100 protein-coding genes and 7 pseudogenes (2 of these 107 only partly in view) are annotated in these 113918 nt (G+C 71.2%); 48 read left to right on the top strand and 59 right to left on the bottom strand.

Features of this window, described 5'->3' with window-relative positions; translation table 11 throughout:
- Positions 1 to 300, top strand: partial view of an alpha/beta fold hydrolase gene (locus ACIQM3_RS08725; protein ID WP_401515793.1) — the final stretch only. The gene continues 501 nt to the left of window position 1, outside the view; 300 of the gene's 801 nt are visible here — the last part of the coding sequence; the start codon falls outside the window, past its left edge; the stop codon is at positions 298 to 300.
- Entirely contained in the window at positions 297 to 1550 is a 1254-nt protein-coding gene (locus ACIQM3_RS08720; RefSeq protein WP_401620762.1) for a PP2C family protein-serine/threonine phosphatase, read from the top strand. Before ACIQM3_RS08725 ends, ACIQM3_RS08720 begins: the two co-directional genes overlap by 4 nt.
- A gap of 93 nt (positions 1551 to 1643) precedes the next feature.
- Here ACIQM3_RS08720 and ACIQM3_RS08715 read toward each other — a convergent pair whose 3' ends face one another.
- Positions 1644 to 3038, bottom strand: a complete 1395-nt coding sequence (locus tag ACIQM3_RS08715; protein ID WP_401622359.1) for a glycoside hydrolase family 76 protein — start codon at positions 3036 to 3038, stop codon at positions 1644 to 1646.
- A 282-nt stretch (positions 3039 to 3320) separates the two neighbouring features.
- On the opposite strand from ACIQM3_RS08715, the gene ACIQM3_RS08710 reads away from it, so the two are divergent.
- A complete protein-coding gene (locus tag ACIQM3_RS08710; protein ID WP_401620759.1) occupies positions 3321 to 4283 on the top strand; it encodes a quinone oxidoreductase family protein in 963 nt (320 codons plus the stop codon).
- A 48-nt stretch (positions 4284 to 4331) separates the two neighbouring features.
- Complete coding sequence (locus ACIQM3_RS08705; protein ID WP_401620756.1) at positions 4332 to 4934, top strand: TetR/AcrR family transcriptional regulator; 603 nt, start codon at positions 4332 to 4334, stop codon at positions 4932 to 4934.
- 23 nt (positions 4935 to 4957) lie between these two features.
- On the opposite strand, the gene ACIQM3_RS08700 is transcribed toward ACIQM3_RS08705, so the two are convergent.
- Entirely contained in the window at positions 4958 to 5467 is a 510-nt protein-coding gene (locus ACIQM3_RS08700; protein ID WP_401620753.1) for an NUDIX domain-containing protein, read from the bottom strand.
- A 208-nt stretch (positions 5468 to 5675) separates the two neighbouring features.
- On the opposite strand from ACIQM3_RS08700, the gene ACIQM3_RS08695 reads away from it, so the two are divergent.
- Both ACIQM3_RS08695 and ACIQM3_RS08690 read left to right on the top strand, forming a co-directional pair.
- Positions 5676 to 9167 carry a phosphodiester glycosidase family protein gene (locus ACIQM3_RS08695; protein WP_401620750.1) on the top strand — a complete coding sequence of 1164 codons (3492 nt, stop codon included), beginning with the start codon at positions 5676 to 5678 and terminating at the stop codon, positions 9165 to 9167.
- A 227-nt stretch (positions 9168 to 9394) separates the two neighbouring features.
- A pseudogene (locus tag ACIQM3_RS08690) lies at positions 9395 to 10183 on the top strand (glycosyl hydrolase family 5); the annotation flags it as partial.
- 94 nt (positions 10184 to 10277) lie between these two features.
- Here the strand turns inward: ACIQM3_RS08690 and ACIQM3_RS08685 are convergent.
- Genes ACIQM3_RS08685 through dhaK form a run of 3 tightly spaced genes read right to left on the bottom strand, consistent with a single transcriptional unit; the run spans position 10278 to position 12332 of the window.
- Positions 10278 to 10688 carry a PTS-dependent dihydroxyacetone kinase phosphotransferase subunit DhaM gene (locus tag ACIQM3_RS08685; RefSeq protein ID WP_401620747.1) on the bottom strand — a complete coding sequence of 137 codons (411 nt, stop codon included), beginning with the start codon at positions 10686 to 10688 and terminating at the stop codon, positions 10278 to 10280.
- Entirely contained in the window at positions 10685 to 11302 is a 618-nt protein-coding gene (gene dhaL, locus ACIQM3_RS08680; protein WP_401620744.1) for a dihydroxyacetone kinase subunit DhaL, read from the bottom strand. Before dhaL ends, ACIQM3_RS08685 begins: the two co-directional genes overlap by 4 nt.
- Before the next feature lie 37 nt (positions 11303 to 11339).
- Positions 11340 to 12332 (bottom strand): dihydroxyacetone kinase subunit DhaK, encoded by a 993-nt coding sequence (dhaK, locus tag ACIQM3_RS08675; protein ID WP_401620741.1) that lies wholly within the window; start codon positions 12330 to 12332, stop codon positions 11340 to 11342.
- Between the two features lie 255 nt (positions 12333 to 12587).
- Here dhaK and ACIQM3_RS08670 point away from each other — a divergent pair, with 255 nt between their 5' ends.
- Entirely contained in the window at positions 12588 to 13673 is a 1086-nt protein-coding gene (locus tag ACIQM3_RS08670) for an NAD-dependent epimerase/dehydratase family protein (RefSeq protein WP_401620739.1), read from the top strand.
- Positions 13674 to 13691: 18 nt separating this feature from the next.
- On the opposite strand, the gene ACIQM3_RS08665 is transcribed toward ACIQM3_RS08670, so the two are convergent.
- Both ACIQM3_RS08665 and ACIQM3_RS08660 read right to left on the bottom strand, forming a co-directional pair.
- Complete coding sequence (locus ACIQM3_RS08665; protein ID WP_401620736.1) at positions 13692 to 14804, bottom strand: sensor histidine kinase; 1113 nt, start codon at positions 14802 to 14804, stop codon at positions 13692 to 13694.
- A gap of 4 nt (positions 14805 to 14808) precedes the next feature.
- Complete coding sequence (locus ACIQM3_RS08660; RefSeq protein ID WP_401620733.1) at positions 14809 to 15579, bottom strand: response regulator; 771 nt, start codon at positions 15577 to 15579, stop codon at positions 14809 to 14811.
- Positions 15580 to 15703: 124 nt separating this feature from the next.
- On the opposite strand from ACIQM3_RS08660, the gene ACIQM3_RS08655 reads away from it, so the two are divergent.
- The 3 genes from ACIQM3_RS08655 to ACIQM3_RS08645 are packed head-to-tail and all read left to right on the top strand — an operon-like array spanning position 15704 to position 17870.
- Positions 15704 to 16435, top strand: a complete 732-nt coding sequence (locus ACIQM3_RS08655; RefSeq protein WP_401620730.1) for a glycosyltransferase family 2 protein — start codon at positions 15704 to 15706, stop codon at positions 16433 to 16435.
- Positions 16432 to 17091 (top strand): DUF2064 domain-containing protein, encoded by a 660-nt coding sequence (locus ACIQM3_RS08650; protein ID WP_401620728.1) that lies wholly within the window; start codon positions 16432 to 16434, stop codon positions 17089 to 17091. The genes ACIQM3_RS08655 and ACIQM3_RS08650 overlap by 4 nt, the downstream gene beginning before the upstream one ends.
- Entirely contained in the window at positions 17088 to 17870 is a 783-nt protein-coding gene (locus ACIQM3_RS08645) for a class I SAM-dependent methyltransferase (protein WP_401620725.1), read from the top strand. Before ACIQM3_RS08650 ends, ACIQM3_RS08645 begins: the two co-directional genes overlap by 4 nt.
- Before the next feature lie 310 nt (positions 17871 to 18180).
- Here the strand turns inward: ACIQM3_RS08645 and ACIQM3_RS08640 are convergent, their stop codons facing one another.
- Positions 18181 to 19452 carry a molybdopterin-dependent oxidoreductase gene (locus tag ACIQM3_RS08640; protein WP_401620722.1) on the bottom strand — a complete coding sequence of 424 codons (1272 nt, stop codon included), beginning with the start codon at positions 19450 to 19452 and terminating at the stop codon, positions 18181 to 18183.
- A gap of 165 nt (positions 19453 to 19617) precedes the next feature.
- Here ACIQM3_RS08640 and ACIQM3_RS08635 point away from each other — a divergent pair, with 165 nt between their 5' ends.
- The gene (locus tag ACIQM3_RS08635; protein WP_401620719.1) at positions 19618 to 21030 is read left to right on the top strand and encodes a hypothetical protein; all 1413 of its coding nucleotides are present in this window, start codon (positions 19618 to 19620) and stop codon (positions 21028 to 21030) included.
- Positions 21031 to 21068: 38 nt separating this feature from the next.
- Here the strand turns inward: ACIQM3_RS08635 and ACIQM3_RS08630 are convergent, their stop codons facing one another.
- The 3 genes from ACIQM3_RS08630 to ACIQM3_RS08620 all read right to left on the bottom strand — a co-directional run bounded on the left by ACIQM3_RS08630 (position 21069) and on the right by ACIQM3_RS08620 (position 24160).
- On the bottom strand, positions 21069 to 21479 hold the full coding sequence (locus tag ACIQM3_RS08630; RefSeq protein WP_401620716.1) for a hypothetical protein: 411 nt from the start codon (positions 21477 to 21479) through the stop codon (positions 21069 to 21071).
- 85 nt (positions 21480 to 21564) lie between these two features.
- Positions 21565 to 22761: a glycoside hydrolase family 26 protein gene (locus ACIQM3_RS08625; RefSeq protein WP_401620713.1), complete on the bottom strand. Its 1197-nt coding sequence runs from the start codon at positions 22759 to 22761 to the stop codon at positions 21565 to 21567.
- Between the two features lie 109 nt (positions 22762 to 22870).
- Positions 22871 to 24160 (bottom strand): cytochrome P450, encoded by a 1290-nt coding sequence (locus tag ACIQM3_RS08620; protein WP_401620711.1) that lies wholly within the window; start codon positions 24158 to 24160, stop codon positions 22871 to 22873.
- A 192-nt stretch (positions 24161 to 24352) separates the two neighbouring features.
- Between ACIQM3_RS08620 and ACIQM3_RS08615 the strand changes: the two genes are divergently transcribed.
- Positions 24353 to 24826, top strand: a complete 474-nt coding sequence (locus tag ACIQM3_RS08615) for a tyrosinase family oxidase copper chaperone (protein ID WP_401620708.1) — start codon at positions 24353 to 24355, stop codon at positions 24824 to 24826.
- 20 nt (positions 24827 to 24846) lie between these two features.
- Entirely contained in the window at positions 24847 to 25707 is an 861-nt protein-coding gene (locus tag ACIQM3_RS08610) for a tyrosinase family protein (RefSeq protein ID WP_401620705.1), read from the top strand.
- A gap of 82 nt (positions 25708 to 25789) precedes the next feature.
- Here ACIQM3_RS08610 and ACIQM3_RS08605 read toward each other — a convergent pair whose 3' ends face one another.
- The 9 genes from ACIQM3_RS08605 to ACIQM3_RS08565 all read right to left on the bottom strand — a co-directional run bounded on the left by ACIQM3_RS08605 (position 25790) and on the right by ACIQM3_RS08565 (position 35547).
- Positions 25790 to 26071 carry a chaplin gene (locus ACIQM3_RS08605; protein WP_393754531.1) on the bottom strand — a complete coding sequence of 94 codons (282 nt, stop codon included), beginning with the start codon at positions 26069 to 26071 and terminating at the stop codon, positions 25790 to 25792.
- 111 nt (positions 26072 to 26182) lie between these two features.
- Entirely contained in the window at positions 26183 to 27349 is a 1167-nt protein-coding gene (locus ACIQM3_RS08600; protein ID WP_401620702.1) for a GNAT family N-acetyltransferase, read from the bottom strand.
- Positions 27346 to 28017: a YveK family protein gene (locus ACIQM3_RS08595; RefSeq protein ID WP_401620699.1), complete on the bottom strand. Its 672-nt coding sequence runs from the start codon at positions 28015 to 28017 to the stop codon at positions 27346 to 27348. Before ACIQM3_RS08595 ends, ACIQM3_RS08600 begins: the two co-directional genes overlap by 4 nt.
- Positions 28014 to 29159: a glycosyltransferase gene (locus ACIQM3_RS08590; protein WP_401620697.1), complete on the bottom strand. Its 1146-nt coding sequence runs from the start codon at positions 29157 to 29159 to the stop codon at positions 28014 to 28016. The genes ACIQM3_RS08595 and ACIQM3_RS08590 overlap by 4 nt, the downstream gene beginning before the upstream one ends.
- Positions 29156 to 29926 (bottom strand): polysaccharide deacetylase family protein, encoded by a 771-nt coding sequence (locus ACIQM3_RS08585; protein ID WP_401620694.1) that lies wholly within the window; start codon positions 29924 to 29926, stop codon positions 29156 to 29158. The genes ACIQM3_RS08590 and ACIQM3_RS08585 overlap by 4 nt, the downstream gene beginning before the upstream one ends.
- The gene (locus ACIQM3_RS08580; protein WP_401620692.1) at positions 29916 to 31526 is read right to left on the bottom strand and encodes a lipid II flippase MurJ; all 1611 of its coding nucleotides are present in this window, start codon (positions 31524 to 31526) and stop codon (positions 29916 to 29918) included. Before ACIQM3_RS08580 ends, ACIQM3_RS08585 begins: the two co-directional genes overlap by 11 nt.
- Positions 31523 to 32884: an O-antigen ligase family protein gene (locus ACIQM3_RS08575; protein WP_401620690.1), complete on the bottom strand. Its 1362-nt coding sequence runs from the start codon at positions 32882 to 32884 to the stop codon at positions 31523 to 31525. Before ACIQM3_RS08575 ends, ACIQM3_RS08580 begins: the two co-directional genes overlap by 4 nt.
- Positions 32885 to 32887: 3 nt before the next feature.
- Positions 32888 to 34375, bottom strand: a complete 1488-nt coding sequence (locus tag ACIQM3_RS08570; RefSeq protein ID WP_401620687.1) for a sugar transferase — start codon at positions 34373 to 34375, stop codon at positions 32888 to 32890.
- Positions 34372 to 35547, bottom strand: a complete 1176-nt coding sequence (locus tag ACIQM3_RS08565; RefSeq protein WP_401620684.1) for a glycosyltransferase family 4 protein — start codon at positions 35545 to 35547, stop codon at positions 34372 to 34374. Before ACIQM3_RS08565 ends, ACIQM3_RS08570 begins: the two co-directional genes overlap by 4 nt.
- A 609-nt stretch (positions 35548 to 36156) precedes the next feature.
- Between ACIQM3_RS08565 and pgm the strand changes: the two genes are divergently transcribed.
- Positions 36157 to 37803, top strand: a complete 1647-nt coding sequence (pgm, locus tag ACIQM3_RS08560) for a phosphoglucomutase (alpha-D-glucose-1,6-bisphosphate-dependent) (RefSeq protein ID WP_401620682.1) — start codon at positions 36157 to 36159, stop codon at positions 37801 to 37803.
- Between the two features lie 52 nt (positions 37804 to 37855).
- On the opposite strand, the gene rho is transcribed toward pgm, so the two are convergent.
- Complete coding sequence (gene rho, locus ACIQM3_RS08555) at positions 37856 to 38995, bottom strand: transcription termination factor Rho (RefSeq protein WP_401620679.1); 1140 nt, start codon at positions 38993 to 38995, stop codon at positions 37856 to 37858.
- A 283-nt stretch (positions 38996 to 39278) separates the two neighbouring features.
- Positions 39279 to 39891: pseudogene (locus ACIQM3_RS08550) on the bottom strand (IS701 family transposase); the annotation flags it as partial.
- Between the two features lie 166 nt (positions 39892 to 40057).
- Here ACIQM3_RS08550 and ACIQM3_RS08545 point away from each other — a divergent pair.
- Positions 40058 to 40462: a type II toxin-antitoxin system PemK/MazF family toxin gene (locus ACIQM3_RS08545; RefSeq protein WP_401620677.1), complete on the top strand. Its 405-nt coding sequence runs from the start codon at positions 40058 to 40060 to the stop codon at positions 40460 to 40462.
- A gap of 201 nt (positions 40463 to 40663) precedes the next feature.
- On the top strand, positions 40664 to 41350 hold the full coding sequence (locus tag ACIQM3_RS08540) for an HAD family hydrolase (RefSeq protein WP_401620674.1): 687 nt from the start codon (positions 40664 to 40666) through the stop codon (positions 41348 to 41350).
- Between the two features lie 1161 nt (positions 41351 to 42511).
- On the opposite strand, the pseudogene ACIQM3_RS08535 reads toward ACIQM3_RS08540, so the two are convergent.
- Positions 42512 to 42689 (bottom strand): annotated as a pseudogene (locus tag ACIQM3_RS08535) (IS5/IS1182 family transposase); the annotation flags it as partial.
- A gap of 331 nt (positions 42690 to 43020) precedes the next feature.
- Between ACIQM3_RS08535 and arr the strand changes: the two are divergent.
- Positions 43021 to 43431 (top strand): NAD(+)--rifampin ADP-ribosyltransferase, encoded by a 411-nt coding sequence (gene arr, locus ACIQM3_RS08530; RefSeq protein ID WP_401620672.1) that lies wholly within the window; start codon positions 43021 to 43023, stop codon positions 43429 to 43431.
- Positions 43432 to 43452: 21 nt separating this feature from the next.
- Here arr and ACIQM3_RS08525 read toward each other — a convergent pair.
- Together ACIQM3_RS08525 and ACIQM3_RS08520 are read right to left on the bottom strand one after the other, a co-directional pair.
- Positions 43453 to 43926: pseudogene (locus tag ACIQM3_RS08525) on the bottom strand (transposase); the annotation flags it as partial.
- A 473-nt stretch (positions 43927 to 44399) separates the two neighbouring features.
- A complete protein-coding gene (locus ACIQM3_RS08520) occupies positions 44400 to 44885 on the bottom strand; it encodes a MarR family winged helix-turn-helix transcriptional regulator (protein WP_401620670.1) in 486 nt (161 codons plus the stop codon).
- A 117-nt stretch (positions 44886 to 45002) separates the two neighbouring features.
- Here ACIQM3_RS08520 and ACIQM3_RS08515 point away from each other — a divergent pair, with 117 nt between their 5' ends.
- Complete coding sequence (locus ACIQM3_RS08515; RefSeq protein WP_401620667.1) at positions 45003 to 46490, top strand: MFS transporter; 1488 nt, start codon at positions 45003 to 45005, stop codon at positions 46488 to 46490.
- A gap of 17 nt (positions 46491 to 46507) precedes the next feature.
- Here ACIQM3_RS08515 and meaB read toward each other — a convergent pair whose 3' ends face one another.
- From meaB to ACIQM3_RS08485, 6 genes are all read right to left on the bottom strand, one after another.
- Positions 46508 to 47497, bottom strand: coding sequence for a methylmalonyl Co-A mutase-associated GTPase MeaB (meaB, locus tag ACIQM3_RS08510; RefSeq protein ID WP_401620664.1), 990 nt, complete (start codon positions 47495 to 47497; stop codon positions 46508 to 46510).
- Between the two features lie 11 nt (positions 47498 to 47508).
- Positions 47509 to 49743, bottom strand: coding sequence for a methylmalonyl-CoA mutase (scpA, locus tag ACIQM3_RS08505; RefSeq protein ID WP_401620661.1), 2235 nt, complete (start codon positions 49741 to 49743; stop codon positions 47509 to 47511).
- Positions 49743 to 51599 carry a methylmalonyl-CoA mutase small subunit gene (gene mutA / locus ACIQM3_RS08500; RefSeq protein WP_401620658.1) on the bottom strand — a complete coding sequence of 619 codons (1857 nt, stop codon included), beginning with the start codon at positions 51597 to 51599 and terminating at the stop codon, positions 49743 to 49745. Before mutA ends, scpA begins: the two co-directional genes overlap by 1 nt.
- Before the next feature lie 165 nt (positions 51600 to 51764).
- Complete coding sequence (locus ACIQM3_RS08495) at positions 51765 to 54155, bottom strand: ATP-binding cassette domain-containing protein (RefSeq protein WP_401620655.1); 2391 nt, start codon at positions 54153 to 54155, stop codon at positions 51765 to 51767.
- 115 nt (positions 54156 to 54270) lie between these two features.
- The gene (locus ACIQM3_RS08490; protein WP_401620652.1) at positions 54271 to 54684 is read right to left on the bottom strand and encodes a VOC family protein; all 414 of its coding nucleotides are present in this window, start codon (positions 54682 to 54684) and stop codon (positions 54271 to 54273) included.
- A 10-nt stretch (positions 54685 to 54694) separates the two neighbouring features.
- Positions 54695 to 55114: a helix-turn-helix transcriptional regulator gene (locus tag ACIQM3_RS08485; protein ID WP_401620649.1), complete on the bottom strand. Its 420-nt coding sequence runs from the start codon at positions 55112 to 55114 to the stop codon at positions 54695 to 54697.
- Positions 55115 to 55258: 144 nt separating this feature from the next.
- Between ACIQM3_RS08485 and ACIQM3_RS08480 the strand changes: the two genes are divergently transcribed.
- Both ACIQM3_RS08480 and ACIQM3_RS08475 read left to right on the top strand, forming a co-directional pair.
- A complete protein-coding gene (locus tag ACIQM3_RS08480; RefSeq protein WP_401620646.1) occupies positions 55259 to 55753 on the top strand; it encodes a DUF6325 family protein in 495 nt (164 codons plus the stop codon).
- 106 nt (positions 55754 to 55859) lie between these two features.
- Positions 55860 to 56657 (top strand): tyrosine-protein phosphatase, encoded by a 798-nt coding sequence (locus ACIQM3_RS08475; RefSeq protein ID WP_401620644.1) that lies wholly within the window; start codon positions 55860 to 55862, stop codon positions 56655 to 56657.
- A 100-nt stretch (positions 56658 to 56757) separates the two neighbouring features.
- Here ACIQM3_RS08475 and ACIQM3_RS08470 read toward each other — a convergent pair whose 3' ends face one another.
- The gene (locus tag ACIQM3_RS08470; RefSeq protein WP_401620641.1) at positions 56758 to 57312 is read right to left on the bottom strand and encodes a hypothetical protein; all 555 of its coding nucleotides are present in this window, start codon (positions 57310 to 57312) and stop codon (positions 56758 to 56760) included.
- Complete coding sequence (locus ACIQM3_RS08465; protein ID WP_401620638.1) at positions 57309 to 57884, bottom strand: hypothetical protein; 576 nt, start codon at positions 57882 to 57884, stop codon at positions 57309 to 57311. Before ACIQM3_RS08465 ends, ACIQM3_RS08470 begins: the two co-directional genes overlap by 4 nt.
- 228 nt (positions 57885 to 58112) lie before the next feature.
- Here ACIQM3_RS08465 and ACIQM3_RS08460 point away from each other — a divergent pair, with 228 nt between their 5' ends.
- The gene (locus ACIQM3_RS08460) at positions 58113 to 58517 is read left to right on the top strand and encodes a DUF1992 domain-containing protein (RefSeq protein WP_401620635.1); all 405 of its coding nucleotides are present in this window, start codon (positions 58113 to 58115) and stop codon (positions 58515 to 58517) included.
- 43 nt (positions 58518 to 58560) lie between these two features.
- On the top strand, positions 58561 to 59043 hold the full coding sequence (locus ACIQM3_RS08455) for a GNAT family N-acetyltransferase (protein WP_401620632.1): 483 nt from the start codon (positions 58561 to 58563) through the stop codon (positions 59041 to 59043).
- Positions 59044 to 59103: 60 nt separating this feature from the next.
- Here the strand turns inward: ACIQM3_RS08455 and ACIQM3_RS08450 are convergent, their stop codons facing one another.
- Entirely contained in the window at positions 59104 to 59490 is a 387-nt protein-coding gene (locus ACIQM3_RS08450; protein ID WP_401620629.1) for a VOC family protein, read from the bottom strand.
- A 308-nt stretch (positions 59491 to 59798) separates the two neighbouring features.
- Here ACIQM3_RS08450 and ACIQM3_RS08445 point away from each other — a divergent pair, with 308 nt between their 5' ends.
- Positions 59799 to 60365 (top strand): DUF6328 family protein, encoded by a 567-nt coding sequence (locus ACIQM3_RS08445; protein ID WP_401620626.1) that lies wholly within the window; start codon positions 59799 to 59801, stop codon positions 60363 to 60365.
- 6 nt (positions 60366 to 60371) lie between these two features.
- Here the strand turns inward: ACIQM3_RS08445 and ACIQM3_RS08440 are convergent, their stop codons facing one another.
- The 3 genes from ACIQM3_RS08440 to ACIQM3_RS08430 all read right to left on the bottom strand — a co-directional run bounded on the left by ACIQM3_RS08440 (position 60372) and on the right by ACIQM3_RS08430 (position 62695).
- Entirely contained in the window at positions 60372 to 61199 is an 828-nt protein-coding gene (locus tag ACIQM3_RS08440; RefSeq protein ID WP_401620623.1) for a VOC family protein, read from the bottom strand.
- A gap of 103 nt (positions 61200 to 61302) precedes the next feature.
- A complete protein-coding gene (locus ACIQM3_RS08435) occupies positions 61303 to 62217 on the bottom strand; it encodes a cation diffusion facilitator family transporter (protein WP_401620620.1) in 915 nt (304 codons plus the stop codon).
- A gap of 136 nt (positions 62218 to 62353) precedes the next feature.
- Positions 62354 to 62695 (bottom strand): DUF6479 family protein, encoded by a 342-nt coding sequence (locus tag ACIQM3_RS08430; RefSeq protein ID WP_401620617.1) that lies wholly within the window; start codon positions 62693 to 62695, stop codon positions 62354 to 62356.
- Positions 62696 to 62783: 88 nt separating this feature from the next.
- Here ACIQM3_RS08430 and ACIQM3_RS08425 point away from each other — a divergent pair, with 88 nt between their 5' ends.
- The 10 genes and pseudogenes from ACIQM3_RS08425 (at position 62784) to ACIQM3_RS08380 (ending at position 73354) form a co-directional block, all read left to right on the top strand.
- Positions 62784 to 63749: an LLM class F420-dependent oxidoreductase gene (locus tag ACIQM3_RS08425; RefSeq protein ID WP_401620614.1), complete on the top strand. Its 966-nt coding sequence runs from the start codon at positions 62784 to 62786 to the stop codon at positions 63747 to 63749.
- A 161-nt stretch (positions 63750 to 63910) separates the two neighbouring features.
- A pseudogene (locus ACIQM3_RS08420) lies at positions 63911 to 64303 on the top strand (molybdopterin-dependent oxidoreductase); the annotation flags it as partial.
- A gap of 61 nt (positions 64304 to 64364) precedes the next feature.
- Positions 64365 to 64568: a hypothetical protein gene (locus ACIQM3_RS08415; protein WP_401622435.1), complete on the top strand. Its 204-nt coding sequence runs from the start codon at positions 64365 to 64367 to the stop codon at positions 64566 to 64568.
- Positions 64569 to 64580: 12 nt separating this feature from the next.
- Positions 64581 to 64976 (top strand): hypothetical protein, encoded by a 396-nt coding sequence (locus tag ACIQM3_RS08410; protein ID WP_401620612.1) that lies wholly within the window; start codon positions 64581 to 64583, stop codon positions 64974 to 64976.
- A 35-nt stretch (positions 64977 to 65011) separates the two neighbouring features.
- Entirely contained in the window at positions 65012 to 65584 is a 573-nt protein-coding gene (locus tag ACIQM3_RS08405) for a 2Fe-2S iron-sulfur cluster-binding protein (RefSeq protein WP_401620609.1), read from the top strand.
- The gene (locus tag ACIQM3_RS08400; RefSeq protein WP_401620606.1) at positions 65581 to 66576 is read left to right on the top strand and encodes an FAD binding domain-containing protein; all 996 of its coding nucleotides are present in this window, start codon (positions 65581 to 65583) and stop codon (positions 66574 to 66576) included. The genes ACIQM3_RS08405 and ACIQM3_RS08400 overlap by 4 nt, the downstream gene beginning before the upstream one ends.
- 44 nt (positions 66577 to 66620) lie before the next feature.
- The gene (locus tag ACIQM3_RS08395; RefSeq protein WP_401620602.1) at positions 66621 to 68717 is read left to right on the top strand and encodes a xanthine dehydrogenase family protein molybdopterin-binding subunit; all 2097 of its coding nucleotides are present in this window, start codon (positions 66621 to 66623) and stop codon (positions 68715 to 68717) included.
- Positions 68718 to 68870: 153 nt separating this feature from the next.
- Complete coding sequence (locus ACIQM3_RS08390; protein ID WP_401620599.1) at positions 68871 to 69386, top strand: ATP-binding protein; 516 nt, start codon at positions 68871 to 68873, stop codon at positions 69384 to 69386.
- 151 nt (positions 69387 to 69537) lie between these two features.
- Positions 69538 to 70944, top strand: coding sequence for an NADP-dependent succinic semialdehyde dehydrogenase (locus tag ACIQM3_RS08385; protein WP_401620596.1), 1407 nt, complete (start codon positions 69538 to 69540; stop codon positions 70942 to 70944).
- Between the two features lie 22 nt (positions 70945 to 70966).
- Positions 70967 to 73354 (top strand): phosphoketolase, encoded by a 2388-nt coding sequence (locus ACIQM3_RS08380; RefSeq protein ID WP_401620594.1) that lies wholly within the window; start codon positions 70967 to 70969, stop codon positions 73352 to 73354.
- 81 nt (positions 73355 to 73435) lie between these two features.
- Here ACIQM3_RS08380 and ACIQM3_RS08375 read toward each other — a convergent pair whose 3' ends face one another.
- Positions 73436 to 73843, bottom strand: coding sequence for a hypothetical protein (locus ACIQM3_RS08375; RefSeq protein ID WP_401620592.1), 408 nt, complete (start codon positions 73841 to 73843; stop codon positions 73436 to 73438).
- Positions 73844 to 73954: 111 nt separating this feature from the next.
- Positions 73955 to 75070 (bottom strand): chemotaxis protein, encoded by a 1116-nt coding sequence (locus ACIQM3_RS08370; protein ID WP_401620589.1) that lies wholly within the window; start codon positions 75068 to 75070, stop codon positions 73955 to 73957.
- Between the two features lie 139 nt (positions 75071 to 75209).
- Here ACIQM3_RS08370 and ACIQM3_RS08365 point away from each other — a divergent pair, with 139 nt between their 5' ends.
- A complete protein-coding gene (locus tag ACIQM3_RS08365) occupies positions 75210 to 75704 on the top strand; it encodes a DUF1269 domain-containing protein (protein WP_401620586.1) in 495 nt (164 codons plus the stop codon).
- A 64-nt stretch (positions 75705 to 75768) separates the two neighbouring features.
- Positions 75769 to 77114: pseudogene (glsA, locus tag ACIQM3_RS08360) on the top strand (glutaminase A).
- A 34-nt stretch (positions 77115 to 77148) separates the two neighbouring features.
- On the opposite strand, the gene ACIQM3_RS08355 reads toward glsA, so the two are convergent.
- On the bottom strand, positions 77149 to 77601 hold the full coding sequence (locus ACIQM3_RS08355; protein ID WP_401620584.1) for an Lrp/AsnC family transcriptional regulator: 453 nt from the start codon (positions 77599 to 77601) through the stop codon (positions 77149 to 77151).
- A 137-nt stretch (positions 77602 to 77738) separates the two neighbouring features.
- On the opposite strand from ACIQM3_RS08355, the gene ACIQM3_RS08350 reads away from it, so the two are divergent.
- A complete protein-coding gene (locus ACIQM3_RS08350; protein ID WP_401620581.1) occupies positions 77739 to 78698 on the top strand; it encodes a DMT family transporter in 960 nt (319 codons plus the stop codon).
- A gap of 15 nt (positions 78699 to 78713) precedes the next feature.
- Here the strand turns inward: ACIQM3_RS08350 and ACIQM3_RS08345 are convergent, their stop codons facing one another.
- Positions 78714 to 79535, bottom strand: coding sequence for an endonuclease I family protein (locus ACIQM3_RS08345; protein ID WP_401620578.1), 822 nt, complete (start codon positions 79533 to 79535; stop codon positions 78714 to 78716).
- Between the two features lie 212 nt (positions 79536 to 79747).
- Here ACIQM3_RS08345 and ACIQM3_RS08340 point away from each other — a divergent pair, with 212 nt between their 5' ends.
- Positions 79748 to 79960 (top strand): hypothetical protein, encoded by a 213-nt coding sequence (locus tag ACIQM3_RS08340; RefSeq protein ID WP_362942088.1) that lies wholly within the window; start codon positions 79748 to 79750, stop codon positions 79958 to 79960.
- Positions 79961 to 80032: 72 nt separating this feature from the next.
- Positions 80033 to 81190, top strand: coding sequence for a methyltransferase (locus tag ACIQM3_RS08335; protein ID WP_401620573.1), 1158 nt, complete (start codon positions 80033 to 80035; stop codon positions 81188 to 81190).
- A 6-nt stretch (positions 81191 to 81196) separates the two neighbouring features.
- On the opposite strand, the pseudogene ACIQM3_RS08330 reads toward ACIQM3_RS08335, so the two are convergent.
- Positions 81197 to 81656 (bottom strand): annotated as a pseudogene (locus tag ACIQM3_RS08330) (hypothetical protein).
- 156 nt (positions 81657 to 81812) lie between these two features.
- On the opposite strand from ACIQM3_RS08330, the gene ACIQM3_RS08325 reads away from it, so the two are divergent.
- On the top strand, positions 81813 to 82703 hold the full coding sequence (locus ACIQM3_RS08325; RefSeq protein WP_401620571.1) for an oxygenase MpaB family protein: 891 nt from the start codon (positions 81813 to 81815) through the stop codon (positions 82701 to 82703).
- Positions 82704 to 82745: 42 nt separating this feature from the next.
- Positions 82746 to 84992: a tetratricopeptide repeat protein gene (locus ACIQM3_RS08320; protein WP_401620568.1), complete on the top strand. Its 2247-nt coding sequence runs from the start codon at positions 82746 to 82748 to the stop codon at positions 84990 to 84992.
- A gap of 30 nt (positions 84993 to 85022) precedes the next feature.
- Here the strand turns inward: ACIQM3_RS08320 and ACIQM3_RS08315 are convergent, their stop codons facing one another.
- Positions 85023 to 85649, bottom strand: coding sequence for a DinB family protein (locus ACIQM3_RS08315; protein ID WP_401620565.1), 627 nt, complete (start codon positions 85647 to 85649; stop codon positions 85023 to 85025).
- A gap of 152 nt (positions 85650 to 85801) precedes the next feature.
- Here ACIQM3_RS08315 and ACIQM3_RS08310 point away from each other — a divergent pair, with 152 nt between their 5' ends.
- Positions 85802 to 87376: a phytoene desaturase family protein gene (locus ACIQM3_RS08310; RefSeq protein ID WP_401620562.1), complete on the top strand. Its 1575-nt coding sequence runs from the start codon at positions 85802 to 85804 to the stop codon at positions 87374 to 87376.
- Positions 87377 to 87386: 10 nt separating this feature from the next.
- Here the strand turns inward: ACIQM3_RS08310 and ACIQM3_RS08305 are convergent, their stop codons facing one another.
- The 11 genes from ACIQM3_RS08305 to ACIQM3_RS08255 form a co-directional block, all read right to left on the bottom strand.
- On the bottom strand, positions 87387 to 88361 hold the full coding sequence (locus ACIQM3_RS08305) for an acetylxylan esterase (RefSeq protein WP_401620559.1): 975 nt from the start codon (positions 88359 to 88361) through the stop codon (positions 87387 to 87389).
- 4 nt (positions 88362 to 88365) lie between these two features.
- Complete coding sequence (locus ACIQM3_RS08300; RefSeq protein ID WP_401620556.1) at positions 88366 to 90768, bottom strand: polysaccharide lyase 8 family protein; 2403 nt, start codon at positions 90766 to 90768, stop codon at positions 88366 to 88368.
- An 11-nt stretch (positions 90769 to 90779) separates the two neighbouring features.
- A complete protein-coding gene (locus ACIQM3_RS08295; RefSeq protein ID WP_401620553.1) occupies positions 90780 to 91931 on the bottom strand; it encodes an SGNH/GDSL hydrolase family protein in 1152 nt (383 codons plus the stop codon).
- Entirely contained in the window at positions 91919 to 92998 is a 1080-nt protein-coding gene (locus tag ACIQM3_RS08290) for a DUF1565 domain-containing protein (RefSeq protein ID WP_401620551.1), read from the bottom strand. Before ACIQM3_RS08290 ends, ACIQM3_RS08295 begins: the two co-directional genes overlap by 13 nt.
- On the bottom strand, positions 92995 to 93597 hold the full coding sequence (locus tag ACIQM3_RS08285; protein ID WP_401620549.1) for a hypothetical protein: 603 nt from the start codon (positions 93595 to 93597) through the stop codon (positions 92995 to 92997). Before ACIQM3_RS08285 ends, ACIQM3_RS08290 begins: the two co-directional genes overlap by 4 nt.
- Before the next feature lie 2 nt (positions 93598 to 93599).
- Positions 93600 to 95585 (bottom strand): hypothetical protein, encoded by a 1986-nt coding sequence (locus tag ACIQM3_RS08280; protein ID WP_401620546.1) that lies wholly within the window; start codon positions 95583 to 95585, stop codon positions 93600 to 93602.
- A gap of 3 nt (positions 95586 to 95588) precedes the next feature.
- Positions 95589 to 97376 carry a heparinase II/III family protein gene (locus tag ACIQM3_RS08275; protein ID WP_401620543.1) on the bottom strand — a complete coding sequence of 596 codons (1788 nt, stop codon included), beginning with the start codon at positions 97374 to 97376 and terminating at the stop codon, positions 95589 to 95591.
- Positions 97364 to 98128 (bottom strand): SDR family NAD(P)-dependent oxidoreductase, encoded by a 765-nt coding sequence (locus ACIQM3_RS08270; protein WP_401620540.1) that lies wholly within the window; start codon positions 98126 to 98128, stop codon positions 97364 to 97366. The genes ACIQM3_RS08275 and ACIQM3_RS08270 overlap by 13 nt, the downstream gene beginning before the upstream one ends.
- 45 nt (positions 98129 to 98173) lie before the next feature.
- Complete coding sequence (locus ACIQM3_RS08265; protein WP_401620537.1) at positions 98174 to 99079, bottom strand: carbohydrate ABC transporter permease; 906 nt, start codon at positions 99077 to 99079, stop codon at positions 98174 to 98176.
- On the bottom strand, positions 99066 to 99908 hold the full coding sequence (locus tag ACIQM3_RS08260; protein WP_401620534.1) for a carbohydrate ABC transporter permease: 843 nt from the start codon (positions 99906 to 99908) through the stop codon (positions 99066 to 99068). Before ACIQM3_RS08260 ends, ACIQM3_RS08265 begins: the two co-directional genes overlap by 14 nt.
- Positions 99909 to 100043: 135 nt before the next feature.
- Entirely contained in the window at positions 100044 to 101312 is a 1269-nt protein-coding gene (locus tag ACIQM3_RS08255) for an ABC transporter substrate-binding protein (protein WP_401620532.1), read from the bottom strand.
- Positions 101313 to 101536: 224 nt separating this feature from the next.
- Here ACIQM3_RS08255 and ACIQM3_RS08250 point away from each other — a divergent pair, with 224 nt between their 5' ends.
- On the top strand, positions 101537 to 102694 hold the full coding sequence (locus tag ACIQM3_RS08250) for a LacI family DNA-binding transcriptional regulator (protein ID WP_401620529.1): 1158 nt from the start codon (positions 101537 to 101539) through the stop codon (positions 102692 to 102694).
- A gap of 92 nt (positions 102695 to 102786) precedes the next feature.
- Here ACIQM3_RS08250 and ACIQM3_RS08245 read toward each other — a convergent pair whose 3' ends face one another.
- The 3 genes from ACIQM3_RS08245 to ACIQM3_RS08235 form a co-directional block, all read right to left on the bottom strand.
- Positions 102787 to 104178: an endo-1,4-beta-xylanase gene (locus tag ACIQM3_RS08245; protein WP_401620526.1), complete on the bottom strand. Its 1392-nt coding sequence runs from the start codon at positions 104176 to 104178 to the stop codon at positions 102787 to 102789.
- A gap of 192 nt (positions 104179 to 104370) precedes the next feature.
- Positions 104371 to 104952 (bottom strand): SIMPL domain-containing protein, encoded by a 582-nt coding sequence (locus ACIQM3_RS08240; RefSeq protein ID WP_401622356.1) that lies wholly within the window; start codon positions 104950 to 104952, stop codon positions 104371 to 104373.
- Positions 104953 to 105046: 94 nt separating this feature from the next.
- The gene (locus ACIQM3_RS08235; RefSeq protein WP_401620523.1) at positions 105047 to 106909 is read right to left on the bottom strand and encodes a serine hydrolase; all 1863 of its coding nucleotides are present in this window, start codon (positions 106907 to 106909) and stop codon (positions 105047 to 105049) included.
- A gap of 229 nt (positions 106910 to 107138) precedes the next feature.
- On the opposite strand from ACIQM3_RS08235, the gene ACIQM3_RS08230 reads away from it, so the two are divergent.
- The 4 genes from ACIQM3_RS08230 (at position 107139) to ACIQM3_RS08215 (ending at position 111173) form a co-directional block, all read left to right on the top strand.
- The gene (locus tag ACIQM3_RS08230; protein ID WP_401620520.1) at positions 107139 to 108698 is read left to right on the top strand and encodes an acyl-CoA synthetase; all 1560 of its coding nucleotides are present in this window, start codon (positions 107139 to 107141) and stop codon (positions 108696 to 108698) included.
- 61 nt (positions 108699 to 108759) lie between these two features.
- Positions 108760 to 109413 carry a DNA alkylation repair protein gene (locus ACIQM3_RS08225; protein WP_401622353.1) on the top strand — a complete coding sequence of 218 codons (654 nt, stop codon included), beginning with the start codon at positions 108760 to 108762 and terminating at the stop codon, positions 109411 to 109413.
- Positions 109414 to 109693: 280 nt separating this feature from the next.
- Positions 109694 to 110194 (top strand): sortase, encoded by a 501-nt coding sequence (locus ACIQM3_RS08220; RefSeq protein WP_401620517.1) that lies wholly within the window; start codon positions 109694 to 109696, stop codon positions 110192 to 110194.
- Positions 110195 to 110282: 88 nt separating this feature from the next.
- A complete protein-coding gene (locus tag ACIQM3_RS08215) occupies positions 110283 to 111173 on the top strand; it encodes a class F sortase (RefSeq protein WP_401620514.1) in 891 nt (296 codons plus the stop codon).
- A gap of 89 nt (positions 111174 to 111262) precedes the next feature.
- Here ACIQM3_RS08215 and paaK read toward each other — a convergent pair whose 3' ends face one another.
- Both paaK and ACIQM3_RS08205 read right to left on the bottom strand, forming a co-directional pair.
- Positions 111263 to 112552: a phenylacetate--CoA ligase PaaK gene (paaK, locus tag ACIQM3_RS08210; protein ID WP_401620512.1), complete on the bottom strand. Its 1290-nt coding sequence runs from the start codon at positions 112550 to 112552 to the stop codon at positions 111263 to 111265.
- A 115-nt stretch (positions 112553 to 112667) separates the two neighbouring features.
- Positions 112668 to 113135 (bottom strand): DUF1348 family protein, encoded by a 468-nt coding sequence (locus tag ACIQM3_RS08205; RefSeq protein WP_401620509.1) that lies wholly within the window; start codon positions 113133 to 113135, stop codon positions 112668 to 112670.
- A gap of 150 nt (positions 113136 to 113285) precedes the next feature.
- Here ACIQM3_RS08205 and ACIQM3_RS08200 point away from each other — a divergent pair, with 150 nt between their 5' ends.
- Together ACIQM3_RS08200 and ACIQM3_RS08195 are read left to right on the top strand one after the other, a co-directional pair.
- Positions 113286 to 113849 (top strand): TetR/AcrR family transcriptional regulator, encoded by a 564-nt coding sequence (locus ACIQM3_RS08200; protein WP_401620506.1) that lies wholly within the window; start codon positions 113286 to 113288, stop codon positions 113847 to 113849.
- Positions 113850 to 113905: 56 nt separating this feature from the next.
- On the top strand, positions 113906 to 113918 hold the start of the coding sequence (locus ACIQM3_RS08195; RefSeq protein WP_401620503.1) for an alpha/beta fold hydrolase. 1508 nt of this gene lie beyond the right edge of the window; the window shows 13 of its 1521 coding nt (coding positions 1–13); it begins with the start codon at positions 113906 to 113908; the stop codon falls past the right edge of the window.

The following is a 113918-nucleotide window of genomic DNA, read 5'->3' as shown; positions in this document are numbered from 1 at the left end:
CCCGAACTGGGGGAGGAGCTGACCAACAGCTTCTGCCGAACGGATCCCGAGATCGCCCGTGTCTTCGCGAGAGCCACCTTCCTGTCCGACAACCGGGCGGATCTCCCCGAGGTGACCGTTCCGACACTCATCGCCGAGAGCGCGCGCGACACGATCGCCCCGCGTGAGGTGGGCGCCTTCGTCCACGCGCAGATCCCCGGCAGTGAGCTGGTCACTCTGGACTCGACGGGCCACTGCCCCCAGCTGAGCGCCCCCGAGGAGACCGCCGAGGCGATCATCGCCTTCGTGCAGGGGTCGTGACCGTGCACCCGGGCGGCGACGGGACCGACGGACCGTGGCCGGCGGAGGACCGTGACCAGACCTTGCCGGCGTTCTCCGCTCTGCTGGAGGACAGCGTGGAGGACCTGTACGAGAACGCGCCGTGCGGCTACCTCTCCACACTGATGGACGGGCGGATCGCCAAGGTCAACGGAACGCTGCTGAAATGGCTCGGCCACCGCCGCGAGGACCTGGTCGGCCACAAATTCTTCTCCGACCTGCTGACCATCGGCGGCAGGCTGTACCACGAGACGCACTTCTCACCGCTGCTGCGGATGCAGGGCGAGGTCAACGGCGTCGCCCTGGAACTCAAGGCCGCGGACGGCACTCGGCTGCCCGTCCTGGCCACCTCCACCGTCAAGCGGGACGGAGACGGCGAACCACTGCTGATCCGCACCACCCTCCTGGACGCCCGGGACAGGCGTACCTACGAGCGTGAGCTCCTGCGGGCCCGGCAGGAGGCCGAGCACGACCGCGAACGCCTGCAACGTCTCGCCACCACCCTGCAGCGCACCCTGATCCCGCCGGCCATCGAACCGGTCCCAGGCATGGAAGCGGCCGCGCATTACCACTTCGCATCCCCCGACGAGGTGGGCGGGGACTTCTACGATCTGTTCCCGCTCGCCGCCGGAGGCTGGGGGTTCTTCATGGGGGACGTGCGCGGCAAGGGCGCGGACGCGGCCGTGGTGACGTCGTTGGCGCGGTACACCCTTCGAGCCGCGGCTGTCTCCGATCCCGAACCGGCCAGGGTCCTGGCCAACCTCAACACCGCGCTCAACCACCAGGTCCAGGAGGACGAACCACTCTTCTGCACCGTGATCTTCGGCCTGCTCACACCCGAGGAGAACGACACCGGATTCCATGTCGTCCTGGCCGGCGGTGGCCACCCTCCAGCCGTGCTGCTCCGGGCCGACGGCAGCGCCGACTACCTGCCCACCCCGGGTGGCCAGCTCGTCGGAGTCGTACCGGACGCGCAGTTCACCACCGCCACCCTGGACCTGCGCCCCGGTGACACCCTGCTGCTCTACACCGACGGTCTGACAGAGGCCCGTACCCGGCACCCGGGTGAGCGCTACGGCGACGAAGCACTCCTGGACTTCGCACGGTCCCTCGCACCCACCTCGGCTCCCGGTGCCGTCGAGGCGCTCACCGGACTGCTGGACTCGTTCGGCGCGGGACTCGACGACGACACCGCGCTCCTGGCGATGAGCGTGCCCCCGGGCGAGCGGTGAGCCGGCCGGCGCGATGCACTCACGAAATCGCCCGCATCCCGGCGTCAGCGATCAGGTCGGGAAGCCCGGCCGCCCGGCACCGGGCGCGAACCGTCAGCCGGCCGCATTGAGGAGGTCGAGAGCACTCTGCTGGCAGCCGTGGCCCGTGGTGCCCGAACCGCCGGCCCAGTGCGGTCCGTACTGGTCGAGGGGGTTGCGGTCACGGGCGTGGGCGGTGTTCGCCCAGCTCGTCAGAGTCCCGGTGTACGGGTGGTCGCCGAGTTGGGTGTTGAGCCGGCCCAGACCGCGGACGTAGGCACCCTTGAAGCTGGCGCCGTCATCGGTGCAGGCGTCGCTCTCGCTCGGCTCGCGCGGGACCCCGTCGGTCTGCAGGCGTACGGTGGAGGCGTCTGCCAGGGTGCGGGCGGTGGTCAGCAGGGTGGAGTCGCCGGTGGCCCGGTACAGCTCGGTCAGACCACCGAGTATCACCCCCTGGTTGTACGTCCACGTCGGCTGGCCGTTGTTGGCGCACGCGTCGCCGAGACCGTCGTTGATCATGCTGTCGCTGTTGATCATGCCGCTGTTCCGGAACCACGACCACTCACTCCTCGCCCGGTCCAGATACGCGGTGTCGCCGGGGATGCGGTTGTGGAGGGCGGCGGTGAGCTGGAGGAACAGCTCGTTGGTGATCGCGTTCTTGTAGTTGCCCTCGGTGTTCCACCGCACTCCGCCGCCGCAGGTGCCGTTCCAGTTGGCCCACATGTGGTCGGCGTCGGCGCGGGCGGTGTCGAGGTAGCGGCTGTCGCCGGTCAGGTCGTACGCCGCGACCCATGCCAGGCCCCACCAGCCGGTGTCGTCCAGGTACTCGTTCCTGAACTGCCCGCCCTGCGCCTCGATGTTCTTGTCGTACGTCTGGGCGATGGCGTACGTGTAGCTGCCCATGCCGGTGATCCGGGCGTTGTCGATGATCGCCGTCAGTGCGTTGGCGCCGGTCCACCACCCGTTCCCGCCGAACAGCTTGGTGGTGCGGTCGTACGACATCATCAGCGCGGTGGCCGCCGCGGTCCGCCGGTCGCCGGCGTTCCAGGTGGTCCGCGCCCACGGTGTGCATGCGATGGCACCGGCCGCCTGCCCGCAGGCCCGCAGGGCTCCGACACCCTGGGTGTTCCAGTCGTCCACGTTGTACATCTGGGTCCGCCAGCCGCTCCGGCCGGAGGGGACCGTCGTGTCGCCGAGCCGGCTGCCGTCGGCCCAGGTGCGGCCGCCGTCGAAGCTGCGGTCGAGCCACACCTCGTCGCCCGCGGCGCCGTCGTCGATGGACGCCCAGCCCATGGCGTCGGTGTCGTCGAAGTGCAGCACCACCGAGCGGCCCGAGAGTGCGGCCGTCACCGGTTGCCGGTCCTGAGGGCTCAGGCCCGGATCCCGGGCGTCGCAGTACTTGTTGCACAGCTCAGCGGGAGCCGCCGAGGCGGGCGCCGGTGCGGCCATCCCGATGGATAACGTTGTCATGACGACGGCGAAGGCGCCGAGGGCAGTTCTGCTGAGGTTCATCGAGGCTCCCGAGCCGATCGGACGTGGGGGACTGGCGGCGCGACGAGACGGGCGCGCGCCAGGGAGTCGGGTCGGCGCGTGTCCTTGAAGCTAGCCAGAGCCCGACTCCCCGTCAATGAACCGGACGTGCGGCGCCTCGCGTCCGCACTGACATTTCCTGGACTTGCCGGTCCATTTTCGGCTCCCTAACGTGCTGAGTGTTGCCACCGGGCGACGAGCCCACACAGGAAGGTGTCATCCATGCACGCGATCCGCATCGAGGAGCACGGCGGCCCCGAGGTCATGCGCTGGACCGAACTGCCCGACCCGGTCCCCGGAACCGGCGAAGTACTGGTGCGCCTGGGCGCGGCCGGCGTGAACTACATGGACGTCGGCGCCCGCGCCGAGGGCGGGCCGGGCTGGGCGGCCCCGGCGGTCCTCGGTGTCGAGGGGATGGGGTACGTCGAGGCTCTCGGCGATGGCGTGCGGGACTTCGCCGTCGGTGACCGGGTGGCGTGGTTCTACCATCCGGGCAGCTACGCCGAGTTGCTCGCCGTCCCGGCGTACTCGCTGGTCAAGGTGGTCGATGGCATCGACGACGAGACGGCCGCAGCCGTGATGATGCAGGGCCTGACCGCCAGCCACCTGAGCACCGAGACCTATCCGGTCGGTCCGGGTGACGTGGCCGTGGTGCACGCGGCGGCGGGCGGGGTCGGCCGGCTGCTCACCCAGATGATCAAGGCGCGCGGCGGGAACGTCATCGGGCTGGTCTCCCGTGAGGACAAGGCTCCCGTCGCGAGGGAAGCGGGCGCCGACCACGTCCTGGTCCACACCGGCGGAGGTTTCGAGAGTCGGATCCGGGAGCTGGCCGGCGGCCGCGGTGCCGATGTCGTCTACGACGGCGGCGGTGCGGACACCTTTCGCTCCTCCCAGCTCACCCTGCGACCGCACGGCGTACACGCCTATTACGGTCCCTTCATGGGCGTACCGACCCTGAGGCCCACCGATCTGCCCGACAGCATCCTGCTGACCTACCCCGTCGTACATCACCACGTCGCCACCCGTGATGCTCTGGTGCGACGTACCGGCGAGGTGTTCGACCTGCTCATGGACGGGCGGCTCACCCCGCTGGTCACCGGCCGCTACCCGCTCGCCGACGCGGCCCGCGCCCACGCGGACCTCGAATCGCGCCGCACCACCGGCAAACTGCTACTGCTGCCCTGACCGCCCCACCGGCCCTTGACGGGTCACCGATCCGCATCGGGAGGACACGTGCCGTTGACCCGCAAGGGCGCCGCGACCAGGCAGCGCATCATCGAGGGCGCCGCCGAGCAGATCCGCGAGCAGGGGGTGTTCGCGGTGAGGCTGGAGGACGTCATGGCCCGCACCGCGACCAGCAAGAGCCAGCTCTTCCACTACTTCCCCGGCGGGAAGGACGACCTGCTCCTGGCCGTGGCCCGGCACGAGGCGGACCGGGTGATCGAGGACCAGCAACCGGAGCTCGGCTCCCTCACGTCCTGGGACGCCTGGGACCGGTGGCGCGAGAAGGTCCTCGCGCGCTACCGCACCCAGGGCAGTGACTGCCCCCTGCACACCGCTCTCGCCCAGGTCGGCGGGGCCACGGAGGCCACCGAGGCCGTGGCCGGTGAGCTGCTCGACCGGTGGCAGCGGCAGCTCGCCGCGGGTATCCGCCATCTGCAGGCCGAGGGCGGGACCGCCCCTGGCCTGGACGCCGACCGGGAGGCGGCGGCCCTGCTGGCCGGCATCCAGGGCGGCGTGCTGATCCTGATGACCACGGGTGCCTCCACGCACCTGGAGGCCGCCCTCGACGCGGGCATCGCTCACCTGCGCGCCGCCGGTCAACAGGTCCGCTGACCGCCAGAAGCCCCTCCGGCCCGCTATGTCACGCCTCTGCGGGCGCGGCCCTCGCGTACGTGGGCGCGCAACCGCTCGACGAAGACCCGCTGGCCCGCCACCAGCCGTTCGAGGGCGTCGTCCGATGCGCACCAGGCGAATCTGTCCATCTCCGGGAACTGCCGCAGCACACCGGACCCCCTGGGCCACTCCATGGTGAACGTGCCCGGGGTCGCCTCGTCAGGGTCCAGCTGGGCCTCCACGGCCCATACGGTCACGGTCTTGCCGCCGGACTGGCGAGTCTCGCCCAGCGGTACCCAGGCGCCGTCGGGGAGGGGCAGTCCGAGTTCCTCCTCGAACTCCCGGCGCGCCGCGGCGGCGGGCTCCTCGTCGGGTCCGTACTCACCCTTGGGGATGGACCAGGCCGCCGACTCGCGACGGGCCCAGAACGGTCCGCCCATATGGCCGATCAGGACCTCGGCGTCCGCCCGGCCGTCGTCGCCGGTGACGATCCGGAAGAGCAGAAGTCCTGCGCTGCGCTTGACTGTCGACATGTCGTCAAGTGTGCGGGGCGGTGGGGCGGAAGGCCACCGGTCCAGGGACCCGCAGGGGGCGCGGCCCGGGACCACCCGGGGTCACCCCTTCGCCGCGTCCTGTTCCTCCTGATGTCCCCGTTGCCCTCTGGTGCGTCCCACCGGGCGCAGTCATGCTGTCCGCCGACAGCGCTTTCCACGCGTAATCCGCTCTGCACCAGGAGGATTTGTGGGCCTTGGCACCTTCCGCAGCGCCCTGCGGCCGTTCGTGCTGCTGGCGACCGTGGCGGCGACGGCGCTCGGGGTCGTCGCACCCGCGGCAGCCGACTCCACCCCGGACCCCCGCCCGCACACCACCGCCGAGATCCTCAGACCCGTCGCGCCACCGCCCGCGAGCGGCCCGTCCGGCGAAGCGAGATCCGTCGTGGACGGCGACGGCATCGAGACCGCCCGTGCCTCCCGCCCCGTCGCCCCCGGCGTACGGCTGAGCTCCTACGACCGCCTCGAGTCCGACAAGTGGCTGCGGGTCGACACCCTCTCCGTCGACCTGGACGGCAGCGGAGTGCGCGCCGACTACCTCTCCTCGGGCAAGGTCGCGGACCGGCGTGCGGTCTCCGAGCTGGCGGCCGGGCACGATCCGGGGCCGGGCCGCCGTACCGTCGCCGCGATCAACGCGGACTTCTTCGACATCAACCAGACCGGAGCGCCCCAGGGCCCCGGGATCCAGGACGGCCGGACGGTCCACTCCCCGGCCCCGGGCGTCAACCGCGCGGTGGGCATCGGGCCGCAGAACGCGGGCCGGATCCTGGAGCTGTACTTCGACGGCACGCTGACCCTCCCCTCGGGAGCGCACCCACTCGCCGCGTACAACGCCGCGAACGTGCCGGCCCAGGGCGTGGGTGCCTACACCTCCGCCTGGGGCAGCGCCGACCGCGCGCTGACCGTCGACGACGCGCGGCCCGTCGCCGAAGTGGCCGTGCGCGACGGCAAGGTCGTCTCCGTGTCGGACACCCCGGGATCGGGGCCCGTGCCCGAGGACACGGTGGTCCTCGTCGGCCGTGAGGCCGGGGCCGCCCTGCTGACCGCGCTGGAGCCCGGCGACCCGGCCGGCATCACATACCGGGCACGCACCGACGGCGGAGCTGTGCCGCGCACCGCCGTCGGAGGCCGGGAGCTGCTCGTCGTCGACGGGGCGGCGCAGAACCACGACGGCGGGGGCAACAACGCCGCGGCGCCCCGCACCGCTGTCGGGTTCTCCGAGGACGGCCGGACCATGCAGGTCATCACCGTCGACGGCCGTCAGACCGACAGCGGCGGTGTCACTCTCACCGAGCTGGGCGAGATGATGCGCAGGGCAGGCTCGTACAGCGCTCTGAACCTCGACGGCGGAGGTTCATCCACACTCGTCGCCCGCGAGCCGGGCAGCGACACGCTCCAGGTGGAGAACAGCCCGTCCGACGGCAGTGAGCGCACCGTCCCCAACGGTCTCGCCCTGACGGCCCCCGACGGCAGCGGCCGACTCGAAGGATTCTGGGTCGAGACCCGTACGCCGGCCGGTGCCGCCCCCGGCGACGACCCGGTCGCCGGCGGCCACCCCGAGCGGGTCTTCCCCGGCCTGACCCGGCAGCTCACCGCGGCCGGTTACGACGAGACGTACGGACCCGCAGCGGGCGCGCCGCGCTGGCGTGCCGTCGACGGGGCGGTCGGCAGCGTCGACGCCCGGGGCACGTTCACCGCACGCCGCGGCGGCACGACCGACGTCCGGGCGGAACGGGCGGGCGCCCACGGTGCGACCCGGATCACCGTCCTCGACCGGCTGGCCCGAATCCGTTCCACCACCGAGCGTGTCGGCCTGGCGGACAAGGACGCCACCGGTGTCTTCGGCATCGTAGGACTCGACGCCCACGGCACGAGTGCTCCCGTCGAGCCGGGAGACATCACCCTCGACTACGACCACACGCTCTTCGCCGTCGACGACGACGGCCGCGGGTCCTTCACCGTGAGGTCACTCACCGGCTCCGGAGCGGGGCGGATCAAGGCCACCGTGGCGGGCGTCAGCACGGTCCTCGCGGTGAGCGTCGGCCTCACGGAGCAGACCGTGTCGGACTTCGAGGACGCCGGGGACTGGAAGTTCAGCCAGGCTCGCGCCGAGGGCTCGCTCGCCGCGACACCGGACGGGCACACCGGCACCGGCCTCCGGCTCACCTACGACTTCACCCGCTCCACGGCGACACGCGCCGCCTACGCCGCTCCGCCGCAGCCGGTCGTCGTGCCGGGCCAGCCGCAGGCGTACACACTCTGGATCAAGGGGGACGGCAACGGCGCCTGGCCGACCCTGCACCTCAAGGACGCCGCAGGCTCCGACCAGCTGCTGCGGGGCCCGTACATCACCTGGACCGGCTGGCGGCAGGTCACCTTCGCCGTACCGGCCGGCGCCGCGATGCCGCTGTCCGTGTCCCGCTTCTACCTCGCGGAGACCGCCGCGGCCAAGCAGTACACCGGCGAGATCGTCATCGACGGCCTGACCGCTCAGGTGCCGCCCACCGTCGAGCTGCCCGAACCGCCGCGACCGGCCGACCCGTTGATCGACCCCGCCGCAGTCACCGAAGCCCGGGACTGGCAGTTCGCCGTGATGTCGGACGCCCAGTTCGTCGCGCGCGAACCGGACAGCGCCATCGTCCAGCAGGCCCGTCGCACCCTGCGCGAGATCAAGGCGGCGCGGCCCGACTTCCTGGTCGTCAACGGCGACCTCGTCGACGAGGGGGCACCCGCCGACCTCGCCTTCGCACGCCAGATTCTCGACGAGGAGCTCGGCGACTCGTTGCCCTGGTACTACGTGCCGGGCAACCACGAGGTGATGGGCGGGAAGATCGACAACTTCATCGCGCAATTCGGCCCGGCCCGGCGGACGTTCGACCACGAGGGCACCCGGGTCCTCACGCTCGACACGTCGGGTCTCAGCCTGCGCGGCGGCGGCTTCGCCCAGATCAAGGAGGTGCGCGCACAGCTGGACGCGGCGGCGAAGGACCGGTCCGTGGGCTCCGTGATGCTGATCGAGCACGTGCCCCCGCGCGACCCGACCGTGCAGAAGGGAAGCCAGCTGAGCGACCGCAAGGAAGCCGCCCTCGTCGAACGGTGGCTCGCGGACTTCCGTCGTACGACCGGGAAGGGGGCCGCCCTCATCGGCAGCCACGTCGGGGTCTTCCACGCCTCGCACGTGGACGGCGTCCCGTACCTGGTCAACGGGAACTCCGGCAAGTCGCCCGCTGGCCCCGCGGACGAGGGCGGCTTCACCGGCTGGTCCCTGATCGGCGCCGACCGTGTCTCGCCCGGCGAACAGTCGGCGGCGCGCCACCGGCCGTGGCGTGGCGGACCCGACTGGGTCTCCGCGCAGACCCGTGCCCATGTGGACGAACTGACCCTGGACGCCCCCTCCGCGGTCGTCGCGGGGGAGCGGACGAAGGTGAGTGCGCACGTCACCCAGGGCACGCGGACCGTGCCGGTGGCCTTCCCCCTCAGCGCGGACTGGACCGGTTCGCCGAACGTCCGCGTCGGGGACGCGGACGGCGCCCGCCCACGCCACATCGCGACGCTGGACCCCGCCACGGGCACGCTCACCGCACTCCGGCCGGGTGCCGTCACGCTCGCCGTGACCGTCAACGGCGTCTCCCGGCAGGTGCAGATCCGGATCGCGGCCGGGGCGGTGGCGCCCGCCGCCTGACGCCCGTCGAGCTCCACGCCACCGCACGGCTCCCGGACCTGGCCCGGGAGCCGTGCGGTGTTTCCCTGTGGTGTTCCGGCGCGCGCGGGTGTTGGCATTTGGTGGTGACCGAGCCTTGCGTGGAATCACACCAGCCCCATAGGTTCCACGCTGGAATGGAGTGGGAGCGCTCCCAGTCTGGCCCTGCCGGGTCGCCCCAGGCGCCTCGGCCCTACCGAAGGGACATCATGAAGAGCCCCATCCGCTTTCTCCGGTCCATGAGCACCAGAGCCGGCGCGTCATGCGTGGCGCTGGCCTCGTGCGCGGCCCTCGCCACCGCGACCGCACCCGCGCACGCCGACACCCTGCTCTGCGAGCAGTACGGTTCGGCCGTCGTCCAAGGCCGGTACGTGGTGCAGAACAACCGCTGGGGCATCGCCGAGGAGCAGTGCGTCAACGTGACGGCGAACGGCTTCGACGTGACCCGGGCCGAGGGCTCGGTGCCGACCGACGGGGCGCCGAAGTCGTACCCCTCCGTCTTCAACGGCTGCCACTACACGAACTGTTCACCCGGGACGAAGCTTCCGGCCCAGCTCAGCTCGGTCAGCGCCGCGCCGACCAGCATCACGTACAAGTACGTCGACAACGCGGTCTACGACGCCGCGTACGACATCTGGCTCGACCCCACGCCCCGTACGGACGGCGTCAACCGCACCGAGATCATGATCTGGTTCAACCGGATGGGACCCGTCCAGCCGGTGGGCGCGCGGGCCGGGTCCGCCACGGTCGCCGGACGTGACTGGGAGGTGTGGACGGGTAACAACGGCGGCAACGACGTGATCTCGTTCGTGGCCCCGTCCGCGATCGCGAGCTGGAGCTTCGACGTCATGGACTTCGTCGACGAGACCGTAACCCGGGGCATGGCGCAGCCTTCCTGGTATCTCACCAGCGTCCAGGCCGGGTTCGAGCCGTGGCAGGGCGGAGCCGGCCTCGCCGTCACCGCCTTCTCCTCGACCGTCGACACCGCCGGCGCCGAGCGGTCGACGGCGCGTCCCGCACAGTGACGTGAGTACAGCTGCCGGCAGACCTGCGCCGGCGCTCCTCCCTACGGGGGCGCCGGCGCAGCTTTACTCATGCCTTCCGGTAGCCGTACGCGTCCGTGGCCGCCGCCTCCACGGTGTCGAGGTCGCCCCCCGCCGACGCCGTCACCAGCGCGGCGACCGCCCCCTCCACGAACGGCGCGTCCACCAGCCGTGCCCCGTCGGGCAGTTCGTCGCCCTCCGCCAGCATGGACTTCACGGTGAGCACCGCGCTCCCGAGGTCCACGAGCAGCGCGACCCCGGCACCCCTGTCGACCGTCCTCGCCGCCTCGGCGATCAGCTCCGAACTCGTCCCGAGGCCGCCGGCCGAGGTGCCCCCGGCCGCCGCCATCGGTGCCGTCGCGCCACCGGCGGCAAGCCCCCTGGCCAGCTCGACGACGGCCTCCGCCACCGGTCCGCTGTGCGAGACGAGAACGATCCCGACCTGCTGCTCGTCGCTCATGCGGCGCCCCCGGCGCTCGGTTCCGCGGCCTCGACGAGCGCCCCGACGAGCAGCGCGGCCGAGGCGGCCCCCGGATCCTGGTGCCCGATGCTGCGCTCGCCCAGATAGCTGGCCCTGCCCTTGTGCGCCCGGAGCGGCACGGTCGCCAGAGCACCGGCCAGCGCCGCGTCGCGGGCCTCCTCGAACGAGGAGCCCAGCACCTCGACGGCCGGGAGCAGCGCGTCGAGCATCGTCTTGTCGCCCGCCTGTGCCCCGCCGAGCTGGGCCACCGCGGCGACGCCCGCCCCGAGGGCCTCCGCCAGCTGAGCCGGAGTCACCTCCGTCGCGTCGCCCAGCGTCTTCCCGGTGCGGCGCAGGAGAGTCCCGTACAGCGGCCCCGACGCCCCGCCGACCGTGGAGATCAGATGACGGCCGGCCAGGGTCAGCACCGCCCCGGGCGCCGCGGGGGCCTCCTTGTCCAGGACGTCGCTCACCGCCGCGAAACCGCGCCGCATGTTGCTGCCGTGATCGGCGTCCCCGATCGCGGCGTCGAGCTCGGTCAGCCGGTCCGACTCACGGTCGACGGCAGCCGCGGTGGCGGCCATCCAGCGACGGAAGAAATCGGTGTCGAGCACAAGATCTCCTGTTCCTCACACACGGCGGAAAGTCCGTTCACCGGCCCCAGCGGAGCGCGGGCGTCTGTACCGGTGCGTCCCAGAGCCGCACCATCTCCTCGTCCACCTGGCAGAGCGTCACCGAACAGCCTGCCATGTCGAGCGACGTCACGTAGTTGCCCACCAGGGTACGAGCCACCGCCACGCCCCGCTCCGACAGCACCCGCTGTACCTCGGCATTGAACCCGTACAGCTCCAGCAGCGGTGTCGCGCCCATCCCGTTGACCAGTACCAGCACGGGGCCGCTGGGACGCAGATCCTCCAGCACGGCGTGGACCGCGACGTCGGCGATCTCCCCGGAGGTCATCATCGGGCGGCGTTCCCGGCCGGGCTCCCCGTGGATGCCGATCCCCAACTCCAGTTCGCCCGGAGGTAGATCGAAGGTCGGCGTGCCCTTCGCCGGTGTGGTGACGGAGCTGAGCGCCACCCCGAAGCTCCGCGAGGACTCGTTCACCCGCCGGGCCATGGACTCCACCCGCTCCAGCGGCGCGCCCTCGTCGGCGAGGGCGCCGGCGAGCTTCTCGACGAACAGCGTCGCCCCGGTGCCCCGCCGGCCCGCGGTGAAGGTGCTGTCGGACACCGCCACGTCGTCGTCGACGAGGACCCGGGCCACCTGGACGCCCTCGTCCTCGGCGAGCTCCGCGGCCATGTCGAAGTTCAGTACGTCCCCCGTGTAGTTCTTCACGACGAACAGCACGCCCGCACCGCTGTCGACCGCGGCGGCCGCCCGCACCATCTGATCGGGCACCGGCGAGGTGAAGATCTCCCCGGGACACGCAGCCGACAGCATCCCGGGCCCGACGAACCCCGCGTGCAGCGGCTCGTGCCCGGACCCGCCGCCGGACACGAGCCCCACCTTCCCGGCCACCGGGGCGTCGCGCCGGACCACGAGACGGTTCTCGGGGTCCACGACGAGTTCCGGATGGGCGGCGGCCATTCCCCGGAGTCCGTCCGCGACGACGGTCTCCGGCACGTTGATGAGCATGCGCAACGGTTCCTCCTGGGGAGAGCGACGGCGGGCCGGTGATACCGGCCGGCCGTCGGCGTGAATCCGGTCCACCGGTCAGGTGTGTACGGCACCCAGTATCGAAGAGACGCGAGTGATCGGGAAGCGACGCGTCGGAGGGACGTGCCACCGAGTCGTCGCGGCCGTCCGCGCGTCGCCCGCCACCCGGGGTCTTACGGTCCGGTGACGCGGGCGTGCCGCACCGCCCTTCCCGTCTCCCGGCGGCCTAGCGTGGCGGCCATGCGTGTACTGGTCACCGGCGGAGCCGGGTTCATCGGGTCGTACATCGTCCGGACTCTCGCCTCCGGCGGGCACGAGCCGGTGATCCTCGACGCACTGCTGCCCTCCGCCCACGGACCGGCCGGGTCCGGGCCCCCCGCGGCCGGCCACCCCCTGTCGCCTGGTGTCCGGACGATTGTCGCGGACGTACGCGACCGGGATGCGGTGGCCGGAGCGCTGTCCGGGGTCGACGCCGTCTGCCACCAGGCGGCGATGGTCGGCCTCGGCAAGGACTTCGCCGACGCCCCGGAGTACGTCGGGTGCAACGACCTCGGCACCGCCGTGCTGCTCGCCGGGATGGCGGCGGCCGGGGTCCGGGACCTGGTGCTCGCCGGCTCGATGGTGGTCTACGGCGAAGGCCGTTACGACTGCCCCCGGCACGGCTCCGTCAGGCCGGGCCCCAGGGCCGTCGCCGACCTCGACGCCGGACGGTTCGAGCCGCGCTGTCCGGCCTGCGGCGCGGAACTGGTCCCCGGCCTGGTCACGGAGCAGGCGGCCGGCGACCCCCGTAACGTCTACGCGGCGACGAAGCTCGCACAGGAACACCTCGCCGCCGCCTGGACACGCGCCACGGGCGGGCGGGCCGTCGCGCTGCGCTACCACAACGTGTACGGCCCGGGGATGCCGAGGGACACCCCTTACGCCGGTGTCGCGTCCTTCTTCCGTTCGGCCCTGGCCCGGGGCGAGGCCCCCCGGGTGTTCGAGGACGGCGGCCAGCGGCGCGACTTCGTGCACGTACGGGACGTGGCGGCGGCCAACGCCGTGGCCCTCGCGGCTCTGGGGGAGCGGGAGCCGGGCACCTTCGACACCTACAACACGGGAAGTGGTACACCGCACACCATCGGCGAGATGGCCCGCGCGCTCTCCGCGGCCCACGGCGGCCCCGCCCCCGTCGTCACCGGTGAGTACCGGCTCGGGGACGTCCGCCATGTGACCGCGGATTCGCGCCGCCTCCGCGAAGAGCTCGGCTGGAAGCCGGAGACGGAATTCGGCGAGGGGATGCGGGAATTCGCCACGGCGCCGCTGCGGGCGCAGGGGGGCCGGTGACACATGGCAAGGGGCGGCTCAGCCCGATGCGGCAGGAAGGGTGACCTCGAAGCAGCAGCCACCGGCCACGTTCCGTACGGCCGCACGGCCGGAATGTGCCTCGACGATCCCACGGACGATGGCGAGTCCGAGGCCCGCCCCCGCAGGCGGCGTACGGGCCGGGCTCCCCCTCCACCCCGTATCGAACACGCGCGCAAGGTCCTCCTCGGGAATCCCGCCGCACCCGTCGGTCACCGAGAGCACGAGACCGTCGGGCGAGCGCTGCGCGGCCACCGCGACCGTTCCGTCGGCGGGGGTGCGCCGGATCGCGTTGATCAGAAGGTTGCCCAGGACCCGGCTCATCTCCTTGCTGTCGACCTCCACGGGCACGGCGTCCACCCGGTCGCCGATGAGGCGTACCCCGTGTTCACGGGCCAGCGGATGGGCCCCGGCGAGCGCGTCACCGACCAGGTCGTGGGCGGACACCCGGGTGGGGGCCAGCGTGAGCGACCCGGCGTGGATCCGGGAGAGTTCGAAGAGATCACCGACCATGTCGTTCATGCGCTCCACCTCCCTGCGCATCTGCCGCAGGTAGCGGCCGGAGTCCGGGGCCATGCCGTCCTCCAGGGCCTCGGACATGGCGCGCAGCCCGGTCAGCGGGGTCCGGAGATCGTGCGAGATCCAGGCGACGAGCTCCCGGCGCGATCGTTCGAGGGCGCGCTCGCGCTCCCGGGAGCTTTCGAGCTTCGCGCTCGTCGCCGCCAGTTCACGGGTGAGCGCGGCGAGTTCCGCGGTGGCCTGCCCCTCCGGGGCCGCGAACGTCCCCCCTTCGCCGAAGTCGCGGGCGGCCAGCGTGAGGTCCCGGCTCCTGGCGGCCACCCAGCGGCCCAGCAGCATCGCTGTCGCGAGGGACACGGCGGCGGCCATGGCGACGACGGTCGTCACCACCGTCAGGTCGTGCGGGGAGAGGAACATCGCCCAGGCCACGGTCAGGGTCCCGGCGAGCATCGCCGTCACGGCCACCGCGGCGACGACGGTCAGGGAGACCGCCAGGGGGCGGTGCCGGAGCAGCCGCAGGGCCAGGGCGCCCAGCAGCCCGGCCGCGGCGGCGCCGAGAAAGGCGAGAAGGGCGATGAGCAGGAGGTCGGTCATGGGCTCAGTACCCCGGAGCGTCGTCGACCGGCAGATCCATGCGGTAACCGACGCCCCAGACCGTCTGGATCAGAGTGGGACGGGCGGGGTCGCTCTCGACCTTGCCGCGCAGCCGGCGCACATGGACCGTCACCGTCGACAGGTCGCCGAAGTCCCAGCCCCAGACCTCCCGCATCAGCTCCTCACGGGCGAAGGCCTGTCCAGGGTGGCTCAGGAAGAACGCGAGCAGATCGAACTCCCTGAGTGTGAGAGCGAGATCCCTCCCGTCACGGGTCGCCCGGCGGGCGAGCGGCTCCAGGCAGAGCCCGGCACCGCCCAGCCGGGTCGGCGAGGACGTCTCCGCCCGCTGCCCCCGGCGAAGCACCGCGTCCACACGCAGCACGAGCTCACGCGGGCTGAACGGCTTGGTCACGTAGTCGTCCGCGCCGGTCTCCAGGCCGAGGATCCTGTCGTCCTCGTCCCCTCGCGCGGTGAGCATGATGACGGGCACACGCCCCTGCGCGCGCATACGGCGGCACACCTCGAAGCCGTCCATGCCGGGCAGCATCAGGTCGAGCACCACCAGATCGGGCCGCAGAGCCGCGAAGCGTTCCAGTGCCGCCGGGCCGTCGCCCGCCCGCTCGACGTCGTAGCCCGCGCGTCCCAGATACCCCGCGGCGACCTCCGCGACCGTCGGATCGTCGTCCACGACGAGGACCCGGCCGAGCGACACGCCGTTCCCGCCGCCGGCCGGTGACTCGGCACGGCGGTCCGGAGGGGAGGAGATGTTCTGCATGGTGCCCACTGTGGCATCACCGGCCGCCCATCCGGACGGCCCCCGGCCGCCACACGGTCGACGTCCACGTTTCGTAAGAACCCGAAGACCGAAATGCCGGATTCTGCTCCGTAGGGTGATCGACGTGACCGACTCTGCACCGGCGGATCTCGCCGACCCCATCCGAGCCGACATCGTCCTGCCCTGCCTCGACGAGGCCGAGGCCCTGCCCCGGGTACTGGCCCGCGTTCCCGAAGGGTGGCGGGCCATCGTCGTCGACAACGGATCCACCGACGGCTCGGCGGCCGTCGCCCGCTCGCTCGGCGCGACCGTCGTGCACGAACCGCGCCGCGGCTTCGGCTCCGCCTGCCACGCCGGGCTGCTCGCCGCCGAGGCGGAGTACGTCTGCTTCTGCGACTGCGACGGCTCGCTCGACCCGGCGCTGCTCCCCGGATTCGTCCGGCGGATCGCGGAGGGGGAGAGCGACCTCCTCCTCGGCCGGCGCCGTCCCACGGTCCGCGGCGCCTGGCCCCTGCACGCCAGACTGGGCAACATCGCCCTGTCCGGCATGCTCCGTCGCCGTACCGGCCTCCGGCTGCACGACCTCGGCCCGCTGCGGGCGGTGCGCCGGGAGGCGCTGCTGGCACTCGACCTGACGGACCGTCGCAGCGGCTACCCGCTGCAGATGGTGGTGCGCGCCTCGGACGCCGGACTGCGCGTCGCCGAGACGGATGTGCCGTACCTGCCCCGGACAGGGAAATCCAAGGTCACCGGCACGTGGCGGGGCACCTGGCACGCGGTACGGGACATGCGTGCTGTGTTGCGGCAGCCTCAGCCGCCGGCCCTGCGGAGCGTCGGGGCGGAGGTGTCCCGATGAGCGGGCGGACGCCACCTGCCGGGGCGACGACGCTGCTGGTCATCGCCAAGGAGCCGGTTCCCGGCCGGGTCAAGACCCGGCTCACGCCGCCGTTCAGCCCGGGCGAGGCCGCGGAGCTCGCCGCCGCGGCCCTCGAAGACACCCTGCGGACCGTGCTCACCCTGCCCGCCCTGCGACGGGTGCTGGTTCTCGAAGGGCGCCCCGGCCCCTGGCTGCCACAGGGCTACGACGTGCTGCCGCAGAGCGCGGGCGCTCTGGACGAGCGCATCGCGGCGGCGTTCGGTACCTGTACCGGGCCGGCCCTCCTCATCGGGATGGACACCCCGCAGATCACCCCGTCCCTGCTGGCACCCGCGCTCTCCCCGGGCGGCTGGGACGGCTGCGACGCCTGGTTCGGCCCGGCCGAGGACGGCGGCTTCTGGGCTCTGGGCCTGGCAGCGCCCGACCCCGGCCTCGTACGGGGCGTGCCGATGTCCCGCCCCGAGACGGGCGAGATCCAGCGGGCGCGCCTGACCGGCGCGGGCCTCACCGTGCGGGACCTGCCGCCACTGCGCGACGTGGACACCGCCGAGGACGCGCTGCACGTCGCCGCCTCCGCGCCCCACGGCCGGTTCGCCCAGGCCCTCACCCGGCTGGGCGGGGCGGCGGTCCGATGAGCACGGTGCTGCCGCCGGCAGGCCCGTCCCCCGCCCCCTGGGCGGCCGATCCGTACGCGCGAGCGCTGACCCGGGGCCGCGGCCCGCTCTTCCTCCGGCGGAAGGACGGTTGGCTCCTGCCGCTGGACATCGAACGCTGGTGCGCGGACGCCGACGCCGCCGACCTGTCGGCGCTCCGCCGGAGCGAGGGGCCGGTCATCGACATCGGATGCGGACCAGGACGACTGGTGGCGGCGCTGGCCGCGCGCGGACACCGCGCGCTGGGCATCGATGTGAGCGAGGCCGCCATCGGGCGCACCCAGCGGATCGGAGGATCGGCGCTCCGCCGCAGCGTGTTCGAGCCGCTGCCCGGGGAAGGCCGCTGGGGCACGGCTCTGCTCATCGACGGAAACATCGGGATCGGGGGTGACCCCCGGGCCCTGCTCCGCCGGGTCGCCGCCGTGCTGGCGCCAGGGGGACTGCTCATCACGGAGGCCGCACCCCATGACGTGGACGAGCAGGTCCAGGTACGCATCGACGACGGCCGGGGGCACGCCGGCGCGGCGCCCCACTTCCCCTGGGCCCGTGCCGGGGTGTCCGCGCTGCTCGGGTACGCCCGGTCGGAGCACTGGGAGCCCGTCGATCAGTGGGAGGCCGGCGGCCGTCCGTTCCTCGCCCTGCGCCGCGCCCGGACGGTCCGTACGACCAGCCAGAGCGCCGACAGAGCGAACAGCGCGGCCGTGATCAGCAGCCAGTTCCCCAGGAACCTGTCGGGGGACATTCCGCTCGCGGGCTCGTAGCGCTCCGCGTGACGCGTGATCAGAGGGAACCACACCAGCAGGAGCAGCCCGGACAGGAGCAGTGGTACACGTACGAAGTTCACCAGCGCCCGCCGCCGGGTGAGGGGGATCCGCAGGGCCCGGTCCGCCGCCGAGTACAGCGGCACCAGCACCAGGTCGTGCACGAACGCCGCGCCCAGGAACCACACCAGGATCATGAGTGTGTCCCCGTCGAGCAGCCGCACCCCCGCGTATCCGGCGAGGGCGAACGACGAGACCATCAGCAACAGGTGCAGCGGCCCCTCCCCGTACCAGCGGCGCAGAACCCGCATCACAGCTCTCCGAACGTCAGGCGGCTCACCCATTTGGTATTCATCACGCCAGGGGCGGCCGGCACGATGACGCGCGCCGGATACCCGTGATCCGGTGACAGGGGCTCACCGTTGACGCCCAGCGCAAGCAGTGAGCGCGGGTCGCGCACCTGGTTGTCCCTGAGCGCCACTCTCCGGAACGGCCCGCTGCGCTGGAGGGACTCCACCAGCACCCCCGGCGGGCCGTCCGGGAAGCCGGCGAGCGCGGCCAGGCCGCGCAGAGGGACCCCGCGCCACCACTGATCGGATGTCGACCAGCCCTCCACGCAGGCGATGGGCAGCGCCGCGCTGTGCTGCTCCATGGCCAGGAGCTCCGCCCGGGACAGCCGGATCTCCCCGGCCGGCCCGACGACGGTGAGCCGCCAGCGTTCCCCCGTCGCGGCCGGAGCGATGCCCACCTTCGCGGCCGTCTTGTTGATCTGGAAGCCATTGGGCCCCGGGCCGGGCTCGGCGCCGCCGCGCGGGGTCAGCAGGGCGGTCCGCCGCAGCCCGCCGTCGAAGCTCCGGCCGGCGGAGGTCACCAGAAGGAGCAGCGACCCCGCCCCCACTACGGCGAGGGCGCCGCGCCGGGAGACGGTCGGCGGAGCGGGACGCGGCGAGGCGAGTTCGTCGCTCTCCGCCGTGGGGAGACCGTGGCGCAGGACCCGTAGCGCCCGGGGGAGCTTGAGGCAGGTATGGGCGAGGAACGCGGCGAAGAAGACCCACGCTCCGTAGAAGTGCAGGGGATAGAACGACCCGGGGAACAGGTACTCCAACTGGATGTTGAGCAGTCCCGTGACGAATTCGAAGAGAGCCCCGCCCACGAGCAGCAGCAGCGACAGGCGCTCCAGGGCATGCCCGGCCGACCGCGCCGGCGGCAGCGCGAAGAGCTTCGGGACCACCGACCACAGCTTGGCCAGGAGCACGGGCGCGAGAACGATGCCGAGGGTGACGTGGATCCCCTGGGTCAGCCGGTACAGCCAGTGAGGCCCGGTGGGCCAGTCGAACAGATAGAAGCCCAGCCATCCCTTGCCCGGTGTCTTGTCGTTCACGGCCGCGAGATCCGGGTTGTACGCCGCGTACGACAGAAGGCCCGTGACGAACAGCAGGGTGATGCCGGCGAGGAGCACCAGGCCGAGTACGGCCGTGAATCTGACCCCGCGCACGGGGCTGCGCCAGAAGACGGGCTCGGTGGGAAGAGGAAGCCCGGGGGAGGGGAGGTGTGCACCGGTTCGCCGGCGTCTGTCGCGCATGTTCCGACGTTATGCCGGAGACGCCGCTCCCAGGGGCGTGCGACTCCTGACGAAAGTCTGACGTCGGCGGTGCGGGGGTGGATCACCCGCCGCAGGATCTGACGGTTGTGTGACGCGGCGGCGTCGCACCGCCCGCCCCGCCCCCCTGATGCGTAGCGTGCCTGCGTGACGACCGAGGAACGCAGTGACCGCATCCGGCCCTTCGAACCCGCAGTGCACGACCCCACCGTCGGACCCGCCGGCCGCCGTAAGGACCTGACGGCGGCCGTGGCGGGAATCCTGCTGGTGGCCCTGGCCATGGCGGTCGGATGGGTGATCCAGGAGGGCGACGGCAGCCTGCAGGTCCACTGGCCGCCCCTCCTGGCCTCCTGGGATCCGCATCTCGGGCCCGGCACCCCGGCCGCCGTAGCGGTGGCGGTGGCGGTCGTCGCGTACGGGCCACGGCTCGCGGCCGGGCTCCCCTGGCGTCGGCTGCTGCTCACCTGCTGGGCCGGCTCGGTGGCGTGGATCCTCTCGCTCGCCCTCATCGAGGGCTGGTACCGGGGGGTCGCGCGCAGGCTGACCACCAAGCACGAATACCTGCGAGTGATCGACCGCTTCGACGACATCGGCGCCGCCCTGCGCGGTTTCACCGACCACATCGTGATCGGTCCACCGGGCAACTGGCCCGCCCACGTCGCGGGCCACCCGCCGGGCGCCACGCTCACCTTCGTCGGCCTGGACCGCGCGGGACTCGGGGGCGGCGCCTGGGCGGGCATGTGGTGCATCGTGCTCGGCGGCTCGGCCGCTGTGGCCGTCATGGTCGCGCTGCGCGCCCTGACGGGGGAACACCTCGCGCGGCGCGCCGCTCCGTTCCTCGTCCTCGCCCCCTTCGCCATCTGGACCGGCACCTCGGCGGACGGCTACTTCACCGCCGTCGCGGCGTGGTCCGTGGCACTGCTGGCCCTCGCCGCGACCCGCACGGCCCGGCGCCCGGCAGCCGCCGCGCTGGGCTCCGGACTGCTGTTCGGGCTGACCTGCTACCTCAGCTACGGCCTGACGCTCATCGTGGTCCTGCTGGCAGCCGTCCTGGTGCTGAGCCGGACGGCACGCCCGCTCGGCCCACTCGCGCTCGGCGCACTGGTCGTCCCCGTCGCCTTCACCCTGGCGGGCTTCAACTGGTGGGAGGCCTACCATCTGCTCGTCGAGCGCTACTACCAGGGCGCGGGCGGGACCCGACCCTACTCCTACTGGGTCTGGGCGAACCTCGCCTGCACCACACTCGCCGCGGGACTCGCCACCGTCGCCGGTCTGCGCCGTGCGGCGGTGTCCGCCCCCGCCGCCGTACGCGGACTGCGTCCGGGCACCACGACGGGCGCTCAGCGACTGGCGCTTCTCATCCTGGCCGCGCTCCTGGCCATCGCCGCCGCGGATCTGTCCGGGATGAGCAAGGCGGAGACGGAACGCATCTGGCAGCCGTTCGTCGTCTGGCTGATGCCCGCCGCCGCTCTGCTGCCCGACATCGACAGGCGCCGCTGGTCGGCCGCCCAGGCGGTCGTAGCCCTGCTCGTCAACCATCTGCTGTGGACCGGGTGGTGAGCGAGGGCGTGGGCAGGGCGCCCAGGGGCGGGTTCCTGTCATGTTTCCCGCGTGACAGTGCGGGCGACCCACTCGACCGGGGCCCCGGACCGGCGGGCAGCTGGCCCTGCGCACCAGGTCGACCAGTTGCTCCACCCGCGAGCGGGCACCAGTTCCACCAAGTGGCGCGCCACCTCCCGCGCCGCCACCGGCCGGGTGTTCATCCGGGGGACCACGGCGAGCGGCTTCGGCATCTGCTGGAGGTGCGGAGCACGAATTCGTGGAACCGCGTGGCGCGGAGCACCGTCCAGGGCACCTGCCCGCCCTTCACCGTCCAGCAGGTTGCGGCTGACCGCGCCGAAGCACGCGACCGCCCTGCCACGGCCGAGGGCCGTCCTGTTGCTCACGTCGACGGCCGCCTCCGCGCCTGCCGGCGCCGCGTCCAGTCCCGCGCCGGAGACGAGGTCCACGCCGCGCGACCGTGCCGGCCCGACCGGTTCGGGCCCCGCTGCCGACGCGTCCCGGGAACGCGTTCCCGGGACGCACATCCTGCCCTCAGTCGCGCAGGCAGACTTCGCGGTCGCTCAGCCACTGGCCGAACCAGTCGCTCAGCGGGACGGTGAAGCACCAGCCGGAGTCGTTCGTGTCCGGCGTGGGCGTCGTCGGCGTCGGCTTGTCGGGCTTGGGCGTCTCCGGCGTCCCGCTCGGGTCCGGCGCGGGCGCCGAGGGCCCGGTCGCATCCGGCAGCCCGCTCAGCATCTCGCGGAACACCCGGGAGGACTCGGGGTTGTCGGCACACTGCCACACCCCGTGCGGGCAGTAGTCCGTGATCGTCTGGTAGACCGGCTTGTGCCGCTCCATCCACTCCAGCATGCGGCGCATGTACTCGGGGTTGTCACCGTTGCGGAAGAGCCCCCACTCCGGGAACGAGATCGGCTTGCCGTGCTCGGCCGCGAAGTCGACCTGCTTCTGCAGACCGTACGGCTCGTTCACCTGCTCGTCGAAGGTCCGCGCCGGAGGCTGGTCGTAGGAGTCCATGCCGATGATGTCCACGACGTCGTCGCCCGGATAGCACTCCGTCCAGGGCACGGCGTCCCGCCCCCTGCTCGGAGCGAAGTCGAAGCGGAACTTCTGGCCGGAGACGGACCGCATCGTCGTGACGACGCGGTTCCAGTACGCCTTCCACGCGACGGGATCGGGACCGCACCGGTGCGTGTACGTCGTCCCGTTCATCTCCCAGCCGAGGACGATCACCGTGTCCGGGACGCCCAGCAGGACCAGACGCTCGGCCAGCCGGCGGAAGTGCTCGTCGAACTGTCCGACGGCGCCGGCCCGCAGCAGACCGCGGACCTCCTCGTCGGAGACGTGCTCCTCGTTCCGCTCCAGCATCGGCGTGTTGAGCACGAACATCCGGTCCTCGGCCGCTTTCCGCCAGGCCGCCCACGAGGCGAGGAAGCCGGGGCGGCCCTCGATGTTCTCCCACAGGTCGCCCGGCAGATAACTGTGCCCGACGCGCAGCTCGGTACCGCCGAGCCAGCGGGACAGCTCTCCCATCCGCTGCACGCCCTTCGGCCCGTAGTCCAGATAGGCGCCGATCGCGGTCGTCGTCCCCGGCTCCGGCGCCTGCTGCGCCGCGCCCTTGCCGGCCTGGATGTCCGCGGTGTCACGGTCGGCCAGGACCGCGCCACCGACGAGGAGACACAGCGCGGTCGCCCCGACGCCGAATTTGATGAGACGGCGCTGTACGGCCACAGCTTCTCCTTGGGTTGCGTTGTCCCCGACCCTGTCGACCCTAAGGAGAAAGATTCAACAATGGGCTGTGGGGCCACCCGTGAATAGCCCATTCGCGACATGCGGAGGTTCAGAGCGGACCATTCGGGTGACACATTTCGAAGGTGAAAGGCAGGGAGCGGACGCGATTGTCGAAATTCGAATGGACCAGGCCCGGTTCGCCGGAAGTCCGGACGCCTCCCAGGCGAGTGAGCATCTCGCGGAAGAGTGCCTTCATCTCCAGTTTCGCCAGATGAGCACCCAGACAGTGGTGGGGGCCTCCGCCGCCGTATCCGAGGTGTGGGTTGGGTGACCGGGTGATGTCGAAAGCACCGGGGTCGTCGAAGACGGACGCGTCGCGGTTGGCGGACGCGTAGAGGAGGACGACCTTCTCCCCGGGCAGAAAGGTGTGGCCGCCGAGCGTGCATTCGGCAGCCACCGTCCGGCGGAACTGGATGATCGGCGTCGAGTGGCGGACGATCTCGTCCACCGCGCCGTCGGCATAGCGGTCGAAGTCGGACTCCAGGAGGGCCCGCTGCTCCGGATGCGCCGTGAGCAGGACCAGACCGTGGGCGATCGCGTTCCGGGTGGTCTCCACACCCGCCACGAGCAGCAGCGAGAAGAACGCGCCGAGCTGACGGGAGGACAGAACCTGCCCGTCGACATCCGCGCGGACGAGCGCCGAGATCACGTCGTCCTCCGGGGCACGGCGCCGTTCACGGGCGATGCCCGCCATCTCCAGCTGCATGCGGGCCAGGGAGCGCAGGCCGCGTCCCGGGACCCGGAGCCGCGCACGGCCACGCCTCTGTACCCCGACGTACTCCGAGGCGTGGTCGATGCGCGCCGCGATGCGGGCCCGGTGGCGCGTGGGGATGCCCATGAGGTCGCAGATCACCTCGAAGGGCATACGTGAAGGTGCCGAGCGCATGAAGTCGCCCGGTCCTTCCGTGATCACCTCGTCCACCAGCCGCCGGGCGACGGTGCCGATGTTCTCCTCGGCGGACGCGAGCAGCCTCGGTGTGAAGGCGCGGGAAATGGTCCTGCGCAGCCCGGCGTGCTCGGCGCCGTCCATGTTGACCATGGAGTTGCCGAACACCGCCTTGGCCCAGGGCGCCGGTTCCGGAGTGGTGACACCGGGGGCGCTGGCGAAGACCTGCGGCTGCCGGCTCGCCGCCCTCACGTCCGCGTGCTTCACCAGCGCGTAGAACGGCGTACGCGACCCCGTACGCGGGGTGAAGCGGACCGGTGCGTCGAGCTCCCTCAGCCGGGCGAACTCCGAGAGCCGCTCGGACCGTGGCAGTCGCCAGAACGCCGGATCCGCCAGATCGGCACCGGCCGTTCCTCGCACACGGACCGTGGGAACCTGCGTCGGCGCGTTCATGAACAACCTCCGGGAGTTCGGACGGCCATGCTCACCCGGCGGGCGGCGCCGTGCGGCCGACACGGCCGTACGGCACCGCGGAATTCCCACGGTCGCGTGATGCCCTGTGGACGAGAACCGTTCACGCTCCGTCTCGTTGCCCACTCGGGCGGGACACCTCGCAGGAGCCGACGAGAGGGAGGCTGACCCACCATGAATCCGACCGACGCCACGATCGGGCAGCCGGCCGGCGCCCGCCGGCCGGCCCGCCGGGCGGTGCTGCGCACCGCCTTCACCGCGGCCGTGATCGCGGGCACCGGCGGCGCGCTCGCCCCGGTACTCCTCCAGGCCCCGGAGCTTGGAGGCCCTGCCAAGGAGCGCGGCACCGTGGGGCCCGAGCGCTTCTCCGAGCTGTACAAGGGCCGCGAGATCCGGGGCACGGCCACGGCCATGGTGCCGGCCAACGCACAGCCGTACGCCGGCGAGGCCGGAGCCGTCGCCGCGGTGTCCGGCACCGAGGTCAGTGTCGACGGGAGGGCCCTGCACGTGATGCGGCGCGCCGACGGGAGCTATCTGAGCGCCGTCAACCACTACGAGTCGTTCCCCACACTCCTCGAGACGGCCCGCGCGGCGGTGGACGAACTCGGCACCGCCCAGTTGTCGGCAGCCTCCTCACACACCATCTGAGCCCTTAAGGAGGAGCACGCGTGTACAGCCGCAAGAACCAGCGCGATCTCACACGCACCGAGAAGAAGCGCCTGGTCGACGCGATCCTGGAGCTCAAGCGATCGGGCCGCTACGACGACTTCGTCAGCATGCACCGGGAGTTCTACGTCACCGACTCGGAGAGCAGGCCCCGGCCCGCCCATATGACCCCGTCCTTCTTCCCCTGGCACCGCAGATACCTCCTGGAGTTCGAAAAGGCGCTGCGGGCCGTCGATTCCCGCGTGTCGATTCCGTACTGGGACTGGACGCGGGACAACACGGCGAAGACGTCCCTCTGGGCGGAGGACTTCCTCGGCGGCAACGGCAGGCCGGGAGACCGGCAGGTCATGACCGGACCGTTCGCCTACCGGCAGGGGAACTGGAGGATCCGCGCCGGAGTGACCGACGACCCCTTCCTGCGGCGCAACTTCGGCAGGCCCTCAGCGCCCGTCACACTGCCCCGGCCGGCGGACGTGGAACGTGCGCTGCGCGATCCGGTGTACGACTCCGCGCCCTGGAACAGCGTCAGCACCACCGGCTTCCGTAACAGGATCGAGGGGTGGGGCATCAGGGGCGGCCGCGGCGTGGCCAACCACAACCAGGTGCACCGCTGGATCGGGGGGTCGATGGCGGGCGCCGCGTCACCCGACGACCCCGTCTTCTGGCTGCATCACGCCTTCATCGACCTGCTGTGGACCCGCTGGCAGAAGGCGCATCCGCGCTCCCGCTACCTGCCGGCCCGCGCGCTCCCCGACGACGACCCGCAGCGGGACCGGATCTTCCCGCACGACCGGCCCATGCCGCCGTGGGACGTGGCGCCCTCGCAGCTCATGGACCACACCCGGCTCTACCGGTACGTCTGAGCGTCGCCTGCCGAACGGGCACGGGCCTTCCCCCTCCGCGTCGCGCGCGGAGGGAGAAGGCCCGGACGGTGCCTGGGGGAGATCAGTGGCCGTAGCCGTACTCGCCCTTGTCCTCGTGGCTGTCCGACACGTTGGCGCAGGTGTTGCCGAACGCCGGGTTCAGCAGAGCGATCACGTTCACCGTGTTGCCGCACACGTTGACCGGGATGTGGACAGGCACCTGGACCACGTTGCCCGAAAGGACACCGGGGGAGTGGGCCGCGACGGCCTCCGCTCCGGAGTCGGCGGTAGCCATGCCGGCACCGCCGGCGATCAGGGCACCGGTACCTGCCATGACGGCGGCCACCTTCGAGATACGCGACATCAGTTCTCCTTGAGAGGGTCGAAGCCGGCCGCCGAGCGTACGGCCGGTATGCCCTGACAACGCGAAAGTCGACAGACGGTAACGGATCGTCGCAAAACTCATCATCACGGCTCAACTCAGACCGATGAACGCGGCCCCGGCCGCCGGCAGCCCGCTGAGCCGGCCGCGCCAGTCCCGCGCTGCGGGAAGGCGGGACTTCACCGTCTCCGCCGCCCGGTCCCGAGCGGTCACCTGCGTCTCTCGCAGCCGCAGCAGCGGCTCCAGCGCCGGACGGGCCAGCATCAGGCGCCGGTTGACGACCGGTACGGGACCCCAGTGGTTCTTGTACTGCTCCGACCCGCGCAGCAGGCTCAGCACCCCGCGGTCCAGCTCCCCGGCCTCCCGGGCGATCTCACGCAGCAGCATCGTGGAGACATCCACCTTCGTCTCCCTGAGCCGTGGATCGGCCCCGTAGAGGTAACCCCCGGTCAGCCGCGCCGACCGGTACGACAGGTCGGCGGCCACCACCTCCCCGTCGAGCAGGAACTCCCTGACCGAGGCCTCGCCGTCGCGCACCATCCGGCGGGTGGAGCGCACCAGATGCGCACAGAACCGGGGCCGCAGATGCTCCGGGTTGACCCCTCTGCCGAGCCACTGGAGCTCGTGCAGCCGCAGCAGGGTGCCGACGGCGCCCGCCACCCGGTGCACGGGCGCGGTGCGGCACTCGATGCCGAGCGCGTCGATCCTGCGTAGCTTGGCCCGCGTCCGCTGGGCGCGGGAACCGGTCATCCGCCCGATGAGGGCGTCGATCGGCTCGGCGGGCAGCTCCATGCAGGTCGAGTCCGTGCGGCTGCTCCGAGCACCGGACCACGCCTCGAACAGCAGGTGCGCCGAGGCGTCGGGCCGCACCTCCCGCAGGTCCACGACCGTGTGCGCGGCGGCCCGGTGGAGCCCGCGCTCCAGCGCGGTGACGGCTGCCGGGGTGTCCTCGCCGTCCACCAGGATGTCGAAGAAGTCCGAGATCGCGCCGCCCATCGGCACCAGCAGAGGCATCGGGCGGTGCACGAGCATCAGCGGCGCCGCCCCGATCAGCCGTCCTCCCCGGCGCGCGAGGAGGACCCGGAGCCGGCCGGGGACCCCGTAGGAGAGCCACCACGAGTGGAGCCACGCATGGCTCTGGAACGGCGTCGCGGTGGGGCACCGGCGGTGCAACGCGTCCCACTCCGCGGCGAGGTCCGCGAAGTCCGGCAGGTCCCTGCAGAGGGTGACGGTGAGCCGCCCGTGTCGGTCGGTGTTCATCGCACGAGCTCCCGTTCGCCGGTGGTACCGCCCTGGGCGGGGCCCGGCACCTGGGCCGTGGCGCCCCGGCGTCCGGTGCGGGGGCGGACGAGCAGGACCAGTCCGCCGACCAGTCCTCCCGCACTGGCGCCCACGGCCGTTCCGAGCGGCGTGGACGGGGACACGGGGTCGACGGGAGGCACGGCGTGAGAGAACTTGACCAGCTTCACACCGGTCTCCTTCGCCACGTGCCCGCTGCTGACGACCACTGCCTCCGTCACCGCGTTGGCGATGTCCGCGGCGCGGTCCCGGTCGGCCGACGTGCCGGTGACCGAGATCATGGGCGAGTCGGGAGAGGTCTCGGACCGTACGTGTGTACGCAGTTCGCGCACGGGCTCCCCGGCGGCGCCCTTGGCGTAGGAGAGGGTGGCGTCGCTTGTGGCCAGGCGGCCGTACGACTGCGCGTACCCCAGCGCGGCGGCCGGATCGATGTCCTTTCCGGCCGTGACCATGGCGTAGCTGGTAGCCGCGTACTCGGGCGTGGCGAGCAGACCGTACGAGAATCCGCAGGCGGCCCCGAGCAGGACACCGGCGGGCAGCGGCAACCACCACCCGGTCCGTACGAATGCGGGGCGGAGCCTGCGGAACCGTCCGGGGACGGCCGGCTGCTGCTCGGGCGAGTCGGTCATGATTGTGCTCTCTCGGTCGGGGGGACTGCTGCGGTGTCGATGGCCTGTGCGTAGACGTCCATGAGGCGCCGGCTGCTGAGCCTGATGTCGTAGTGGTCCACGGCGGGCGGCGGCGGCAGCCTTCGGGCGCCGCTCTCCATGCGGTGCCGGAGTGCGGCCGTCAGTTCGTCCGTGGGATCGGCCGCGCCGGATCCGATACGGGTGGTGCCCGGCACCCGGCCCGCCGGGAGGTCCTCGATGGCGGGGCAGGCCGCGTGGACGACGGGCAGCCCGGCCGCCAGGGCCTCGACGACCGCGAGACCGAAGGACTCCTCGCGGGACGCCGAGACGAACGTGTCGACGGCGCTGAGCACCGCCGGGATGCCGGGACCGGCCCCCGAGGTGCCGCACTCGCCGAGGAACCTGACACGGCCTGCCACTCCGAGCCGGGCGGCGAGGGCGCGCAGCGCCTCGGCCTCCCGCCCGTCCCCGGCAAGGACCAGCCAGGCGCCGGGTAGGGCGGCGACCGCACGGATCAGCAGGTCGAAGCGCTTACCGGGGACCAGCCTGCCCACACCCCCCACCACGAACGCCGCGTCGGGGAGGCCCAGGAGGGCCCGGGTGGCTTGCCGTTGAGCGCTGTCGAAGCGGAAGGCCGCCGCATCGACGCCGTTGGGGACGGTATGGATCCGGGCGGCCGGCACCCCCCAGTCGCGCAGCCTGCCCGCGACGGTGTCGGAGACCGCGACCGTCGCCGCCCCGAGCCGCTCCGTGCGCAGGTAGAGCTCCCTGGTGGTGCGGGTGAGCGGCCGCCCCTCGATCTCCGCGCGGCCGAGCGAGTGCTCCGTCGACACCACGGTGGTCCCGGCGAGGCGCGCCGCGATCCGTCCGTAGACACACGCTCGGTAGAGGTGCGTGTGCACGAGGTCGTACGAGCCGCGGCGGATGAGCCGGGCCAGCCGGGGTACGGCGCCGAGGTCCCTGTTGCTCCTCATCCCCAGGTCCCGGACACGGACGCCGTCGGCGCGGAGCCCTTCCGCGACCGCTCCCGGATTGGTGAGCGTCACGACGTCGCAGCGCACCGGCAGATGGCGCAGCAGCAGCCGCAGCTGCTGCTCGGCCCCGCCCACACCGAGGCCGGTGATGACGTGCAGCGCCCTCACCCGGCGTCACCCGGCCGCCCGGCGCCGGTGGAGCGGTGCCGCAGCCGGTGCCGAACCTCCTTGGCCAGCAGACGGGCGCCCCGGTCGGCGTGGCTGACATGCGTACGGGGAAGAGCGAACGGTCCCGACAGGGAGCCGGGAACGAGGGCGCATCCGTACGCGTATCCCGCCTCCCGCACGGCCCCGGCCACCCGGCGGTCGGCCGTGCCGTACGGATAGCAGAAGCCGGACGGCGGCTGCCCGGTGATGCGCCGGAGCGCCTCCCGGCTGCCGTGCGTCTCCTCGCGCAGTTCGTCGTCCGACAGGGCCGTCAGATCCCGGTGGAGCATTCCGTGCGAGCCGACCTCCATACCCGCCGCGGCGACGGTACGGACGTCCTCCTCGGTCAGCAGCGGCCTGCGCGGGCCGAGCGGATCCCAGGTGTTGGAGCCGCCGGGCCGGCCGGGCAGGACGAACACGGTCGCGGTGCAGCCGTGGGCGCGCAGCACCGGGAGCGCCTCGTCGAGGAAGTCGGCGTACCCGTCGTCGAAGGTGAGCCCGACCAGCCCCTGCTTCCCGGCGGCCCGCGCGCGCAGCAGTGCCGCGATCCCGACGCCGGTCAGCCCCCGGCGCCGCAGCCAGGTGAGCTGCTCGTCCAGCCGGTCGGCGGAGACGGTGATGCCGTACGGATCATCCGTGGGGTCGCTCACGGAGTGATAGGTCAGGATCCACGGCCGGGACCTGGGAAGGGGCGCCCGGGCGGGGGGCGCCGAGGTGTCAGCGGTCATGAGGGAACCTCTGTCGGATAAGTGCCAGCAGATGAACGGCTTCCGGGGCCCGGAGCAGGAGCCCGGTGAGAAGGAACGCCGTGGGGACGAGCAGACAGCCGGCCGCCAGACCCGGTACCGGTCCCGGCACCAGCTCCGCGGCCAGCCGGCCCGCGACCGCCGCGACCGCCGCCGCGGCCACAGGCCGGACGAGGGAGAGGGCGACGGCCCCGGGCCGTACGGCCACCGCCCGCGAGCCCAGCCCCAGCAGCATCAGCAGGGCAGCCGTGCTGATGCCGACGGCATTGGCGGCGGCGATGCCGTCGACACCGAAGGGGCCGGTCAGCAGCACCCCGGCAACGGTGGTGACGAGGAGTCCCGTGGCCATCGCGCCGAGCGGGTACCACGTCGGCCGGCCGGCCGAGAAGAACGGCCGGCACAGGGCGCCGACCAGTGTGTGACCGAGCAGGCCCAGCGCGTAGACCCGCATGACACCGGCCGTGGCGGCGGTGTCCGCCGCGTCGAAGGCGCCGCGCTGGAAGAGGACTTCGACGATACGGGGCGCACAGCCGAGCACCATCGCCGTGCCCAGCAGCACCACGGTCCCGGCCAGGGCCAGATCACGTTCGACCCGTTGCCGGGCACCCCCCCGGTCCCCGGCCGCCATGGCCCGCGCGACGGCGGGGAAGGTCACCGTGCAGATCATCATGGACAGCACCATCGGCAGTTGCGCGACCTTCTGCGCGTAGTTCAGATGTGAGATGGCCCCGTCCGGCAGCGACGAGGCGAGGAACCGCTCGACGAAGACCTGCGCCTGACGACTCACCACGAACAGGACGACCGGCGCCAGGACGGTCGCCCCGAGAAGGGCGGAGCCGGAACCACGCTCGCGGGGCGCACGCTTCCCGCGCCGCGCGGGCACCAGCCGCAGGAACGTGGGCAGCAGGGTCAGGATCATCAGGAGGCTGCCGACGGCGACCCCCGCGGCCGCGGCGCGCACCCCCCAGACGGAGTGCAGCGCCAGCGTCATGCCGATGATGCCGGCGTTGTACGCGATGTAGACACCGGCCGGCGCCAGGAACCTGCCGTGCGCCCGCAGTGCCGCGCTGAAGTACCCCGTGACGCCGAAGGTGAGGACCGTGACGGCCGTCAGCCGCGTGCAGTCCACCGCGAGCCGGGGATCGTCCAGCCCGGGAGCCAGGACGGCGACGGCCCAGGGCGCCCCCCAGACCAGCAGCCCTCCCGCGCAGGCCAGCGCGGCGAACAGCCGGGGGAGTGTGTCGGCCACCAGGACGCGGACCGGGTCCTGGGTGTGGCCGCCGGCCGCACGCCGGGTCAGGGCCAGGCTGAACGCCGGCACGAGCAGCAGCGCCATGCCGTCCTCGATCAGCAGCGTGGCCGCCATCTCCGGGACCGTCCAGGCGATCAGGAAGGCGTCGCTGGCGTGACTGGCGCCGAAGAGCCGGGCGAGGGCCTGGTCGCGGAAGAGTCCCAGCAGCGCGGCGATCAGGGTGAGTCCCGCGGCGCCGCCCGCCGCCCGGGCGAGGAAGCGCCCGGGCCGTACCGGAGCGTCGGGTGCCGGGGGTCCGGTGACCGTGGCCTCCGTGGCGGTTCCGCTCACGCGTCGGTCGTCCTCTCCGGCTCGGCCAGCGCCCACCAGGCGGCGAGGCCGAGCACGATCCCGGTCAGGACGGTGGAGGGGCCCCCGATGTCCGCGTACAGGAAATCGACCGTCTGCCAGGTCATCAGCCCGACGGCGGCGAGACCGCAGTCGACGGCCGAGGCTCCCCGGGCCCGTGCGAGCACCAGCCGGCGCACCCCGCCGACCAGGAGTGCCGCCCAGGAGCCCACCAGCGCGGTGAAGCCGATGAGCCCCTGCTCGCCGAGTACCAGCAGATACATGTTGTGAGGGGAGAGCAGTGGCTGCTTACGGAACTCCTGGCCGGCCCCCGCCGTGTCGCTGCCTGCCGAGAGCCCGATCGAGGCGTGCCCGTCACGGTGGGCCGGGAAGCCCTTCAGGCCGACGCCGGTCGCGGGCCGCTCGCGCCACATCCCCGCCGCGGCGGCCCACATGGCGTAGCGGTCGTTGACCGACCGGTCGGGCGCGCTGGTCACCTCGGTGATGCTGGTGAGCCGCTGCGAGATCATCTCGGACCCGACGCCGAAGCCACCCACAAGGACGACTCCGGCAGCGCACAGCACCGCCAGCGCGCGGACGGCCTGCCGGAGCCCGGTGAGCGCGATCACGGCGAGTGCGCCGGCGGCCGTCGCGATCCACGCTCCCCGGCTGAAGGACAGAGTGAGCGGGACGAGCAGCAGCACGGCGGTCACGGGAGCCCACGGCCTCAGCCGACGCGGTGTGCCGGCGGGGGTGCGGAGCGCGTACGCGGCTGCCGCCACCAGGCCGTAGCCGACGACCGTGGCCATCCCCATCACATCGCTGGGGCCGAACGTGCCCACAGCGCGGATTTCCTCTCCCATGTAGGAGGCGCCGGTGCCGGTGACGTACTGGTGTACCCCCGTCGCACCCTGGACGACCGCCAGCAGGACGAGTGCGCCCGCGACTGCCCGGAACCCTGCGGCGTCCCTGACCAGCAGAAGGACAGCGGCCGGTACGAGGACGAAGATCTGCAGATACCGCACGAACCCCGGCAGGGCCGCCACCGGGTCCGCGGCGGTGACCGTGGCCAGGGCGAGGCCGACGGCCGGGAGTCCCAGCACGACCGCCGCGGCCGACGAGAGCGGACGCCGCCGCAGGAACAGCAGGCAGCCCGCGCAGACGAGGACGGTCACCCCCGAGAGGAGATCGGCCGCGGGCACGCCCGCCACCGTCCAGGGCGACGTGTCGTCGGCCGGGACGGCCACGAGCAGGACGGTCGCGATCAGTGGCAGCAACGGCCAACGGCCGCCCCACCCGTGAGGGGGCGTCTTCTCCTGGACGGCCGGCACGACGGGCGGCGAGGCCACGGTGAGGGTCACGGTTCAGCTGCCTCCGAGCCGGAACACCGAGCCGGCCGTGCGCGCCAGCACGCACATGTCCTGCCAGAGCGACCATGTCTCGATGTACCGGTTGTCGAAGCGCGCCCGGTCCTCGATCGAGGTGTCGCCTCGCAGGCCGTGCACCTGGGCCAGTCCCGTGATGCCGACGGGCATCCGGTGCCGGGACCGGTAACCGGGATGAGCGAGACTGAACTGCTGGACGAAGTAGGGGCGTTCCGGGCGCGGCCCCACCAGGCTCATGTCACCGCGCACGACGTTCCACAGCTGCGGCAGCTCATCGAGCGACGTCCTGCGCAGCAACTTGCCGACGCGGCTCATGCGCCGGTCCGACGAGACGTTCCACCGCGTGGCCGACTCGTGCGCGTCGGCCGGGCGCAGCGTGCGGAACTTCAGCAGGACGAACGGCCGCCCGTACCCGCCGATCCGTTCCTGGCGGAAGATGACGCCCGGGCCGTCGCACAGGCGCACGGCCAAGGCGCAGGCGGCCATCACCGGGGACACCGCGACCAGGGCCACCATGGCCAGGACGGCGTCCATGGCCCGCTTCACCCGGTGCGCCACGGGACGGTGCGCTCCGGCATGCAGCGAGTGGGCCGCGAAACCCCACACATGATCCGGCCGGGGCGCGGTCCGGTACCGGACGGCGGCCGCCTGATCGGTGATCAGCCACACCCGGCAGCCGTGCCGCGCGAACAGGGCGAAGAGCTCCGCCCCGTCGGACGCGGCCTCGGGCGGGACCGTGAAGACGGCGTGCCGCACGGAGTTCTGCACGACCGCCCGGCCTGCGTCCTGCACCGAGGTCAGGACGGGCAGCGGGGCTCCGCCCGCAGGCGCGTCCGCCGTCTCGTCCACGTCCGGGCCGGCTCCCGCCACCCGGCCGACCGGCCGCATCCCGTACCGCGTGTGCTCCTGCAGCACGGCTACGACCCGGTCGGCGAACGGACCGTCGCCCACCACCAGCGTGGACTGCGGATTACGCGCGGCCGACCACAGCCGGGACCGGTGGACCGCGGCGCGCGCCCCGCAGCTCACCAGGGTCTGGAGGCCGGCCGCGCAGCCGAGCGCCGTCCATCCGGTGGCGAGGCGAGGGTCGTACGCGGACACCGCCTCGGCCACGACGTACCACTGCACCACGGCCAGCCCCGCCAGCGCGGGCAGTTCGGCCAGAGCGGAGGGGGAGAGCCCGGTGCGGTAGAGGCCCCGGTACGCGTTGAGGAGCAGCTGCACGGCTGCCTGCAGAAGGGCGGCGACCGGAGGCCAGGGCCCGGGTGCGATCAGGACCACGGCCAGGCCGAGTGCGAGCACGTCGGAGGCGATGAGCGCCGCCGGGGCCCGGCCTCGTCGGCCTCCCGCGGTCCGTGGGGCGGGAGCGTCCTCCCTGCCGCTGCGCGGCGGGCGGATCGCGGTAGCCGCGCGCCGTACGGCGGTTGCCTGGGCGGCTCGGGGGGCAGGTGCACTCTCCGTGGTCATCGCTCGGTGCGCTTCCTCGTCGTGGGGCGGGACTGTCCGACAAGTTCCTCGTAGAGGCGCAGGACCGCTCCGGCGGTCTTCGTCACGTCGAAGACCTCCCGGGTGCGGCTCTGCGCGGTGCGGCCCAGTCGCGCCCGCAGCGCCGGGTCGCCCAGCAGCGTGGTGAGCGCTGCCGCGAGAGCCGCGGGGTCCTCGGGCGGCACCAGGCAGTGGGGCAGGTGTCCGGGTGGCAGGCTCTCCCTGGCCCCGTCGACGTCGGTCAGCAGGACCGGCGTGCCGCAGGCCATCGCTTCGAGGGGGGCCAGCGCCATCCCCTCCCAGCGCGAAGGGAGGACCAGCAGATCCGCCGCGTGGATCCAGGGCCGTACATCCGCGCTCTCCCCCGCGAACAGAACGCCGGGGGGCGCGGTGCGGCGCAGCTCCTCCCCGTACGGTCCGTCGCCGACCAGGACCAGCCGCGCGCCACCCGTCGCCGCCGTGCGCCAGGCTCGCAGCAGCACGTCCTGACCCTTCTGCCGGCTCAGGCGTCCGACGCACACGGCCAGAGGCACCTCGACGGGGGTTCCTTCGAGCAGCGCGAGCGATGCACGGGCCGACGCGGTGTCGTCCCCGCCGACAGGCCGGAAGCGGCCGAGATCGATGCCGTTGTGGATGACCGACCAGCGCGCCGTGATGCCCGCGCGCTGGCCGGACACGCGTTCGGACTCGCTGACACAGAGGATGCGGTCGCTCCACCGCGCCCCGAACCGCTCCCACGCCGTTGCCAGTCCGGCGGCCCGGCCTTCCAGGGCCTCGAACGACCACGCGTGCGGCTGGAAGACCGTCGGTACCCGGCCCCGCACGGCCAGCCGCCCGGCGAGTCCCGCCTTGGCGCTGTGGGCATGGACCACGTCGGGAGCGCACGCACGGATCAGACGGCCGGCCGTGAGGACCTCCCGGCCGAGCCGGGGGCCGGGGGCGCGTTCCGCCGGCCAGGAACACACCCGCGCCCCGGCGGTGGACGCGCCGGCCGCCAGGGCCCCGTCCGGCGGGCAGGCCACGACGGGCCGCAACCCTGCCCGTACCTGTGCCGCGACGAGGTCGGTCACGACCCGTGCGACTCCTCCCTCCACCGGCTGGACCAGGTGAAGGACTGTCAGTCGATCTTCCTCGGTGCAACTTTTCTGCAGCACGCACGGCTCTCTTTCACATGCCCCCGAAGAGCCGGTTCGGGTTAACACCGGCGGCAAGGAATATGGCGGCGGAGATCAAGTGGGTAAAACCGAACTGCACTGTGGCAGACCATGCGTGCGAAAACACGCATGACTCGCGCTCGTGTCCGGATGGATTACCTCCGGCAAAGCCTCCCACCACCTGTTCCTCGCTTCTGCGGCGTGTCAGACGACTATGACCGCCTTTGTTCCCCGCTGTGCCGCATGATGGCCGTGCCGTGCGCCTCCGCTCGTATCCCGAGGGAGTATTCCGACGGCGTATCCCCAGGGCTCCGGATACGTCAAGCGTTAATGCGCCGCATTTTCCGTCCAGTTGGTGCCGGAATTCCTGCCGCCCGTGTTCCGGCTGTCCGGTTCGGCATTTTCCGGGCCCCGCCGCGTCTCGGTGCCCTTTCCGTGCGAACCGGCCAACCATGGCGAAACGACCCCGGGTCTGCCGTGCGCCGGGTGTACTGCCGGTCAGGCCCCGTACCCGGGTGTGCGGCCGAGGAGGCAGTATCGGGTACAACTCGTGATGATCGTCCGCCCGGTGGCGGTCCGCGAACGGCCGATGAGGACAGAGGAGAATCGATGGTTCACGAACGGGCCGGTCAGCCGGCGCAGCCCGGAGACCTGGTGGACGTGGCGCGGCTGGTGACGGCCTATTACACGGTTCACCCGGACCCGGGTGAGCCCGGCCAGCGTGTGGCCTTCGGGACGTCGGGGCACCGGGGATCGGCGCTCGCGGCCGCGTTCAACGAGGACCACATCGCCGCCACCACCCAGGCCATCTGCGACTACCGGGAGCGGCAGGGCACGGACGGGCCGGTGTTCCTCGGGGCCGACACCCACGCGCTCTCCGAACCCGCCCGGATCACGGCCGTGGAGGTGCTGGCCGCCAACGGCGTCACCGTCCTGATCGACAGCGACGACGGCTACACCCCCACCCCCGCCGTCTCGCACGCGATCCTCACGTACAACCGGGACCGGAAGAGCGGCCTCGCGGACGGCATCGTCGTCACGCCCTCGCACAACCCGCCCGCCGACGGCGGCTTCAAGTACAACCCGCCGCACGGCGGGCCGGCCGGCTCGGACGCCACCTCCTGGATCCAGGACCGGGCCAACGCCCTCATCGAGGGAGGGCTGAAGGAGGTCCGCCGGATCCCCTACGCCAGGGCGCTCGCCGCCGACACCACCGGGCGGCACGACTTCCTGACCGGTTACGTCGACGATCTCCCGGCCGTCCTCGACCTGGACGCCGTACGCGACGCCGGCATCCGGATCGGCGCCGACCCCCTGGGCGGAGCCTCGGTCGCGTACTGGGGGCGGATCGCCGAGCGCCACCGGCTCGATCTCACGGTGGTCAACCCGCTCGCCGACCCCACCTGGCGTTTCATGACGCTCGACTGGGACGGCAAGATCCGCATGGACTGCTCGTCGCCGTACGCCATGGCCTCGCTGATCGAGCAGCGCGACGCGTACACCATCGCCACCGGTAACGACGCGGACGCCGACCGGCACGGCATCGTCACGCCGGACGGCGGGCTGATGAACCCGAACCACTACCTGGCCGTGGCCATCCGCTACCTCTACTCCCACCGGGAGAACTGGCCGGCCGGCACCGGCATCGGCAAGACCCTGGTCTCCTCCTCCATGATCGACCGGGTCGCCTCGGACCTGGGCCGGCAACTGGTGGAGGTCCCTGTGGGCTTCAAGTGGTTCGTCGACGGGCTGTTCGGCGGCACCCTGGGATTCGGCGGCGAGGAGTCCGCCGGAGCGTCCTTCCTGCGCCGCGACGGCCGGGTGTGGACGACGGACAAGGACGGCATCCTGCTCGCCCTGCTCGCCTCGGAGATCACGGCCGTCACGGGCTCGACCCCCTCCCAGCACTACGGCGAACTCACCGCCCGGTTCGGCGATCCGGCCTACGCCCGGATCGACGCCCCCGCGACCCGTGAGCAGAAGGCGGTGCTGGCCAGGCTCTCCCCGGAGCAGGTCACCGCGGACACGCTGGCCGGTGAGCCGATCACCGCCGTGCTCACCGAGGCGCCCGGCAACGGCGCGGCCGTCGGCGGGCTCAAGGTCTGCACCGACAGCGCGTGGTTCGCGGCCCGCCCGTCCGGCACGGAGGACGTCTACAAGGTGTACGCGGAAAGCTTCCAGGGCGCCGGGCACCTGGCCAGGGTCCAGGACGAGGCGCGCGCTCTGGTCTCCGACGCGCTGGGTGCCACCGGCTGAGCGGCCGGGCGGGCGTGCCCGGCGCGCCCGCCCGCGCGGCCAACCGCGTCGATCACGCGTCAGGGACGGTGTGCTGGACCTGACGGAGGAAGGTGGCGTTGTCGGGTGTCCTGCGGATCCTGTCCAGCAGCGCTTCGAGCGTGGACCGGGCGTCCCTCGACCGCAGGGCGCGCCTCAGGCCCCGTACGGCGGCCAGCTCTGCCGAGGGCAGCAGGAGTTCCTCACGGCGGGTGCCCGAAGGCGTGATGTCGACCGCGGGGAAGACCCGTCGGTCCGCGGACGCACGGTCGAGGCGGAGCTCCATGTTGCCGGTGCTCTTGAGCTCCTCGAAGAAGTAGTCGTCGGCGCGGGAGCCGGTGTCCACCAACACGGTCGCCAGAATGGTGAGCGAACCGCCTTCCTCGGCGAGCCGGGCCGCGCCGAACAGCTTCTTGGGACCGATGAGCGCCGACGCGTCCACGCCACCGCTCAGAGTGCGGCCGCCGGCCCCGGCGTTGTTGTTGTGAGCGCGGCACAGCCGGGTGAGGGAGTCGAGAAGGATCACGACGTCGCGGCCCTGTTCGACCAGCCGCTTGGCGCGTTCCACGGCGAGGTCCGCGAGCGCGATGTGCTCCTTGGCGGGCCGGTCGAAGGTGGAGGCGTACACCTCCCCGCGCACGGAGCGGCGCATGTCCGTGACCTCTTCGGGGCGTTCGTCCAGGAGGACCACCATCAGATGGCACTCGGGATGATTGACGGCGACCGACGCGGCGATCTGCTGCAGAAGCACGGTCTTGCCGGTCTTCGGAGGCGCGACGATCAGGCCGCGCTGCCCCTTGCCGACGGGTGAGACGAGATCGATGATCCGCGGGGCCGGGCCCCCGTCCGGCCTCTCCAGGCGCAGGCGCTCCCGGGGGTGGAGCGGGGTGAGGTCACGGAAGTGCGGACGGCCGCGGAGCTCGTGGGCCGCACGGCCGTTGACGGAGTCGACGCCGGACAGGGCGCGAGGGCGTTCGCACGTCCCGTCGACGACATCGCCCTTGCGCAGGCCGTACCGCCGGATCAGTGCGGGCGACACCTGGACGTCGCGGGATGAGGGATGGCCGCCGTCGGTGCGCAGTACGCCGTGTCCGTTGTTCGTGGTGTCGAGGACACCGACGGTGCGGACGGGCTGATCCTGCCGGATCACGGGGCGTTCGAGTGTGCTGGTCATGGTGGGTCCTTTCGCGGACATGGCGATGAGAGGTCCGGCGAAGGCAAGGCGGCGGAATCACGCCTTGTGCGACGGGCGCAAGAAGCCCGGACCGGACGGAAGTGATGGTGCGAGAGGCTGGATCGCCGGTCGTAGAAGAACGGGCGCAACAGCGGGGGAGAAGCACCGGCGCCCGATTCGGGCGTTCACGTGTGCTGAAGACAACTTACCACGCCGGGCCGTGGAGGGGGCATGGCCACCAACATGTCGGCGCGAAACCTCCTGGTGCCTGTGGTGACCGCGTGCGAGACCTCCTGGTGCCTGTGGTGACCGCGTGCGAGCAGGCCACCGTGAGGACGTAGCCGGTGCCGCGTTCCTCGAGTGCCGTGCGCAGCCTCGGGTTGCCGCCGTAGACCCCGTCTCCCGCGACCCAGGCGGCCCGATGGACGGCGTCGAGGAATCGGGTGACCATGCGAGCGGCCGGCTCCGGCTTGGTCGCGAACTCCGTCTGCCACCGAGGCCGGCGGCCCGGCAGCGGTCGGGATCGGAGGTCCAGGAACGCGGAACACAGAGTTCCCGGTCCATTGCGGCGTGCCCGCGGCGGCCGGCGTAGACCAGGTGGACGGCGAGCTGGGCGTTCTCGATCCTGCCCGCGGTGCCGGTGCTGCCGCTGGACTCCAGCGGTGTCGGTGCCTTTCTTCACGTCGCCGGTCTCGTCGACACCAGCACCGCCTCGTCGTCGTGCAGATGCTCCACCACGTAGTCACCCACCTCGTCGCCGGCTGGTCGGCATCCCACTTCGCCCTCCCGGGCAGGTGCTGCGTGCCGTCCGGGGCCCTGTCCCCGGCGCCGAGTACCAACTTCCGGGCCCGGCGTCGCGATTCGATCCGTGTGAAGTGTCCCGCTATCCGGCTCATCAGGCCCTCGAACGCCTCCTGCCAGCAGGCAGGGTCTACGCTGTGACCTGTGGCGACCGCATGATCGTTTGTCTTCACGCACCGATGATCAACGGTGGCCGCACCCGTCTTCACACCGCGTCAGGTCGCGCAGCGTCTGCCTGTCGTCCTGTGTATCGGAGGGCTTGTGCAACGTGGCGAAGTCTGGTGGGTCCAGTTCGACGAGCTGAGGTTGGTCGTACTGCTGTCAGGAGACGACGCGTCCGGGTTCCAGGTGATGCAGGTCGTCGCTCCGGCGGGCCTCGACATCAGCGGTCTGGGCATCGAAGTGACGGTCGGCGCCGGTGAGGGGCTGCCGCTCGAAGGCGTGCTGCGGCTCGCGTTCCCGCGTCCAGGCTTCACCCCGTGCACGTGGCTGACCACCGTGTCCCGGGACGACCTGATAGAGCGGGCGGCCGTCCTGTCCTCCAGGAAGCTCAGCGAGATCGACGATGCCCTCCGACTCGCTGAACAAGCACAGGAGCGGACCCCGGCAACGACCGCGAAGCTCAGCGAGATAAGGGACGCCCTCCGTCGCGGTGAACTCGGGTAGACGGAGAAGGAGCCGATGCCCGCGACGGCATGGGCGATCTCGGGCGAGATGATCCACGCTGGACAGCTGCCGCCTCGACGCCTCTCACCATCGAGATCACGATCCAAGGCTGGAGTACCAGGCAACAGAAGCGCCCTCGCCCGGCATCAGCTAAGGCTTGTCCCAAACTTCTCGCTCAGGGACTGATGGCATGATCGCGGCGTGATCAGTGAACTCGGCCAGTCTGGTGTGATGAGGTATGTCCTGTTCGATGTCGATGGCACATTGATCGATGCCGTGGACAATCAGCGCCAGGTCTGGCGCACGTGGGCAGAGCGACACGGACTGGACCCTGATGAGGTGTACCGAGTGGCGCTGCGGACGAGGCCGATGGAGACCTTCGCGCAGGTCGCTCCGGACCGGGACGCTCAGAAGTGCCTGGACGCACTGCACGAGCTGGAGGACGAGGATGTCCGCTCCGGCACCTATACGGCTTTCGACGGCGCTGCGGACCTGCTGAACGCTCTGAGGCCCGGGGCCTGGGCACTCGTGACGTCGAACTATGAGCACCGGGTACGTGGACGTTTCGCACGGGCGGGCTTGCCGGTCCCGGAGGTCCTCGTGGATGCGGCTGCGGTGGAGGAGGGCAAGCCGTCGCCGGTACCGTATCTGCAGGCGGCCGCGCGACTTGGCGCTCAACCGGAGGACTGCCTGGTCATCGAGGACGCCCCTTCCGGGGTGCAGTCCGGGCTGCGTGCCGGGATGACAGTGTGGGGCGTCAACACCCTCGCAGCGGTGGACGGCGTGCATCGTCATTTTGACAGCCTGCACGAAGCGGTCCGCGACATCCTCGCCTTCGTCTCCGGATCTCTCCCTCGCGGGCTGGAGGGGTCGGCAGCATTGCAATGATCTTGCTATGGCTGGTGTGATCTGGGCGTCGGAGCCGTTCCTGGGCAATCCCGTTCACCGGGCTGAGCCCGCGCCGGTTCACGTAACTGGTCACGCCACGGCGGGGTACGGGAGTCGAGCCACCCGCCGGGGCCGGCGTGGAGTCAAGTGCAGATCCGAATCCGCTGCCGACCGCATCCTCGACCACCTCGGTCCGCTCATGGCACCGTGAGGCGCTCGGTGACTGGGATCGTCGGGGTGATCGGACACGCCAGCCACCTTCTCCGGCCACCCGAAATCGCGTTGTCCAGACCGTTTCCCCGTCAAGGCCCCTCCCTGAGAGGCCGGGCGACATACGGGTGGGCCGGTGCGACGTCTGGCACCGGCCCACCCGTACATACCGGATCCTTCGATCCATTGCCGACGTTCTCGGCAGCCTCACCTGACGCGGCTCGCTGTCAGCCCGACCGGGCGTTGGTCCGCTGGGGCGACGAACAAGCAGATCTGAGAAGGCGCCCATAAGGCCGTCAGAGCGATCGAAGGTCCGTGCGTTCGCATCTCGACAGTCACAGACCGATCTCACGCCTTGCGTGTGCACGAGAGCGCAGATGAGATTCCTGAACGTCTGTCCGCTGTCTGAGCAGGGCTGTTGGCTCAGAGGACTAGAAGTAGTGCTTACGCCCGCCGACCTTGCGTCCGCTTGCACCGAGGATCCACAGGACAGCGCCCACCACGACAAGCACACCACCGATCGTCGTCAGCAAAGATATGCCGACAAGCAGGCCGATTATGAGCAGAATGGCACCGAGTAGAATCATGGCAGTTCCCATCATCGAGTTTCGTGGGCGTGTACGAACATCCGCTTCCCAGCGGCCTCATCACGCCCGACCTGTACAACCTGGCTGACTTCAAGCCGACAGCGGTTAGGTCTCTGCTGCGCTCATCCTCGTGCCCCGCCAGATCGCGTTCATGCACACCTCAAGGACACAATGAGATCCGTAAAGCTTCACGATCGTCCCTCACGGGCCGTGTCGGCATCGAAGCGTGAAGGGGCCTGCCTGGTGAGCAGCCGGAACGGCTTGGGTTGCTGCCTGTCGTAGATGCTTTTTGACGGTGACCTCCGGCTGCAGGCGAAAGGCCGTCGCGTCTCCGGTCCGCGACGGGCCTCGAGATCCCCAACTACGGGGCGATCTGCCGTGACGTCAGGTTGGTCCGCCGTACGTGGCCACCAGCAGTACCCGGCCCCCCGGGCAGAGCAGACACGGCCGTCCTCGCCGGACGTCACCGCCACGACGGCGCACCAGCGCGACCAGCTTGGGAAGTGCGACTCGTACAATCCCGAGAACGGCTCGATCCACATCGGATCACTTGCCGAGGCTCCCGCAGATCGTCGCCGCGATCAGCCGCACTACCGGAGTCGCCGTTACATACCGGGCGATCCCGCGAGAGGCTCTCACAGGGCTGGATCCGAACGCACCGGCTTTTACCTGCGTAGAGGTATCTGCCAAGAAGCACGAAGGGGCCAGGGCCCGGCGCAGCGCCTCGTCCTGCGGCTCCACCTCCGCGCCTAAGGGGTGCCCCACAACCACTGGTCAGGGTTGGATGATCATGCTGTTCCCGGTGTGATCACGGTCTCCGAGCCGTCTTGGACATCTCGCCGTCACGACAGCTCGATTTGATAACCTGTGGCGATGGACGAGGCGTTGGACGAGGGGCCGTTCTTTCACGGCACAAAGGCCGAGCTGCGGGTCGGGGATCACCTCACCGCCGGTTTCCGTTCCAATTACCGGCCCGAGATCCTCATGAATCACATCTACTTCACCGCGTTGCGCGACGGCGCAGGACTCGCCGCCGAACTTGCTGTCGGCGACGGGGCCCCGCGAGTGTATGTCGTCGAACCCACCGGGGGGTTCGAGAACGATCCCAACGTCACCGACAAGAAGTTTCCTGGAAACCCCACCCGCTCCTATCGCAGCAGGGAACCGCTCCGGATCGTTGGCGAGGCCACCGACTGGACGCGACAGACACCCGAAGCACTCCAGATGTGGCGGGACCGACTGGCCGCAATTCGGCAGGACGACGGCGCCGAAATCATCAACTAACTTGATCTTCGACCTTTGCGGCGGGCGTGGGTCCATTGACTTCTTCGTTCGTCGTTTTGCGAGCCTGGTTTGCCGACCGTGTGCACGTCGGGGCGTGGGTGGGCCGGGTGTTCTTGCTTCCGCGTGGCCGGCCGGTCCGGGGCGGGAGGCTTTCGGTGCTCCGGCTGGGCAGTCGCCCTTCGGGCGGAGGTGCCGAAAGTCACGGCGGACGCGGGCAGGGGTCAGTCTGTCGGGCGGGGTCGGTTTTTCCCACGGCCGCGGGAGGTCGGCTGCCAGTGGGCGGGCGAGCCGTAGCTGGGTGAAGGCCGCGAGGACCAGCCAGGACCAACGGTCGGCGGCTTCCGGGGTGCGGATCTTCGGGCAGGTCCAGCCGAGTGTCTGCTTGAACAGGCGGAAGGTGTGCTCGATGTCGAAGCGCCGCGGGAATGTCTGCCAGAGCATGTCGACGTCGGTCTCACTGGCGCCGGTGTCTGACCACCACGGCCGGACCGGCTCCATCATCTGGCGGAACAAGCACGCCACGACGAGCGTCTACGGAGAGTTGTGCGCAAGGGGAGTGTCGCCTGACGTGCATGACCATCACGTGGTTACGACTCGCGGCTCGGCGTTGACGAAGCCGAGCCGCCGGTTCATGCCGATGGCCGAAGCGTTGTCAGGGGGTGGAAGGTTCGCAGCAGGTGCATTCCGTGAGAACGCGCGAAGCCGATGGCCAGAAGCTTCATGGCCAGCGAGATTCCCCTTCCCCGAAGGCTGGCCAGCAGCCCGGCCATCTCGCTGAAGGCGGGCCCTTCGGGTTGGAGCGACGTGGTTGCCATGCCGGCCCATGACCCACCGTCCAGGGCAACGCTCCGGGATGTCGGCGGAGCATGTCTTGTTCAGGTTTGAGCCGAACTCACTCGACGGCCATGAGGGCACCTCCAGGATCACCAGCCCGAACACGCCCTCGAAGCCAATCGATCAAAGGCACGTCACATCACACTCCGCTCCGCGAGGTAGGCGTCCATGGTGGAGTTCAGGTCAGTCACGAAGGACTCGAACCTAGCCAGGAGTTCCGGCGGATAGTGCGACATCGTGGCGTCGAGGCGAAGGGCGAGCGGGCCGAAGAACTCGTCCGCCCGTTCCTGGATGTGCGGGCCGCTGCGCAGGGTGACGACGCGGCGGTCCGAGTGTTCGCGGGTGCGGGTGACGTGCCCTGCCGCTTCGAGGCGGTTCAGGAGTGCGGTGGTGGCGCCCGTGGACAGGGAGATCCGCTCGCTCAGCCGGGCCGGCGACAGCGGTGTGCCGCGCTCCTCGGCGGCGGCGATCTCCAGCACCGCGGTCGCGTCGGTGGAATGCAGGCCCAGCCAGGCGGCGAAGCGTCGGCTGAGCTCGGCGTAGTGGCCGCCGTAGATTCTCAGCCCCTCCATCAGTCGCTCACGCTGCGCCGCGACACCGTCGCGCGTCCCGTCCTCCATGTAAGGCCCGCCACCTCTCTCTCCTGCCACCCGATCCGCGTCGTCGGCGCGCTTTGACAACCTACCGCCATCAATTTACCTTCATCATGGAATTACTTCACCATGGAGGTATCAGGTATGAGTGACCCGTCCCCCGCCATCGATGCGAGCACCGAGCCCTACCGATGGCGGTGGCTGATCCTTGTGGTGATGCTGGTCGCGGAGGTCATGGATCTCCTGGACGCGTCGATCGTGAATGTCGCCGGACCGGCGCTGGAGGAGTCCCTCGGCGCCAGTCCTGTAGGCCTTCAGTGGGTGATCGGCGGTTACGCCCTCACCTTGGGGGCCGGGCTCGTGCTCGGTGGCCGGCTCGGGGACCGCTACGGGCGGCGCAGTATGTTCCTGATCGGCCTGACCGCCTTCACCGCGACCTCGCTGCTGTGTGCGTTGGCGCCCGACATCGCATCACTGATCGTCTTCCGGCTGCTGCAGGGAGCCGCCGGGGCGATGCTCCTGCCGCAGGGTCTCGGTCTGCTGCGGGAGAACTTCTCCGGTCCCGAACTCACCAAGGTCTTCGGGATCTTCGGCCCCGTCCTCGGGCTCGGCGGCATCATCGGCCCGGTACTCGGCGGCTTCCTCGTCGAGGGTGACTTCTTCGGCCTGGGCTGGCGGTCGGTGTTCCTGGTCAATCTGCCCATCGGTATCGCCGCCCTGATCACGGCCGCGAAGTGCGTGCCTGAGAAGGCCGGTGACCGCACGGTGAGCGTCGACATGCCCGGTGCCGCGCTGGTCGCGTCGTCCTGCGCGCTCCTCGTCCTGCCGCTGAACCAGGGGCAGGAGGACGGATGGCCACTGTGGACGTGGCTGTGCATGGCCGCCGCGGCCATCGGATTCGTCCTGTTCGCGGTGCACCAGCGCCGTACGGCAGCGGCGGGCCGTGAGCCGCTGGTCACCGCCGGCCTGCTGCGCAAGCCCGCCTTCACCGTCGGGCTCGGCGGCATCGCCCTGTTCTTCGCCGGGCTCGTCGGCACGCAACTCGTGCTGACCCTCTATCTCCAGATCGGCCGGCACTTCACCGCCGGTGACGCGGGACTCGGCAACCTGCCCCTCGCGGTCGGCACGGCGATCGGCGGGGCGGTCAGCGGCGCGGTCCTCGCCGACAAGGTCGGCCGCAAGGTCCTCCAGATCGGCCCGCTCGTCCAGCTCGCCGGTGCGACGCTGCTCTGGTTCGAGCTGGACGGCCTCACCACGGCCTCGTTCTCCATCAGGGACATCGCCCCGGGCATCACCGTCTCAGGAATCGGCGCGGGCATGGTCATCGCCGCCCTGTTCAGCTTCGTCCTCGCCGCCGTCGACGACAAGGAGATCGGCTCCGCCTCCGGAGTCCTGTCGGCCGTCCAGTCCATCGGTGGCTCCGTCGGCGTCGCCGTCTTCGGCTCCTTGTTCTTCAACCAGGCCGGGCGCGGCGATTTCACCGGCGGATTCCACCGCGCCCTCATCGTCCAGGCGTGCCTCCTGGCCGCGTTCCTCGCCATCACCTTCCTACTGCCCCGACGCGGGCGCCCCGACGAGGAGCAGCACGGCATCGACGACAACCCCGCCGACACACGGCATGCCGCCGTGTGACCCCGGCCGGGCGTCCCTCAGGCCTCCCCGCGGAACGCCCGCAGGATCTGCCCGGCAGCCAGCGTCGCTGTCAACTCGCCCCCACGGACACGCTGTTCCAGCTCGGGGGCGAGCGTACGCACCGCCGGATGGGTGCGCAGGCTGTCCAGCAGTTCGTCACGGACCATCGCCCAGGTCCAGTCCACCTGCTGCTCACGGCGCTTGGCCGACAGCCGCCCCGTGGACTCCAGGAGCGTACGGTGCTGCTCCAGCCGCTCCCACAGTGCGTCCAGACCGGTCGCTTCCCTGGCGCTGCAGGTCAGCACCGGGGGAGTCCAGGCCGCGTCCACGGGGTGCATCAGCCGTAGCGCACCCGCCAGTTCACGTGCCGCGGAGCGGGCGTCGCGTTCGTGCGGGCCGTCGGCCTTGTTGACCGCGATGGCGTCCGCCAGCTCCAGGACACCCTTCTTGATGCCCTGCAGCTGGTCGCCCGTGCGCGCCAGGGTGAGCAGCAGGAACGTGTCGACCATATTGGCGACCGCCGTCTCCGACTGCCCTACACCGACCGTCTCCACCAGCACCACGTCGTAGCCGGCGGCCTCCATCACCACGATGGACTCGCGGGTCGCCTTGGCCACCCCGCCGAGGGTCCCTGCGGTGGGGGAGGGGCGTACGAACGCCCGCGCGTCCACCGCCAGCCGCTCCATCCGGGTCTTGTCACCCAGGATGGAACCGCCCGTACGGCTGGACGACGGGTCCACGGCCAGCACGGCGACCCGGTGCCCGAGCCCCGTCAGCATGGTGCCGAGCGCGTCGATGAACGTGGACTTCCCCACGCCCGGCACCCCGCTGACCCCGATGCGCCTGGCCCGCCCCGAATGCGGCAGCAGCTCGCTGAGCAGTCGTTGCGCCGCGGTCCGGTGATCGGGGCGGGTGGACTCGACCAGGGTGACAGCGCGTGCCACGAACGCACGTTTCCCGGCGAGCACACCCTTGGCGTATGTGTCGGTGTCGATGTCTCGCGCCATCCGTCAGCGGCTCACAGCTCGTGGCCGAGCGCGGCACCGAGCCGCGTGACCAGATCGTGGGCGGCGTCCGGGATCACGGTGCCGGGTGGGAACACCGCGGCGGCACCGGCCTCGTGCAGCGCCTCGATGTCCTGCGGCGGGATCACCCCGCCCACCACGATCATGATGTCCTCCCGGCCCTCGGCGGCCAGCTCCTCGCGCAGCGCGGGCACGAGGGTGAGGTGACCGGCGGCGAGCGACGAGACGCCCACGACGTGCACGTCCGCCTCGACCGCCTGCCGGGCGACCTCACCGGGCGTCTGGAACAGCGGGCCGACATCGACGTCGAAGCCCAGGTCGGCGAAGGCCGTCGCGATCACCTTCTGGCCGCGGTCGTGACCGTCCTGGCCCATCTTGGCGACGAGGATGCGCGGACGCCGCCCCTCCGCCTCCTCGAAGTCGTCGACCAGTGTGCGGGTGCGGTCCACGGACGGGGACTCTCCTGCCTCTTTGCGGTACACCCCGGAGATCGTACGGATCTGGCCGGCGTGCCTGCCGTACACCTTCTCCAGCGCGTCGGAGATCTCGCCGACCGTGGCCATGGCCCGGGCCGCGTCGACGGCCAGCGCCAGCAGATTGCCTTCGAGACCCGGCCCAGGGTCCCGCTCCGCCGCGGCCGTCAGGGCGCGCAGGGCGTCCTGGCAGGCCCTCTCGTCGCGCTCCTCGCGCAGCCGGCGCAGCTTCTCGATCTGCTGCGTGCGCACCGAGGAGTTGTCGACCTTGAGCACGTCGATCTTCTCGTCGGTCTCCACCCGGTACTTGTTCACGCCGATTACGGGCTGGCGCCCGGCATCGATCCGGGCCTGCGTACGCGCCGCGGCCTCCTCGATGCGGAGCTTGGGGATGCCCGCGTCGATGGCCTTGGCCATGCCGCCGGCCGCCTCGACCTCTTCGATGTGCTGCCAGGCCCGCGCCGCGAGGTCGTGGGTCAGCTTCTCCACGTACGCGCTGCCGCCCCACGGGTCGATGACCCGGCAGGTGCCGGACTCCTGCTGCAGCAGCAGCTGGGTGTTGCGGGCGATCCGCGCCGAGAAGTCCGTCGGGAGCGCGAGCGCCTCGTCGAGCGCGTTGGTGTGCAGCGACTGCGTGTGTCCCTGGGTCGCCGCCATCGCCTCGACGCAGGTGCGGGTGACGTTGTTGAACACGTCCTGGGCTGTGAGTGACCAGCCGGATGTTTGCGAATGGGTGCGCAGGGAGAGTGACTTGGGGTTCTTCGGGCCGAACTCCTTGACCAGCTTCGCCCAGAGGAGGCGGGCGGCCCGGAGCTTCGCGATCTCCATGAAGAAGTTCATGCCGATCGCCCAGAAGAAGGAGAGGCGAGGGGCGAACGCGTCCACGTCCAGGCCCGCCGCCTGTCCGGCCCGTAGATACTCCACCCCGTCGGCCAGGGTGTACGCCAGCTCCAGGTCGGCCGTCGCGCCGGCTTCCTGGATGTGGTAGCCGGAGATGGAGATGGAGTTGTACCGGGGCATCTTCTGCGAGGTGAACGCGAAGATGTCGGAGATGATCCGCATCGAGGGGCCGGGCGGGTAGATGTAGGTGTTGCGGACCATGAACTCCTTGAGGATGTCGTTCTGGATGGTCCCGGCCAGCTTCTCGGGGGCGACCCCCTGCTCCTCCGCGGCGACGATGTACAGGGCGAGCACGGGCAGCACGGCGCCGTTCATCGTCATGGACACCGACATCCGGTCAAGCGGGATGCCGTCGAAGAGCTGGCGCATGTCGTAGATCGAGTCGATCGCCACGCCCGCCATGCCGACGTCACCCGTCACCCGGGGGTGGTCGCTGTCGTAGCCGCGGTGGGTGGGCAGATCGAACGCGATGGACAGGCCCTTCTGTCCGGCCGCGAGGTTCCGGCGGTAGAAGGCGTTGGACTCCTCGGCCGTGGAGAATCCGGCGTACTGACGGATCGTCCAGGGCTGGTTGACGTACATCGTCGGGTACGGGCCGCGCACGTACGGCGCGATGCCGGGGTAGGTCCCGAGGAAGTCGAGCCCCTCCAGGTCCCGTCCCGTGTACAGCGGCTTGACCTCGATGCCCTCCGGCGTCTCCCAGAGCAGCTCGTCCTCGGACCGGTCGGCCGACTCCTTCACCGCGGCCTGCCACTGGTCCTCGGAGACCTCGGCCGGGGTCTCGCCGGTCAGCGCCACCTCGGAGAAGTCCGGCACGGGTGTCCCTGGGGACGTCGTGGTCTCGGGGGTCTGCATCACGCCACTCCCATACGGTCGAGTTCGGAGGAGAGGACGGAGACCACGTCGCAGCCGGCGAACACCTGCACGTCGGCTCCGGTGTACTCGCCGGGCCGCCCCGCGAGGAAGATCTGTTCGGCGCCGGCGCCCCTGAGGGCCGAGGCGACGGCCTCGCCCTGTTCGGCGTAGAGCGTGTCGGCCGAGCACAGGCAGGCGATCGTCGCCCCACTGGCCGTGAAGGCCTCGGCAGCGGTCGACGCGTCCACGGAAGCAGGCTCGTGGACGGGCTGGATGCCGCCCGACAGGAAGAGGTTCGCGGCGAAGGAGGCCCGGGCGGTGTGCAGCGAGGCGGGCCCGAGCGCGGCGAGGAACACCTTCGGCCGGCTGCCCGTGGCCGCGAGGTGCGCGTCCGACCTGGACCGCAGCGCCTCGAACGCCTCGTCGCGCCTGACCTGGGGCAGCCCGCCGCCCGGTGGCGCGGCGGGTACGGGCTCGCGCTCCACGGGCCGCTCGTCGAGGGACGGGAACTCGCTGACCCCGGTCACCGGCTCCTTGCGCCGTGCCAGATCCCTGCTCCGGGCCGCCCAGGTGGCCGCGAGCCGCTCCTGGACCATGCCGGACCTGAGAGCGGCGGCCTGGCCGCCGGCCCGCTCGACCTCCTGGAAGAACGCCCAGGCGGCAGCGGCGAGTTCATCGGTCAGCCGCTCGACGTACCAGGAACCGCCCGCCGGGTCCGTCACCCGGGCCAGATGCGACTCCTCCATCAGGATCGTCGACGTGTTACGGGCGATCCGCCGGGCGAACGCGTCCGGCAGACCCAGTGCGTGATCGAACGGCAGCACGGTGACGGATTCGGCTCCGCCGACGCCCGCGCCCAGGCAGGCCAGCGTCGTCCGCAGCATGTTCACCCATGGATCACGGCGCGTCATCATCACCGACGAGGTCACGGCGTGCTGCCGCTGCGCCCCGGCGTCCGGGGCCCCGCAGACCTCGGCGACACGGGCCCACAGCCGGCGGGCGGCGCGCAGCTTCGCGATCGTCAGGAACTGGTCGGCCGTGGCCGCGTACCGGAACTCCAGTTGCGCGCAGGCCTCCTCGACGGAGAGTCCCGCCGACGTCAGCGCCCGGAGGTAGGCGACACCGGTGGCCAGTGAGAGCCCCAGCTCCTCGGCGGCCGAACCTCCCGCCTCGTGGTACGGCAGCGCGTCCACGGCCAGGGACCGCAGCCCGGGGTACTCGCGGGAGCACAGCCGCGCCCAGTGGACGGCGTCGCTCAGCGCAGGCTCCGTGCCCGTGCGCGCGGCCTGCCCGAGCGGATCCACCCCGAGGCTGCCCCGTGCCGTCTCCTTCGCGACGCCCCGGGCCTCGTAGAGCCCGAGCAACTCACGGACGGCGGGCCCGGGATCGGCTCCCGCGTCGAGTACGACGGGAGCCAGATCGAGATGGACGCCCTCGAGCGCGCGGGTGAGGCCCGACACCGGAACCCCACCGGGCCCGCCGACGGCCAGCCAGAGCGACGTGACGCCGTTCTCCAGATCGCCGAGCACGGCCTCGTTGAGGCGCACCGGATCGGCCAGCGCGTGGCGCTGGCGCACGTCCCAGCCGTCCGTGGTGTTTCCCGTCGGCCTGCTGCCCCGGGTGAAGGGTGCGAAGCCGGGCAGACCGGGGTCCGCCGATACGTCGATGGAGGTGTACAGGGGGCGGACTGTGAGCCCGTCCCCGAGCGCGGTGGACAGCGCTTCCTCGGTGGCCGAGCCCGTGACTTCCTTGCCCGACTTGCGCAGTACGCCTTCGACAAGGCTCTGCCACTGGTCGTGGGAAGGGTCGGGGAACTCGGCGGCCTGGGAAAGCCCGTCAGCAGGCAGGACCGTCATGCTCAGATGCTAGGTCAGCACTCCGATGAGCAGCAGGGCCACTTGCTGTGACCTTGCACTCTCCGAAATGTGCCGGATCCGCTGGGTGGTGCTGCCTTGTCCCGCGGATCTTGAACCGAGGCGCGGCCCCGCGCCGGCATCCGGGCCGGCGCAGGTCCACGCAGGTCACGCCTTGACGTAGGCCGCGAGGTGCTCGCCGGTGAGGGTCGAGCGGTCGGCCACGAGGTCGGCCGGTGTGCCCTCGAAGACGATCCGGCCCCCGTCGTGCCCCGCGCCCGGCCCGAGGTCGATGATCCAGTCCGCGTGCGCCATGACCGCCTGATGGTGCTCGACGACGATCACCGACTTGCCGGAGTCGACTAGCCGGTCGAGCAGACCGAGCAACTGCTGGACGTCGGCGAGGTGCAGACCCGCCGTCGGCTCGTCGAGGACGTAGACGCCGCCTTTCTCGGCCATGTGGGTGGCGAGCTTGAGCCGTTGCCGTTCGCCGCCGGAGAGCGTGGTGAGCGGCTGGCCGAGGGTCAGGTAGCCGAGCCCCACGTCGGCGAGCCGGCCGAGGATGCGGTGTGCGGCTGGCGTGCTCGCCTCACCGCTGCCGAAGAACTCCTCGGCCTCGGCCACCGACATCGCGAGCACCTCACTGATGTCCCGGCCGCCGAAGTGGTATTCGAGGACCGACGCGTCGAACCTCTTGCCCTCGCAGTCCTCGCACAACGTCGTGGTGCCGGCCATCATCCCCAGGTCGGTGTAGATGACCCCCGCGCCGTTGCACGTGGGGCAGGCACCCTCGGAATTGGCGCTGAACAGCGCCGGCTTCACGTCGTTGGCCTTGGCGAACGCCTTGCGGATGGGGTCGAGCAGTCCGGTGTACGTGGCCGGGTTGCTGCGGCGCGAGCCCTTGATGGGGCTCTGGTCGACCGACACCACGTTCTCGCCGGCAGGGATCGAGCCGTGCACCAGCGAGCTCTTGCCGGAACCGGCGACTCCGGTGAGGACGGTCAGCACCCCGAGCGGGATGTCGACGTCGACATCCCGCAGGTTGTGCAGCGAAGCCCCGCGGATCTCCAGCGCGCCGGTGGGCTTGCGCACCGACTCCTTGACGGCGGCCCGGTCGTCGAAGTGGCGGCCCGTGACGGTGGAACTCTTCCGCAGTCCCTCGACGCTTCCCTCGAAGCAGACGGCGCCCCCTGCCGTGCCGGCGCCGGGGCCGAGGTCGACGACATGGTCGGCGATCGCGATCGTCTCCGGCTTGTGCTCCACGACGAGCACCGTGTTGCCCTTGTCCCGCAGGCGCAGCAGCAGGTCGTTCATCCGCTGGATGTCATGGGGGTGCAGGCCGATGGTGGGCTCGTCGAAGACGTAGGTGACGTCCGTGAGCGAGGAGCCGAGGTGACGGATCATCTTGACGCGCTGCGACTCGCCGCCCGAGAGCGTGCCCGCAGGACGGTCGAGCGAGAGGTAGCCGAGACCGATCTGTACGAAGGAGTCGAGGGTGTGCCGCAGCGCGGCGAGCAGAGGTGCGACCGACGGCTCGTCGAGCTTGCTCACCCAGGAGGCCAGATCGCTGATCTGCATCGCGCAGGCGTCGGCGATGCTGATCCGCTCGATCTTCGACGACCGGGCGCCGTCGCTGAGCCGGGTGCCGTCGCACTCGGGGCAGGTGGTGAAGGTGACCGCACGCTCCACGAACGCCCGGATGTGCGGCTGCAGCGCCTCCTTGTCCTTGGACAGGAACGACTTCTGGATCTTGGGGATCAGCCCCTCGTAGGTGAGGTTGACGCCGTTGACCTTGACCTTGACCGGCTCCCCGTAAAGGAAGTCCTGCAGTTCCTTCTTGGTGTACTTACGGATCGGCTTGTCCGGGTCGACGAAGCCCGACTGTGCGTAGACCTGCACGGTCCACTGGCTGTCCGACTTCCAGCCGGGGATGGTGAACGCGCCCTCGGCGAGCGACTTGGAGTCGTCGTAGAGCTGGGTGAGGTCGATGTCGGAGACCGAGCCCCGGCCCTCGCAGCGCGTACACATGCCGCCCGTGCGGTTGAAGGTCGCCTTCACGGTCTTGGTCTTGGCGGTACCGCGTTCGACGGTGATGCCGCCGCTCGCCCGGACCGACGCGGTGTTGAAGGAGTACGCGCCGGGCGGGCCGATGTGCGGCTTGCCGAGCCGGCTGAAGAGGATGCGCAGCATCGCGTTGGCGTCGGTGGCGGTTCCGACCGTGGAACGCGGGTCGGCTCCCATCCGCTGCTGGTCGACGATGATCGCCGTGGTGAGCCCTTCCAGCACGTCGACCTCGGGGCGCGCCAGAGTCGGCATGAAGCCCTGCACGAAGGCGCTGTAGGTCTCGTTGATCATCCGCTGCGACTCGGCGGCGATCGTGCTGAACACCAGCGAACTCTTGCCCGAGCCGGAGACGCCGGTGAACACGGTGAGCCGGCGCTTCGGGATCTCGACGCTGACGTCCTTGAGATTGTTCACGCGCGCGCCGTGCACGCGGATCAGATCGTGGTTGTCCGCAACATGCGGCGCGGGCGACCGGCTGTCCGTCCTCGTGGCCATGCTTGTGGTTTCTCCATCTGTCACGCGGGCCGCCTGCGCGGTCGCCGTGGGCGTCACCGGCGCGTCGCGGCAACGGTCGTTGTCTATCAGAGGACGGTCCCGTCCCGGAGCGGAATCAGCTGCGGGGCTGGTTGAAGCGCAGCATGTTCCCGGACGGGTCGCGGAAGGCGCAGTCGCGGACGCCGTACGGCTGGTCCACCGGTTCCTGGAGCACCTCGCCACCCGCCGCGCGGATGCGCTCGAAGGTGGCGTCGCAGTCGTCGGTACTGAAGATGACACCGCGCAGCAGGCCCTTGGCCAGCAGTTCCGCCATGATCGCCTTGTCGGCGGGGGAGGCGTTCGGGTCCGCGAGTGGCGGCTCGAGGACGATCTCGACACCGGGCTGCGACGGCGCGCCGACGGTCACCCAGCGCATCCCCTCGAAACCGACGTCGTTGCGCACCTCCAGGCCGAGGACATCCCGGTAGAAGGCCAGCGCCTTGTCGTGGTCGTCGACGGCGATGAAGCACGTCGAAAGGTTGATTTCCATGCGAATAACGCTACGGGCGGCGGAAAGCTTTCGCTTCTCCGTTCCTGACCGGTCTTGTACGGATCTTGGCGACGCAGGCCGGGATGGCGGCGCCCGCGTCATGGGGGCGCGCCCGGTATGCGCTCGGGCTCTCGCCGACGAGTTCGGTGAACCGTGAGCTGAACGACCCCAGCGAGGTGCACCCGACCGCGAAGCAGACCTCCGTCACCGTGAGGTCGCCCCGCCGCAGCAGGGCCTTCGCACGCTCGATCCGGCGCGTCATCAAGTAGCTGTACGGCGTCTCCCCGAACGCGGCGCGGAAACTGCGGGAGAAATGGCCCGGCGACATGAGGGCGACGCGGGCGAGCGCGGCGACGTCGAGCGGCTCCGCGTAGTCGCGGTCCATCCGGTCCCGGGCCCGGCGCAGCCGGACGAGGTCTTCCAAGGTCACACCACCACCATCCCATGGGCGGCGGAGCGCGGAAGGCGGCGCACGTTCCGCCCATGCCCGCTCTGCCATCTATTTTCACAGTGCGTAACGGATTGCCCGAAGTTAAGCTGCTGTCGATCCAGAACCGCAGGGGAAGGACACACCATGGCCGTGGGACCCGTGGAGTATCTCGTCGTCACCTTTCCCGGCAGCCGTTTCGCCGACGCGATCGCGCCCGTACTGGCCGACGCCGTCGCGTCCGAGGCGGTACGCATCCTCGACCTGGCCTTCGCCCGCAGAGGTGCGGGCGGCGCCCTCGAGTATGTCGAGCTGCGGGAGATGGACCCCCAGGGGCTCGTGTCGTTCGAATCGCCGGGTGAGCGGGATGCCGGGCTGCCACGGATCACAGGTCTCGATGTGCTCGAACGCCTGCCCGAGGAGAGTTCTGCCGCACTGATCGTGTGGGAGGACCTCTGGTCGGTGCCCCTCACCCGGGCGGTCCAGGGGGCGGGTGGCCTTCTCCTGGCGCACGAGCGCGTCCCGGCGGACGGCGGGGACGATGTCATCACGCTGCTCGAGAGGCTCGCCGATCTGAAGCAGCGGGGCGTTCTCACCGACGCGGAGTTCGCGGCACAGAAGACAAGGATCCTCGCCGACTGATTCCCCTCCGCCGGTGTCCCGGTACCTCACGTTCCCTTTGTCGATATTCGCACGCCGTGCGACGTTGATTCCGACCTGCAGTCTGTCGGGAAAGAGGCAGTTCATCGTGCAGACCGCCCGGGCCGTCCCCGCCTCCACCGTTGTCAACCTGCGCGATCTGGGCGGCATCGCCCTGGGGCGTCATCGCCGCCTGCGACAGGGAATCCTGCTGCGTTCGGGCCAGCTGAGCGACTTCGACGCGGAGCACGACATGGCGGTGGCCGCGCTCGGCATCCGCACCGTCGTCGATCTGCGTACCGCCGACGAGCGCCGATGGGCGCCGGACCGGTTGCCGACGGGTGCGCGGCTCTTCGTCGCCGACGTCCTCGGCGACAACCCGGGCGTGACACCGGCACGGATCAAGGTGCTGCTCAGTGACCCGGACGGAGCAGCCCGTCTGCTCGGCGGCGGGAAGGCGGAGGAGCTCTTCGCCCAGACCTACCGGAAGATGGTCCTCTCGCCGGGAGCGGCGGCCGCCTACCGCGCCTTCCTGGACACCGTCGCGGATCCGTGCGCGAGACCGCTGCTCTTCCACTGCGCGACCGGGAAGGACAGGACGGGCTGGGCCGCCGCGCTGCTGCTGATGATGGCGGGTGCGTCCCGTGACGTCGTACGCGCGGAGTTCCTCGCGGTGAACCGTGCGGTGCGCGCCGCCTTCGGGCCCGCGGTGCGGCGCTTTCTCGACGAGGGCGGAGACCCGGACATCGCGTCCGCCGTCATCGAGGCCCGGCCCCGCTATCTCGAGGCGGCCCTGGACGCGATGGACGAGCGCTGGGGCGGACTCGACGGCTACCTGGGCAAGGCTCTGCGCCTCCCCCCGGCAGTGGCCGAGCGGCTGCGCGCCGATCTGGCCGTCCCGGCCTGACCGGGCGGCCCCGGTCAGGCCGGGACGGCCAGGGCACGGGCCGGCCCGGCGCCACGTCGGGGGGACGTGGCGCCGGGCCGGTGCGCGGTAACCGTGCCGCTCAGATCTTCAGCAGTTGTTCGCTGAGGTCGCGGTAGCGCTGCAGCGCGATGCGCAGCTCCTCCGTCTGGGCCTCGGTGTCCTGCTCCTGCCAGCTCGAGCGCAGGACGCGCCTGCGTTCAGCGAGGGCCTCCGTCAGGCCCGAGACGATCTGGTCGAACGTGCTGTCCGCCTCCTCGACCGCCCGGCGGGGGCTCTCGACGAAGTCGGTGACCGCCTGCTGCATCCGGAGCGCCAGCCTGTCCTGGGCGTCCCGGGGGACCAGCCGGTCGGTGTCGGTGCTCGCGTGGTGTCCGGTGGTCTCGTGGTGTCCGGTCCGCTCGGCCCGTGGCGCGGCGGGCGCAGTCCGAGGAGCCGGCGGAACGCTGAGGTCATCCGGACCTCCGCTCCTCGGCTCACGGTCCATGCTCTCTCCGGGCGTGAACCCGGCCGCTGTGCCCGGTGCCGCGCCCCGTGCGGATCCGGGCGCCCTGCCGGGTGCGGTTCCGGGGGCGTCGACGGGCGGGGGCTCCGTGGCGGAGACGGGCTCTGTCATGTGTTCGGTGCGGTTCTTCATGCTGCTGCACTGCCTTTCGTCTCGTGCCGGTCGGTCCGGGCCCGCTCGGCCGGTGCGTCCGCGAGAAGTACGTCGAAGAGCGAGCGGGACTCGATCAGTGCCTTCCTCATCTCCTCCGTGCCGCCCTGGCCACGCACGGCCGTGTGCACCCTGCGGTAGCCGTCGACCTGCTCGGGGTGGTGGACGGAGAGGGCGGCCGTCTGCTCCTCGAAGCTGCCGCCGTCCGGGAAGCCCCGGTCGTGCGCCAGCTGGGCCAGGAGCGCGTCGGCTTCGACGACCGCTTCCCTGGGGGAGTCGATGAACTGTTCCTGTACCTCTGCCCAGCGGCGGGCGTACGCCTCACGGGCTTCCGGGCGCAGGGGCCGCTCGGACAGGGAGCCGTGCAGCTTCACCCGCTCGGAGAGCTCGTGTTCGGCCGCAGCTGTGTCGCCGTCGTGACGGGCGACCGTACGGTCGTACTCGGGTCCGAAGCGGCGCCGCAGCCCATGCCCGCCGGTCCTGCGGCCACGGACGAGGAAGAAGGCGAGCGCGGCCACGAGAACGACGGCAACGATGATCACCACGGTCGTCATGGCCGACGCTCCCGTCGGTTCGCGGTCGGTGCGTCGTGCTGTTTCACTCTCGTCAACCCCTTCCAATTCGGGCCCGGTTCGGTGTACTCGCCGGGCGGTGTGCAACAGGCGTGTATCCCCCTGGGCGCCGTTCAAGCGAAAACGCCCCCGGTATCCTGGAAAACGCAGACCCGGACGTGCCCGGCCGAACGCGGATCCGTCCGGTACGAGTTGCGAGAGGGGCGTGCGGTGACCGAGCGCAAACCAGCAGGGGTCAGCTTCGAGACCTGGGTCGACCGGCAGATCCGCGAGGCCGGGGAGCGGGGCGCCTTCACCGACCTGCCGGGTGCCGGAAAGCCGATTCCCGGTCTCGAGAAGCCGTACGACCCGATGTGGTGGATCAAGGCGAAGATGGAGCGTGAGGGGCTGTCGGCGCTCCCGCCCTCGCTGACGCTGCGGAAGGCGGCCGAGGACGCCCGGCAGGAGGCGTCGCAGGCACGGTCGGAAGCCGAGGTCCGTCGCATCCTGGCCGAGATGAACGAGAGGATCCGGGAGGCGCTCGCCAGGCCCCCGGCGGGCCCGCCGCTGAACCTCGAGCCGTTCGACATCGACGCGATCGTGGCCGAGTGGCACGCCGGACGATGCGCGCGCTGAGCATCATGTGTGCCCGGCGCCGGGAGTGCGTAATACTCACCTCATGAGACGGAGCATTACGGACCGGCGCGGCGGCGTCCACGTCAGACGAGCCGTCGCGCGGGACGCCAGGCGGCTCACCCGTCTGGTCACCACATCTCGCGCCTACGAGGGGCCGTACGCGCCCATGGTCGCGGGGTACAAGGTCGGCCCCGACTACATCGAGGCGCACGCCGTCCATGTGGCCGTGGACGACGACGGCCGAGTGCTCGGCTTCTACGCCTTGGTCCTTTCCCCTCCGGAGCTCGACCTGATGTTCGTCGCCGACGATGCCCAGGGGCGGGGTATCGGGCGGTTCCTCGTCGGCCACCTGCGCGACGAGGCGCGCCGTGCCGGCATCGCCGCCGTACGTGTGGTCGCGCACCCGCCGGCCGAGGGCTTCTACCGCAGCGTCGGCGCCGAACGCACCGGCACCGTCGCGGCCCGCCCTCCCGCGGTGATGTGGGACCGGCCCGAGCTGACGCTGAGGACCGACGGCGCTCTCTGAGCCGAACGGCCCGGCCCCGGTCGGGGCCGGGCCGTTCATGCGCGCCGGGGGCGGATTCGGCTACGACCAGCCGCCGTACGGGCGGGTGATGAGCTCCATGCCGTGACCGCTCGGATCAGGGAAGTACACCCCTCGTCCGCCGTCGTTGTGATTGATCTCGCCGGGGTGCTTCTTGTGGGGGTCTGCGTAATACGTGATCCCCTGCGCCTCGATACGTTCGAAAGCCGTGTCGAACTCCGCCTCCGAGATGAGGAACGCGTAGTGCTGCACCGTGATCGACTCGGCGGGAACGGTCGCGAAGTCCAGCGTGACGCCGTTCGCGAGAACGACCGGGATGAAGGGTCCCCATTCCGTTCCGACGGTGAGACCCAGGATGTGCGCCAGGAACTCGGCGGACTCGCGGTTGTCCCGGCTGTGAACGATGGTGTGATTCAACTCGACTGACACTGTGGAATGCCTCCAACAGGCATCTCACGGGCTACCTCCACGCCTCACCCAGCCGGTGACCGACGCGCGATGCCGTATGACGATCCTAGGCGAGTAGTCACGGTGCGTCGAGGTCTGGCCCTCGGCCCGCGGACCTGCCGTCCTTCCCGCTGCCGCTGTGGTGGTTTTCCCGGCGGCTGCCACCATGGAGAGCACCGGCCGCCGAGCCGCCCCACACCGGACCGGCCGCCCGGCGACGCCGGTGAGCCAGGATTCACGGCCGCTTCGCGGGGCACGTGTACCACCTCTACGAGGTGGGGGAGGCATCCATGGGACAGAGACCGGTGGGCAGCGGCGGGAGCGGTACGAACCCTCGCAGCGGACGCCAGGAGACCGAGGAGGAGCGGGCGGACCGGCAGTGGGGCGACCTGCTCCAGGAACTCCGGGTCGCGCAGACCGGGGTCCAGATCCTGTTCGGCTTCCTGCTCGCGGTGGTCTTCCAGCCCCGCTTCGCCGATCTCTCCACCGTCGACCGGAACATCTACGTCGTGACCGTCATGCTGGGGTCCGCGACCGCGGCCGCGCTGATAGGGCCCGTGTCGTACCACCGGCTGCTCACCGGCCGCCGGATGAAGCCGCAGACGGTCACCTGGGCCTCACGCCTCACGAAGCTGGGCCTCGGCCTGCTCTTCTGCACGATGTGCAGCACGCTGCTCCTCATCCTGAGGGTGGCGCTGCACAATGTGGCGGCACTGTGGCTGGTCGGCGGGATGGCCCTGTGGTTCCTGGTCTGCTGGTTCGTGTTCCCGCTCTGGGCCATCGCCCGGGACAACGGCCGACGAGCCGCCGACGCGGGAGAGGCCCCGGACGCCGGAGACCCGGACCCGCGTCCCTGACCCCGGTCAGTCCTCGTCCACGCCCGCCGGGCCACGTACGTCCGTCACGGTGAAGAGTCCGCCGTCCGGGTCCTTCAGCGTCGCCTCGTCGCCGAACCGCACTTCGCGCCGCTCCATGAGGGTCCCCCCGTTCCGCTCCGCAGCCTGGACGGTCGCGCCGACATCGGGGACAGGGAACTGCACCTGCCAGTGCGGACGCACCTGCGGGTCGGGAGCGGCCTCCACGGCACCGGAGCTGATGCGGGCCAGCGGACGGCCGTTGCAGCGTACGAGCACCTCTTCCTTCACGTACGCCACCTCGCAGCCGCCGGGCTCCCCGCTCTCCCAGCCGAGGACCTCGCCGTAGAAGATCGCGGCGTCGAAGGCGTCCCTGGTGCGCAGTCGCAGCCAGGCGTGCGCCCGGTTCCCGGACGGCGCGAGGGTGGCCGCGCGCCCGGTCCACTCCCAGACACCGAAGGACGCGCCGTCCCGGTCGGCGGCCAGGACCGCACGTCCCTGCCCGACCGTCAGCGGGCCCACGGCCACGGTGCCGCTGCGCTCCCGGATGCGGTCCGAGACGACATCGGCGTCCCGGACCGAGAAGTAGGGCATCCAGGCCACGCCCACCTGATAGGCGGACGCGACCGCGCCGATGCCGGCCACCGGCACACCGTGGGAGCGCGCCATCAGGAAGTCCCTGCCCAGCGGTCCGGGGCGGAAGGTCCAGCCGAGAACGGCACCGTAGAAGCGCCGCGCGTCCTCGAGGTCGCGGGTCACCAGATGGACCCAGCAGGGGGCGCTCGCACCGCTCAGCACTGCCGGTTCCGGCGCGCCCCGCGGATCGCTAGGAGTCATGGTCCACTGCCTTATCGGTTCTGCGGCATGACTTCTTCGGTGCCGCGCGGCCAGGACCAGCCTCATCCGCCTCGGCGTCTCCCGCAACACGCGGCGGCCGCGGTCACACCCCACCCCGGGGCGGCGCGTTGGTGATGTCGAGGAAGACGTGCTCCGCCTCCGGCCAGCCCTGGGCGATCGACCGCTTTATGCGCACGGCGACCCGCTCGACCTCCTCGCTGTCGATGCCGGGTGCCAGGTCGATCCTGGCCGCGACCAGCACCGAGTCGAGACCGAGGCCCATGGTGAACAGGGCCGCGACGTTGTCGATCTCGGTCTGGGCCGCGAGGAGGTCCTCCACGCCCCGGCGCAGCCCGGGTTCGGCGGACTCCCCGATCAGCCGGTCGCGCGCGTCCCTGCCGAGCCGGAAGGCGACGCAGACCAGCAGCACGCCGATCGCCAGGGAAGCCGACGCCTCCCACACGACGTCTCCCGTGACCAGGTGCAGCACCATGCCCGCCATGGCCAGCAACACGCCCAGCACCGCCGTGCTGTCCTCGGCGATCACCGTCCTCAGCGCGGGGTCACGGGCGGCACCCTTCTCCCCGCGGAGCTGGAGCAGAGCGCGGACGAGGGAGCCGCCTTCCGCGAGGAAAGCGACCCCGAGGACGACCAGGCCCACGGTGTAACCCTCGGGTGACTCCTGCTCGTTCCGGCCCAGAGCCTCGAACCCCTGGAAGAACGAGAAACAGCCCCCCACGACGAAGATTCCGACGGCCGCGAGCAGCGACCAGAAGTAGCGCTCCTTGCCGTACCCGAAGGGGTGATCGGCATCCGGAGGACGACGGCTGCGCCTCAGCGCGGCCAGCAGAAAGACTTCGTTCACGCTGTCCGCCACGGAGTGCGCGGCTTCGGACAGGAGGGCGGGGGAGCCCGAGAGGAGTCCCCCTACTCCCTTGGCCACTGCGATCACAAGGTTGGCCGCGAGTGCGACCAGGACGGTCATGCGGGTCTTGCGGTCCGACTCCTGCCGGTTCATATGCCCCCCGGTTCCATGTTCCTGTTCCTCCGATCGACGGTGAATGGTGATGGGCCCCGGCGCAGACGTCCGGGCCCGCTCCATGACGGGCCCGGACGTCTGCGCCTCGCCGGCCGGTGGCCGGCGCGATCGTCTGTCACTCACGCCGGCGGTCGTCCTCCTCCGGCGGCGGAATCACCTCGTTACCGCGGTCGCTGAGCTCGTACGGCGAGAGGGCATGGCCGTCCTCGGGGAAGTGGTCCGCGCCGTGCTGCCCGCTCTCCTGGATCTCGGTCCGGTGCTCCGGACGCGGCGGCTGCTCGTGGGGGAGTGGCGGCCGTGATTCCTTGTCGCGGCGCCGCATCCCGAACCAGAAGCCGCCGATCAGCAGAAGCACCACGAACAGGCCGACGATGCCGATGATCACGCCTACTGCTCCCGGCCCGTCGGCGCCGCCGGTGCTGGCGAGCGATTCCCATACTCCGTTCGTTACGTCCATGCATGGCGCATACCCCGGGGAGTCGATCACAGACAGCCATTGACATGAATTCATGTTTTATGGCGATGTCACGGTAAATGAGTTTCATATGGTTCAGATCGGCTACACGATGATGACCGAGCAGGCAGGCCCCCGCGCCCTCGTCAGGGACGTGGTCGCGGCGGAAGAGGCCGGCTTCGACTTCTCCGTCACCTCCGACCACTACTTCCCCTGGTTGGGTTCCCAGGGACACGCGCCCTACGCATGGTCGGTCCTGGGAGCCGCGGCCCAGGCCACCTCCCGGATCCCGCTGATGACGTACGTGACCTGCCCGACCACCCGCTACCACCCCGCGGTGGTCGCACAGAAGGCGGCGACGCTCCAGCTCCTCGCCGAGGGCCGCTTCCGTCTCGGCCTCGGTTCCGGAGAGAGCCTCAACGAACACGTCGTGGGCGCGGGATGGCCCTCCGCCCATGTCCGGCTCGAGATGCTCGAAGAGGCCGTACAGATCATCCGCGCCCTCTTCGACGGGGGCTACGTCAACCACCACGGCACCCACTTCGACGTGGAGAACGCCACGCTCTGGGACCTGCCCGACAAGCGTGTCCCCATCGGCATCGCCGTCTCCGGGGAGAAGTCCTGCGAACTCGCGGGAACCCTCGGCGACCTGGTCATCGCCACGGAGCCCAAGAGTGAACTCCTGAGCGCGTTCGACCGGCACGGCGGGGCCGGCAAGCCCCGCGTGGGACAGGTGCCGGTCTGCTACGACACCGACCGGGACGCGGCCGTCGCCCGCGCCCACGACCAGTTCCGCTGGTCGCTCGGCGGCTGGAAGGTCAACTCGGAGCTGCCCGGCCCCTCCGCCTTCGAGCAGGCGACCCAGTTCGTCCGCGAGGACGACATCGCCGGAGCGATCCCGTGCGGCTCGGACGTCGAGGCGTTCGTCGAGGCCGTACGCCCCTACAGCGAGGCGGGCTTCACCGAGGTCGCTCTCGTCCAGATCGGCGGGGCCCACCAGCAGCCCTTCATCGACTGGGCCCGGAGCACGCTCCTGCCGGCGCTCCGCGAACTGTAGGCGCGGGCCGCTACACGAGGCGCATGGACGGCGACGTTTCCCCGCCGCACACCGGGTACGAGATCTTTCGCGGGCCTGCCCGTCGGAACACCGCTCGTGTCGCCGACACGGAGCCGGGGGGCGAGCCTGGAGTCAGTCCCCGGACCGCTGGAGGAAATGCGATGGGAGCAGGCAATCCGCTCGGCCGTCGGCCCGTGTTCCGCCGGCTGACCGGCGCTGATCCTCAGAGCAGAGGGCGGGCGGTGGTGTCCGTACTGCGCGATGGGCTGCGGCCGGCAGGCCCGCCGCCACCAGGGGCTGTACCGACGACCGTACGCAGCCGGCTGGGAGCCGCTCGACCTGGAGACGACGATGGACACGGTCGCGGACCGTGTCGCCGGGACCAGGCGCAGGACCTCCAGCACGCGGACTGCATCATCATCCAGGGGCCGAACTTCGCCGAGGCCCATCCGGTCGGCTTCCAGCGGGTGCTGGAGGCGAAGGCGCGCGGCGCCCGGATCATCCATGTGGACCCGCGCTTCACCCGCACGAGCGCACTCTCCGAGCTTTTCGTGTCCTCTCCGGCCCCGCACCTGGCAGTTCCGGGACACCGAGATACAGGCGCCCTCCGGGGACGTGGACGAGCGGTACGGGGACCGCGCGGGCGACGACGACGCGCACGAACGGGTCCACTCCGCGGCCGGGTCGGAATGGAACGCCGCCTCGGCCTGCACACGCTTCGGGGTCCTCGCGGCGGGAATCGCTTCCGCCGATGACCCCGTACACACGGTCGGCCCCCAGCGTGAGGCCGCCGAGCAGCGCTCACAGCGCTCCCAGTGAAAGGAACCCAGGGTGAACAGCACGCAGGAACAGACACAGGAACACCAGGAGAGCGGCGATGTCGTCGTGGCGGTGACCGGCTGCCCGAAGGAGGACGCGCGCACCGTGTTCGACGTGCTGCGCCACTCCTTCGTCTCCGACCGCCCGGCGGGCGACGCCCCGGAGGACGCGTCGGACACGCGCCCCACCGTGTGGACGGCGACCGTCGACGTCACCGAGACGAAGGCCGGCCCCGGGCCCGCGCGGCTCTCCGAGCCGGTGATGGTCGAGGCCCAGGGCGGCTACTGGGCGGTCGACCGGCTCCGCAAGCAGCTGGCGGACGCGTTCACCGTCCGGCTCGTGGGAACAGCGGCCGGCGACCAGGAGCAGGAGATCCGCCTGCGGCTGGAGAGCCACCGACCCGCGTGACGCCCGCACGTACCGAACCCGGAAGGTAACGCGACATGAATGCCACCCCGGGGACCGCCGACGCGGATGCGGCCCAGGTGCCGACTCCCGACGACTGTTCCACCTTCACCCTGCACGTCAACGGCACGGCACGGACCCTGACGCTCGATCACCGCACCACCCTGCTGGACGCCCTGAGGGAGCACCTCGGACTCATGGGCGCGAAGAAGGGCTGCGACCACGGTCAGTGCGGAGCCTGCACCGTGCTCGTCGACGGCCGGCGCGCCAACAGCTGTCTCCTGCTGGCCGTCGCCCAGGAGGACGCCCACATCACCACCGTCGAAGGGCTGGCCGAGGGCGACCGGCTGCATCCCCTGCAGGCGGCCTTCCTGGAGAGGGACGCGCTCCAGTGCGGCTACTGCACCCCGGGGCAGATCTGCTCGGCGGCCGGCATGCTCCGGGAGGCCGAGGACGGCTTCCCCTCCCACGCCACCCCGCGGCCGGCGCTCGCCGCCGGGGGGCCGGCCTCGCTCGACGCGGACGAGATCCGCGAGCGGATGAGCGGCAACCTCTGCCGGTGCGGCGCTTACCCCCACATCGTCGAGGCGATCAAGGACGTGGCCCCGTGAAACCCTTCGCCTATCTGCGCCCCGCCACCGTGACCGAAGCCGTCCGGGCGGGCGCCGGACACCCGGGCGCACGGTTCCTGGGAGGCGGAACCAACCTCGTCGACCTGATGAAACTCGGCGTCGAGTCGCCGGGCCTGCTCGTCGACGTCAGCCGGCTGCCGCTGGACCGGGTGACGCGGACGGACGACGGCGGTCTCCGGATCGGCGCGACCGCGCGCAACAGCGACCTCGCCGCCCACCCCGACGTACGGAGCGGCTATCCCGCCCTCTCGCAAGCCCTGCTGGCCGGAGCATCCGGGCAGCTCCGCAACACCGCCACCACCGGCGGGAACCTGCTCCAGCGCACGCGGTGCCCGTACTTCCAGGACGTCTCCAAGCCCTGTAACAAACGGGTGCCCGGCTCGGGCTGTCCGGCCAGGGAGGGAGCACACCGCGATCTCGCGGTGCTGGGCCACTCGCAGGACTGCGTCGCGACCAACCCCTCGGACATGGCGGTCGCCCTGGCGGCCCTCGACGCCGCCGTCCTGCTGCACGGACCCGAGGGGGAGCGGACCGTGCCCGTGACCGACTTCCACCGGCTGCCCGGCGACAACCCGGACCAGGACACGGTGATCCGCCCGGGCGAGCTGATCACCGAAGTGGTGCTGCCGCCGGCTCCCGCCGTTGCCGTCTCCCTGTACCGCAAGGCCCGGGACCGCGCCTCGTACGCCTTCGCCCTGGCCTCCGTCGCGGCCGTGCTGGGTGTGCGCGACGGCCGCGTCGACCATGCCTCGCTCGCTTTCGGCGGGCTCGCGCATCGGCCGTGGCGTGCCCGGGTGGCCGAGGACGTGCTGCGCGGTGCCCCCGCGAACGAGGACACCTTCACGCGCGCGGTGGACGCCGAGCTCGCGGCGGCCAGACCCCTGCGCGACAACGGCTTCAAGGTGGACCTGGCCCGCCGGCTGGCCGTCGGCGCCCTGGCCGAACTCACCGCCGAGGCCACGGCCGGCTGACAGGCCGTCGCTGCGCACCCCCCTACGAACCGAGGACTTCCGTCATGAGCGACTCCCCCCGGGCGCTGGGCGCGCCCGTAGTCCGCCGCGAGGGCCGGGACAAGGTCACCGGCACCGCCCTCTACGCCGCGGAGCACACCACTCCGGGCTGTCTGTACGGCTGGATCGTCCCCGCCGCCGTCGCGAGCGGGCGCGTCACGGCGATCCGTACAGCCGACGCGCTCGCGGTGCCGGGGGTGCACACGGTCCTGACCCAGGACAACGCGCCACGGCTGAAGGAGCCCGACGACCCGATCCTCGCCGTGCTGCAGGACGACCGGGTGCCGCACCGGGGCTGGCCCGTCGCCCTCGTCCTGGCGGAGAGCCTGGAATCCGCGCGGGCCGGCGCGGAGGCCGTGCACGTCGAATACGCCTCCACCGGGCACGATGTGGTCCTCACCGGGGACCACCCGGGCCTCTACACCCCGGAGGAGGCGAACGGCGGCTACCCGGCTCTTCGCGAACGCGGCGACGCCATGCGCGCGTTCGACGCCGCACCCGTGCGGATCGACGCCACCTACACCTTGCGGGGCCTGCACAACCACCCCATGGAGCCGCACGCCTCCACCGCGCGGTGGGCCGAAGGACATCTGACCGTCCACGACTCCAGCCAGGGAGCGACCGCCGTCCGGGAAAGTCTCGCCACGGCCCTCGGGCTCGACCCGGACCGCATCACCGTCATCTCCGAACACGTCGGCGGCGGCTTCGGCTCCAAGGGCACCCCACGGCCCCAGGCGGTCCTCGCCGCGATGGCCGCGCGGCACACCGGTCTCCCGGTCCAGCTCGCCCTGCCCCGGCGGTACATGCCGGCGATCGTCGGGCATCGCGCACCCACCCTGCAGCGGGTCCGGCTGGGAGCCGACCGTGACGGCGTCCTCTCCAGCGTCTCCCACGAGATCGTCACGCACACCTCACGGATCAAGGAGTTCGTCGAGCAGGCCGCTGTACCCGCCCGCATCATGTACGCCTCGCCCCACAGCCGTACGGAGCACCGGGTGGCGGCACTCGACGTGCCCAGCCCGTCCTGGATGCGCGCACCGGGGGAGGCCTCGGGGATGTACGCCCTGGAGTCGGCCATGGACGAACTGGCGAACGCCCTCGGCCTCGATCCCGTCGAGCTGAGACTGCGCAACGAACCGCGGACCGAGCCCGACAGCGGGCGGCCGTTCAGCAGCCGTAACCTCGCCGCCTGTCTGCGCGAGGGCGCCCGGCGCTTCGGCTGGCACGACCGGGACCCGCAGCCCGCCGCCCGCGAGGACGGGCCGTGGCTGCTCGGCACGGGTGTCGCGTCCGCGACATACCCCGTACTCGTGTCGAAGGCGGCGGCCTCGGCGCAGGCCGCTCCCGACGGCTCCTACCGCATCGGGGTCAACGCCACCGACATCGGCACCGGCGCCCGTACCGTCCTGGCGCAGATCGCCGCCTCGGTCCTGGACACACCCCAGGAGAACGTGACGGTCGACATCGGGAACAGCGATCTGCCCAACGCACCCGTCGCGGGCGGCTCCTCGGGCACGGCCTCCTGGGGCTCCGCGGTGCACAAGGCGGCCACCGCCCTGGTACGCCGGCTCGAAGGGCACACCGGCCCGCTGCCGCCGGAGGGCATCACCGTCACCGCCGACACCGGCGAGGAGACGGCGGAGGAATCCCCGTACGCACGGCACGCCTTCGGCGCCCACTTCGCCGAGGTGGCCGTCGACTCCCTCACCGGCGAGGTCCGGGTGCGCAGACTGCTCGGCGTGTACGCCGCCGGACGTATCCTCAACTCCCGTACGGCACGCTCCCAGTTCATCGGCGGGATGGTCATGGGGCTCGGCATGGCCCTCACCGAGGGCAGCACCATGGACCCCGTCTTCGGGGACTTCACCGAGAGCGACCTGGCCTCCTACCACGTGCCGTCCTGCGCCGACGTCCCCGACATCCAGGCGCACTGGATCGACGAGGACGACCCGCACCTGAACCCCATGGGCAGCAAGGGCATCGGAGAGATCGGCATCGTCGGGACCGCGGCCGCGATCGGGAACGCCGTGCGGCACGCCACCGGCGCCCGGGTGCGCGAACTCCCCCTCACCCCGGACAAACTGCTGCCCTACCTGCCGTGACACCCGGTGCCCGGCTCCCTCGGTTGCGCAACCGGCCCCCTCGGGTCACCCTGATGAGTGACCCAGAAGTGATTACTGCTCACGCTTCGTGTTCGGGGGTCGTTGGTTCAAACGGGGTGAAGCGCGTGAGCCTCGCGGTGAGGAGCCTCGACGATGACCGTTCCACTCGACCGGCACTATATGGTCGAACTGCAGGTGTCGGCAGAGCGCATTTCCCAGCTGCGGCGCATAGTCGCCGCACACCTTCGTCACTGGAGTCTCGACCTGCACGTCCGGCCGGTGTGCCGGGCCGCGGAGGAGCTCCTGACGAACGTCCAGCGACACGTCGGCGACGACAACCACTGCGTCGTCGAGCTCCGCTGGAGCGGCCGGCACCTGACGGTGTCCGTGGCCGACAACGATTCCCGGATGCCCCGGCTGCTCGACGGCGGTGGCGGCGGCCTCAGCCGCGTCATGGCCCTCAGCGACAGCTGGGGCACCTGCCGGACCCCCGACGGCAAGGTCGTGTGGTTCACGCGCTACGCCGAGACGCCGTGCACCACCGGACTGCTGCCGCCCACGCCGTTCCCCGGCGGGCGCACGTTCCTCAGCGGCCCGGCGGACGAAGGCGGCCAGGTGGCCGGTAGCAGCCCGGCGGTCGAAAGTGGCCCGGTGGCCGAACTCGTGTGACGAACAGCCCGGTGTGCCGGCCCGGCCGGCGCGGACGGTGTGCCCCCGGCACGCATGATCCGCGCCGGCCGGGTACGTGTGCGTGAGGGGTCGCGTTGCGCGCTGCGGCGTGGCGCGGCACGGTCGAAGAACAACGCAAGGAGGCACTGCCATGCCCATCGCGACGGTCAATCCCGCGAACGGCGAGACGCTCAGGACATTCGACGCGCTGGACGAGCGGGAGACCGAGCGCAGGCTCGCCGCCGCGCACCGCGCGTTCCGCAGCTACCGCACCACCGACTTCGCCGAGCGCGCCCGACTGCTGAACCGGGCCGCCGACCTCCTCGACGAGGACCAGCAGGACATCGCCCGCACCATGACCACCGAGATGGGCAAGCCGGTCAAGGCCGCCCGCGCCGAGGCCGCCAAGTGCGCCAAGGCGATGCGCTGGTACGCGGCCGACGCCGAGCGCCTGCTCGCCGACGAGCACCCCGATGACACCGACGTCAAGGACTCCGGTGCCTCCCGCGCCCGCGTGCACTACCGGCCGCTGGGCGTCGTGCTCGCCGTGATGCCGTGGAACTTCCCGCTCTGGCAGGTCATGCGCTTCGCCGCGCCGGCCCTCATGGCGGGCAACACCGGCCTCCTCAAGCACGCCTCGAACGTGCCGCAGACCGCCCTGTACATCGAGGACCTGTTCACCAGGGCCGGGTTCCCCGCAGGCTGCTTCCAGACGCTGCTCATCGGCTCGGGCGCCGTCGAGGCCGTCCTGCGCGACCCCCGGGTCGCCGCGGCGACGCTCACCGGCAGCGAACCGGCGGGCCGCGCGGTCGCCTCCGTCGCCGGCGACGAGGTGAAGAAGACCGTGCTGGAACTCGGCGGCAGCGACCCCTACGTCGTCCTGCCCTCGGCGGACGTCGCGAAGGCCGCGGAGACCGCGGTGACCGCCCGCGTCCAGAACAACGGCCAGTCGTGCATCGCAGCCAAGCGCTTCATCGTCCACACGGACGTCTACGACGCCTTCACCGAGCGGTTCACCGCGGGGATGCGCGCGCTGACCGTCGGCGACCCGCTGGAGGAGTCCACCGACGTGGGTCCCCTCTCCAGCGAACAGGGCCGCACCGACCTGGAGGAGCTGGTCGAGGACGCCCTCGGCAAGGGTGCCACCGCGCTGTGCGGCGGCGGCAGGCCCGACGGGCTGGACCGAGGCTGGTTCTACGAGCCCACCGTGCTCACCGGGATCACCCCGGACATGCGCATCCACCGCGAGGAGACCTTCGGCCCCGTCGCGACGCTCTACCGGGTGTCCGACCTCGACGAGGCCGTGGATCTCGCCAACGACACACCCTTCGGGCTCAGTTCCAACGTCTGGACGCGTGACCAGGGGGAGATGGACCGCTGCGTGCGCGACCTGGAGGCCGGCGGGGTGTTCTTCAACGGCATGACGGCCTCCCACCCCGCGCTGCCGTTCGGCGGGGTGAAGCGCTCCGGCTACGGGCGGGAGCTGGCGGGACACGGCATCCGCGAGTTCTGCAACGCCACCACCGTCTGGTACGGCCCCGGCTCGGACGCCAGCTAGTCATGCCCCAGGGAGACGCTTCATGACCGACGCCCGAACACCGTCCGGGGCAGCCGTCCTGTCCGACACCGAGCTCTCGGCACTCGACGCGCACTGGCGCGCCGCCAACTATCTCGCCGTCGGCCAGATCTACCTGATGGCCAACCCCCTCCTCGAGGAGCCGCTGGCCCCGGAGCACATCAAGCCGAGGCTCCTCGGCCACTGGGGCACCTCGCCCGGGCTGAACCTGGTCCACACCCATCTCAACAGGGTCGTCAAGGCACGGAGCCGGCAGGCCCTCTGTGTCTGGGGACCGGGCCACGGCGGCCCCGCCGTCCTCGCCAACTCCTGGCTGGAGGGCAGCTACTCGGAGACGTACCCCGATGTCAGCCGCGACCGCGCCGGAATGGGAGCCCTGTTCAAGCAGTTCTCCTTCCCCGGCGGTGTGCCCAGCCACGTCGCCCCGGAGACCCCCGGTTCCATCCACGAGGGCGGCGAGCTGGGATACGCGCTCACCCACGCCTACGGAGCGGCCTTCGACCACCCGGAGCTGCTCGTCGCCTGCGTCGTCGGGGACGGAGAGGCGGAGACGGGGCCGCTGGCCGCGTCCTGGCACTCGAACAAGTTCCTCGACCCCGTCCACGACGGTGCCGTCCTGCCGATCCTGCACCTCAACGGATACAAGATCGCGAACCCGACTGTGCTCGCCCGGCTGCCCGAGGACGAACTCGACGCGCTCCTGCGCGGATACGGCCACGACCCGCTCTACGTCGAAGGCGACGAGCCCGCCGCGGTCCACCGCGCGCTGGCCGCAGCCATGGACCTCGCCGTGGACCGCATCGAGGAGTACCAGCGAGCGGCCCGCGCCGAGGGTGCCTCCGCGCGGCCCCGCTGGCCGATGATCGTGCTGCGTACCCCCAAGGGCTGGACAGGACCCGAGGACGTGGACGGCCTGCCCGTCGAGAACACCTGGCGCGCTCACCAGGTCCCGCTGCCAGGGGTCCGGGACAACCCCGACCACCTGCGCCAGCTGGAGGAGTGGATGCGCTCCTACCGGCCCGAGGAGCTCTTCGACTCCGAGGGCCGTCCCACCGCCCAGGTCCTGGACTGCGTCCCCGAGGGCTCCGCCCGGCTCGGCTCGACGCCGTACGCCAACGGCGGGCTGCTCCTGCGCGATCTGCCGCTCCCTCCGCTCGAGGACCACGCGGTGCGGGTCGACAAGCCGGGGACCGCCGTGCACGAGCCCACCCGGGTCCTGGGCGGACTCCTCGAAGACGTCATGGCGGCCACCGCCGACCGCAGGAACTTCCGTGTGGTGGGCCCCGACGAGACCGAGTCCAACCGCCTGGGCGCGCTCTACGAAGCCACCGGCAAGGCATGGCAGGCGGAGATCCTCCCGACCGACGAGCATCTGGCCCGCGACGGCCGGGTGATGGAAGTGCTCTCGGAACACCTCTGCCAGGGCTGGCTGGAGGGATACCTCCTCACCGGGCGACACGGGCTGTTCTCCTCGTACGAGGCCTTCGCCCATATCGTCGACTCGATGGTCAACCAGCACATCAAATGGCTGCGAACCTCGCGCAGGCTGCACTGGCGCGCGCCCATCGCCTCCCTGAACTACCTGCTCACCTCGCACGTCTGGCGTCAGGACCACAACGGCTTCTCGCACCAGGACCCGGGGTTCGTCGACCACATCCTCAACAAGAGCCCCGAGGTCGTCCGGGTCTATCTGCCTCCGGACGCCAACACGCTGCTGTCGACCGCCGACCATGTGCTGCGCAGCCGCGACTACGTCAATGTGATCGTCGCCGGCAAGCAGCCCGGTTTCGACTGGCTCACCCTCGACGAGGCCCGCGCACACTGCGCCCGGGGAGCCGGGGTGTGGGAATGGGCCGGCACCGAGGACGGCAGCCGCGAGCCCGACGTCGTGCTGGCCTGCGCCGGGGACGTACCCACGCTGGAGACGATGGCCGCGGCCGGGCTGCTGCGGCGGCACCTCCCGGAGCTCGCCGTGCGTGTGGTCAACGTGGTCGACATGACGCGGCTGCTGCCTCACGAGGAGCACCCGCACGGGATGCCGGACGCGGAGTACGACTCCCTCTTCACCCGTGACAAGCCCGTGATCTTCGCTTACCACGGCTATCCCTGGCTGGTGCACCGGCTCGCGTACCGGCGAGCGGGCCACGCCCATCTGCATGTCCGGGGCTACAAGGAGGAGGGGACCACCACCACGCCGTTCGACATGGTGGTCCGCAACGACCTGGACCGCTACCGGCTGGTCATGGACGTGGTGGACCGGGTGCCCGGCCTGGGGGTCCGCGCCGTCGCCGTCCGGCAGGCGATGGCGGACGTACGCACCCGCCACCACGACTGGATCCGGGAGCACGGAACGGACCTGCCCGAGGTGGCCGACTGGACCTGGGAGGGCTGAACGCGGGGGCGGCGTGCCCCGGCGACGCACTCCGGCCGGCCCGCTTCCTCGCGGGCCGGCCGGAGTGCGTGAGGCGCAAGCTCAGTTCACGGTCGTGCGGACGACCGGCGAGACAGCGCCGCCGCCGACGATCCGGAGGTCGTTCTCGCCCTTGATGCCCAGTTTCACGCGGAGGGTGTACTCGCCGCTGGGGGCGGTCCTCATCGTGGCGGGCAGGGACACCCAGCGCTTGCCCTGCCTCTGCTGGAGGGTGACCGGGGTGCCGGCGCCGACGTTCCGGGCGGAGCCGTGGATCCGGAACTCCTCCCAGGCCGTCACGGTGCGGGTGGTCGCGTGGGCGGAGAGGGCCGGACGCGTCGCCAGGTCCTGCGCGCGCTCCCCGGACGGCGGGGCGGGGACCCCGGACGACGCCGCGGCCCCGCCCACCGCGCCGGCCAGTGCCACCGCTGTCAGCAGGGCCGCCGCCGATGCGCGCCTGAATCGGTCCATGAATGGCTCTCCTTCGTCCACGACGTGATCGACGGGATCAACGCGGTGAGATCAACTTCGGAGCGCCAAACCTAGACAAAATTCACATAATCATCACGTAGGGACACGCGGTCAGAAGCGAAGGACCGCTGCGAGCCGCTTGTGGTCCGCGAGAGAGTCGTCGGCGACGAAGGCCACCTCGCACCCCTTGTCCAGTGCCGCCTCGACGAGCTCGTCGACGATGTCCTCGCGGACCTGGCCGTCCGTCGACGGTGGGACGTCCGGGCCCACCGGCTCCAGGTGCCCATCGGTGACCCTGACCGTCTGCTCGTAGTGCTCCTCGACGGCGACCAGGCCCGCCCGGCCCTCCCGTACGGCCAGCCACACCTCGTCGAGTCCGCCGGCGAAGGAGCGGCTGCTGTGGGCCTTGTCCAGCCTGTCCTTGATCCGTGCCGCGGCCTCCTTCCGCCAGTCCTCCAGCGCCGGTGCCAGTTCCTTGGCCAGTTCGGGGGCGGTCGTGTCGGCGGTCGTCCCCTTCGCGACCCTGCCGACGGCCGGCTTCGCGCTCTCGCCCACCTCGTCGAGCAGGGAGAGCGCCGGTGCCAGGCCGATCAGGAACAGCGGGCGGGGGTCCGCCGCCAGGACCGCGCGCAGCGAGTCGTCGACCGTGCGCAGGAAGTTGCGCGCGTCCTCGCTGCTGTAGGTGCTCGGGGTGTCGCCGATCCGCTCCTCGCGCTGCGGGTTGGGCTCCTCGTGGGGGGCCGTGAGCGGGAATCCGTCCCTCTTCTCGGGCCGCAGGCCGTCGTTCGTCCCGGAGAACAGGGAGGCGTGCTCCGCGGACAGGCTGAGGACCCAGAACATCTGTGCGCCGGCCTTCGCCGCGACCAGATTACGCGTGAGGTAGCTGTCGCTCAGGACCACTCGTTCGGGTGCGGTGCGCGGCAGCTGCCAGATCTGGTACTCGTCGGTGTCGGCGAGGATGACGAGGGAGTCGAGGGCGCGGCGCTGGTCCACCTCGGCCACCGCGCGGTCGAGTTGCGCCTTGACCGCGGCCCGGGCCTCGTGGGTCACCCGGGGGTCCGCGTCCAGCCGGTTGCCGGCCTCGGTCACGAGGTTCCGCAGCCGTACGGCGTCCTGGGCGTTGTCCGGCGCGCGTCGGTGGGTCGGCATCGTCAGCGACAGAGCCGGATAGGGCCTGGTCGCGCGAAGTTCCTGCAACAGGCCGGGCGTCAGGGCGTCCGTATCCATCGTTCCCTCCCGGAGGGTTCGGGGTCCGCGGTGCTGAGGCCGCCGCCCCTCGGTGCGGAGCGGTCGTCCAACGAGTCAATTCATACCTTTTGATCCTAATATGGGCGAATTGTTCCCTGTGTTTTCGGAGGCAGATGCGATGTCCACGCTCACGGTGTGGAAGTTCCGGACGGCCGAAGCCGCGGAGAGCGTGGAGACCGCTCTGAAGTCCCTCCAGAAGGAAGGTCTGGTCAAGATCCTCGATGCCGCAGTCGTGACCTGGCCGGCCGAGCGTTCCAAGCCGAAGACCAAGCAGTTGATCAACCTCGTCGGTGCCGGCGCGCTGAGCGGGACCTTCTGGGGAATGCTCTTCGGGCTCATCTTCCTGATGCCTCTGCTGGGCGCGGCCGTCGGAGCCGCGGCCGGTGCGCTCGGTGGAAGGCTCGCGGACGTGGGCATCGACGACGAGTTCATCGCCGAGGTCAAGCAGAAGGTGACGCCCGGGACCTCGGCGCTCTTCCTGCTCACCATGGACGAGGTGCCCAGCCGCATCAGCGAGTCGCTGCCCGGCGGCGGCGCCGAGCTGCTGCACAGCAACCTCGACGCGGAGCGTGAGGCCAAGCTCCGCGAGATCTTCGGTGACGACGCGGAATGATGACGGAGGAGCCGCTCCTCGCACGGCCCGCCGGAAGCCCCGGGCGGCATCCGGCGGGCCCCCGGTGAGCGCCTCCGGGGCCGTCACGGACGCGCTGCGTGAGCTCCACGGACGCTTCGCCGGCGTACGTGAAGGGCAGTGCGCCACCTACATCCCGGAGTTGGCCCGGTCCGACCCCGACGACTTCGGGCTCGCCCTCGTCAGCATGGACGGGCACTCCTACAGCGCGGGTGCGGCGGACACCCCCTTCACCCTGCAGTCGGTCTCCAAACCCTTCGTCTACGCCCTCGCCCTCGCCTCCCTCGGCCTCGACGAGGTGGGCCGCTGGGTGGGCGCCGAACCGAGCGGCGAGGCGTTCAACGCCATCAGTCTCGAACCCGGCACCGGCCGGCCGGCCAACGCGATGGTCAACGCCGGCGCGATCGTCACCACCGCCCTGATCCCCGACAGCCGCGAGGCGCCCGCCTTCCAGCGCATCCTGGCCTGTCTGAGCCGGTTCGCCGGACGGAAGCTGGATGTCGACGAGGGCGTGTACGCCTCCGAGGCCGCGACCGGGGACCGCAACCGGGCGCTCGCCTACCTCATCCGCAGCACGGGGACCCTGCCCGTCGACCCGGTGGCCGCGGCGGACACCTACTTCCGGCAGTGCGCGGTGCGGGTCACCGCCCTCGACCTCGCCGTGATGGCCGCCACCCTGGCGCACGGCGGTGTCAATCCGGTCACCGGGGAGAGGGTCGTCTCCCCGGAGGTCGCGGCGCAGGTCCTCGCGGTCATGGCCACCTGCGGGATGTACGACGGCTCCGGCGACTGGCTGCTGAGGGTCGGGCTGCCCGCCAAGAGCGGTGTGTCCGGCGGGCTGATCGCCGCCGGACCGGCCCGCTTCGGCCTGGCCGCCTACAGCCCGCTGCTCGACGCGACCGGCACGTCGGTACGCGGCCGGGCGGCGCTCGCTCGGAACGCCTCGAACTCCACCTCATGAGGAACCCCGCGCTGCCCGGCTCCACCGTCACTCTGGTCACCACCGCCGATGTGCTGCCCTCGGCGCCCTCCAGCAGGCGGGAGCGGGCTCTGCACGAGCGCGTGGGTGTCGTCGCCGCCCAGGGGGCGCTCGACTTCACCGCCGCCGAGCGCGTGCTGTACGCGCTGGACGAGTCGGGCCCGGAGCGGGCCGGGGCGGTGGTGCTCGACCTGCGGGAGGTGACCGGCGCCGACTCCCTCGCCCTCGCGCTGCTGCACTCCGGCCTGTCCCGGCTCGCCCGGGAGGGGCGGCGCGCGGCCGTCGTCGACCCGGGCGACCGGCTGGGCCCGCCGGATCTGGTCCGGGAGCGGACCGGCCAGGACCTGCCGCGCTTCGCCTCCCGCGAGGAGGCCGTCGAGCACGGTGCGCAGGCCGTGGCCGGACCGGGTTGAGCCGGGCGGCCCCTCCCGGCGGCGGGGTGGAGTCTCACATCGGCCCGACGACCGTCTTGCGCATGTGCGCGTAGACCACCGATGTCCGTACGTCGGCGAGTTCCGGTCGCTTCGTCAGCTTGTCCAGAACCACCGCGTGCAGATGGTCGGTGTCCCGGACGGCGACGTGCACCAGGAAGTCGTCGTTCCCGGTGAGGACGAAGAGGGAGATCACCTCGGGCATCCGCTCCAGGAAGGCCTGGAAGGCCTCGATCACCGCACGCGTCGGCGGGCGGACCCGTACGGCGATGACCGCCTCAAGTCCCCGGCCGATCGCCGCGAGGTCGGCCTCGGCGTGAAACCCCTTCAGGATCCCGCGCTCACGCAGCGACCGGATGCGCTCGAGACAGGTGGAAGGCGCGATACCGAGCGCTTGGGCCATGTCCCGATTCGTACGCCGACCGTCCTCCTGGAGCATCCGTACCAACGCCGAATCTAGTTCGTCCACGCTCGCCTCACTCTGTCGGTTTCCGAAGGTAATTCGGATTGTACGCGTTGTCATGGTTCATGTTGTTAGCCTCCTCCGTGATCGGCCGACGTTGGTTCGGGGATCGATGTGTCCGGTGAGGGAAAGAGGCGACGTAGATGCATGAGCGAGGGCCCGGCGTGCGGGCGGTGGTCGCGGTCGTGGCGGCCGCGCTGTTCTGGAGCAGTTCGTACGCGGTGACGAAGCGGCTGCTGGACGACGTCGGGCCGCTCAGCATCGGCGCGATCAGATTCACCCTGGCGGCCTTGCTGCTGGGGGTCATGGTGCGGCTGAGCCGGCGTCGTCCGGCCCGGCCGGACGTGCGGCAGCGGTGGCAGCTCTACCTGAGCGGTTTCCTCGGGATCACCGTCTACTTCATCCTGGAGAACGTGGGCGTCGACCTGTCCACGGCGTCCGACGCGTCGCTGATCGTGGCGACCTATCCGCTGATGACGATGCTGCTGGAACTGGTCGTCCTGCGTGCCCGGATGCCGCTGCCGCGCCTGGCGGGCGTCCTGCTGGCCACCGTCGGCGCCTTCCTCGTCGTACGCAACGGGGCCCAGGTCGGCGGGAGTTCACGGTGGGCAGGTGACGTCCTCCTGCTGCTGGGCGGGCTGGCCTGGGCGGGGTACAACGTGCTCGGCAAGCGGGCGAGTGCGGGCCGGGACGCCCTGAGTGTCACGTACTACCAGACCCTGGCGGGGGCGGGCGGCTTCCTCGCCGCCTCCCTGCTGGAGGCGGGTGAGTGGCGCGTGCCGGATCCGACCGCCTCGGTGCTGCTCGTCCATCTGGCCGTGGCGTGCTCGGTCGGCGGCTTCCTGCTCTACAACTACGGTCTGCGCAGGATGGCGTCGAGCGTCGCCGTGAACATCCTCAATCTGGTCCCGGTCTTCGGCGTGATCGGCGCCGTCGTGATCAACGGGGAGACGGTCCGGCCGGCCCAGGCGGTGGGCGGCGCCGTCATCGTCGCCGGGGTGGCGCTGGGCATGATCGAGCGGGGGCGGGGGGCCACGGCGAAGCCGGGCGGGCCCGGAGCCGCCGTGCCGGCGGCTCCGGGCGTGGCCGGGGAAGCCCGATAACCCCATGCCGGCTCTCTACCAGACGGCCTCGACCCACTCGGGGTGGTCGATGAACGGGTTCCGGTTGTGCTGGAACCGGTCGAATATGACCTCGTTGCGGTTCTGCTCGAAGCTGTCCGGCGGGTCTTCCTGGCTCCACTGCTTCAGCACGGAGAGCCGCCCGATGTTCGGGGCCGACCCGTTGCTCACGCTGTCGTTCGGCTCCAGGTCGGCGAAGGAGTCGTCGCCTTCGTACCGCACCGCCATGTAGAGGATCATCCGGGCGACATCACCCTTGACCGCGTCGCGCGGCTCGAAGGAGTCACCGTCGGTGTAGTTGCCGGGCGCCCCCGAGACGGTGCTGCCGCCGTTGTCGAAGTCCTTGTTGCCGCGGATGGAGTTGACCTGGACGTCCTCGGGACGCAGGTGGTGGATGTCGGTGCCGGGGCCGGTCGCGGTGCCGAAGTCGCCGTGGGACTTGGCCCAGACGTGCTCCCGGTTCCAGTCGCCGGTGTCGCCCCCGTTCTCGCTCTTGGACTGGGAGCGGCCCGTGTAGAGGAGGATCACGTTGGAGGAGTTGGCGGGGTCCTGGTCGGTCGCCTTGAGCGCGTCCCAGACCTGGCTGTAGGAGAGCGTGGTCTGCTCGCTGATGATCGAGTGCAGCGAGCTCTTGAGGGCGGTGCCCGTCTTCCCCAGAGCGTCCTGGTAGTAGGTGTCGTCGAGCGAGGCGGCCGGGGAAGCCGGCGCGGCTGTCGTGGGGGTCGCGGCGGGGGCGGTGGCCGCGACGCCTGTCAGAACGGCGATCGATGCGGCTGTGGCGAGTAGTGGACGCGCGTAGAAACGGCGACGACTGGACATGTGGGGTGCCCTCTCCGTGGTGGCGGAACGCTGTCGTGACGGCCGGACGTTGGCTGCTCGGTCGGGAGCCTTCCACACGCACGGTGCCGGTCGTGTGAACGTTGCGTATTCATCATGTGCAGGTCAAGTGACACCTTTTCCGGCCGCGCGGAGGCATCGGATGCGCGGATGTCGCCCCGGCGCGAGAATTGCCGCAAGGACGAGGAGGCGGTATGAGCGAAGAGTCCGAATCCGTATCCGTATCCGTGCCGGAAGTGCGGGGGGTGACCCCTGACCGACTGCTGCACACCGGAGGCGGCGATCAGCCCACCGCGGAGGATCTGGTGCTCGCCTCCGGGCGGGATCTGACCCCCGAGAGCCTGGAGTGGGCACAGCGCAGGCTGTCCGAGGAAGGCCGCTCCGCCATGGACAAGCGGCTCCCGTAGGACCCGTGGGACCACCGCTGTGGCGGGGAGCGTGCGGAGCGCTCCCCGCCACTCGGTTAGCCTGAACGCAATATGAACCGTTTGACGACGTCACAGGGCGAATTCGATCTCGCCCGCTTTCCCGAGAACCCGCGCGACCCCTTCCGTGCGTGGGACGCCGCCGACGAGTACCTGCTGCGGCGGCTGGAGGGAGCGGAGGGGAGCGAACCGGTCCGCCCGACCGGCACCGTGGCCGTCGTCGGCGACCGCTGGGGCGCGCTCGCCACCGTGCTGGCCGCGCACAGCCCCGTACAGATCACCGACTCGTACCTCGCCCGGCGGGCCACCGAGGCCAACCTGGCGCGCAACGGCGCCGCTCCGGACTCGGTGCGCATGCTGTCGGTCCGCGACACTCCGCCGGACCGTGTCGACCTGCTGCTCGTGCGGGTCCCCAAGAGTCTCGCGCTCCTGGAGGACCAGCTCCACAGGCTGGCGCCCGCCGTGCACGCGGGGACCGTCGTCATCGGCACCGGCATGGTGAAGGAGATCCACACCTCCACCCTCAAGTTGTTCGAGCGGATCATCGGCCCCACCCGCACCTCCCTCGCGGTGAAGAAGGCGCGCCTCGTCTTCTGTACCCCGGACCCCTCCCTGCCCAGGTCCCCCAGCCCCTGGCCCCACCGCTACGACCTGCCCGACGACGTCGGCGTCGTCTCCGGCCGTACGGTCACCAACCACGCCGGGATCTTCTGCGCCGAACGCCTGGACATCGGCACCCGCTTCTTCCTGAAGCACCTCCCGCAGCGGACGGGGCCCGACCGCGTCGTCGACCTCGGCTGCGGGAACGGCGTCCTGGGCACGTCGGCGGCGCTCGCCAACCCCGACGCCACCGTCACCTTCGTGGACGAGTCGTACCAGGCCGTCGCCTCCGCCGAGGCGACCTTCCACGACAACGCGGGGGCGGACGCCAAGGCCGAGTTCGTGGTCGGCGACGGGATGGCGGACGTGCCCCCGGCAAGCGTGGACCTGGTCCTCTGCAACCCGCCGTTCCACTCGCACCAGGCCGTCACCGACGCCACGGCCCGGAACATGTTCCACGGAGCGCGTGCCGCACTGCGCCAGGGCGGGGAGCTGTGGGTGGTCGGCAACCGGCACCTCGCCTACCACACCCAGCTGCGCCGGATCTTCGGCAACTGCGTCACCGTCGCGGGCGACCCGAAATTCGTGGTCCTGCGCGCCGTCAAGCGCTGACCCGCGTCAGGGGAGGTCGTCCCGGCCGAGCCAGGACGGCACCTCGGGCACCTGCTCGTCCCAGGCGGGCGGTGGCCCGGGGCCCTGCTCCAGGGGCATCGCCTCCGACGACGCGGGCTCGCTCACGCTGGGCTCCTCCCGCTCCCTGGCCGGGGAGGCGGGCAGCTCCGCCGCGGGCCCGGGAGCCGCACTGTCGTACAGCTGCTCGGCCACGGTGAACCGGTAGTGGAAGGGCTGCCAGACCCCTCGAGGACCAGCAGGAAGCCATCCGCCTCGCGGTACAGCGTCCGGCGTTTCGGGTTGGGTTGGCCGGATGTACCGGCTCGAAGCGCTCGGCCCGCACCCGGAGAGCCTTGAGCGCGTGCTCACGCGATCCCTCCACGTGGTCCATCACGCCGACCGACCACATCCGCCCCTGGCGGCCGAACCCGAGGTTCTGCTCCACCAACAGCCCCCACCTGGGCACAGCCCCACCCCTCCCCGGAACGTGCGCACTTGCGGTATGCATGTAACCGTGCCGGGACGTCATCCTACGAGTCACGATCTTCCCGGCCCGACCGCGCCCGGCACGACGACCCGGCCCATGAGCCCGGTTCCGCCGCCGAACGGAAGGCACGAGCCGATGAACGATCGAGACCCGGGACTGTTCGGCCCCGGTTCCGTCACCTGGCAGATGCACGGGGACCCCATGATGTGGGTGGCCGGCGTCCGCGCCCTCTATCTCCAGGCGCTCCACCCGCGCGCCGTGCGCGGGGTCATGCAGAACTCCGACTTCCGCCAGGACGCCTGGGGCCGTCTGCTGCGTACGGCCGACTTCGTCGGCACCCTCACCTACGACACCACGCGGGACGCCGAGAAGTTCGGGGCGCGCGTCCGCAGAATCCATCGGCTCCTCAAGGCCACCGACCCGGTGACCGGCGAGGTCTACGGCATCGACGAACCCCAGCTGCTCCTCTGGGTGCACTGCGCCGAGGTCGACTCCTACCTCCAGGTCGAACGCCGCTCAGGCTTCCCGCTCAGCGACGCCCAGGCCGACCGCTACGTCGACGAGCAGCGGGAGGGCGCCCGCCTCGTCGGTCTCGACCCGTCCGGCGTCCCCGCCACGACCGCTGCCCTGGCCGTCTACTTCGAACAGGTCAGGCCGCTGCTCGCCGCGGGCCGGGAGGCGTCGGACGTCGACGACTTCCTGCGCAACCCGCCGGTACCCGCCCTGCTGGTCCCGGCGCGCACCCTGCTCTGGCGACGCGTGGCGGCGCTCGCCTACGACTCCCTGCCCGCGTACGCCCATGAGCTGTACGGCAGGGCCGCACCGCCCCCGGCAGCGGTCGACCGCCGCCTGCGCACCACGGGAACCGTCCTGCGCTCCGTCCCCGCCCGCCTCCGCTGGCGACTGCCGCCCGGTCACATTGTGAAGGCGATGGCACGGCTCGGCCCGGGGAGCCGACCCGCCCCGTACAAACTCCGCAGACGGGGAGCCATACTGGACGGGCCTGGGAGGGCGCAGCAGCGATAGCGGGCAGCGAAGCAGCGAAGCAAACGGGGGCGACAACAGGCGATGGCGGACACCAGGCTGATCCAGAGCCGGTACCGGCTGCTCGATCTGATCGGGCGCGGAGGCATGGGCGAGGTGTGGCGCGCGCGCGACGAATCGCTGGGCCGGCAGGTGGCCGTCAAGTGCCTGAAGCCGATGGGGCCGCAGCACGACCAGGCATTCACCCGCATACTGCGCGAGCGCTTCCGCCGGGAGGCGCGGGTGGCCGCGGCACTCCAGCACCGTGGAGTCACCGTCGTCCACGACTTCGGCGAGTCGGACGGCGTCCTCTACCTCGTCATGGAGCTCCTGGAGGGGCGCAACCTCAGCCAGCTCCTGGAGGACAACAAGCAGCACCCGCTGCCCGTGGCCGACGTCGTGGACATCGCCGACCAGGTCGCCGACGCCCTGGGCTACACCCACCAGCAGGGCATCGTGCACCGCGACCTCAAGCCCGCGAACATCATGCGGCTCGACGACGGCGCCGTGAAGATCTGCGACTTCGGCATCGCCAGGCTCGGCCACGACATCGGCTTCACCTCGCGTCTCACCGGTACCGGCATCGCCATGGGGACCCCGCACTACATGTCGCCGGAGCAGATCAGCGGCGGGGAGGTCGACCACCGCAGTGATCTCTACTCGCTGGGCTGTGTGCTGTACGAAATCGCCACGGGCGTACCGCCGTTCGACATGGACGACGCCTGGGCAGTGCTCGTCGGGCACCGCGACACCGCCCCCGAGCCGCCGCGCACCCACCGGGCCGAGCTCCCCAGGTTCTTCGACAAGGTCGTCCTGGACCTGCTGGCCAAGACGCCGGGCGAGCGGCCGGCCGACGCCGGCGACCTGCGGCAGCGCATCGCACTCGGGCGCACCGGTGAGCAGCCGGAGACAGGACGGGTCCGGCTCGCCCCTCCCGTCCCGGTCCAACACCCCGGTGGCAGCGCGCCCCGACTGCCCTCCTGGACGCGCGACATGACCACCGGTCACAAGGCGACCGGCGCTGCGTACGTGCGCACGGCCGCCACCGACCACGCGGCCGCGCTGACCGGGGCATGGACCACCGGGACCGGTCATGCTCCCGTCGGCGGGCTCCCGTCCACGGGACCGGGCCGCCCCACTCCGCCGCCCGGACTGCTCGCCACCCTGGCCGGCCGGCACAGCGCGGGACTCAACCTGGCGCGGCTGGGGCACTGGGAGGAGGCCGGCGAGGTGCACCGAGCGGTCGCCACCGAACGCGAACAGGCTCTCGGTCCCGACCACCCCGACACCCTCGCCAGCAGGTACGAGGTCGGATTCACCCTCAGCCGCACCGGACGGGCCGCCGACGCGCTGCGGGAGTTCGCCCGGGTCGCCGACGGCCGCGAACGCACCCTGGGCCCCGACCACCCCGAGACCCTCGCGGCCCGCCAGGAGACGGCGTACGTCCTCGGCCAGCTCGGACGCCACTTCGAGGCCCACCAGGTCTACGCCTCGGTGCTCGCCTCGCGGGAGCGCTCCATGGGGCCGGACCACCCCGACACCCTGCGCTGCCGCCACAACCTCGCCTTCAACCTCAGCAGGCTCGGCCGCCTGGAGGACTCGTACCGCATGGCCCGGGAGGTGGCGGCGGCCCGCGGCCGCCTGCTCGGCGCGACGCACCCGGACACCCTGGTCACGCTGTACGAAGTGGCGTACACACTTGGCCGTCTGGACCGCTGGACCGAGGCCCTGCAGACCTACCGCGACGTGGCGCGGGGCCGCGCCGCCGCGCTCGGTCCCGACCACCCCGACACCCTGTCCGCGCGTTACGAGGTGGGTATCAGCCTCGGCAGGCTGGGCCGCAGCGCCGAGGCGCTGGAGCTCTACCGCGCCCTGGTCGAGGACCGCACCCGGGCCGGCGGCCCGGCCGACCCCGAGACGCTGCGCGCCCGGCACGGGCTCGGCGTCAACCTGGGGCGGATGGCGCGCTGGGAGGAGGCGCTCGACGAGTCACGCGAGGTCTGCGCGATCCGGGAACGCACCCTGGGCCCGGACCACCCCGACACCCTGGTCAGCCGCCGCGAGGTGGCCGTGGGGCTGGGCTGGCTCGGCCGATGGGCCGAGGCGCTCACCGACTACCGCACGGTCGCGGAGATCCGGGAACGGGTGCTGGGCGCCGACCACCCCGACACGCTCGCCGGGCGCAACGACGAGGCGCACTGCCTGGAACAGCTCGGCCGCAGTACGGAGGCGGTGGACCTCTACCGGCGGGTCGCCGACCTGCGCAGGCAGCGCGGGATGCCGCCGCACTGAACGCGGGACCCGGCGGGGGCCCACGGACCGTCAGGCCAGGCCGCCCCGTACGCGGTAGAGGTCCCGCAGCAGCGCGATCTCCGCTCCGTGGTGCAGCAGCTCCTGGTTGACCCACCACACGGTGTCCAGGAAGGGATCCTCCGGGTCGCTGCCGTACGGATAGGTGCTGTACCCGACCGTGTCGAGTGCCGCGTCGTCGGCGCCGAGCAGGGCCGCACGCCACGCGTCCGCCGACGCGCCGAAGTCCGCGAGGGCCCCCGCCGCGTCCCCCACCACGCGGTAGTCCTCCCGCGTGAGGCTGTGGCTCCCCGCCGTGTGATCGGCGCGCAGCGCCAGCAGTTCGCTGAGGTGGCTCAGCCGCCACGCGAGGGTGGTGAAGGGCGGTGGCGACGGATGCGGGAAGGGCGCCGTGTCGCGCCCCCAGTCGCCCGCACCGGTCAGGGCGGTCGCGCCCCGCCCGGGACCCGCGCTCCGGAGGCGGACCGACCAGCAGTCCGGCACGGGCTCCCACCGGTACTCCTCGTCGGTCAGCGCGGGCACCTCCACGTCCGTGCCGTTGCCGCTGTCCACGAACGGGCCCGAGAGCCGTCCGGTGAGCCGTTCGCGCGACCGGTCGAACTGCTCCAGCAAAGGGATCAGACGGGCGGGTGCGTTCATGGATTCTCCTGAGCCGGGCGCGGGAAGACGGGGTCCGCGCAGCACACTGCCACAGAGGCCGCCGGGGCCCTACGGGTTTTCGCCGCCCCCGCTCCGGCCGCCACGAGCTGTCACCCCTGTCCAGAGACGATCATCCCGTGTTACGAAGGGGCATGCCCGCAGACGAGACGTCCTCACCCGGCACCCCCACGCACCCCGCCTACGACGCCGTGATCGTCGGCGGCGGCCACAACGGTCTGGTCGCCGCCGCCTACCTCGCCCGCGCCGGGCAGTCCGTACTCGTCCTGGAGCGTCTCGGCAGCACCGGGGGAGCGGCCGTGTCGACCCGCCCCTTCGAAGGGATCGACGCCCGGCTCTCCCGCTACTCCTACCTCGTCTCGCTCCTCCCGCAGAAGATCGTCCGCGAGCTCGGCCTCGATTTCACCGTACGGAAGCGGACCGTCTCCTCGTACACCCCGACCGTGCGCGGCGGCCGGCCCACCGGACTGCTCGTGGGCGGTGACGGCACCCGGGAGTCCTTCGCCGCGCTCACCGGGGACGGCCGGGAGTACGAGGCCTGGCAGCGCTTCTACGGGATGACGGGCCGCGTCGCCGAGCGGGTGTTCCCCACGCTCACCGAACCCCTGCCGGCCCGCGAGGACCTGAGGGCACGCGTGGACGACGCGGACGCCTGGCGCGTGCTGTTCGAGGAGCCGATCGGCGTCGCCGTCGAGGAGAACTTCGCCGACGACCTCGTCCGCGGGGTCGTGCTCACCGACGCGCTGATCGGGACCTTCGCCGATGCCCACGACCCGTCCCTGGTCCAGAACCGCTGCTTCCTCTACCACGTGATCGGCAATTCCACCGGGGACTGGGACGTCCCGGTCGGCGGCATGGGCGCGCTCACGGACGCTCTGGCCGGTGCGGCCCGCGCGGCGGGAGCCGAGATCCGCGTGCTGCACGAGGCCACCCGGATCGAGACCGACGGCACCCGCGCCGAGGTCACCGTCCGCTCATCCGACGGGGAACACGTCGTCGGCGCGCGGCGGGTCCTGGTCAACGCGTCGCCGCAGGCGCTGGCCGAGCTCCTCGGCGAGAAGCCGCCCGCCCCGGCCGAGGGCGCCCAGCTGAAGGTGAACATGCTGCTCACCCGGCTGCCGAGGCTGCGTGACCACTCCGTCGACCCGCACCGGGCGTTCGCCGGGACCTTCCACATCGCCGAGGGGTACGAGCAACTGGCCACCGCCTACCGTGAGGCGGCGGCGGGACGTCCGCCCGGCGCCCCGCCCTCCGAGATCTACTGCCACTCGCTGACCGACCCCTCGATCCTCGGCCCCGACCTCGCGGCCCGTGGCTACCAGACCCTCACCCTGTTCGGCCTGCACACCCCCGCCAGACTGTTCGCGGCGGACGACAGGGGGACACGGGAAGCCCTGCTCGGGGCCACTCTGGCCGAACTCGACGCCCATCTCGAGGAGCCCGTCACCGAGTGCCTGGCCCTGGACGCCGACGGCCGGCCGTGCATCGAGGCGAAGACACCCCTCGACCTGGAGCGCGACCTGAGGCTGCCCGGCGGCCACATCTTCCACCGGGACCTCTCCTTCCCGTACGCCGCCGGGGAGACGGGCCGCTGGGGCGTGGAGACCGCCCACGCCAACGTCCTGCTGTGCGGTGCGGGGGCCGTGCGCGGCGGCGGGGTCAGCGGGGTGCCCGGCCACAACGCCGCCATGGCGGCGCTGGGCCGGTGACCGGAACCCCCTACTGACCGAACACCCCGCGCAGCGCCCCGAGCTTGCGCGGCAGGTCGTACTCCGCCCCGCCCTCGTGACCGTTGTACGGGAACACCTCCAGCTCGGCGGGGCCGGCGTACGCGTGGTACGCCGCGAACACCGTCGACGACGGGCAGATCCGGTCCATCAGGCCCACCGAGAACCACGCCGGGGCCGTGGCCCGCGCCGCGAAGTTGACCCCGTCGAAGTAGGAGAGGGTCTCCATCGCCTCCTCGATACGGAAGCGGTGCCCGGAGAGCCAGCGCGCGATCTCCGCGTACGGCCCCGAGTCCGTGATCTGCGAGCCGCGCCGGAAGTGGCAGAGGAACGGCACATCCGCCACGGCCGCCGCCACGTCGTCACGCAGCCCCGCGACGGCCAGCGCGAGACCGCCTCCCTGACTGCCGCCGAGCACCGCGACCCGCGAGGGGTCCACGGCCTCGTGGGCCTTCACCGCGTCGACCGCGCGCACGGCGTCGGTGATGAGGCGCCGGTAGTAGTGCCGGGACGGGTCCTCGATGCCGCGGGTGAGGAAGCCGGGGGAGGAGGAGCCGTGGCCGTCCGGGCCGAGGTCCGGTGTGTCCGAGGTGTTCTTTCCGCCGCCGCCCTGGCCCCGGTTGTCCATCACCAGATGGGCGTAGCCGAGCGCGCTCCAGGTCAGCCAGGAGTAAGGGATGCCCCGGCCGCCGTTGTACCCGATGTACTGCACCACGGCCGGCAGCGGACCCGAGCGGACGCGCGGCAGCATCAGCCAGGCCTTCACCGGCTGGCCGCTCCAGCCGTTGAACGTCACGTCGTACACGTCCACGGTCGTGAACCCGGCGTCGTACGGGACGAACGCGGCGTCCACGCCGTGACGTGCGCTCTCGCCGAGCGTCTTCTCCCAGAACGCGTCGAAGTCGGCGGGCTCCTCGGGCTCCGGCCGGTACTCGGTCAGCTTCTCCAGGGGCATGTCGAACAGCAAGGGTCTAGCTCCTCTTCAGAGTGAGGTTCAGGGTCGCGCCGTGCAGGCCGGCCGTGTCCGCGGTGATCCGCAGCCCCCGGCCCGTGGCGGTGGCGCGGACACGGGGGTCCGCGGCGGTGACCGCGAGGCCGGACAGGGCGAGATCGAGCACCACCGAGGACCGCAGCTGCGTCGGATCGGACAGGGCGACCGTGACCGTCCTGCCGTCCGGGCGCACCAGCACCGAGGCGGGACCGTCGCTGGTCAGTTCCTGCGCCGTGCCCGCTGTCCAGAAGTTGGCGGCGAGCAGCCCGTCGGCGGGGCGGCGTACGGCGTGCACAGCCGTCGAGCGGGCGACCAGCCGCACCGGAGGCGCCGCCGACCACTGCCGGGTCCGGGCCGCGGAGGCCGCCGGGGCCTGGAGCCAGAAGTAGCCGGCTCCGGCGGGGGCCGCGCCATGGTCCTGCCACAGCGTCAGATAGGGGCGGGTGACCTGGGTGTCCGTGCCGTACTTGAGGTTGATCTCCCGCCAGGCCGCCGTGCGTTCCTCACGCAGACCGCGCAGGTCGGCGCGTTCGGGGAAGATGTAGCCCCCGGTTCCTTCGAGGTGCAGCCACCGGACCGCGTCGAGCCGCGCCGACCAGTCCGTCCCGGCGGGGGCCGGGCGGCCGTCGACGAGAAGGGCCGCTCCCGGATCGCGCAGCTTGCGGTTCTCGACGACCGTCTCCACGGTGCCCGTGTCCGCTTCGATGCCGGAGCCGACGCACGCGATCACGTCGTCCAGGCAGAACCAGCTCTTCAGGCCGCGCAGCGTGCTTCCGTACGCCCGCAGCTCCATGCCGTACGCGCCGAGCGTCGTGCCGGGCAGGGCGGTGCCGCCCGCCCAGTCGGCTTCGCTCGTCGTGCGCTGGCCCGCGGCGTCCGCCGGCCGGCCGGCGACGACCGTGGTGCCCGGCAGCCGGGTGGGGTCGACGGTGGGCCAGTAGTCCTCGCTGTAGTGGCCGAGGTCGTCGGTGTACAGCAGCACCATGCCGTCGGAGAGGTGCCAGCCGTGCAGATTCTCGTTCTGGATCGACTCGTAGTTGTAGATCCGGCTCGAGTACGCGGAGATGCCCAGGGCGAACGAGGGCCGGTGGTGCGCCGCCTTGTCCATCCGGGGATGCTGCTTGTGGGCGACCAGCGGACCGCGCGCCGGGACGGGGGAATCGATGATCCGCAGCGCGGAGACGAGGGACGCCGGATCGGTGACCGCGAGGAAGTCCCGGTAGGTGTCCTCGGCGATCCACTGCTTGGCCAGTGCCGTGAAGTCCTCGCCCGTCCCGCCGGGGAAGCCCGGGATCAGCCGCAGCACCGCCTCGACGACCGTCTGCGCCGAGGCGTGGCCCTGCTTGCTGGGCCGGGCGATCTCGCGCCCGCACACCGATGCCATCACATCGCCCCGTGCCAGCAGCGGGTCGAAGCCGTCGAGGACCCAGCTCCGGACGTTGTCGAGCTCGGGGTCGGTGACCGTCCACTCCGTGCCGGCGAGCAGATTCAGCAGCCGGGAGAGGCTGTTCAGCAGCTCCTTGCCGTAACCGCCGTTGTACGGGTGCTTGTAGTGCTGCAGGAACGAGCCGTCCGCGTAGAAGCCCTCACCGGTGCCCGTCGTGCCGTCCGTACGGTCGTTGAAGGCCAGGACGCTGTTGGCCCCCGAACCCTCGACGTCCGAAAGAGCGTCACGCACCCGGGCCAGGGCGTCCCCGTCGTCACGCAGCACCGCGTTGACGGCGACCACGGTGGAGACCCACACCCGGTTGGCCCCGGTGGCGATCTGCCGGTCGGCGCGCCACAGGTTCGGGTCCGGGGTGTAGTGCCGCACCGCCGTGGTGATCCGCTCAAGACGCTCCGCACCGAGCGCGTCGTACAGCAGGACGGACGCGTCGTTGAGCGCGAGGGCCGAGCCGATCTCCCAGTCCCAGTCGTTGTCGAAGCGGGTGTGCCCGGGACCGTAACGGTTCGTCAGCATCCAGTCGACGCCCGCGAGCAGCAGGTCACGCAGCGAGGTGTCACCGTGCTGCGGGGTGCCGGGGACCGCCCACGCGGTCGCGATCGTGGCGAGGCGCTTGAACGAGGTGGTGACGTGGTTGGAGAGCGTCGTGCTGGTCAGATCCTCGAACAGCCCGCCGGTACGGGACGGATCGAGGCCCTTGGCCGCGGTGGTGGCCGCCTTCCCGGTCCGGGCCACGGCCGCGGCGATCCGCTCGTCGCCGAGGTCGAGGCCGGGGCCCCCGGTCAGCAGGGTGTGCCAGCGGGCGCGCAGCGCGCCGGCCTCCCCGGCGGCGGCGTGAGCGGCCCCGGGGGTAAGGGTGAGGGGCAGGGTGACGGCCGCGCCGAGCGCCGCCGCCCCGGCCAGGACGGTACGGCGTGTCGTGCCGGTGCCTGGGTGCATGGTTCGGGTCCTCACAGCAGGTGTCGGCGGTCGACGGCCCCGGCGAGCGCGGCGTGACCGGAGGGATTGGGGTGCAGGCCGTCACCGCTGTCGAAGGCAGGCCGCAGGCGTGACGGACGTGCGGGGTCGCGCAGCGCCGTGTCGAAGTCGGCGACCGCGTCGAACAGGTGGCCGGTGCGTACGGCGCGGTTGATCCGCTGCCGTACCTCGTCGAGCTCCGGCGTCCAGCGGGGCCAGCCCTCGAACGGGGTGATGGTCGAGCCGACGATCCTCAGCCCCGCGCTCCGGGCCCGCAGCACCAGCTGGCGGTAGCCGGCCAGGACGAGCGAGGAGTCCGTCCGGGCCGGCGGCTGCTGGAGGTCGTTGACGCCGAGCTGGACCAGCACGGTGCGCAGGCCGGGGAGCGCCAGGACATCCCGGTCGAAGCGCGCCTGGCCTCCCGGCCCGAACCTGGCGTCGTCCAGCAGCAGTCTGTTGCCGCTGATGCCGAGGTTCGCGACGGCCGATCCGGGAAGCCGCCGGGCCAGCTGGTCCGGCCAGCGCAGATCGGCGTCGTCGGGAGTGCCGACGCCCTCCGCGACCGAGTCGCCGAGCACCGCGACGACGGGCCCGTGGGCACCGGTCACCTCGACGCCCGTCAGGAGGAACACCGAGGTGGTGCGCACCCCGTCGACGCTGTGCGAGGCATGCGTGTTCCGGTGGAAGGACAACGGGCCGGTGGGCCCCGGAAGCCGGGTCCCGACGGTCAGCGCGGACCCGTCCGGGGCGCGCAGTCCGTCGACCGGATCGCTGGTCAGGGTGGCTCCCGCGGCCAGCCACGCCTGCCTCCGGCCGCCGAACGTCACCGCCCGCCCGCCGGCGGTCACGGGGCCGACCAGCACCGGCACCGCTCCGTAGGCGTGCCCGTACCGGAGGCGCACCCGGCCGCCGGCCGAGAGGCGCACGGTCGCTGTGCACACGCCGTCGGTCAGCCCGGCCGTCGCCACCGTGTCCGTCGCGGTCGGCGCGGTCTGCGCCGTGGCCCAGGACGTGGCCCAGGCCGTTCCCGGTCTCCTCGGCTCCGCCGCCCGGGCCGCCGGCGCCGTGGCCGCGACGGCGGCCACTCCGGCGGTGGCCGTCAGCACCCCGCGTCTCGCGGGCCCCCGGACGGTCACTGCGGGCACGCCCCGGTCGGGTCGTACTCGCCGGCGTAGGTGCCGACCGCGTCGCCACCGGTGTTGCCGCTCATGGTGTTGGTGCACACCGGGCCCTGCGGGGTGCGCATGAACTTGATGCCACCGCCCGCGTTGCCGGTGATCGTGTTGCCGTACACGCTCGTGTCGATGCCGTCGGTCGCGGTGTCACCGCCGAGACGGACGCCCGCGCCCACGTTGTCGTGCACGGTGTTGTAGCGGAAGATGTTGCCGCTGCCCCGTGCGTCGAGCCCGCCGGAACTGGAGTCCTTCTGGCCGCTGCAGTCGTTGTACTCGACGTAGTTGGCGGTCGAGTTCTCCTTCACGTCCACGCACTCGTTGCCCCGGGTGACGATGGTGTTGTGGTGGATGCGGTTGTTCCTGCTGACGTCGGCAGCCGCGTCCGGGGCGCCGTTGGCGCCCTGCTGCTCGGGCGCCGTACCGAGGTAGATCCCCTCACCGTTCTTGCCGCCCCCGCCGAACTTGAAGTCGGCGACCCCGCAGTCGGTGATCGTGTTGTCGTCCACCTCCGCGCCCGTCACCAGGTAGCGCAGCCGCAGGCATTCGTCCGCCGCGTTCCTCAGCGTCATCCCGGTGACGCGCAGGGCCCCCACACCGTTGCCCGGAGTCGTGCTCATGACGTAGATGAGCTTGAGGCGGTAGCCCGCCACGTCGTCGGCCGCGCCGTGCAGCCCGTCGACGGTGAAGCCGCTCAGCGTCGTCGAGTCGTGCCGCACCTGAATGATCCTGCTGTCGCCCGCGCCCTTCACCACCGCGTTGGACGGCCCCGTGAGCGTGACACCGGGGCGGGAGGTGACCACGTCCTGCCGGTATGTGCCGGCCGCGAGATGCACCACCGCGCCGGTGGGTGCCAGATCGAGAGCCTTCTGGATCGTGGCGAGCGGCGCCGCCGCCGACGTACCGGAGGCCGAGTCGTCCCCGGACGGCGAGACGTAGTACGCGGTGGCCGCCTCGGCGGCCGGGGACGGCGGGGCGAGAAGGAGCGGGCTGCCGGCGGCGAGCGCGGCGACGAGGACGGAACGCAGTAAACGGCTCATGAGGTGTGCCTCCTGGGATCGGCGAAGGACAGGGCGAGCAGTACGGGAACGCTGGGGCCCAGCAGCAGCGGCCCCAGCGGTACGACGAGGGAGAGCAACACGGCGGAGACCACCGCGCCGAGCAGGGCGGTGCCGCGGGCCGGGGACCCGAAGCCGAGTGCGAGCGCGCCGGCCGACCAGGCGCGGACCGAGCCCTCGCGGGACCGGCCGGCCTCGGCCGCCAGGGCGATGTGGTGGATCACGAGGGCGGCAGCGATGCCCACCTGGGCGGCGAGCACGACGAACGTCCAGGGCTCGGAACGCCCGAGCAGATACACGATGTTCGCCGTGAGGACGACCGCCGCCGCAGTGGACAGGAGCCCGTGCCGCCACAACGCCCGCCAGTAGCGGGGGAACACGGCGACGGTGTTGGCGAAGAGGCGGCTGTCCCCTTCGGCACGCCAGAGCTGAAGGGCGTGAGCCATCGCGGCCAGTGCGGGCAGCCAGGTCACGACGCCCAGGGACAGCACGGAGCACGCCGCCCCGGCAGCGGCCGGAAAGGCGATGAACTCCAGCCGGCGCAGCAGCGCCGTCCCACCCGACGGGAGAATTGCCTGCATGGTCAGCCGACCTTTCCTGTGTACGGCTCGATCACGTCCAGGAGCACACGCCCGTCCAGCACCAGCCGCGTGCACCGGACGACGTACGGGGCCCTGCCGGGGCGGAGCAGCACGGCCGCGGCATCCGCGTCGACCGCTGCCGTACGGATGCGCAGGCCGACGGGGGACAGGAGCACGGTCTCCCCGGTCTCCCCGAAGGTGACTCCGTGCCCCTCCGCGCACGCGGCCTGCTCGGCGCCCTGCGTACCGCCCGGAACGAGTGCGGTGAGGAAGAGCCCTTCGCGAGACCGCGGCGTTGTCGCACGCAGCGTGTGCAGGGTGCGCGTCAGACGCAGCTCCGGGGTGCTGGACGTCGGATTGGCCTCGACCTCGGTGACCTCACAGCCGACCGAGGCGTCGGCCGGGGCGAACCGCGTCAGGCGGGCGGTGGCCGGCCCCGACCGGATCAGCCTGCTGCCGTCGGGCATGAGCTCCGTCGGGCGGTCGGTCTGGAGCAGGAACGTCCACTCACGCTCCTGCTCCGCCTCGGCCAGGTCCAGCAGGACGAGCCGCCCCGACGGTGTGAACACCAGGGTCCGGTCCAGGCGCCGGACGCCCAGCCCGGGGTCGTACATCGCGGCGATCTCCGCGGTGGCGTGCGCCCAGCCGCCTTCGGCGTCCGCCAGCACATCGCGCTGGCGGGCCTGCCGCTCGTAGGGGACGCCCTCGTAGACGTGGTAGCGGTCCTCGTCCGCGTACCCCTGACCGTCCACCAGCAGGAGATTGTGGTGCGCCGCCCGCTTGCGGTTGCTGTAGCCCTCGTCGACAGCGAGGAACTCCCCCTGCGAGACCAGCACGAACGATCCGGAATCGGGGTGGTGGTGCCCCTGGTTCAAGGTCTCCCACCCCCGTTCCGCCCGGTGCTTCGCCGAGGTCTCCCACGCTGTGTGACCGCCCCCGGGACTCGCCTTGAACGACACCAGAGTGGCGTCGTCGTCCCAGCTCGTACGGGCCGCGAGCAGGCCGAGATCCGGGAAGAACGCATGGGTCTCCGTCGGCCGGGCAGGCCGCACGGACGGGTCGTACCAGAGGTACTCCAGATAGGCCTCCGGCAGGATTCCCGGCCGCACCCCGCTCTCCGACGCCTCCTTCCACAGCAGTTCGCCCGAGGCCAGATCGCCCATCCACTGGGCCTCCGCGATCCCGTACTGTGCCGCGAGCCGGTAGTACAGGCCGGCGCTGTGGCCGCTGCGCCGGTCGTGGCAGTCCCCGTGGTCGACGTTGAGGGCGAAGCCCGGCGCCGTCTGGTGGAGCCGGTAGCGGAACGTCGAGGAGAGGAAGCCGCCGCGCCCCCACCAGTCGATGCCCTCGGCCTCCTGGAGCAGGTCCAGATGGATCGCCAGGAACGGCACCCCGTAACGCCAGTAGACGACGCCTTCGGCATGCGAACCGTCCGGCGGCATCAGGTCCAGGACCGTGCCCAGGTTGTCCTTGGCACGCTCGGTCCACTCCTCCTTGCCGAGCACGTAGCCGGCCGTCGCCAGACCCGCGTGACAGATCCAGTTGTGGTTCTGCCAGTACGACGACGACCACCAGCGCCCCTCGCTCGCCACCGCGAACTCGTACATCCGGCGGCCCTGGAGAAGCAGCTTGTACCGGAGCAGGGCCCGCACCTCGTCCGGCAGTTCGTCACCGATCCACCGGTAGGCGAGCGAGAGATGGTGCAGCAGCCAGCCCGCGTCCAGGTCGTGGTCCGGCATATGGGCGCGGCCCCAGTGCGGCAGCCGGACCGCGGCCTCGATCCAGCGCCGGCTCTCGTCCAGATGCGCGCGGTCACCGGTGGTGCGGTAGGCCAGCGCGGGGTTGGAGGCGGCGGGGCCGAGCCAGGTGACGCTGGCCAGGGGATGCGTACGGGGCGGGGTCAGGCCGCGGTGCCGGGCGGCCTCCTCCCGGAGGCGGAGCTCCTGGGCGGGGCGCGGGCCGGGCGGCGGAAGGGCGGAGAGCAGCACGGATCAGCTCCCCGTTCCGAAACGCTCGGCCGAACCGTCCGCCAGCTCCACCGTCAGCTCCTCGCCGTCGAGGCGTACACCGGTCACCGCGGGGCCTGCGGAGGCCGCCTGGTACACCGACGCGAACGTGATCCGCTCCGCCTCGCCGGTGAAGTCGACCCAGGTGCGCGTGCGCTGCGGATCGTCGGCCGGACCGGGGCCCGGCCGCGAGAAGGGACGGACCTCCACCCCCGGGGTGTGCGTGTGCCAGCCGTGCAGGGTCTCGTCGCCGTACCAGGTGGTGCGCACAGGACCGGCCGCCTGCTGCTGCACGTCGAGAGCCGTCCCCGGACGCAGCTGCCCGGTGACGCGCCGCGCCTCCCGGCCCGTCACAGTCAGCAGATCCACCAGACAGCAGCCGGCCGCGACCACCCTGCGCACCGCGCGCACCCCTTCGTACGCCGTGGTGACCTCGGCGGTCACCGAGCGGGCGTCCGACGCAAGGAGCGCACCGGCGCACTCCGCCTGCTCGGCGCCGTCGACCCGGAACGCCGGATGCGCCTCGGTCGACGCGTACAGGTCACGGAACTCGGCGTGGGCGTACGGCACCTGGCCAGGGTCCGGCTGCCACGGTGTCGTGTCGCCGTACAGATAGAGCGACAGTTTGTCGCGGTGCCCGTGCGAGCCGCCGTGCGGGCCGAAGTCCAGCAGGGCATGGATGCCCGCCGCGCGCACCACTCCGTAACCGGCCGACGGGAAGACGGTGACCGTGCCCGGTGCCGAGCGGCGGGGGAGGGGCGGTCCCGCGAACCAGCCGCCCAGCTCCCGGTCCAGTCCGTCGTCATGGGTGCCTAGCTCGGCGCGGGCCCGCGCCGCCACCCCTTCCAATGCGCCGGACGGAATCAACTGCTGTGCCAGCGACGCCAGTTCGAGCCACTCCAGGGCCAGCGGACGGCGCAGATAGGGGCCGTCGTGCAGCGCCGGAAGGATGCCGCCGTCCGTCGCGATCACCGCCAGCACCTCCGTCATCCCGGCAAGCACCCCCACCACGTCGGACGGAATCGCCGCCGGGTCGGTGGAGCGCAGCGCGAGCAGAGCGGCCCGCAGCACGAAGCCGTGGTAGTAGGTGCTGCCCTCCCACTCCCAGCCGTCGTCGGCGACGGCCACCCGCAGGTGCGCGTACAGCCCGTGCTCGCCCTCCAGCCACTGCTTCGCGCCGTCCCACTCCAGGCCGCGCGCCCCCGATGCGGCGCGGCTCGCGGAGGAACCGGCCGCGTTCAGCCATGCGGTGTAGTTGGACGCCAGCTGACCCCGGCCCGTCAGCACATCGCGGGCCTCCAGCGCCGCCCGTTCCAGCTCGTCCAGGAGCGGCAGGACCGCGGCCAGATCCTCCGTGCCGTGCTCGGCCAGTGTGATCACGGTGTGCCCGATGTTCACCGCCCATATGGCGTCGGTCAGCGCCTGGTGGAAGAGCCGGCCGCGCAGCATCCAGCCCTGCGCCTCGCCGTGCTGCTCCGTGGCGAGGGAGGCATAGAGCTCGGCGTACTCGACGAGCCGGGCCACCGCCTCCGCGCGCTCGCCCCGGTGGGCCAGCACCCGGAGGTGCCGGGCCCACGCCTGGTGCGACAGGACCACCCACGCGCCGCGCACCGCCGCCGTGTCCACCCGGCAGCCGTGCGCACACCGCGCGCCACCCTCTGGAAAGGTCCCGGCCAGAAGGTCACCGTGATCGAGCTCCACGCCGTGCGCCGGGCAGACGTACGCGTGCCACCAGCCGCCCCGCTCCCGGGGGATCCGCATCAACGCGGCCATACGCCACCGTCGATGTCCACCGTGGTGGCGGTGAGGAAACCCGAGGCGGGCGACGCCAGATGGACGACGGCGTGGGCGACGTCCTCCGGGGTGCCGGCCCGGCCGACCGGGATGCCCGCCTCCATGGCCTCCTGGGCCGGGGCGGCGGTGAACGTGTCGTGGAACGCGGTGCCCTTGATGAAGCCGGGGGCGACCGTGTTGACCGTGACACCCGTTCCGGCGAGCTCCTTCGCGAGACCCTTGGTGAAGCCCCGGACGCCGGCCTTGGCGGCCGCGTAGGCCACCGAGCCGGGCCCGCCGCCGTTGTGCGCGGCCAGCGACGACATCGTGATGACGCGACCCGCGGACGACTGCGTCAGATGCGGCAGGGCGGCCCGCACCGTGCGGAACGTCGACGTGAGATTGGTGGAGATGACCCGCTCGAAGTGGTCGTCGGACATCTCCGCGATCTTCTCGCGGCCGATGAGATGGCCCGCGTTGCAGACGAGGACGTCCAGCCCGCCGAGGAAGCCGGTGGCCTCCTCGACCAGCAGGTCCACCTCGGCCGTCACCGTCACATCGGCCCGGAACGCCTTGGCCCTTCGGCCCAGCGCCTCGATGGCGGAGACGGTTTTCGCCGCCTCGTCCGCGGAGGAGTGGTAGTGCACGGCGACATCGGCGCCGGCCTCGGCCAGGGCCACCGCGATGGCGCGGCCGATGCCGTGGCCCGCCCCCGTGACGAGAGCGCGGGAGCCGTTGAGATCAGCAGACATGGGTGAAGACCTTTCGGTGGCCGGCCCGCAGCGGGCCGGAACCGGTCACTTGAGACCGGCGGTTGCGAAGCCCTGCACGAAGTAGCGCTGGCCGATGAGGAAGAGGACGACCATGGGCAGGGTGGCGAGCGTGGTGCCCGCCATCAGGAAGTGCCACTGGGTGCCGTTCTCCGTCTTGAAGACGGAGAGCCCCACCTGGATGACCCGCAGGCTGTCCGTGTGGGTCACCAGCAGCGGCCAGAGGAAGTTGTTCCACGACGATTCGAAGGTCAGCAGCGCCACGGTGATGAAGGCGGGCTTGACCTGCGGCGACATGATCCGGGCGTAGATCCGGAACTCGCCCAGACCGTCGAGCCGGGCCGCCTCCTCCAGCTCCACCGGCAGATCCAGGTAGAACTGCCGGAAGAGGAAGACGGCGAACGGGGTGACCGCACCCGGGATGATGAGCGCCCACCAGCTGTCCAGCCACCCGCTCCCGCCCTGGCCGAGGATGTCGTTCCCGCCGGCCAGCGGCATGAAGCGGACGATCAGGAACTCCGGCAGCACCTTGGTGTACGTGGGGATCATGAGGGCCGCGACGAAGAGATAGAAGATCATCTCGCTGCCGCGGAACCTGATGCGCGCCAGCGCGTACCCCGCCATCGACGCCACCAGCACGTTGAGCACGGTGTGGCTGATCGCGATGACGAGACTGTTCCGGGCGTACGTGGCGAACGGGGCCGCCTTCAACGCCTCGACGTAGTTCCCGAACTCCCAGTGCTCCGGCAGCAGTCCGGCGTCCTGAGACGCGATCTCGACCGGGGTCTTGAGAGAGGTGAGCACCATCCAGGCGAACGGCACCACCATCAGCAGGGAGACGACGGACAGCGTCGCGTAGAGCGCGATCCGGCCGAGGGGAACGGCCCGCTTCCGCAGCGCGGGATCCGGCTTCAGCAGCTCAGTTGTGGCCACGGCTGCCTCCCATGATCCGCTTGTTGACCAGGGTGAAGCCCATCAGCAGCACGAAGAGCACCAGTGACTGCGCGCTGGCGTAACCGACGCGGAACTCCCGGAAGGCGGACTTGTAGATCTCGTACGTCATCATCGTGGTGCTGTTGGCGGGGCCGCCGTCGGTCAGGATGTAGATCTGGTCGAAGGACTGGAACGCGCTGATCATCGAGGTGATGAACACGAAGAACGTCGCCGGCTTGAGCAACGGCAGCGTGATCGAGAAGAACTGCCTGGCCCTGGACGCCCCGTCCACCGACGCAGCCTCGTACAGCTCCTTGGGAAGGGACTGGAGCGCGGCTAGGTAGATGAGCATCTTCATGCCGATGCCCTGCCAGATGCCGACCAGGATCACCGAGGGCAGCGCCCAGGTCGTCGAGGACAGCCAGGCCGGGCCGTCGATCCCGAGGAACGACAGCATCGTGTTGAGCAGACCGTTGCTCGGGTTGTAGATCCACAGCCAGACCAGCGCGATCGCGACGGTGGCGGTGACCTGGGGCAGGAACACGGCGGTGCGGAAGATACCGCGCGCCTTGAGCCCGGTGTGCAGGGCGAGGGCCACCAGCAGGCCCAGCGCCATCCCGAACGGCACGGTGAAGAGGGTGTACAGGAGGGTGTTGACGACGGACTTACGGAAGACCGCGTCGTCCAGCATGTCCCGGAAGTTGGCCAGGCCCACGAACTCCGGCGCGCTCAGCACGTCGTACTTCGTGAAGGCCAGGCACACCGAGACCACGACCGGAAGACCGATCCACAGCGAGGCGTGCAGCAGCGCGGGCGCCACCATGAGCATGCCCGCCCTGCGCCGGCGGCGTCCCGGGCCGGTGGGGACCCGGCCGGCCCGCCGCGGCGTCGAGGTCTCAGGTGGGGAAGGCGGCCGTGCAGGCCTGGCCTTCACTACGGTTGTCGCTCCCATGGTGACGGGTCCTCACATCCGGCCGATGGCGGCCTCGGCGAGACGGCCGAGCTCCGCGATGGCGTCCTTCGCGGACTGATCGCCGACGATCGCGGGCTCCAGCGTCGGCTTGATCTTCTCCCGGATCTCCATCCAGGCCGCGGTTCCGCCCTCGGAGTACGCGTGCTGGAGGTTCTGGAGGGAGAGATCGACGAACTGGTTCTCCTTGACGTAACCGGTGTCGTTCAGATCGCCGAGTCCGGGTACCGAACCGCGCTGCTGTGCCGCTCCGAGGATCGACTCGGGCGTCGCGAGGTACTCGACCAGCGCACGGGCCGCCGCAGGATGCTTGGAGCGTGCGGCCTGTGTGACGAGCGTGCCGCCCTGGAGCATCGCCGGCCTGCGGTTGGCGAGCACGAACGAGCCGAGCTTGTCGTCCTCGATGAGATCGGGGTTCTGGTCCTTCGTCTGGACCCACAGGGCACTGGACGTCATCATCATCGACGCCTTGCCGGTCTGTACGTTGGACGGGGTGCCGATGTCCGTCTTCTTGGCGTAGTCGGCCGACCCGTCCTCGACCAGGTCCTTGAAGAACTGGAGGGCCTCGACCCCGCGGGCGTCGGTGAACAGCACCTTCTTGCCGTCCGAGCTGAAGAGCTGACCGCCGTTGGCGAAGAGGAAGGTCTCCCAGCACTGGCGCAGGTCGATGGAGAACGGGTCGAAACCCATGTGGCCGTCTCCGGTCAGCTGCTTCGCGACGGCGCGCAGCTCGGCCCAGTTGGCCGGTGTCTTCTTGATGCCGGCCTCGGCGAAGTGGTCCTTGCGGTACACGACGATGCGGGTGTCGAGGACGACGGGCAGAGCGTAGAGCTTCCCGTCGTAGCGCGAGGGCTCGAGCACGCGCTTCTCGTAGTCGTGCGCGGAGGCGAACGCCTCCGGGAGCTCGGCGATCGCCTTCTTCGAGGCGAACGGGGGGATCCAGCCGACGCCCATCATCAGTACGTCGGGCAGCAGCCCGCCGGCGAGCCCGGTGGTGATCTTCTCGTTGAGCTGCGCGTACGTCGTGTAGTCGACGTTCACCTTGACGTCCGGATACTTCTTCCGGAACCCGCCGAGGATCTTCTCCTCCAGGAGCGTCTTGCCGTCGGCGCCTTCGTAGATCGGTGTGAGCAGCGTGATCTCGCCCTCGGCTGGGCCGTCGGCCGAACCGGCGGACGACGCGCCGCCGCCACAGCCCGCGAGAGCGGCAGCAGCGGTGCCCGCGCCGATCGCGGCGAGCACGGACCGTCTGTTGAGTTCCATGGGGCACCCCTTTTGAGGTGGAGCGGTGGATCGATCCAGCTCGGACCTCCCGGACATGGCTGGGAAGTGCTGGTAAATCGATGCAGTGATGCTAGGAACGCCTTGAGAGTGTCGTCAACAGCTGATGCACAACAATTTTCAGGGGCGTTAACGGGTGTACCGGTAGAGCGCGTTCAGTAAATCGGTACACTAGGATCAGCAGTGCGTTCCGAACCGGAGGTGGCATGAGCGGGGTAACGATCCATCAGGTCGCCGAGGCCGCAGGGGTCTCGGCGAGCACGGTCTCCAACGTCCTCAACGGGCGTACCGACCGTATGCAGGCGGCCACCCTGGCTCGCGTGGAGCAGGTGATCGAGCAGCTCAACTACCGTCCCAACCGGGCCGCCCGCATGCTCCGCACCGGCCGTATCAAGGTCATCGGCCTGATCGTGCCGTCCGTCGCCAACCCGTTCTGGGGGGCGCTGGCCAGGGAGCTGGAGGCCATCGCGCTGGCCGAGGGCTACCACGTGCTGCTCTGCAACAGCGAGCGCGATCCCGCCCGCGAGCTGAAGTACGGTGAGGAGCTGCTCGCCGACGGGGTGAGCGGTGTGGTTCTCTGCTCCTCGCTGCCCTCACTCGACCATATGACGCCGCTGCTGAGCAGGGGACTCAAGATGGTGGCCTTCGACCGGACGGCGCAGGCGGGGGACCCTTCGTCACTGGCCAGCATCAGTGTGGACAACGCGATGGGGGCCGAGCTCGCCACCCGTCATCTGATCGAACTGGGCCACCGGAAACTGGCCTTCGTCTCGGGTTCCGTCCACAGCGTGAACCGACGCGAGCGGCTGCGGGGCTTCCGGGCGGCCCTGGAGGCGAGCGGCCTCGATCCGGCCGATGCGATCGTCTGGCCCGGCGCGGACACCACCGAGTTCGGTGACAAGGACGCGGCCGAACTCGGCCGGAACGCGGCCAGGGAGCTCCTCACCCGGCCGGACCCGCCCACCGGCTTCGTCGCGATCAACGACATGTGTGCGATCGGGATCTGCCGGGGCGCCAAGGACGCCGGACGCGGCGCGGGGCGGGACGTCTCGGTGGTCGGGTTCGACGACATCCTGCTCGCCGACCTCTTCGAGCCGCCGCTCACCACGGTCCGTCAGCCGCTTCCGGAGATGGCCGCCGAGACGTTCCAGCAGTTGCGCGCCCGGATCGACTCCGCCCCCGCGGCCGGGCGGTCCCTGTTGATCAGGCCCCGGCTGGTGGTACGCGAATCGACGGCACCGGCACCGGACGGGGCCGGGATTCCGGCCGGGTCCGCCAACCCGTCCGCTTCCACCGTCCCTTCCCCGGCCACCACCTCGCCGGCGCTCGCCGCCACGGGAGTCGGCGGGCCGGCCGCAGGCTGACCGACCGGACAGCGCCCCGCCCGGTCGGCCGACCGGGCGGGGCGCTGTCCGGTCGGGGTCCCTCCTGGTGACGAGGCGCTGATGCGGGGCGGTCAGGAAGCGGTGCAGGCTCCTACGACCGGTGCCGAGGTGTTGCCGTTCGTCGTGACGGTGAACCCGAAACTCGTCGAGGTGCCTGCCGCCAGCGTCCCGTTCCAGGCGAGCTTGACCGTCATCACGTTGCCGGACGTGGTGGCCGTGCCGTTCCAGACGGCGGAGACCTTCTGGGGCGAGGGTACGGTCACCGGAACCGTCCAGGCGCTGATGCCCGACCCGCCCGCCTTGACGGTCACCTGCCCGTTGTAGCCGCCGTTCCACGTCGAGGTCTGGGTGTACGTCGCCGTGCAGGCGCCGGTGCCGCCGCCGTCCTCACCGCCGCCGTCCCCGCCTCCGCCGGAACCGCCGAGCGCGGCGAGCACCGCGTCGTAGGCCGGCTTCTTGTTGTAGTCACCGTCGAAGAGCAGCGGGGTGCCACTGCTGCGCCACGAGTACTTGTCCGTGACGCCCCAGACCGTCATGCCCGTGCACCGTGTGACAGCCAGGCAGGCGTTCACCACCTTGGTGTAGTTGGCGGCCTGCGCCGATCCGGAGCCCTCGATGTCCAGCTCGGTGATCTGCACGTCGACACCGAGGTCCGCGAAGCGCTGGAGGTTGGCCTGGAAGTCGGAGGGGACGGGTGAGTTGCTGTTGAAGTGCGACTGGAAGCCCACGCAGTCGATCGGGACGCCGCGCTGCTTGAAGTCCTTCACCATGTCGTAGACCGCGTTGCTCTTCGCGTTCTGACCGTCGGTGTTGTAGTCGTTGTAGCAGAGCTTGGCGTCGGCATCGACCGTACGAGCGGTGCGGAACGCGTCCTCGATGAAGCCGTTGCCGAGCTTGTCCTGGAACGGCGAGCTGCGCCGGGCCCCGCTGCTGCCGTCCTGGTAGGCCTCGTTCACCACGTCCCACGAGTGGATCTTGCCCTTGTAGTGGGTCATCACCTGGGTGATGTGGTTGTTCATGGCGGAGCGGAGATCGGTGGCGCCCAGGCCGCTCACCCAGCCCGGCAGCTGCGAATGCCACACGAGGGTGTGGCCCCTGACCTTCATGCCCCTGCTCTGCGCGTGACTGACGATCCGGTCGGCCGCCGAGAAGTTGAACGAGTTGCGGGAGCCCTCGACGGCGTCCCACTTCATCTCGTTCTCGGGTGTGACCGAGTCGAACTGGGCGTCGAGCGTCGACGCGTACGCCGCCTCGCCGAGGTGATTGGCCGCCACCGCCGTGCCGAAGTAGCGGCCCTTCGCCGCCGCGGCGTCGCCGAGAGCGCCGGCGGCCTCGGCGTTGCCCGCGAGCGCGACGACACCGGCTGCGGCGAGGACGCCCGCCGTGACGAGGGACAGTGCCCGTCTGGCGCGGGCCGGCAGGTGCGGGCGGGCGGGTACGCCGCCTGGAGGAATCTGGGCCATCACGTTTCCAGCCTCTTCTTCCGGTTGCCGGGCGGGTCGAACTGGAAGCCCGGACAGGGGGATTCGGACCGTTCGAGGTGCTGTCGAGCCATCGGCGCACACACACCGGGAGGGCGTCCGTCGACGGAAGGACGAGCTGCGGAACAGGGGGAGCGAGGGAGAGTATGCGCCCCACGGGAAGTCGAGTCAACGCTATATTTCCGAAATATTTCCGAGTGAACACCCGCTCATTTGAGGGCAGTTGTCCATTCCGCCTGCATGTACGGGGGATCCGATGGGCCATGTGGGGTCCACTTCGCGGATACTCCGGTCATCGAGCTCGGGCATGGCGAAAGAAGTTGATGCTGTGTGCCGAAACTTTCGAACCGCTTCCATGGAGGGGAAGACGCTCCGGATCCGTCGGGGGAAATGAGCGAGCGCGGGCCCTCGGGGGAGGCCCGCGCTCGGTCTCGCGCAGGTGCGGGTGCTCTCGGCGCGGGTGTCCTCAGCCGCGGATGAGTGAGAAGCCGAGGGACGACCCCCGCCGAGACGGTCACCATGCCGGGTGATGTGGATGACGGGCCCGAGCTGCGCTCCGGCAGCCTCCGCGTACAGGGCCGCCTTCTCCCGCGCCGCGGCCACGGCCGCCGTGCGCGCACGGGAGCGCAGTTCCCTCTTCGCGCGTAAACCCGCCCACCCGCAACGGACCACGCCCCTGGAGACGTGCCACCGAACGGGACGCGAAAGCGGCAACCCAGCGCATCCAACACCGTTCGGGATGCGCCCAGAACACATCAGTGGGTCCAGGACCCACTCATGCACACTGGATAGGAACGGTGTCTATGGACTGGGTTCCATTCACGCCGGTCATCCAACCAGGTGGGCCGGCTCAGTCGGAGGAAACGGTCCATCCCTCGGCCTCGATGCGTCCGGCATCGCGAGGCCTGTTCCCGTCGAAGAGCGTACGGCCGCGGTCCTCCACCCGGACGTCGTCCACGTAGACGCCGCGCCCGACATACAACTGGTCGGTGACGTAGCGCCAGCGCAGCCGGACCTCGGTGCCCCGCCACGCTTCGAGGTCCGCCTCCAGCCGGTGCCAGACGCGTCCCGACCAGCCGGAGACCGACCCGTCCGGGTGCGGCCGCGGCTCCCCGGGCCCGTCTCCGTGGGTCGGAACGGTGGTGAAGGGTACGGGCTTCCATGTCGCCCCGGAGTCCGAGGACGCCTCCAGGCGGAGCACGTCCGAAGCCGGCTCGGTGTCCCACCACAGCGCGCAGCTGAGCGCCGGGCGGGAGGAGACCGGGAGCACCGCGGGCAGTGTGAGCGTCGCGGCGGCGGCACTCGCCATACCGGAGAACCAGGCGGTACGGCCCCGGGCCGGACGGACGGGCACCGCCCGCGCCATCCGGTTGGCCGCCGCCACCCGCGGAGCGCTGCCGGAACGCCATGTGCGCACAGGGTGGACGGAGTTGCCCAGAATGATCAGGAACGAGTCACTCGTCGGATCGAGGACCAGACTCGTGCCGGTGAACCCGGTGTGGCCCGCTGTGCGCGGGGTGGCCATCGCGCCCATGTACCAGTGCTGGTAGAGCTCGAAGCCCAGGCCGTGTTCGTCGCCGGGGAAGGCGGTGTTGAAGTCGGTGAACAACAGCTCCACGGACTCCTCGGACAGGATCCGGGAGGTGCCGTAGCTTCCGCCGTTGAGCAGCGTGCGGGCCAGTACGGCCAGATCCCAGGCGCACGAGAAGACGCCCGCGTGGCCGGCGACCCCGCCCAGGCTGTACGCGTTCTCGTCATGGACCTCGCCCCAGACCAGTCCGCGCTCCAGCCCCGACCAGGGCAGCCGGGCGTCCTCGGTGGCCGCGATCTTCGGCTTCCAGGAGGCGGGCGGGTTGTAGCGGGTGCGATGCATCCCGAGCGGAGCGGTGATCTCGTCGCGGAGCAGGTCGTCCTGAGTGCGTCCGGTGATCTTCTCCAGGATCAACTGCAGCGAGATCAGATTGAGGTCGGAGTAGAGATACGCCGTACCGGGAGCCGAGGCGGGCACCTCGTCCCAGAGCAGGCGCAGCTTCCCCTCACGGGTCGGCTCCTTGTAGAGCGGGATCCAGGACCGGAAGCCCGAGGTGTGCGTCAGCAGCTGACGGACCGTGATGTCCTGCTTGCCGCCGCCGGCGAAGTCGGGGAGGTAGGACGCGACAGCCGCCTCGAGCTCCAGCGCGCCTCGCTCGATCTGCTGCACGGCGAGGATCGAGGTGAACAGCTTGGACACCGAGGCCAGGTCGAAGACCGTGTCCTCGGCCATCGCGATCTGCTGGTCGGGCGGGAACTCCACCCCGGTGTCGGTCTTCTCGTCGTACGCCGCATAGCGAACCGCGCTGCCGAGCGGCCGGTGGAGCGCCACGGTGCCGCCCCGGCCCGCGAGCAGGACCGCACCCGCGTACCAGGGGTGCGCGGGGGAGTCGGCGAGGTACTTCTCCGCATCGGCGACGAGCAGGTCGAGCTGGTCCGGCAGCAGCCCGGCACGTGCGGCCGACCCGCGGCGCAGCGTCGGCCGGCCCCGCCCTGATCCCATACCCGTCCCGGTCTCCGATGCTCCGCCGCCCAGCGGTCCCGTGCCCCGCTCGGCACCGGCCGCCGCTCCAGCCGGCCCCGCGAAGGGGATCGGGGCAAGGGCGAACGCCCCGCCCAGCGCCAGTATCCCGCCGCCCAGCCTCCGGCGGCTCATTCCCCGTCCCGACACGTCTCCGGCCATCCGGAACCCCTTCCCCTCACGTCGAAAGCACCCACGCGAAAGTAACTTTCGAAATCTCGTACGGTGATGAAACTTCCTGCCGAAGCAGAGATTACTGTCACCACTGCCGCACGAGGGGCCCCTCGCGGAACAAAGAATCTGACGTGACGTCAGGTCATGGAGGCGGGCGACGCCGACACGGGCGTTCCGGGCTCTTGACCCTCGACGGCCGGCCACCCAGGATCACGCCATGACAGGTGTACGCAGCAGCACAGTGGACGGCGTCCTGACCCGCAGCGCACGGCGCACCCCGGAGCGCACCGCCGTGCGGTACGCCGAGCGGTCCTGGACCTACGCGGCCCTCGACGAGGCGGTCAGTACAGCGGCCGCCGTGCTGACCGCCGCGCACGGCCTCCGCCCCGGTGACCGGGTGGCCTCCTACGCCCACAATTCGGACGTGTACCTGATCGCCTATCTGGCGTGCGCCCGTGCCGGGCTGGTCCATGTACCGGTCAATCAGAATCTCACCGGCGAGGACCTGGCATACATCCTCCGCCAGTCCGGCAGCGCGCTCGTCCTCACCGACCCCGGACTGGCCCCGCGAGTCCCGGCGGACCGGGACGTACGGCCGCTACGCGACGCGCCGGACTCCCTCCTCGGCGAGCTGGACACCCCGCGCGCCTTCACCCCCGTACGCGAACCCGGCGCCGACGACCTTGTGCAGCTGCTCTACACCTCCGGCACGACCGCCCAGCCCAAGGGCGCGATGATGACGCACGGCGCACTGGTCCACGAGTACGTCAGCGCCGTCACCGCCCTCGACCTGCGCGCCACGGACCGGCCGGTGCATTCGCTGCCCCTCTACCACTCCGCGCAAATGCATGTGTTCCTGCTGCCGTATCTCGCCGTGGGCGCCGAGAACACCATTCTCGACGCCCCCGACGCCGGCCGGATCTTCGATCTGGTCGAAACCGGTCAGGCGGACAGCCTCTTCGCGCCGCCGACCGTCTGGATCGGACTCGCCAACCACCCGGAGTTCGCGACCCGTGAGCTCGGAGCGCTCCGCAAGGCGTACTACGGCGCGTCGATCATGCCGGTGCCCGTCCTGGAACGCCTGCGCGAGCGACTGCCGGAGCTGGCGTTCTACAACTGCTTCGGCCAGAGCGAGATCGGCCCCCTCGCCACCGTCCTCGGACCCGAGGAGCACGAAGGGCGGATGGACTCCTGCGGGCGACCCGTGCTCTTCGTCGAGGCGAAGGTGGTCGACGAGGGCGGCAAGGAGGTGCCCGACGGCACGGCGGGTGAGGTGGTCTACCGCTCCCCTCAGCTGTGCCAGGGCTACTGGGACAAACCGGAGGAGAGCGCAGAGGCGTTCCGTGACGGCTGGTTCCACTCCGGTGACCTCGCCGTGCGCGACCCGGAGGGCTACTTCACGGTCGTCGACCGGGTGAAGGACGTCATCAACTCGGGAGGTGTGCTCGTCGCCTCCCGACAGGTGGAGGATGCCCTCTACACCCACCCCGCGGTGGCCGAGGCTGCCGTGGTGGGGCTGCCCGACGCGCGCTGGATCGAGGCCGTCACCGCGATCGTCGTGCTCCGGGGAGAGGCCTCGGAATCAGAACTGATCGAGCACACCCGCTCGGCACTCGCCCACTTCAAAGCACCGAAGAGGGTCCTCTTCGTCGGTGAACTCCCGCGCAACGCCAGCGGCAAGATCCTGAAGAGGGAGCTGCGGGACCGTTTCTCGGAGAAGGACGCCGCAGCGGCTCCACCGCCGGCGCGTACGACGGAGGGCCGGCCTCCCTCGTAGGCTGCAGCCTTCAGGTGAGTGACAGGAGAGTGGCGTGTCCGGGACGACGGTGTCCGAGGTGATGGCCGAGCTCGCCGAGCTCGAGGATCCGAGAATTCGCGAGGTGAACGAGAGACACGGCGACGATCACGGCGTGAACCTCGGCAAGCTGCGCGCGCTCGCGAAGCGGCTGAAGACGCAGCAGGAACTCGCATGCCGGCTCTGGGAGACGGATGACACCGCGGCGAGACTGCTGGCGCTGCTGATCTGCCGCCCGAAGGCGTTCGGGCGTGACGAGCTGGACGCCATGCTGCGCCAGGCGCGTACACCCAAGGTGAACGACTGGCTCGTGAATTACGTGGTGAAGAAGAACCCGCACGCCGAAGAGCTGCGTCCGGCCTGGTCCGCCGATCCGGACCCGGTGGTCGCCGGTGCCGGCTGGGCGCTGACCACCGAACGCGTGGCGAAGAAGCCCGAGGGGCTCGACCTCGTGGGACTGCTCGACGTCATCGAGGCACGGATGCGGGACGCCCCGCCCCGCCTGCAGTGGGCGATGAACCACTGCCTGGCTCAGATCGGGATCGAACACGCCGATCACCGTGCCCGTGCGATGGACATCGGTGAGCGCCTGGAGGTTCTCAAGGACTACCCGACCTCCCCGGGCTGCACGTCTCCGTACGCGCCCGTCTGGATCACCGAGATGGTGAGCCGTCAGCAGGGCCGGCCGGTGGCCTGACCGGCGGCAGCGGCCCCCTCCCGCAGGGCTACGGAGCCATCGGCCGAGTGTGCGTCTTAGCCCGTTCGCCGTCCTGGACGTGATCCCCTTTCAGTTCTTCTTCCGGATCGGGTGACCTGCGAGAACGGTCGTCCGTCCGCCGAGCCCGGAGCCTGGCCGGGTGACGTGTGGGGCAGAACCTCGTGTTGCGCAGGTGACGGGCTGTCGGTTGCCTCGAAGGCGGAACACAGCAGAGGTGCCGCGCAGACCGGCCGGACCCTGCTCCCGTTGGAGGATCCACATGCGCAACACACGCATCGGCGCGGGTGTCTGTCTGGCCGTCGGTTCTCTCGCACTCGCGGCCCCGGCCGCCGGAGCCGCGGCCGACCCCTCAGGTGAACAGACCATTCGCATCAGCCCGGCGAAGGCCTCACCAGGCTCAGAGGTCACCGTCGTCACCAGAGCCTGCGGCAAGGAGACCTACGGCAAGGGCACGTCGGAGGCAGGAGGGGCCTTTCACCTCTTCAAGGGTGACCGGGCCGGGGTGCTGGTCGGCGTGTTCGACATCCCGGCGGGGACCCGGCCGGGCACCGACACCGTCACCGTGAAGTGCCCGCCCCGGACGAGGATCACGGACACGTACCAGATCGCCGACCGCGCACCCACCGGCGGGGTCGACGCCGGCTTCGGAGCGCCCACCGACCAGAACACGCAGCTCGCCGCGGGCAGTGTGCTGCTCGCCGCGGCGGCGGCCGGGGGAGTGGTCAGGGTGCGCCGCCGGACCGCCGCAGCGCGCTCCTGACCGCACTGCTCACGTCCGCGGGGGCCGGGAAGGCGTACCTTCCCGGCCCGCGGCGCCCCACCCACCCGCTGCGAAGCAGAGGCACGCGATGAAATCCGGGAGTACCAACAGCGCGACACCGCCGGCGTTCCCAGCGGTGAAGCACCTCGTCTGGGCCCTGGTGGCAGGTACGGCCCTGGTGATGAGTGGAACGCGCGACGACCGCCCACCTCAGCCGCCGGCGGCCGGGACAGCCGCTCCCGCCGCCGCGCTGTCCGCCACGTCGGTCCCGCCCACAGCCCGCCCCCCGAGGCCCGCGCAGGCTCTCGCCTACCTGGCCCCGGAACGGCCCGTGACCCGGCCGCCCTCCTACCTGCGCCACCCCGCCATGGCGCCGGCGCCTCCGGCCCCGCCGCCCGCCCGTCCGGGCCCCCTGGCCCCCGTGCCGGTGAGCCCGCCGGATCAGACCCCCGCCGACCCGGCCTCCACGCGCCCGGGGCCCAGCGGCGGTGCCTCCGTCCCGCCCCCCTCCGTGCGGCCGCTCGCGCCCGCGACTCCGCTCCGGCTTCGGATCCCGGTTCTCGAGGTGGACGCCCCTCTGATGAAGCTCGCGCTGAACACGGCGGGAGCGCTCGAGCCTCCGCCCGACAACAACCCCGTACTCGCCGGCTGGTACGCGGGCGGGACGGTGCCCGGCGCCGTGGGCACCGCGGTCGCGGCCGGGCACGTGGACACCCGTCTCGGGCCCGGCGTCTTCCACGAGCTGGGAACCGTGCGCAAGGGCGCCACCATCGAGATCGTCCGGGCGGACCTGCGCACGGCCGTGTTCACCGTCTACGCCGTCGCGGTCTACAACAAGACGAACTTCCCGGACGACAAGGTCTACGGCCCCTCCGCCCGCCCCGAACTGCGGGTGATCACCTGCGGTGGCGTCTACAACAAGAAGACGGGCTACCAGGACAACGTCGTGGTCTTCGCCTCCATGACCGCCTCGCGCTGAACACCCCGGGCCGCACCGTGCCCCTGGCGGTCTCGCTCACCCGGCCGCCCACAGCTGTCCCGCAGCCGGCCCCTCCAGCCGCGGCCCCCTCAGCGGGCCTCCCTCAGATCGACGATCCGCTTGATCTTGCCGACCGACCGCTCCAGTGTCTCCGGATCGACGATCTCGACCCCGACGCTCACGCCGACCCCGTCCTTCACCGCTGCCGCGATGGACCGGGCGGCCTCCTCGCGCTCGGCGGTAGAGGCACCGGCCCGTGCCTCCGCCCGCACGGTCAGCGCGTCCATCCGCCCCTGCCGGGTCAGTCGCAGCTGGAAGTGCGGAGCCACTCCCGGAGTCCGCAGCACGATCTCCTCGATCTGCGTGGGAAAGAGATTCACCCCGCGCAGGATCACCATGTCGTCGCTGCGACCGGTGATCTTCTCCATCCGGCGGAAGACGCGGGCAGTCCCCGGCAGCAGCCGCGTCAGGTCACGGGTCCGGTAGCGGATCACCGGCATGGCCTCCTTGGTGAGCGAGGTGAAGACCAGCTCGCCCTCCTCCCCGTCCGGCAGGACCTCACCGGTGAACGGGTCGACGACCTCCGGATAGAAGTGGTCCTCCCAGATGTGGAGCCCGTCCTTGGTCTCGACGCACTCCTGAGCCACCCCGGGACCCATAACCTCCGACAGCCCGTATATGTCGACGGCGTCGATGGCGAACCGCTCCTCGATCTCGTCGCGCATCTGCTCGGTCCACGGCTCGGCTCCGAAGATGCCGACCTTCAGCGACGTCGTCCGGGGATCGACTCCCTGGCGTTCGAACTCGTCGAGCAGGGTGAGCATGTACGAGGGCGTGATCATGATGATCTCCGGCCGGAAGTCCTGGATCAGCTGCACCTGGCGCGCCGTCATGCCCCCGGACGCCGGAATGACGGTGCAGCCGAGGCGCTCCGCCCCGTAATGCGCTCCCAGGCCACCGGTGAACAGGCCGTATCCGTAGGCCACATGGGCTTTGTGGCCAGGCCGGCCGCCCGCCGCCCTGATCGACCGGGCGACCACGTCCGCCCAGGTGTCCAGGTCGTGTTCCGTGTACCCGACCACCGTGGGCCGGCCGGTCGTGCCGCTGGACGCGTGGACCCGCCGCACCCGGTCCTCGGGAACGGCGAACATCCCGAACGGGTAGTTGTCGCGCAGGTCGGCCTTGACGGTGAACGGGAAGCGGGAGAGATCGGCGAGCGCACGGCAGTCCTCGGGGCGCAGCCCCGCCTTGTCGAACGCCGCGCGGTAGAAGGCGACGTTCTCGTAGGCGTGCCGCAGCGTGGCCTGGAGTCGCTCCAACTGCAGGGACTCGAGCTCGTCGCGGCCGAGCCGCTCGCCGGCGTCAAGCAGCGCGGTCATACGGATCATCCCCTCGCCGACCGGCGACCGACCATTCGGTCGCCTCCTGGGAGCAGTAATTCAGGAGGTGGGGGGTTCTGGCAAGGGGTGCGGGCGGCCTGTGGACAACTCCTGGTCAGAAGCCCAGCTCGGTGAGCCCGGGGTGGTCGTCCGGCCGCCGTCCGGGTGTCCAGCGGAACCGGCGCCCGGACTCCTCGATCGGGACGTCGTTGATCGACGCGTGGCGCACCCGCATGAGTCCGCCGCTGTCGAATTCCCAGTTCTCGTTGCCGAAGGACCGGTGCCAGCGGCCTCCGTGGTCGTGCCACTCGTAGGCGAAACGCACGGCGATCCGGCTGCCGTCGTACGCCCACAGTTCCTTGACGAGACGGTAATCCAGCTCCCGGGCCCACTTTCGTGTCAGGAAGCCGATGATCTCCCGACGCCCGGTCACCCACTCGGCGCGATTGCGCCAGCGGGAGTCCGGTGTATAGGCGAGCGCCACCTTCTCCGGGTCCCGGGTGTTCCAGGCGTCCTCGGCGCGGCGGACCTTTGCGGCCGCGGACCCCTGGGTGAACGGCGGGACGAGCGGCTGCGCGTTCATGCGACCCCTCCGCAGGCGGGAGAACGGGCGTTCTCCTCGTGGTGCCGTACTGTAGGAGAACGCGCGTTCTCCCGCAAGCCCGCCGACAGGCGGACGCGGCACGCAGGGCGCGGACGAGGGCACGCACGTACGGCGACGAGGGGCATCACGGTGGATCCCGCACAAGCTCGGTCCGCGGCACTGGAAGCCGCCGAGGACCTCTTCTACGCCCGCGGTGTCCAAGCGGTCTCCATGGACGAGATCCGCGCTGCCTCAGGTGTCTCGCTCAAGCGCCTGTACGGGCTCTTCCCCTCCAAGTCCGCGCTGGTCCGTGCGTGCCTCGAAGCCAGGGACACCCGGTGGCGCGCACAACTCGCCGCATACGTGGACAGCTGCCCGGGCCCGCCGCGGGACCGGGTCCTCGCGGTCTTCGACTGGCTGCACCTGTGGTTCTCCGAGCCCGGCTTCCGCGGCTGCGCCTTCAACAACAGCTTCGGCGAGATCGGTGCGACGGACGCCTCCGTCGCCGGCATCGCACGCCTTCACAAGGAAGCCTTCCGTGCCTACATCACCGGCCTGGTCGTGGCGGCGGGTGAGCCGGAGGGATCCGCCGTCGCCTACGTGCTGCTCGCCGAAGGCGCGATCGTCACCGCGGCCGTCGCCGGGACGCCCGAGCCCGCACACCAGGCCCGGAAGGCGGCCGTGCGGCTCCTGTCGGACGCCGCCGTCACCTGATTCGCTCTGGGCGTACGCACCTGCAACGGGCCGCCCGCACTGTTTGGATGACTGTTATGCCGATCTTCA

Origin of the sequence: Streptomyces sp. NPDC091271 (genome assembly GCF_044757505.1) — a bacterium.
GTDB lineage: Bacteria > Actinomycetota > Actinomycetes > Streptomycetales > Streptomycetaceae > Streptomyces.
Note: the sequence above shows the minus strand (reverse complement) of the source record. Positions and strands in the feature narration are given on the sequence as shown.

Coding starts and splice junctions, on each gene's coding strand:
- ACIQM3_RS08715 (WP_401622359.1), bottom strand. CDS start 3,038: ATGACAACGTTATCCATCGGGATGGCCGCACCGGCGCCCGCCTCGGCG.
- ACIQM3_RS08710 (WP_401620759.1), top strand. CDS start 3,321: ATGCACGCGATCCGCATCGAGGAGCACGGCGGCCCCGAGGTCATGCGC.
- ACIQM3_RS08700 (WP_401620753.1), bottom strand. CDS start 5,467: ATGTCGACAGTCAAGCGCAGCGCAGGACTTCTGCTCTTCCGGATCGTC.
- ACIQM3_RS08685 (WP_401620747.1), bottom strand. CDS start 10,688: ATGAGCGACGAGCAGCAGGTCGGGATCGTTCTCGTCTCGCACAGCGGA.
- ACIQM3_RS08670 (WP_401620739.1), top strand. CDS start 12,588: ATGCGTGTACTGGTCACCGGCGGAGCCGGGTTCATCGGGTCGTACATC.
- ACIQM3_RS08665 (WP_401620736.1), bottom strand. CDS start 14,804: ATGACCGACCTCCTGCTCATCGCCCTTCTCGCCTTTCTCGGCGCCGCC.
- ACIQM3_RS08660 (WP_401620733.1), bottom strand. CDS start 15,579: ATGCAGAACATCTCCTCCCCTCCGGACCGCCGTGCCGAGTCACCGGCC.
- ACIQM3_RS08650 (WP_401620728.1), top strand. CDS start 16,432: ATGAGCGGGCGGACGCCACCTGCCGGGGCGACGACGCTGCTGGTCATC.
- ACIQM3_RS08645 (WP_401620725.1), top strand. CDS start 17,088: ATGAGCACGGTGCTGCCGCCGGCAGGCCCGTCCCCCGCCCCCTGGGCG.
- ACIQM3_RS08640 (WP_401620722.1), bottom strand. CDS start 19,452: ATGCGCGACAGACGCCGGCGAACCGGTGCACACCTCCCCTCCCCCGGG.
- ACIQM3_RS08620 (WP_401620711.1), bottom strand. CDS start 24,160: ATGAACGCGCCGACGCAGGTTCCCACGGTCCGTGTGCGAGGAACGGCC.
- ACIQM3_RS08615 (WP_401620708.1), top strand. CDS start 24,353: ATGAATCCGACCGACGCCACGATCGGGCAGCCGGCCGGCGCCCGCCGG.
- ACIQM3_RS08605 (WP_393754531.1), bottom strand. CDS start 26,071: ATGTCGCGTATCTCGAAGGTGGCCGCCGTCATGGCAGGTACCGGTGCC.
- ACIQM3_RS08600 (WP_401620702.1), bottom strand. CDS start 27,349: ATGAACACCGACCGACACGGGCGGCTCACCGTCACCCTCTGCAGGGAC.
- ACIQM3_RS08595 (WP_401620699.1), bottom strand. CDS start 28,017: ATGACCGACTCGCCCGAGCAGCAGCCGGCCGTCCCCGGACGGTTCCGC.
- ACIQM3_RS08585 (WP_401620694.1), bottom strand. CDS start 29,926: ATGACCGCTGACACCTCGGCGCCCCCCGCCCGGGCGCCCCTTCCCAGG.
- ACIQM3_RS08570 (WP_401620687.1), bottom strand. CDS start 34,375: ATGACCACGGAGAGTGCACCTGCCCCCCGAGCCGCCCAGGCAACCGCC.
- pgm (WP_401620682.1), top strand. CDS start 36,157: ATGGTTCACGAACGGGCCGGTCAGCCGGCGCAGCCCGGAGACCTGGTG.
- rho (WP_401620679.1), bottom strand. CDS start 38,995: ATGACCAGCACACTCGAACGCCCCGTGATCCGGCAGGATCAGCCCGTC.
- arr (WP_401620672.1), top strand. CDS start 43,021: ATGGACGAGGCGTTGGACGAGGGGCCGTTCTTTCACGGCACAAAGGCC.
- ACIQM3_RS08520 (WP_401620670.1), bottom strand. CDS start 44,885: ATGGAGGACGGGACGCGCGACGGTGTCGCGGCGCAGCGTGAGCGACTG.
- ACIQM3_RS08515 (WP_401620667.1), top strand. CDS start 45,003: ATGAGTGACCCGTCCCCCGCCATCGATGCGAGCACCGAGCCCTACCGA.
- meaB (WP_401620664.1), bottom strand. CDS start 47,497: ATGGCGCGAGACATCGACACCGACACATACGCCAAGGGTGTGCTCGCC.
- scpA (WP_401620661.1), bottom strand. CDS start 49,743: ATGCAGACCCCCGAGACCACGACGTCCCCAGGGACACCCGTGCCGGAC.
- mutA (WP_401620658.1), bottom strand. CDS start 51,599: ATGACGGTCCTGCCTGCTGACGGGCTTTCCCAGGCCGCCGAGTTCCCC.
- ACIQM3_RS08495 (WP_401620655.1), bottom strand. CDS start 54,155: ATGGCCACGAGGACGGACAGCCGGTCGCCCGCGCCGCATGTTGCGGAC.
- ACIQM3_RS08490 (WP_401620652.1), bottom strand. CDS start 54,684: ATGGAAATCAACCTTTCGACGTGCTTCATCGCCGTCGACGACCACGAC.
- ACIQM3_RS08480 (WP_401620646.1), top strand. CDS start 55,259: ATGGCCGTGGGACCCGTGGAGTATCTCGTCGTCACCTTTCCCGGCAGC.
- ACIQM3_RS08470 (WP_401620641.1), bottom strand. CDS start 57,312: ATGAAGAACCGCACCGAACACATGACAGAGCCCGTCTCCGCCACGGAG.
- ACIQM3_RS08465 (WP_401620638.1), bottom strand. CDS start 57,884: ATGACGACCGTGGTGATCATCGTTGCCGTCGTTCTCGTGGCCGCGCTC.
- ACIQM3_RS08455 (WP_401620632.1), top strand. CDS start 58,561: ATGAGACGGAGCATTACGGACCGGCGCGGCGGCGTCCACGTCAGACGA.
- ACIQM3_RS08445 (WP_401620626.1), top strand. CDS start 59,799: ATGGGACAGAGACCGGTGGGCAGCGGCGGGAGCGGTACGAACCCTCGC.
- ACIQM3_RS08440 (WP_401620623.1), bottom strand. CDS start 61,199: ATGACTCCTAGCGATCCGCGGGGCGCGCCGGAACCGGCAGTGCTGAGC.
- ACIQM3_RS08435 (WP_401620620.1), bottom strand. CDS start 62,217: ATGAACCGGCAGGAGTCGGACCGCAAGACCCGCATGACCGTCCTGGTC.
- ACIQM3_RS08430 (WP_401620617.1), bottom strand. CDS start 62,695: ATGGACGTAACGAACGGAGTATGGGAATCGCTCGCCAGCACCGGCGGC.
- ACIQM3_RS08425 (WP_401620614.1), top strand. CDS start 62,784: ATGGTTCAGATCGGCTACACGATGATGACCGAGCAGGCAGGCCCCCGC.
- ACIQM3_RS08405 (WP_401620609.1), top strand. CDS start 65,012: ATGAATGCCACCCCGGGGACCGCCGACGCGGATGCGGCCCAGGTGCCG.
- ACIQM3_RS08395 (WP_401620602.1), top strand. CDS start 66,621: ATGAGCGACTCCCCCCGGGCGCTGGGCGCGCCCGTAGTCCGCCGCGAG.
- ACIQM3_RS08390 (WP_401620599.1), top strand. CDS start 68,871: ATGACCGTTCCACTCGACCGGCACTATATGGTCGAACTGCAGGTGTCG.
- ACIQM3_RS08385 (WP_401620596.1), top strand. CDS start 69,538: ATGCCCATCGCGACGGTCAATCCCGCGAACGGCGAGACGCTCAGGACA.
- ACIQM3_RS08380 (WP_401620594.1), top strand. CDS start 70,967: ATGACCGACGCCCGAACACCGTCCGGGGCAGCCGTCCTGTCCGACACC.
- ACIQM3_RS08375 (WP_401620592.1), bottom strand. CDS start 73,843: ATGGACCGATTCAGGCGCGCATCGGCGGCGGCCCTGCTGACAGCGGTG.
- ACIQM3_RS08370 (WP_401620589.1), bottom strand. CDS start 75,070: ATGGATACGGACGCCCTGACGCCCGGCCTGTTGCAGGAACTTCGCGCG.
- ACIQM3_RS08365 (WP_401620586.1), top strand. CDS start 75,210: ATGTCCACGCTCACGGTGTGGAAGTTCCGGACGGCCGAAGCCGCGGAG.
- ACIQM3_RS08350 (WP_401620581.1), top strand. CDS start 77,739: ATGCATGAGCGAGGGCCCGGCGTGCGGGCGGTGGTCGCGGTCGTGGCG.
- ACIQM3_RS08345 (WP_401620578.1), bottom strand. CDS start 79,535: ATGTCCAGTCGTCGCCGTTTCTACGCGCGTCCACTACTCGCCACAGCC.
- ACIQM3_RS08340 (WP_362942088.1), top strand. CDS start 79,748: ATGAGCGAAGAGTCCGAATCCGTATCCGTATCCGTGCCGGAAGTGCGG.
- ACIQM3_RS08335 (WP_401620573.1), top strand. CDS start 80,033: ATGAACCGTTTGACGACGTCACAGGGCGAATTCGATCTCGCCCGCTTT.
- ACIQM3_RS08325 (WP_401620571.1), top strand. CDS start 81,813: ATGAACGATCGAGACCCGGGACTGTTCGGCCCCGGTTCCGTCACCTGG.
- ACIQM3_RS08320 (WP_401620568.1), top strand. CDS start 82,746: ATGGCGGACACCAGGCTGATCCAGAGCCGGTACCGGCTGCTCGATCTG.
- ACIQM3_RS08315 (WP_401620565.1), bottom strand. CDS start 85,649: ATGAACGCACCCGCCCGTCTGATCCCTTTGCTGGAGCAGTTCGACCGG.
- ACIQM3_RS08310 (WP_401620562.1), top strand. CDS start 85,802: ATGCCCGCAGACGAGACGTCCTCACCCGGCACCCCCACGCACCCCGCC.
- ACIQM3_RS08300 (WP_401620556.1), bottom strand. CDS start 90,768: ATGCACCCAGGCACCGGCACGACACGCCGTACCGTCCTGGCCGGGGCG.
- ACIQM3_RS08290 (WP_401620551.1), bottom strand. CDS start 92,998: ATGAGCCGTTTACTGCGTTCCGTCCTCGTCGCCGCGCTCGCCGCCGGC.
- ACIQM3_RS08285 (WP_401620549.1), bottom strand. CDS start 93,597: ATGCAGGCAATTCTCCCGTCGGGTGGGACGGCGCTGCTGCGCCGGCTG.
- ACIQM3_RS08275 (WP_401620543.1), bottom strand. CDS start 97,376: ATGGCCGCGTTGATGCGGATCCCCCGGGAGCGGGGCGGCTGGTGGCAC.
- ACIQM3_RS08270 (WP_401620540.1), bottom strand. CDS start 98,128: ATGTCTGCTGATCTCAACGGCTCCCGCGCTCTCGTCACGGGGGCGGGC.
- ACIQM3_RS08260 (WP_401620534.1), bottom strand. CDS start 99,908: ATGCTCATGGTGGCGCCCGCGCTGCTGCACGCCTCGCTGTGGATCGGT.
- ACIQM3_RS08255 (WP_401620532.1), bottom strand. CDS start 101,312: ATGGAACTCAACAGACGGTCCGTGCTCGCCGCGATCGGCGCGGGCACC.
- ACIQM3_RS08250 (WP_401620529.1), top strand. CDS start 101,537: ATGAGCGGGGTAACGATCCATCAGGTCGCCGAGGCCGCAGGGGTCTCG.
- ACIQM3_RS08245 (WP_401620526.1), bottom strand. CDS start 104,178: ATGGCCCAGATTCCTCCAGGCGGCGTACCCGCCCGCCCGCACCTGCCG.
- ACIQM3_RS08240 (WP_401622356.1), bottom strand. CDS start 104,952: ATGTGTTCTGGGCGCATCCCGAACGGTGTTGGATGCGCTGGGTTGCCG.
- ACIQM3_RS08235 (WP_401620523.1), bottom strand. CDS start 106,909: ATGGCCGGAGACGTGTCGGGACGGGGAATGAGCCGCCGGAGGCTGGGC.
- ACIQM3_RS08230 (WP_401620520.1), top strand. CDS start 107,139: ATGACAGGTGTACGCAGCAGCACAGTGGACGGCGTCCTGACCCGCAGC.
- ACIQM3_RS08225 (WP_401622353.1), top strand. CDS start 108,760: ATGGCCGAGCTCGCCGAGCTCGAGGATCCGAGAATTCGCGAGGTGAAC.
- ACIQM3_RS08220 (WP_401620517.1), top strand. CDS start 109,694: ATGCGCAACACACGCATCGGCGCGGGTGTCTGTCTGGCCGTCGGTTCT.
- ACIQM3_RS08215 (WP_401620514.1), top strand. CDS start 110,283: ATGAAATCCGGGAGTACCAACAGCGCGACACCGCCGGCGTTCCCAGCG.
- paaK (WP_401620512.1), bottom strand. CDS start 112,552: ATGACCGCGCTGCTTGACGCCGGCGAGCGGCTCGGCCGCGACGAGCTC.
- ACIQM3_RS08205 (WP_401620509.1), bottom strand. CDS start 113,135: ATGAACGCGCAGCCGCTCGTCCCGCCGTTCACCCAGGGGTCCGCGGCC.